This window comes from Flavobacterium sp. GNP011, assembly GCF_056428925.1.
This window is the reverse complement of sequence record NZ_JBWJVJ010000001.1, coordinates 403,700-519,042: the sequence shown is the minus strand read 5'-3', so window position 1 is coordinate 519,042 and position 115,343 is coordinate 403,700. Positions and strand designations below refer to the sequence as shown.

Below are 115,343 nucleotides of genomic sequence, written 5' to 3'. Positions count from 1 at the left end.
ATAAAAACAGCTTTCAGACACCAATTGGTTTTGCATAGTCATCATCAATTAGCGCCAGAATTAGGAATTGATCGCATTCATTTTACAGAAAAAAACAGAATCGCAACATCCGAAAAGCATTTAAAAAAGTGGAAAGAAAAAAAATTCAGCCTCTCCACCTCTATTCATCAAATGTCGGATTTTGAAGAGCTATCAAGTGTTTTTGATTACGCATTTTTCGGCCCTGTTTTCGAAAGTATTTCAAAACCTAATTATGTTTCAAATCTGGATTTCAAAAAAGAATTAAAACAAAGAAAAAATAACACAACTGCATTGATTGCTCTTGGAGGAATCACATACGAAAATATCAAAACTGCATTAGCATTTGGTTTTGATGATGTAGCACTTTTAGGTAGTATTTGGAACAACAACCATTCAATAGAAAATTTTAAACTATGTCACGACCTTTTGTAGTAAGCATTGCAGGCTTGGATCCTTCAGCAGGTGCAGGTCTTTTGGCAGATGTAAAGACGTTCGAGCAACATCAGGTGTATGGCTTTGCAATTAGTACAGCAAATACCATTCAAACCGAAAATGAATTTGTAGCCATACAATGGACAGATTTCGATTTTGTTTTGCAATCTGTTCAAACAATATTTAATACTTACAATATAAAAGCCGTAAAAATTGGAATTGTACCCTCTCTGGCATTTTTAAAAGGAGTTGTTTTTCTGATAAAAAAGATTTCGCCAGAAACAAAAATAGTTTGGGACACCGTTTTAAAATCGACAACAGAATTCGATTTTTTAACTATTGAAAACCAAACTACTTTGACTGAAATACTGAAAGAAATTGATTTGATCACTCCTAATTACAATGAAATTTTACAATTATCTTCTAAAGAAATTAATGCCGAAACAACAGCTATTTTACTTTCAAAACATTGCTCCGTTTTGTTAAAAGGCGGTCACAATCCAAAAGAAATTGGCTTTGATTATTTGTATTTAGAAAATGAACATTTGAAACTAGCACCCAATACTACTAAAATTTTCGATAAACACGGTACAGGTTGCGTGCTATCTTCCGCCATTACAGCTCATTTGGCTTTAGGACAAGAATTAAAAACGGCTTGTATCAACTCCAAAAAATATATAGAAGCCTACTTACAATCTAACCCCACAAAACTAGGATATCATTATGTACCATAAATTACAATATATTTCTCAAGGAAACACCGTTGAAGAACAATTGTCCAATATTCGCAAAGCATTAGATAATGGTTGCCAATGGATTCAATTGCGTTTCAAAACCCAAAATAGTATCGACTTATTCCATTTAGCAGAATCGGCAAAAATTTTGTGCGATGTCTATACAGCAACTTATATTATCAACGACAATGTTCATTTAGCAAACCAATTAAATGCTGACGGAGTTCATTTAGGCTTGAGCGATATGAAAGTTGCAGCAGCAAGAACCATTTTAGGCAAAACAAAAATAATAGGAGGAACTGCCAATACGTTTGAACACGTATTGCAAAGAACTGCTGAAAATTGCGATTATATTGGTTTAGGGCCGTTCCAATTTACAGCAACAAAAGAAAAATTAAGTCCCATTTTAGGGTTAGACGGTTACCGCAGCATTATCGAAAAGATGAAAGCAAAAAAAATACAAATTCCCATTTATGCCATTGGAGGAATTCAGCTTAAAAACGTTGAAAGCATAATGGAAACTGGCGTTCACGGAATTGCTGTTTCGGGTATAATTACCCAAAGTGAAAATCCATCCGAATTAATCACGCAACTAAACGACAAACTATATGTTACCATTTAAAATAGGAGATAAAACCTTTGAATCGCGCTTGTTTTTAGGAACAGGAAAATTCGGCTCCAACCAACAAATGGAAGAAGCTATTTTGGCATCCGGAAGTGAATTGGTTACCGTAGCCCTAAAACGTATCGATTTAGAAACCGAAACCGATGCGATTTTAGCCCACCTCAAACATCCACGTATTAATTTATTACCCAATACTTCGGGAGCAAGAAATGCGAAAGAAGCCATTTTTGCAGCGCAACTAGCAAGAGAAGCTTTGGAAACCAATTGGCTCAAACTAGAAATCCATCCCGATCCAAGGTACTTGTTACCCGACCCGATTGAAACCCTAAAAGCAACAGAAGAATTAGCCAAATTAGGTTTTATCGTTTTGCCTTACATTCATGCCGATCCTGTTTTATGCAAACGTTTGGAGGATGCCGGAACATCAGCGGTAATGCCTTTGGGTTCGCCAATTGGAAGTAACAAAGGCCTGAAAACCATCGATTTTTTAGAAATTATCATCGAACAATCTAAAGTCCCTGTCATCATTGACGCAGGAATTGGAGCGCCTTCTGATGCCGCAAAAGCAATGGAATTAGGCGCTGATGCTGTTTTGGTAAACACCGCTATTGCTGTTGCTGGAAATCCAAAACTGATGGCTGAAGCTTTTAAGGAAGCGGTAATTGCAGGACGAAAAGCATACGAAGCACTATTGGCACAAAAGGTAAATCGTGCGGTGGCTTCGAGTCCTTTGACGGCATTTTTATACGAGTAATTTTTAAATTGGCACGTAGATTTTACAGATTTACGCAGATAAAAAGTGAAACCAGATTTAAAAAAATCTGCAAAATCTGCGTGTAAAAAATACAATCATTTTTAAAGAAATTTACTATATTCAATTATCATTAATTCAAAAATTCTATAAAATGACAGAAAATGAAATTTCATATCAAATAAGAGGAGCAATTTTCAAAGTTTATAACACACTAGGTCCAGGTTTGTTTGAATCTGTATATGAAAGTGCGTTATACTATGAATTAACTAAATTGGATTTAAAAGTGGAGAGACAACTTGAAATTACCATTCCTTATGACGAAATCATATTAGATGTTGCTTTCAAAATTGATTTACTAGTTGAAAATAAAGTAATTATTGAATTGAAATCTGTGGAAGATTTAGCACCTATTCATTATAAACAAATTACAAATTATTTAAAATTGACTGATAAAAAACTGGGATTGTTAGTTAATTTCAATACTGTCTCGATTTTAGAGGACATCAAGCGGATTGCTAATAAAATATAATTACAATAAAATGGCACGCAAATTTTGCAGATTTACGCCGAGAAATTAAGGACTGGACATAAAAAAATCCGCGAAAATCTTTAAAAATCTGCGTGCCAAAAAAAGCAGCTTAAACAAATGAACACATTTATATCGGTTTTTGAACAATACGACTGGGATACAATTCAAACCAAAATCTATCAGACAACTACCAAAGAAGTCGAGCAAGCTTTAGCCAAAACCAAACGCAATCTAGATGATTTCCTGGCTTTGATTTCACCAGCTGCCCAACCTTATTTGGAACAAATGGCGCAAATAAGTCACGAATTAACCAAAAAACGTTTTGGCAAAACCATCCAAATGTATGCTCCTTTGTATTTGAGCAACGAATGCCAAAATATTTGTACCTATTGCGGCTTTAGCCTGGACAACAAAATCAAACGAAAAACTCTGACTGAAAGCGAAATCACACTGGAAGTTGAAGCCTTGAAAAAAGCAGGATTCGACCACGTTTTATTAGTAACTGGCGAAGCCAATTATACCGTAAACATCAATTATTTTCTAAAGTCTGTAGCTCAAATAAAAAATGATTTTTCGACAATTTCGGTAGAAGTGCAACCTTTATCCACAGAAGAATACGAACAATTGCACCAAGCTGGAGTGTACTCCGTTTTGGTATATCAGGAAACCTATCATCGGGATGTTTACAAGCAATACCACACCAAAGGGAAAAAATCTAATTTCGATTTTCGTTTAGAAACTCCAGATCGAGTTGGAACCGCTGGAATTCATAAAATAGGTTTGGGCGTTTTGTTAGGATTAGAAGATTGGCGCACTGATATTTTTTTCAATGCTTTACACTTGGATTATCTCCAAAAAACGTATTGGAAAACCAAATACACGGTTTCTTTTCCACGATTGCGTCCAGCGGAAGGAGTGATTCAACCCAACTTTATTATGGATGACAAAGATTTGACGCAGTTGATTTGTGCTTATCGGTTATGGAATGAAGATTTAGAGATTTCTATATCGACTCGCGAGAATGAAAAATTCAGAAATAATATTATTCCGCTTGGTACAACAAGTATGAGTGCTGGATCCAAAACCAATCCTGGTGGTTATGTGGTGGATCCTCAATCTTTGGAACAATTTGAGATTAGTGATGAGCGTTCTGCTTCGGAAATTGCGGCTCTAATTTCTAGCCATGGATACGAACCCGTTTGGAAAGACTGGGATAGAACATTTAGTCAAATGTCATAACGTCGAAAGAAATCGACGATACTTTATAGTTTAACTTTTCACTTTCCACTTTAAGACTTTCAAACTTTAAGACTTAATAAAATGAGCATCATACAAGAATTTTTACGATACAACCGACAAACAATGTTGCCCGAAATAGGTGACTCAGGCCAAGAAAAACTCAAGCAAGCAAGAGTTTTGGTCATTGGTGCTGGCGGTTTGGGCTGTCCTATTTTACAATACATTTCGACCGCAGGAGTTGGAACAATTGGCATTGTTGATTTCGATAAAATAGAAATTCACAACTTGCACAGACAAATCTTGTACACCGAAGATCAAGTGGGCTTATCAAAAGCGTTGATTGCCAAAGAAAAATTAGAAGCATTGAATCCTTTGATTAAAGTATTAGCTTTTGAAGCGAAACTAACTGTTGAAAACGCTGTTCAAATCATCCAAGATTTTGATGTGATTGTGGATGGATCAGATAATTTTGCCACTCGTTATTTAGTGAATGATACTTGTGTAGCTTTGGACAAACCCTTGGTTTATGGCAGTATTTTAGGTTTTGAAGGACAGTTAGCTGTTTTTAATCATAACGGAAGTAAAAACCTTCGAGATTTATTTCCAGAGCCTCCCAACCCAAAAGATGTACCAAATTGCAGTTTGAATGGCGTGCTGGGCACTTTACCCGGCATGATAGGAACGATGATGGCACACGAAACCTTAAAATTAATTATAGGTTTACCAACTTTAAAAAATGAATTGGTATTATATCAAACTTTAGATTGGAGTTTTACCAAGTTGCAGTTTTAATCCTCTTCCCAACCCTCTCCAAAGGAGAGGGAGACTATGGATAAAAAAATCCCGTGAAGAAAGAAAATTCAAAATGGGAAAACTACTGTGCACCATTCAAAATATCCATAAACTCCTCGCGAGGGATTTCTCTGCAACCTAAACTTTCGAGATGCGGGTTGTATACTTGGCAATCGAGCAGTTTGTAATTTTCTTTTTTCAAGTTGTTTACCAAGGCAATAAACGCCACTTTGGAAGCATTAGAAACTAACGAAAACATGCTTTCGCCGCAGAAAACATGACCCAAATCAACACCATACAAACCGCCAACTAAGATATCATCTTGCCAAACTTCTACAGATTTTGCAATGCCTAATCCGTGAAGTTTGCAATAAGCATCAATCATATCATTAGTAATCCAAGTTCCGTTTTGACCGTCGCGTTTCACTTTTTGACAATGCGAAATAACATCTCTAAAATTTTGATTGAAGGTAACCGAAAATTCACCTTTATTGAGAATATTGCGCATGCTTTTGGAGATTTTCAGCTCCTCAAGAAACAAAACCATTCTAGGATTTGGCGACCACCAAAGGATTGGATCGCCGGTTTCAAACCACGGAAAAATACCACTTTTGTAGGCTAACTGCAGGCGTTCTGGAGATAAATCACCACCAATAGCAAGAATTCCATCGCGATTGGCTTGGTTCACTTCGGGAAATTGCAAAATATCAGAAAGATAATGCATGATGAATAAATTATAAAGAAAACGGTAGGAATGCTCAAAAAAAATCCAAATTCCAATATGAAGAAAGCTTCAACTTAGAATTTGGATTAATATACTTTGGAATTTTATTTTAGAACGGCAAATCGTCTGCTTCCTCTTCGTTAAAACTAGTTGCTGGTGCAAATGTTTCTGCAGATGGCATAGGTGGCATTTGCTGAGCAGAAGGACTTTCCGCTTGTAATTTTCCTATTCTCCATCCTTGAATAGTGTTAAAATAAACCGTTTCACCTTGTGCATTTGTCCACTCTCTTCCTCTCAAGTTAATGTCAATTTTTACAGCTTCACCTACTTGAAAATTATTCAACAAATCACATTTATCTTGAACAAACTGAACCGAAATATGTTGCGGATATTGCTCATCAGTTGTTACTACAACATCTCTTTTTTTGAAACCTCCAGATCCAACTTCTTTAGTTTGATCGATCATTTTAATTTTTCCTGTTACTTCCATCTTCTCTATATTTATTGTTATGCTCTATTTTAAAGTATCGGCTAAAAGGACCTTCCATGCCGAGACTACATCATTATCGTTAAGGTATTTTTTTGCCGTAAGATGCATTTTTTCAGTATCATCTGAGCTCAAAACAGCTTTAACTGCAAAATTTTGCTGTACAAATATACTAACTTCTTCGGTTGTAGGCAAGGCTTCAACATTTCCTAAAATCCCCAAATCATTTCCGTTAAAAACCTTACTTTCTTTTATAAAATTTGGAATAGCATCTACACCAATTCCTAAGGTAGCTAGTGGTTTTGGCACTTCAAAAAGTCCTTGATTGGATCTAGAATACCAATTGCCGCCTAAGCGCGAAACCAAATCAATTTTATGTTGATCAATAGCTCCATTTTCATCTAAAACTGCATTGTCAATATGAATTTTCACAACCTCACATAATACTAGATTTCCAGCACCACCTTCAGTACCCAGCGCAATAATTTGAGTAACCTTACATTCAAACTGTACCGGAGATTCTTTTACTCTATACGGCTTAACAATATGAGAGGGAACTGGTGTAAGTCCTGATTTTACAAACTCATCTACCCCATCAGCATACTCTGTGCTGGCTAACGAAATTTGTTGAACCATATCATAGTTCACTACATTGATCACTACTTCTCTGGTAGCTTCGGCATTGATCAAAGTGTGTTTTATTGAGTTGTCTCGCACGCGGCGTGCGGGTGAGAAAATAAGAATCGGTGGATTGGCACTAAAAACATTAAAAAAACTAAACGGAGAAACATTGGCATTGCCATTTTTATCCATCGTACTGGCAAATGCAATAGGTCTTGGACCTACTGAGCTTTGCAAGTAGCCTTGTAATTTTGCTGTATCGATAGTTTTTGGGTCAATTGTGATCATAATTCAAGTTACATTTGAGATACAAAAATAAGCAAATCGATTGAGTTATGAACTTTACACTCTAAAATAGCAGAACAAAAAGTAGGATGAATGTCTCGAAAAAAAATCTGAAAAAAAACTAAAATACAAGCGCATTTATTTCGTTATATTTAGCATTCAAATCCATTAGTATGCAGTTTTCCGAAAGAAGAATTAACACCCGCTGGGTAATTATTTTCGCATCGTTTTTTATCATCACCTTAATTCTCTGGAATACGTATACTTTTTTTCAAATTTTCAAGAATGAAGAGCGCTTGAAAATGAATCTTTGGGCGCAGGCCCAAAAAACATTAATTAACGCCGATGAAAATACTGAGGTTGAATTGCCATTACAGATTTTTAGCAATAACACTTCTATCCCAATTATGCTAACCGAAAATGACAGCATCATCAATACGGTTAATATTGAGGATGACAATTTGTTAAAAAGCAAAAAAGCTATCTCAACACTAAACACCTTAAAATCAGAAAATGATCCCATTGTTATAGAATATGTTCCTGGGAAATTTCAAAAACTATATTACGGCAACTCTTCCCTATTAAACAAACTAAAGTATTATCCCCTTGCGCTGGTATTAATAATTGTTCTTTTTGGGGGATTAGTGTACAATTACTACCGCAGCACAAAAATGGCAACTCAAAATAAATTGTGGGCAGGAATGGCAAAGGAAACAGCACATCAAATAGGCACGCCATTATCTTCTCTTATTGGCTGGGTTGAAATTTTAAAATCTGAAAATATTGCTGAAAGCACTACCCAAGAAATCGAAAAAGATATTGAACGTCTGCAAACCATTACAGATCGATTTTCAAAAATTGGTTCTGAACCCAAACTGGAGCTTACAGATATTGTGCATGAAACTCAAAAATCATATGATTATTTACAATCTCGATTTTCAAAACAAATTCAGTTTTCATTTAGCGCTCCTCATGCAACTATTAAGGTTATGCTTAATCCAATTTTATACAGCTGGACCATAGAGAATCTAGTTAAAAATGCCATTGACGCCATGAAAGGTAAAGGAAATTTACAACTAGTAATTGTTGCTGATGCCGAAACTGTTAAAATCAATATTACCGATACCGGAAGCGGCATCCCTAAAAAACAGTATCAAACTATTTTTGAACCCGGATTTACCACTAAAAAAAGAGGGTGGGGACTTGGACTCTCATTAACAAAAAGAATTGTAGAAGAGTACCATAAAGGAACCATTAGAGTATTACAGTCGGAAATTGGTAAAGGCACTACGATGCAAGTGAGTTTTAAAAAAAATAATTTAGTTTAACGGAACGCCAAACCAGGTAACTTTAGAAAACATTGTTTTTCTGACTATTTTAGACTTGCTCAAATAATTTTTTACAAACAACGAGTGTTCCTCGGCTTGCGCCAAAGCTACACCAATTGATTTTTTAATTGCTTCCACATTAGAAGTGTTTTGATTACCAACAGATCCCACGCTGTAAATATTGTTCTGGCAATTGACTAGTTTCTCTTTTGGTGTTTCAATCATGTTGCTAATTTCAGCATCGGACAAAGCTGGCTTAAACTTATTGTTTCTGTAATAAATAAAATCATTCAATAGAACAATTGCCAGATTCATTTCATTCACAATCGTGTTCAATTTTTCAATATTTGTATTTTGTCGTAAATAAGTCAACTGTTGTTTTTTTGCTTCATAACGCTGCAAAATCATGGCGTTTTTCAATCCATTTTTCTCTATTCTTTCTGCCGAAGCAAATAATTTATCCGCTTCAGATAATGCATTATATTTGGTAATTTCATTCTCAAAATCAAAGTATTTCTTGGTTTTATTGATTTGAATTTTCCCTTCATAAAACTCATTATTGGTAATTGGATAATTCGAAAATTGCCACAAATAATCAAATGGAATGTGGGAAGCAATTATTGTAGAAGGACCTGCCTTAAAATAATAATTGTTTAGTTTTTTTGAAAACTTACCATTATTTACAAAGCCAGAACCCCAAGTTGGATCAAATATATACCACTTTTTATCAACTTTTGCAGCGATCCAAGCGTGGGCTAAATCACTTATTTTTCCGTTTTGCTTTGTATAACCTTCAATGATATAGGATTGAATTCCTGTTTTTTGCGAAAGCTCATTGAAAACCACTGCATAATGAATACAAACTCCTTTTTTAGTTCTTAACGTCTTTGCGATTTGTTCTTGTTCGGTTTCATTAAAATTTACGGTAAACATATTGGCAACATCATAGCTGATATTGGATGTAGTCCAATAAAAAACAGCTCTAATTTTATCCGTTTCTGTTTTGAAATTAACGTTGATATAGTTTGCAATTGCTTGCGTAGAAGTTGTTGCATTAGCAGGAATTGCCACCATTTTAGCATCAATCACAGTATAGCCAGGATTTACTTGTCCAAAATTCAACAAAGAGAAAAAGAAAAAAAATAACAAAAAAATGTTTTTCATAGTATACAGTGTAGGCTTCATAAAACAAAAAAGAGAACAGGTTTGAACCTATTCTCTATTAAACGAAAAGCGTACCAAATTATTCTATTGATACAACTTTTATAAATAGGTTTTTATGCTTGCCGCCAAAGCTTCAAATTCTTCTTTGGTTAACGTTACTTTATTTTGAAAACGCATTTCATCCATTTCATTCAATGGAATCAAATGAACGTGCGCATGAGGGACTTCGAGGCCAATGACTGCCATACCTACCCGTTTACAAGGCACTGCTTGCTCTAAAGCGACCGCAATTTTTTTTGAAAACTGCATTAAGCCAATATACAAATCGTCATCTATTTCAAAAATTTTGTCGATTTCTTGTTTTGGAATACAAAGCGTATGCCCTTTAGCATTAGGGTTTACGTCTAAAAATGCCAAAAAACGATCGTCTTCAGCGATTTTATAACATGGAATTTCTCCTTGAATAATTTTGGTAAAAATACTTGGCATGGTGCTGAACTATTAGTGAATAGATGTATTAATCGCGTGATATTTCAAGAATTTCAAACTTCAAGACACCGTTTGGCACCGTAATTTCTGCAACTTCCCCTACTGATTTTCCTAGTAAACCTTTACCAATAGGTGACGTAACGGATATTTTTCCAGTTTTCAAATCTGCTTCACTTTCAGCCACTAATGTGTATTTCATTTCCATTCCGTTGGTTTGGTTTTTGATTTTCACATTCGATAATACCAAAACTTTAGAAAGATCTAAATGGGATTCGTCAATTAATCTAGCGTTTGAGTGTACCTCTTCTAATTTTGCAATACGCATCTCAAGCATACCTTGTGCTTCTTTGGCAGCATCATACTCAGCATTCTCAGATAAATCTCCTTTGTCTCTAGCCTCTGCAATATCTGCTGATGCTTTAGGACGCATCACGCTTTTTAGATAATCTAATTCTTCTCTTAATTTCTTTAATCCTTCTGCGGTGTAATACGATACTGTACTCATAATTTCATTAATTATATAAATAGAAAAAATCCCATCGGGACGGGATTTCTTTCCACAAAGATACTACTATTTTTTTTCGTCTATAAATATATGTTAATCATATATAATTCAAAGTTAAATAAATTAAATTTGTTTCACTAATACTTTGACACTAATTTAAAATGAAAAAAATTCATCTCTTATTTGCATTGATTCCCTTGATCTTTTCTTGCAGTGATTCTGGCGTTAACAATAACAATCCCTTTATCCCTAATTATACTTTCAGCATGGACCTAAACTTAAATTTACCCACCTACTCTAACCTAAAATTCGTTAGTAATGCAGTTTATATTTCTGGATTAGGAGCAAAGGGAATTTATGTGTTTTGTACGGCACCGGGTAACTATAATGCTTTTGACGCAGCCTGTCCCAACCAAGCTTTGAACTCTTGTTCTAATATGACTCTAAAAGGAATCAATGTAGTTTGCGCTTGCGATAGTAAAGAATATAGTTTGTTTACTGGTCAAGCTCAAGGCGGTGCTCAATATCCTTTGAAACAATATCGAGTTCAAGTTAATGGAGATGTATTACGTGTATACAACTAATTATAATTTATAACTTACGGATAGCATAAAAATCCTTCGCAATACAAAAGTGGTGCGCTGACTGATTAGATAATCTGAAAAGGAAAAATCGTTTTTTGCCTTGTTATCCAATAGATTATTAACTATCACTTCGAAACTAAAAGGACTGTTCTTTTTTTGATAACGCAACGAAGTATTGGCAATGTCGTAAAAATTACTCTGCTTGTTGCTATTGGTGTTTTTAAGATTTTCGTAACTGCATTTGAACGTCCAAAATTTTGCGATGGTAATGTCAAAATCAAATGTAATCGCATTGGTCTGAAACTATTTAAACCAATCCATTTTTATATGCAAGCGCAGGTCAAAACGGTACTTTTTTTTGCTGAAAGAATCGAATAGATTATAGTTCGTCTCGGGATTATCGCTCAAAACATAAGCATTAATAACTAAAAATCCTGACAGCGAACCATCAGGATTTCATCCAATAACAAACAATTCAATTCATTAAAATTTCAAAGTCATTCCTACTAAGAAATTAATTCCTGCTTGAGGATAATAACCCGCTCCTTCAATTGTTGTTACTGATGGAGGATTTGAATAATCATCATCAAACGTATAAAAATACCCGTTTGATATGTATTTGTAATCGAAAATATTATTTACCAAACCATTTATCATAACCGATTTAAAAACCGATTTAGGTTTCCATTCATACGACAAGTTCAAGTCATTTACGAAATACGATCTCAATTTAGACCTTTCTGAATCTATGTTACCCATGTACTGCTCGCCAACAAATTTTGACAAAAACGAAACTTGTAAATTACTCACAGGCAGAAACGTGATGATATTTCCAGCAATAAAATCAGGCGAGTAAGCAATATTTGTATTTCCTAAAGATGTCAAAAATCCATCTCTACTAAAAAAGAAATCTTTATTCTTATTCGTACTAATGGTCATATTAGGCCTAATAATTAAGTTCTCTAAAACTGCTATTATAGCATCGAGTTCCAGACCTAAACGATAACTATCACCACTATTTTTACGAATAGGTGCACCTACATCGTCCAAGGCTCCTGTTAATATTAATTGATCTTTGTATGCCATATAATACACATTGGCATTCAGTTTTACCTTTGCCGAATTGTGACGCAATCCCAACTCAAAATCATTTAATTTCTCTGGTTTTGGGCTTCCGTTTTCATAATCGGTTCTATTCGGCTCACGATTGGCTCTCGCATAAGAAGCATACAATTGATTATTACCGTTGATTTCATAATTCAAACCCGCTTTTGGGTTAAAAAAAGTAAAATTATCATTCACTAAACCAGTTTCTGCGGCATTAGCTTTGTAGTGTACATTACGCAATTGCAAGTCTCCAAATAAACTAAGTTTATCTGCAATTTGATAATTTGCTTTAGCAAAAATATTTCCATCTGTTTTTGTTGCAAAATCATCATAATAACGGTCCCCTAATTCAGATGTTGATGCATAACGCGCCCAAACTACGTTACCAAAGTGACTGCCTTCGTATTTATTATAGCCTCCACCTAGAATCACGTCCCATTTGTCCTGCTTATAAGTAGCCGAAAAGGTGGTCCCGTAAAAATCGTTATCCAACCATTTTTGACGAATCAAATCAGTTTTATTGATCGTGGTTCCTCCTATTACGATCGGTGTCAATCCGTACTCAGCAAACTTGGCGTTTTCTTTATAGTTCTCATAATAGCCTTTTCCTTTAGAATAAAAAACAGCTAAATTAGTATTCCAAGATGCAGATACTTTTTCGTTCCAATGCAACTGAAAATGATCTTGCTGGTAATTATCGGTTTCATTATTGTAAAACCTAGTATTCCCAAATTCATCAGTATACATCCCAGCCGTATTAAAAGTTCTATCGTTTTTCAACACATTTAGATCCTCTAATCCGTTCCATGATTGATAGGTTTTTTCTTTTCCTCCAAAAGCCAAAGCTTTAATCAAAGTAGTTTTACCCACATAAGTTCCTTGCAGGAAAAAAGATTTTAAATCAGAAGAAGCTCTATCAACATAGCCGTCAGACTTCAGTGCCGAAACTCTACCTGCTAATTCAAAATGATCGTTTAATAAACCCGTACTGAATTTTACAGTATGCTTTCGAGTATTAAAACTCCCAAAAGAATTCGAGATCTCACCATTGCTTGCGTTAGCATAACTATCCGTAAGCATATTTAGGCTTGCGCCAAAGGCACCTGAACCATTTGTAGAAGTTCCTACACCGCGCTGCAGTTGCAAACTTTCAACTGATGAAGCAAAATCTGGCATATTGACCCAATACGTTCCATGACTTTCGGAATCGTTATAGGGAATCCCGTTAATCGTAACATTCACACGAGTGGCATCACTACCACGCACTCGTATACCGGTGTAACCAACTCCATTTCCAGCATCAGAAGTTGTGACTACAGATGGCAAATAGTTCATCAAAATAGGAATGTCTTGACCTAAATTTCTAAACTTAATTTCCTTTTTGTTGAGATTGCTAAAACTTACCGGTGTTTTTGTAGTAACTCGTACTGCCGAAACCAAAACGGCATCAAGTTGATTGACTTTAGTGGTGTCTTTTACTTGTGCAAAAGTGAAAAAAGAAAAGAGAGAAAAGAAGATAGAAAATAGACGAGTCAAAGATAAGTTTGACGCCTTCGACTGTGCGCTTTTGCGGCTTGTAAAATAAAATAAAGTTTTCATCCGTAAAAAGATTACGAATAAAAGGGGGAATTATTCTTTTTTGTTTTAATTAATAAAATGATTTGTTTCTATGACAAGACAGTAGCGTGCACTCTAAATATTTTGTCAATTTTCCGTAAACAGCATTACCTGTTCCCGTTCTTTGGGTATGATCTCAGCTCGTTATTTAGAGCACCCCTTTGAGACAGTGCAAAACTAATTATAAAATGCGAATTACAAATTATGAATTGGAATAAATTTTAAAAATCGGGATTTTCTATGATTTTTTTGGTTTGCATTGTGATTAAAACCATGACTATAGCTCTGGTTTCTTTCGGTTTTTTTTAATTTCAGAAGTGCTCTTTTTATCCTTAATTCTCTTTCTAATGACTGATTTTGGGATTCTTGTGGCTTTCCGTTCCTTGGGTACAAACAACGCATCAGCAATTAGATTTAAGAATCGCTTGGTTACAATATCTTTGTTTCGAATTTGGCTCCGATCCTCATCACAGTTCAATATCAAAATTCCCTCAACCGTCAATCGTGATTTTAAATTTTCAGCTACAAGTACTTTCTCTTCTATAGTTAATCCTGTAGATTGCATCAAATTAAATGAAAGCACCACTTTTGAGGATACTTTATTCACATTTTGTCCACCCGCACCACTACTTCGTACTGCTTTGTAATTTAATTCCGCTACTATTTGTTGTTTATCCATTACTTGAAAGCTTAAGGTTGATGTAAGGGTTTTAATAAATCATTTACTGTTTTCACTGGATTAAAAGTGATCAAAGGCACTTGAACAAAAACAGTTAGCCAGTTGGCCATAGCTCCGTTCCATAAACCTGGCAACTCATACCCTTTGATAGCGATACCAGCAGCGTTTTTTTCGACAACAAAACCGCTATTTGGATCGATAAATTGAGTTAAATCAAATTTTTCATTCTTGTAATTCTTTATTCCGCACACTAAATCAACTGGATTAAAATGAGTAGCTGCTTGTGCAATGTTTCTTTGCTCTTCATTATTCAAATCAACTTGAGAACTCTCCACAATTTGCAGAGAAATCCCTCCATCATTATCCCGAACCCAAAAAGGTCCTCCGCCTGGCTCTCCTTCGTTTTTGACCATACCACAAACCCGAATTGGCTTGTTCAAAATGACTTTTAAAATCTCTATTTTTCGTTCAAGAGGTTCAGTAAAAAAGTCTGTAGTTATGGTAACATTCAACTTTTTAGTGATAAAAAGGACCATGTTTTGCAAAACTTCTTTGTCAATAACACCTTCCTCTAAAACTCTCAAATACTTAAAAACATCTTGCTGTAAGAGTAATAAAATGCCCGCTAAGCCTTTTTTATAAAGGGTAATTTTATCAATATTATTTTGAATAACGTTATCTATATTTTTAATAAAAACAATGTCAGCCTCTAAATTATTTAGATTTTCAATTAAAGCGCCATGTCCTCCTGGCCTAAACACCAATTGGCCTGATGCATCCCTGAATGGCTTGTTATCAAGAGTTACCGCAATGGTATCCGTACTTTGATTTTGATAAGAATAACTCACATCGACGGGCATACCAGAAAGCTTTTCGACTCTAACTTTACTAGAAGCTGTAGTTATTTCAAAGTAATGTTGATGCAATTCTGAAACTGTAAAATGCAAACTAGAACCTTTATTTGAGCTCGAATAGTGCGTACACTCCAATAAATGCTCCTCAATAGGAGTTGCGATATGCGTTTTGTAATCGTGAAAAGGAAGAACGCCTTTTGGCTTGTTTGCAAAATCAAAATCATCTGAGGACAAGAGAACTTTAACAAAATAGTAGTTTTTTAAACTGCGATCCAAAGAATCAAAATTTTCAAATTCCTCTTTTAATTTGGCATCAACTGCTTCGAAAAAAGGAAATTTCTCCATTCCCACTATAAAAATAGAAAGTTCACTAGCTTTTTTACGATTGATGTAGGCGTTAATAGATTCATTTTTATAATCAAAGTCGTTTAAAAATTCATTCAAAAATTTAAACATTCTACTGGCTGCACCTGATGCAGGAACAAACTTATTTAGACTTAAATTTGTTTTATGCGCATCAAAAAAAGCAGCTTTTTCTTGAAACTCTATATCTGATAATTTCAAAATACCGCGAGATAATTCTGCTGGGCTCACTAAATCTATCGGCGCAATGCCGTTACGGAAAAAATTTAATTGAGCTTGAATATTTTGAATGGCTATTCCATGCTGGTATATTTGTACAAAATCAGCTGTTGAAAAACCTATTGATTTAGCTAATCTCAAATCATCAATAATACGGATTGCCTTATTTAGCCTTAATTCTTGATCTCCTGATAGCGTTATAAAAGGTTTTTTGTGCTCAAGCAAGGCTTGTTTAAAGACCGCAAAGACCGATTCTCTGCCCTGAGGTTTATCCCTTAAATCATCTTTTTCCCAAGGCACATCAATGTCTGTGAGAAAAATAAGTTCGTATTCATGTTGGCATGCCGCTTGGTGCAATCCAGGATCACAATAATTATAGTACACCTCCGAAAAAACCTTAGTAACCATCAAATTAGTATCACAAAAAAGATATGTATTTGCTTTTAGCGCAAGTTCATTTTCTAATTGAACTTGGCCAACTGCAATAGGAATCATGTCTTCAAGGTCACAAATTTGTTGTTTTTCGTCCCATTTTTGCTGCAAATAATCTCGGGCAAACTCAGGTACCCATTCTGTTTTATAATATGCCGCAAGTTGCCTCGCCAATGTAGTTTTGCCAGTACTTTCAGGACCAAATAAAGCTACCTTGCTTATTTCTGTAGCTCCGTTTGAGCGTTGTTTGAGATTTTCTTCCATTCTAAATAGCCAAAAATGGCAACTACTGTAAATACTAAATATTGAAAACTAGTAAAAGTATAACCTTTTGCAAAATACAACGGAATCGAAATTAGATCCCCAATAATCCAAAAAATCCAATTCTCTACTTTTCTTTTGGCCATAAGCCACATTCCTACAAAGAAAATTCCAGTGATAAACGTGTCTACATAAGCGTACCATGTAGTAAATTTATCAAAAAAATAGTACACTAATGTTACAAAAGCCACTGTAAATATAAAAAGAATAATGGCAATTCGTTTTTCAGAGCGTGAAATTTTTGAAATTGGGAAAGCAACAGTTTCCCCTTCTTTTCTCGTCCAATGATACCACCCGTAAATACTCATTATAAAATAGTAGCCATTGATCATCATATCGCCCCAAAGAACCCATTTCCATAATAAATACACAAATATTGAGGTACTTATTAAACCCGTTGGGAAAACCCAAATATTGTCTTTCTTAGCACACCAAACACTCAATAAACCAAAAATAACAGCAACAATTTCTAGAAATATATCTAATGTTGGGTACTCACTGTACTGTGAAAAAAAATAATCTACCATTAATTAAGGATTAAAAAAATTCAAATCATTTTCAAAAGCGGTTCCAATGACCACCAAATCTGCACCAGCGTTGTAAGCACGTTGAATTCCATACAAATCTATAATTCCTCCTCCAACTAGCAATGGAATCTCAATTTTTTGTGCTACTTTTTTTATCATTTCCATCGGCACGGGAAGTTGTGCCCCGCTTCCCGCTTCCAAATAAATGAGTTTACTACCAAGCATTTCACCTGCTAGAGCGGTATTCACAGCTAGATCTAAATCATCACGACTCAATGGCTTGGTTTTGCTAACGCGTTCTACGGCTGTTTCATTTCCACTTTCAATTAAAATATAACCCGTAGATATGATTTCTAGTTGGGTTTGTTTCAAAATAGGTGCTGCAGTTACTTGATGTCCTATCAAATAATCCGGATTGCGACCCGATAGCAAGGATAAAAACAAAATAGCATCTGCTTTATCTGAAATCTGCGTGGGATTTCCAGGGAAAAGAACAATTGGAAGGGTACAATCTTGTTTAATCCTAACTATCAATTCATCAATGATATTATTATGTACAAGGCTTCCGCCAATGAAGATATGAGTTGCTGGTGATTGATTGATTTTTGATATTAAAATCGCTACTGTGTTCCAATCAATTTTATCAGGATCTAGAAGGATCGCTAATAATTTTTGATTTTTAGTTTTGGCTTTTATTATTTGGGCGTATAAGTTCTCCATAAGTTTTACCGCTAATTCGCAAATTTACGGCTTGTTTTAATTTTCAAATGCGTAAACTAGAGTAAAGTCTTCCATCTCTTCAAAACAGATTTTGAAATCTTGAATCACGTTATCAAAATGCAATTGCGCATTAGCCTGCTTATTTTCTAACTCAAAAGGATTTACCTGAATATGATCCTTAAAACTGATGCCTTTTTCGTTTCTGATTTTAAAAATGGCTTCTTTTGCACCCCAAATAATGGTTAATTTCGGAATGTAATCTTGGCTTTGTTCAACTAGAAAACTTAGTTCAGCATCACAAAATTTAGAAGCAATACTTTTTATTTTTTCGCGCTGCAGTTCGATATCAATACCTACTTTTTGATTGCTAATAATAATCGCTGCAAATTCATGCGAATGTGTAATAGAAATATGCTGACCATCCTTCAAGTGCGGTTTTCCAAAAGCGTCGTAATACAAATCAAAATCCGTGTAACCAGCCTCGTGCAAGAGCATACGAACACTTAAAAAAGCACGCTGGTGCAACTCCGACTTCATAGACTCTAACCGAGCTTGGCTTTCGGGTCTTAATTGAATTTGGCTTTGCAAGTATGCGAGCGACTCTGTGACTTTCCAAATAAGCATTCGAGTACCCAGTTGTGGGCGTGTATCTTGATATAAAGGCATGTTAGTAACTTGATTTATAGCCCCGATTGCAACGGAAATCCTTTTTTATCCGCTTCTTTAGCGGGAAAAAAGATTGCAGTGAAAAGCGGGAAATAGCTCCTAAAAACGAAAATGAACGCCAAGAAACTTTTTATTTTATTGATTTTTAAAAGTTTACACCGCTAAACATTTCATAAATAGAAGTGAATGTTTTTATAATCCTAAGATATTATGTAAATTTGCAAAAAATTTTCACCCGATGCTCTACAGCAATCGGACGAAGTAATTACAAATATACTATAAATGAGTACAGCAACTATGCCTTTCGTGGCTTTCAAGGTTAAAGACATTTCCCTAGCGGCTTGGGGAAGAAAAGAAATTGAATTAGCAGAAGCTGAAATGCCAGGTTTAATGGCGCTTCGTGCAGAATATAAAGACGAACAACCTTTAAAAGGTGCTCGTATTGCAGGATGTTTACACATGACGATTCAAACTGCAGTTTTAATTGAAACTTTAATTGCTCTTGGAGCTGAGGTAACTTGGTCTTCTTGCAACATTTTCTCTACTCAAGATCAAGCTGCTGCTGCAATTGCTGCTGCTGGAATTCAAGTTTACGCTTGGAAAGGATTGAACGAAGAGGATTTTGACTGGTGTATTGAGCAAACTCTTTTCTTTGGTGAAGACAGACAGCCATTAAACATGATTCTTGATGATGGTGGAGATTTAACAAACATGGTTATTGACCGTTACCCACATTTAGTTGCTGGCATCAAAGGATTATCTGAAGAAACTACAACAGGAGTTCACAGATTGTACGAAAGAGTAAAAGCGGGAACATTACCAATGCCTGCTATAAACGTTAATGACTCGGTTACTAAATCGAAATTTGACAATAAATACGGTTGTAAAGAATCTGCAGTTGATGCAGTACGTCGTGCAACTGATGTTATGCTTGCTGCAAAAAGAGTTGTAGTATGCGGATACGGTGACGTAGGAAAAGGAACTGCTGCTTCTTTTAGAGGTGCTGGATCTATTGTTACGGTTACTGAGATTGACCCAATTTGTGCTTTACAAGCTGCAATGGACGGTTTTGAAGTTAAAAAATTAGATACTGTTATCGCTACCGCTGATATCATTATTACCACAACAGGTAACAAAGACATCGTTTTAGGTTCTCACTTTGAGAAAATGAAAGATAAAACTATCGTTTGTAACATCGGACACTTTGATAACGAGATCGACATGGCTTGGTTGAACACCAACCACGGAGCTTCAAAAGTTGAAATCAAACCACAAGTTGACAAATATACCATTGCTGGAAACGACATTATCGTTCTTGCCGAAGGTCGTTTGGTAAACCTCGGTTGTGCTACAGGTCACCCAAGTTTTGTAATGAGTAACTCATTTACAAACCAAACTTTGGCTCAAATCGAATTGTGGAAAAACAGTGCTGCTTACAACAACGAAGTATACATGTTACCAAAACATTTAGATGAAAAAGTAGCTATGTTGCACCTTGCTAAACTAGGCGTTGAATTAGAAACTTTACGTGACGATCAAGCAGCTTATATTGGTGTTGAAGTAGCTGGTCCATTCAAACCAGAGTATTACAGATACTAGAAATGTTTTTGATTTAAGTATCGAGGCCTCTGTTTAGGTCTTAAATTTTTAATTCATATTTCAAACCCGATAGATTTTAAAAATCTATCGGGTTTTCTTTTTTATTTCTTACACTTTCAATAAAAACAATAAAAACAAATTTTTGATAAAATTTTTCTTAATTTCGAAAATTAATTTTCAAAATAGATGCAAATAAACTAACCACATGAGAAAATATTTAATTTTAATACTGTTTACAGTCATACCATTTTTATCAAATGCACAAATGCCAAACTCGCCAAGAATACAAATGGCTCAAAGAAATCAGCAATGGACAAATCAGCAAAACTTAAAATGGAACAATCGAATGATGGGGAAGTCAAATTCTCAAACCGAAATAGCAGAAAAAAAAATTGCCAAAGAAGAACAGAATAGACAGAAATTAGAAGAAAAAATAACACAATTAAGTTCCGATCTAGAAAAACAAAGAAATCAGTTAGCGGCGCTTGAAAATCCTACTAACAACAAAAATGATTCTTCCGAAAAAGAAAGCGAAAAAACAAAAGAACAAATAACTAAGACCGAAGAAAAACTTAGTAAAACAAAAACCGAACTCGAAGCAAGTTCTAAAAAAATTGAACTTTTAAAATTAGTCGGAAAGTTTTCTGTAACAAATAAAGAACAACTTAATAAATAAGTACAATAATAATTTAAAATTTTGAGGACCAACCATCCCTTTAAAAAAGACTTTCAGTAAAGATACTATTTCAGATTGACAAGAAATACAGGAAATTTATATTAGGACTATTTAATGGGATTACAAACTAGAACACTACAGATACTAGTCCTATTTTGTCATTCTGACGATAGGAAGAATCCAAACCCTTGCAGCAATGCGAGGTTTTTTTGTTTTTGGGCATGACCCGTAGTCTCGTCCAAAAAGACGAGACTACGGGTCGGGCTATACGCTGTATCTTTTTTGCGCTGCGCTCCATAAAAGGATGCCGCTGCTATCCCTCATGCTGTTAAGAAGACTTTTTTTAATAGAAAGCTTTTTTAAAAACTATACTAAAGCAATTTAATATTGTAGTTTTACATAAAGAACAATACCAAAAAACCATTATGACTCCCATTAAGCCCTACTTAGTTATACTTTTAATAATTGTTTTTCAAAGCTTAGCTGCACAAGATAATGATCGAAGCGCCTACCAAACTCAGCTGTATAAATTAGCAATAAAAACGAGTGAGAGCGGTGATTATTTAGAAGCAATAAAAACTTTTGCAATTAGCAACAATATAAATCCTAAAGCCGAAATCGCGGCTTTTGCAATTAAAAAAGGTGATTCCTTAAAAGGAATACTACGACAAAACAAAATCAATGAACTAATTGGCAAATGGAAATGGATCCCAAAAGAAGGCAATTGGGCAATACGAGAAGATAATTTAGTTGGCAAAATGATTCATATTACTACAGAAGCAATTCAGTTTTTTGAATTGTATAAAAATGCAAAAGAATGGAAACTAGTACAAACCGACAAGATCCGATTTTCAGAAAATCCAGAATCGTATTCCTTTACAGAATTTTTGAATTCTAATAATGAAATTTGGGATTATAATATTAATTCAACTACCGGCGAATTAAAAGCATATTATATAGGCGAAAAAATAGACAATAATTATACTGAATTAGTATGCGGAAATCCAGAATTATTTTATTTTAAATTACAATAGTTAAAAACCTTATGACTAAAAGAAAAGACAATCAAATACAACATCTTTTTCTATTGTAGATTTCAGTTCTTGGCTTCTTGCCTTCAAAAGGTCAAAAACGTTATATTAATTAAATTTTAAACCAAGTTATACACCCGATTTACATTTATATAGCATTTAATACAATCAAGCTAAAAACAAAAAAACCATTTCTTTCGAAATGGTTTTTTTAAATAATTGAGAAAATCAATTATGCTTCAACTTCAAATGGAAGGATAGAAACATAAGATTTGTTATCTCTTTTCTTTTGGAAGAAAACAACTCCATCTACTCTTGCGTGCAGTGTGTGATCTTTACTGATGTAAACATTAGCACCTGGATTATGTTTTGAACCTCTTTGTCTTACGATGATGTTCCCAGCAATAGCAGCTTGACCACCAAAAATCTTTACGCCTAAACGTTTTGATTCTGATTCTCTACCATTCTTAGAACTACCGACACCTTTCTTGTGAGCCATGACGTATTAGTTTTATATTGTTATTATTCTTGAGTATCTTCTTTTTTAGCTTTGGTTGCTTTTTTCTTAGGAGCCTCTACTTCTTCAGTAGTCGCTTCTGCTACTGCTTTTTTAGGAGCTGCTTTTTTTGCACCTACACCAGTAATACCTTCAATTACAATTTGAGTAAGATATTGTCTGTGACCATTTCTCTTTTTGTATCCTTTTCTTCTTTTCTTTTTGAAAATGATAACTTTATCTCCTTTTAAGTGTTGTAACACTTTAGCTTCTACTGAAGCACCTTCTATAGCTGGGGCGCCTAAAGTGATTGCTCCGTTATCATCTAATAAAAGAACTTTATCAAAAGAAACTTTTGAACCTTCTTCATTAGTCAAACGGTTTACATAAACCTTTAAGTCTTTGCTTACTTTGAATTGTTGCCCTGCTATCTCTACGATTGCATACATACTGAATTGTTTTAATAATTTTTAAGGTTGCAAATATACACTTTATTTTTTATCCTGCAATTCGTACTCTAAAAAATATTTCAAACCTCTAAACACCTGATTTACTTTTCTTTTCAAGGCCATAATCTCTATTATAAATCAAACAGATGTTAAAGTTTATTTGGGTCGCATTTTTACTGTAACAAAATAAATATCTGCACTACTAATTATCATATTAATAAAATTATTAACCTTATGAAAAATTCATTAATGGCTTTAGGTGCTTTGTTTATGCTAGGAGGAGTCGCTTCTGCGCAGAAAGTAGCTTTTGAGGAATACAAATTAGACAATGGCTTACATGTAATTTTACACAATGACCCATCTGCACCTACAGTTATCACATCTGTGATGTACCATGTGGGAGCCAAAGACGAAAATCCAGAACGCACTGGATTTGCTCACTTTTTTGAACACTTATTATTTGAAGGAACCGAAAATATTAAACGTGGTGAGTGGTTTAAAATCGTAACTGGAAATGGAGGAGTTAATAACGCCAATACTACAGATGACAGAACGTATTACTATGAAGTTTTCCCATCAAACAACTTAGAGTTAGGTTTATGGATGGAAGCCGAAAGAATGTTACATCCTGTTATTAATCAGATAGGTGTTGATACTCAAAACGAAGTAGTAAAAGAAGAGAAAAGACTACGTGTTGACAATCAACCTTACGGCAACTTTTTAGCCGAAGTAAAAAAGAATATTTTCACAAAGCACCCATACCGTTGGGCAACTATTGGTTCTATGAGTCATTTAGATGCTGCAACACTAGAGGAATTTCAAGCCTTTAATAAGAAATTCTACGTTCCTAATAATGCGGTTTTAATTGTAGCAGGAGATTTCAAAAAAGAACAAGCAAAAGAATGGATTCAAAAATATTTTGGACCAATACAAAAAGGAACTCCAATACAAAGAGAAACATTTGTTGAAGAACCAATTACGCAAACTATAAAAGCAAAATACGAGGATGCAAACATCCAAATCCCTGCTATAGTTGCTGCCTACAGAACGCCATCTATGAAAACTAGAGACGCAAGAGTATTAGATATGATTTCATCAATACTAAGCGATGGAAAAAGCTCTAGATTATACAAGAAAATTGTAGACGATAAGAAAATGGCTTTGCAAATAGGTGCTTTTAGTAATAATCAAGAAGACTACGGAAGCTACATTATTTATGGCTTACCACAAGCACCAAATACTGTTGAAAATATTCTTGCTGAAATTGATGCCGAGATTGTAAAACTTCAAACTGAATTGATCTCTGAAAAGGATTTACAAAAACTACAAAACAAGTTCGAAAATCAATACGTAAACAGCAATTCAACAATTGATGGTATTGCAGATAATCTTGCAACCTATTATTTATTGTACGGCGATGTAAACTTGATCAACACCGAAATAGAAATATACCAATCTATTACTCGTGAGGAAATAAGAGATGTTGCAAAAAAATATTTGAATCCAAACCAAAGATTAGTTTTGGATTATGTTCCATCTAAAGACAAAGCTCAAAACTAAGATATCTCATTATGAAAAAATCAATATTAATTATATCAAGCTTGTTCTTAACCATAATTATGCAAGGACAAATCATCCCACAGCCAAAACCTGGAGTGGCTCCAACAATAAAAATTGGAAAACCACAAACATTTGAATTAAAAAATGGTTTAAAAGTTATGGTAGTTGAAAACCATAAACTACCACGTGTATCCTTTAGTCTTACCTTAGATAACGACCCTTACACTGAAGGTGATAAAAAAGGTGTGTCTGAAATGACAAGTGCTTTGATAGGCAGCGGAACTTCAAAAATTTCTAAAACAGCTTTTAACGAAGAAGTTGATTTTCTTGGAGCAAACATCAATTTTAGTTCTAATGGTGCATCAGCAAGTTCTCTTTCAAAATACGCAGGACGCGTATTAGAATTAATGGCTGACGGCGCTTTGAACCCTGTTTTTACTCAAGAGGAATTTGATAAAGAAAAGGCAAAATTTATTGAAGGATTAAAGGCGAATGAAAAAAGCGTTTCAGCAGTAGCTGGAAGAGTTGTAAATGTTCTAACCTACGGAAAAAATCATCCAGCTGGTGAGTTTGTAAGCGAAACTACGGTAAAAAATGTAACCCTAGAGGATGTAAAAACAAATTACAACACCTATTTTGTTCCTAGTAACGCTTACCTTATTATTGTTGGAGACGTAAAGTTTAGCGAAACTAAAAAAATGGTTGAGAAATTCTTTAGCAACTGGAAAAAAGCAGTTGCGCCATCAATATCATATACTGATCCAAAGGATGTTCCTCAAACGCAAATTAACTTTATTGACATGCCAAACGCAGTACAATCAGAAGTTGCTGTGGTGAATATTTCTAAACTTAAAATGACAGATCCTGATTATTTTGCTGTTTTAATTGCAAACCAAATTTTAGGTGGTGATTTTAATAGTTACATCAACATGAACTTGAGAGAAGCTCATGGATGGACTTATGGCGCTAGAAGTAGCATTTATGGAGACAAAAGAGTTGGAACTTTCAACGCTTCCACTCAGGTGCGTAACGCTGTTACAGACAGTACAGTAGTTGAAATTTTCAAAGAATTAAAAAAGATTAGAACTGAAAAAGTTTCTGAAGAAATGCTAGCAAGCGTAAAAGCGGGTTATATAGGTAGATTTGTAATGCAAATTGAAAAACCTCAAACTGTTGCTGGTTATGCTTTAAGAATTCAATCACAAGGTTTACCTGCTGATTTCTACGAAAACTATATTAAAAACATCAGTGCCGTAACTGCCGATGATATTTTAAGAGTAGCTAACAAATATTTCTTAGCAGATAATAGCCGTATCGTCATAGTTGGTAAAGCTGCTGATGTTGCTGCTGGATTAGAAAAACTAAAATATCCAGTACAATATTTTGATAAATATGGTAATCCAACTGCAAAACCAGAGTTAAAGAAAGCTATTCCTGCAGGAGTTACAGTAAAAAGTGTTCTTGACAATTACATCAAAGCTATTGGCGGACTTCAAGCCGCACAAGCAGTAAAAACTATCGTGATGAACGGTAGTACTACAATTCCACAGGCTCCAGCTCCATTGAGTTTTGTTTCAAAAACTGATTCAAAAGGAATGTTAATGGTAGAGTTAGCTATGGGAACGATGAGTTTAATGAAGCAAGTGGTAAATGAAAAAGGAGGTTACGTGATGCAACAAGGACAAAAACAAATTCTTGAAGGCGAAATGTTAAACGATATGAAAGCAGAAGCTACTCCATTCAAAGAATTAACACTAGCATCAAAAGAAGGTCTTACATTGGTAAACATTGAACCAATTAATGGTAAAGATGCATACGCAATTAAAAATGGTAAAACTACATTGTTCTATGATGTGGCTTCAGGTTTAAAAGTAGCTGAATCAGTTGTGATGGAGCAAGGTGGTAAAAGCATGACTAAAACTACCTCATATAGTGATTATAAAGAAGTAAAAGGCGTAAAAGTTCCTTTTAATATGATTCAAAATGTAGGTTTTGATATTGACATTAAAATAAGTGATGTTAAAATTAACGAAGGAGTACTTGCTACTGATTTTCAATAAATAAACAGCGCATAAATAATAAAGGTTGTCTAGCAATAGACAACCTTTTTTTGATTCAAAATTTCTTGGGCGTGACCCCATAAAAAAAGGGACCTACTCAGCAATACCGGCTAGTTGGTCCCTTTTTTTATGCTGTCGGGCAATACGCGCTACTTCGGTAGCTTGCTACTTTCCCTCACGCAAAACCGTCATAAGAACAATTATTTTTTAGCAGACAAATACACTCCTATTAAAACAATAAAAGCACCAAAAAGCTGCACAGGTGTCAACATTTCATTATCTAACAATCCCCAACAAAAAGCAACAACAGGAATTAAATACGTTACTGATGTCGCAAAAACAGGCGACGACATTTGAATCAATTTAAAGAAAAGAATATTTGCAAGTCCTGTCCCTACAACCCCCAAAATCATAATAAACAAAATAGATTCCTGTACCTTAAGTTCGCCCACCTGCGAAAAGAAATTGGTAAACAATAAAACGGTAAAAGCTGGCACCAAAAGCACAATAAAATTTCCCGTTGTAATACTCAACGGACTCAAATCATGCAAGTATTTCTTAATTAGATTTACATTTACAGCATAACAAATAGAAGCTATCAAAACTAGAATTGCGTAGTAATAATTTTGCTCAGGATGATGAAAAGCACCGTTCAAAATCAACAAAGCGCTACCTATAAGTCCTATTAATATCCCAAAGGTTTGATTTCTTTTAAACTGTAAACCAAAAACGAGTGCGCCAATGACAAGCGTATTCAAAGGCGTTAAAGAATTCAATATAGAACTCACAGAACTATCAATTTCTGTTTGTGCAATTGCAAATAAATAGGCTGGAATAAAAGTACCAAACAAAGAGGTTAACGCAATATACTTCCATTTGAATGAAGGTATTTTAGCAGCGCTTTTAAAACCAATAAAAATTAAAAAAATGGAGGCAAATATAATTCGAAGTGAACCTAATTGCATGGCTGTTAACCCTACCAATCCTTTCTTGATCAAAATAAAAGAACTCCCCCAAACAAGCGCTAGAACAACAAGATACACCCACTTTAACTGCTTTGATTCCATATAGATAATTTTACTCCAAAATTGTACTTTTTTTATGAATTACGCCTTCATTTTTTAATTAATTTTGTAAACACATTTAGAAAATAAACTTTTAATAATAACGTCATGAATTTCAATAAATCAATACTTGCATTATTGTTTGCTTGCACCCTTTTTGTGGGATGTAAAGAATCAGAAAACAAACAACCAGGAACTGAAATTGCTGCTGATGCTGAAGGCAAAAAAGATCCAAACGTAAAACCAAAGAAAATTGCCGCAGCAAATTTACAAACCGCAAGCTTTGCAGTGGAAGGAATGACCTGCGCTGTAGGTTGTGCTAAAACCATTCAAGAAGACTTGACACAACTTGATGGCGTTCAGGAAGCCACAGTAAATTTTGAAACAAAACAAGCCAAAGTAACCTTTGACAAAACCATTCAGTCACCTGAAAAACTGACTAAAGTTGTAGAGGCAGCCGCTGATGGTAAAACGTACAAGGTAAAAGATATGAAATCTTAAACGCTTCATATTAAAACGAAAAAATCCTCATAAAGAGGATTTTTTTTGTTGATAGAGGTTACGCTTTTTTTGATATTATCAGTATAACCTAACTGTTATTTCCATTTTAAAGTTTCCATGAGGCGCTGCATATCATTTTTTATATAACTGGCTGCAGGCATAATTGAATCAAAATTGGGCTTGGCATAAAAGTATACGGATCCCGTTACAAAATGTCTCGTACTGTCTGTTACATAAAATTGTGAGTTTGTAGCAGCATTCCCATCCACTTGATAAAACATACCGAACACTTTCTTATCTGGATTCAAGTACGGTTGCTCCAAAATATCATCTGCTTTTATAACGTGTTTAAAAGTTAGTGTTTGCGCATCTCGCAACAACACGTTGATGTTATTACGAACAGGATTATAGGTCAAAAAAATGGTCGCTTTCATTTTAGGATACGTAATGGTAAAACCACAATTTTTTTCTTTTTTAATGATTGCCTCCGAGTTCATCTCAAATCCAAAAGGACATTCATTGGCAAAATTCACATAAGTAGCCTCTGGGTAATCCAATCGTAAAAAGCCTGCCGGTTTCGGTAACAACTCCTCTTTGCAACTGAATAAAACTGTAACCAATAGTATTAACGTGATGCTAATTTTTATTTTTTTTAAAATCATTATCGAATTTTATTTAAAAGAAACTATCCTATTTTATTTTCTCAAAACGGCAAGTCATTAATAGGTAGCGTCTTATTTTCGGGTTCAAAATTAGTGTTTTTTGAATCATCACCTGCAGCTGTAGATTTATTGTTTTCACTTTCTTTTTTTGTAGTAAGAAAAGTGAATTCAGTCACTTGAATTTCCATGGTTTGCTTTGTACTCCCGTCTTCTGCTTGCCATTGTCGTGATTTAATCCTGCCTTCAACATAAATTTTATCTCCCTTAGAAAGGTATTTTTCACAAAGTTCAGCGGCTTTGTTACGCACTGCAAGATTGTGCCATTCTGTAGAAGTTATTTTTTCATTGGTAGCTTTATTGATGTACACTTCATTAGTAGCCAGCTGAAACCTGCCTATGCAATTGCCCCCCTCAAAGTAGTGCATCTTGATGGCATCACCAAGATAGCCTATAAGCATGACCTTATTTAATGTTCCGTTCATTGTGATTTGTGGTATGTATCAAAGGTACATTTTTTTTGGAAACGGTTTAAAACAATTCTTTTTCAATAAAATTATGAATAACAATTGGGAACGGAAAACTTCGCAAGGTTTCAATATCTATTGCGTTTTCTAAAGTTTCTTCTACTTGAACCTTCCAAAACCTAATATATAAATGCTGGTGGGATAATTTGTGTAACACACTCTTTGTGTTGTACTCATATATAATAGGTTTTGATTCCTCTTTGCCATACAGTTGTTGAACATATTCATTCACACAATCAAAACCTTCCTCTTTATCCGTTTCTAAAACTGGAAACTCATATAGGTTGTGCCAAATTCCTTTATCAGTACGTTTTTGAACTAAAGCATTACTGTTAGCATCTTCAAAAACTAAATAATTAAAGTAGCGATTTCGTACTTTGAGCTTTTTTGACTTTACAGGCAATTGGTCAACTTTCTTTTTTTGTAAAGCGGCGCAGCTATCGTTAAAAATACAAACACCACAATCAGGACTTTTAGGTACGCATTGCAAGGCACCAAACTCCATTATGGCTTGATTAAAAATTGCAGGATTGTCCTTTGGCATCAATTCAAAAGCCAAAGCAGAAAATTTATTTTTGGCTGCAGCCTGAGCAATATCCGTATCCAGATCAAAATAACGAGCCAATACTCTAAAAACATTACCATCCACTACAGGAACCGCTTCGTTATAAGCAAATGATGCAATTGCAGCAGCCGTATACGTGCCTACTCCTTTTAGTTTTAAAAGCTCATTGTAATTTTCTGGAAACACTCCTGAAAGCTCTGTGGATATGTATTGAGCTGTTTTGTGTAAATTACGTGCTCTAGAATAATATCCTAATCCTTGCCATAATTTTAAGACTTGTTCCTCACTTGCAGCGGCCAAATCAAAAACAGTGGGAAATGCTGTAGTAAAAGCAAAAAAATAGGGCATTCCTTGAGCTACACGTGTTTGTTGCAACATGATTTCTGAGAGCCAAATCTCGTATGGATTTGTAGTATGACGCCATGGCAAATCACGTTTGTTTTGTAAATACCAATCTATCAGTGTTTTATAAAAAATCATGTTTTAATTATTTGTTAGCAAAAGTAAAAGTTTATGTAATTAAAATTTAATGAATTAGCTTGAATTATTGTTTTTTAAATTCCTATATTTGCAAACTCAAAAAAATAGTACAACATTATAAATAGGAAAGAAAATGACGAAAGCAGATATCGTAGCAAAAATTTCAGAAAAATTAGGTCTTGAAAAAGGAGATGTACAAGCAACTGTAGAGACCTTTATGAATGAAGTTAAAAATTCATTAGAAACTGGCGACAATGTATATTTAAGAGGTTTTGGAAGTTTTATAGTGAAGACTAGAGCTGAGAAAACAGGTAGAAATATCTCAAAAAATACAACAATTAAGATTCCTGCACATAACATTCCTGCATTCAAACCTGCAAAAGTATTTGTAGAAGGAGTGAAAACAAATAACGAAGCAAAATAATAATATTAATCATAAAATCGACAAGACATGCCAAGTGGTAAAAAAAGAAAGAGACATAAGGTAGCAACTCACAAACGTAAAAAAAGAGCGAGAGCTAACCGTCACAAGAAGAAAAAGTAGTTTTAAACTACTTTTTTCTTTTTAAAAGTTCATTGAAATTGAAAATCCAGTCAACAGCATACAGTCTCCGTAAGCAGTTCATATGCAAACTGAAACTGTATCCTGTAAACTGAAATTTTCTCCGGGTACAATACCTGTTAAAATATTGTTTAATCCATCCTTACTTTAGCCGTCAGCAGTTAGCCGTGAGCATTTAGCCAACTTATTAAGCTAAAAGCCAAAAGCTAAAAGCTAAAAGCTTTTTGTTGGGATAAAAATTTACAAATGAATAAAGAATTAATCATTAGATCTAGTTCTGAAGCCGTAGATTTTGCCTTATTAAAAGATGGAAAACTAATTGAATTACACAAAGAAGAAGAAAAAAGTAACTTCCAAGTAGGCGATATTTTTATTGCTAAAATCAGGAAACCAGTTGCTGGACTCAATGCAGCTTTTGTAAACGTAGGCTTTGAAAAAGATGCCTTTTTACATTATCACGACTTAGGTCCTAACCTCTCTTCTCAACTGAAATTCATAAAACTTGTAAGCGCAGGTAAAATAAAAGATTTCTCCCTAAAAAACTTTCAGTTTGAAAAAGAAATAGACAAAGATGGCACCATTACTGATGTTTTGAATGCCAATCAATCTGTTTTAGTACAAGTCGTCAAAGAACCTATATCAACCAAAGGACCAAGAATTAGCGCTGAGCTCTCTCTTGCAGGAAGATTTATAGTTTTGGTTCCGTTTTCTGACCGCGTTTCTATTTCACAAAAAATAGAAGACAAAAAAGAAAAGGAACGCTTGAAACGATTAGTGCAATCTGTCAAACCAAAAGGATTTGGTGTTATTGTTCGCACAGTAGCCGAAGGCAAAAGCACAGTAGAATTAGAAAAAGATTTGCAGAACCTGCTAAGCAGATGGACTGCAATGTGTAAAAAATTACCAACTGCTCATCATCCGTCAAAAGTACTTGGAGAACTCAACAGAGCTTCATCAATACTTCGAGACGTGTTTAATGATACCTTTAGCGGTATTCAAATAGATGATGAAGAGTTGTACAACCAAACAAAGGATTACTTGCAAGAAATTGCACCATCCAAACAATCAATTGTAAAGTTCTATCAATCAAAAGACACACCTATTTTTGAGAAATACAACATAGAGCGACAAATCAAGACTTCATTTGGAAAAACAGTTTCCATGAGTAAAGGAGCTTACCTAATTATAGAACACACCGAAGCGTTGCACGTTATAGACGTAAACAGCGGAAACCGTTCTAACAAAGCCACCAACCAAGAAGATACTGCCATGGAAGTCAACATGATAGCCGCTGCCGAAATCGCTAGACAATTGCGTCTGCGAGATATGGGTGGCATCATAGTAGTTGATTTTATCGATATGTCTAATCCTGAAAATCGCAAAGTGTTGTTCGATTTCTTAAAAGAAGAAATGAGCGATGATAAAGCCAAACACAAAATCTTACCTCCTAGCAAATTTGGATTAGTTCAAATTACACGTCAAAGAGTAAGACCAGAAGTTAATATTAAAACCAGAGAAGAAGATCCAAACAATGTAGAAGGCGAAATTGAAGCGCCAATTCAAATCATTGATAAAATTTCTTTTGATCTAGAAAGAGTATTAAAAAACCACAATCAAGTTGTTCTTAACGTTCATCCGTTTGTGGCCGCATACCTTACCAAAGGTTTTCCATCATTGCGTTCAAGATGGTTTCTTGAGCACAAAAAATGGGTGAAAATTATACCTCGTGATGCTTACACGTACCTAGAATATCATTTTTATGACAAAAAAGAAAATGCTGTCATAGAATAAAACAAACTCCTCAAGAAATTGGGGAGTTTTTTTTTGCTCTTTTTTTAGGAGCTTTTTCCAGCTATACGCTATATTCCCGATCAAAAAAACTACGGCCAAAAAAGCCTTTTTTTTTAAAATCGGGAGATGCCGCTGCTATCTGGGCTAAAATACCCGAGAACTTAGACCTCCTTCTTCATAACATTATGTTTACTATTTCATCGACTTTTAATAATCTGATTTTCAATAAGTAAAAACAGTAAGGGTTTATTTTTACTACTACTAATTACTTAACGATGAAAACACTTTTAAAAATAATAAACAAAAACAGACTTTTCTATAGCAGCTGTTTAGCATTGACCACAGCTTGTATATTTTTTTTAATTTGTTATTCAAAGGCCGATACTTTCATAATTATGAATGGATTCCATACATCTTTACTAACTATAATTTTTCAAAATATTACGTTTTGCGGAGATGGTCTTTTTATAATAATAGTGTTTACTATTATAATGATTTCTTTCAAAAAACACAGAGATTTAGGTGTTGTTTTATTAATTAGCTATTTAAGTTCTGGACTTTTGTCACAAGTAATAAAGCAATTTGTAACGTCTCCAAGGCCTAGTGTTTATTTTGAATCCCTTCATTATGCTTATTACCTAGACACTTTTTCAAATTGCAGAATAGGCTTTCGAAGTTTCCCTTCGGGGCATACTGCCTCAGCCTTTGCGATGGTTACTGTTCTTACTAGTTATTTCAAAAAAAGACATGTTTGGGCTCTTTGCTTACTGTTTGCAGTAGCTATAGCCTATTCTAGAATTTATTTGGCTCATCATTTTCTAATTGACGTTTTGGCTGGAGCACTAATAGGAGTCTTATCAGGAACTTTAAGTGTTTTATGGTTCAAGAAAAAAAGATTCAAAATCAAAAAAATTGTAAAACAATTTCAAATAGCGATTCATAATTCTAAAACACAACATAAACCAAACATTAATGGATCTTATTAAATTTTTCAAATTTGGGTTGGTTGGGTTTTCTGGTTTAGTAATTGACTTTGCAATAACGTGGATTTGTAAAGAAAAATTATTGTTAAATAAATATCTTTCCAATTCATTTGGATTCTTATTTGGTGTTGTAAACAACTACTTTTTGAATAAATATTTTACTTTTCAGAACAATGATAATCACGTAGCAACTCAATTTCTAAGCTTTTTGATTATTTCAATTATAGGTTTTTTATTAAACACTTCATTCCTTTATTTACTTCAAAAGAACACCAAAATCAATTTTTATGTTTGCAAAGCGATTGTAACTATAATTGTTTTCTTTTGGAATTTTACAGCTAACTCATTGTATACCTTTACATTATAATGACAGAAAAACAACAATTAGTTTCAATCATAATTATTGCTACGCTTGTTAGGTGTATTATTGCAATGTCAATTGGATTAGGCAATGATGAAGTGTACTACCTCACATATGCACAACACCTGCAATGGAACTATTTTGATCATCCACCAATGGTTGCATTATTGATCCGTCTAACTACTTTTGATCTCTATTTCACAAACGAACTATTTGTTCGACTAGGAGCAATCGCTCTCGGAGCTATTAACACTTACATAATTTATGATATCTGCAAAGGAATCAAAAATAAAAAGGCCGGTATAATAGCTTCTTTATTGTATACTAGTTCTTTATATTCTAGTATAATTGCTGGTGTCTTTATTCTTCCAGATTCACCTCAATTATTTTTTTGGCTGATTAGTGTTTACTTTCTAATTCAAAATGTTTCAGGGCAAGCCAATCAAAAAAAACTAAATTATTCTCTTATTTTATTCGGTTTATTTAGTGGATTATGCATTATGAGTAAAATTCACGGTGTTTTTTTATGGGGAGGTTTTGGATTGTATATTTTAATTTATAAAAAAGATTTACTTAAGAATGGTTATCTTTATTTAGCATTTCTAATCACTTTACTCCTGATTTCACCAATATTAATTTGGAATGTAGAGAACCATTTTATTACGTATACCTATCACAGTCAAAGAGTCACCATTAGCAGAGGAATTAACCCTTTGAGCTTTTTCAGAGAGTTTTTGGGAGGCGTTTTATACAACAGTCCAATCAATTACTTTTTAATACTTATTTCATTAATTGCCGTTTGGAAAAACAAAATTGATATTGAAAAACCCATAAAGAGGTTACTTCTTTTCTTGAGTTTACCTTTAATTATACTATTACTTATCCTCTCCTTCTTCAGAGAAACCCTACCACATTGGTCTGGCCCCGCTTTTGTAACGCTATTAATACTTGCTTCGTGTTATATTTCAGATGAAATAGAAAAAAGTAAAATTACATTTCCATTTTGGAGAAAATCAGTTTATTCCTCTTGTATATTGATTTCTGTAATTACGGTAGCAGGAATTCTAACGATAGATTTCTACCCAGGAACGATTGGCAGCAAAGATGAAATATCCTTGGGAAAAAAAGACTTTACACTGGATATGTATGATTGGAACTTCTTCAAAACTGAATTTAAAAAAGTTCGAAATAAAGACCTACAATCAGGTTTGTCAGAAACTACATTCATTCTAAACAACAAATGGTTTCCGGGAGCACACATTGACAATTATATTGCACAACCTCTGGGTTTAGATTTTATTGCTCTAGGAAAACTGGAAGACATTCACACTTACGATTGGTTAAATACCTATAGAAAACAGCTTAAAACTGGAGATGATGCTTATTTCATAACCGTTTCAAATAGTTTTAGCGATCCAAAAGAGCTTTATCAAAAGAGTTTTAAAAAAATCAATGCTCCTGTAGTCATCAAACAATTTAGAAATAAAAAACCAACACGAAATATGCTGGTTTATTTACTTCAGGATTATACCGGAGAATAATTTTTAATTATAAATTTACTCTTTTACAATTTCTATTTTTCTTCGAATTTCGTTTCCAAATTCATCCACCACAGTGATGTAATGAAATCCTGTCGTTGCCGAAATAGGCATTTCATGGAAGGTTTTGGTACTGCCTTTGAACACATTATCAACATACCAAAAAAGTTTACTATCCCTTTGAGAATGGGCTACTTTTAAAATCACGGGCTGAACTTCGCTATTAAAATTCTTAGTAAGATAAATTTTGCTATTGGTTTTTGGATAAATAAAATCCATTGTAGCCGTTTGTGTTCCCATACAATCATTTCGAAACGGTGGCAAAGGCAAATACTCAATATGCTGACTTTTGTAATACCATGCCATCACAGGGGGCAAAGCGAACCAGTTTTTGGTCACTATGTTTTCTATGTTTTCGCAACTGCTGTTCACTTGAAATTGCAATGATTTATCCAAATGTACCGTTTTATGATACGGACAAATGGACGTATTTTTTCCTTTCTTCGATACTAATTGTTTTATTTTCGGACAACCGTCTTTGGCCAAATGACCACTCAAACTACACACCTCAACTTCTTCTAAATCCTTAATTGGCGTATCAAACCATCGTTGTCTAGGCAATAAATTAAAAACATCAAATAAAATCGGTGCTGCGCTAGTAACTCCCGTCAAGGTAGGTCTGCCCTCGCCTGTTGCATTACCCACCCAAACGCCTACAACGTATCTTGAATTAGTACCTATCGCCCAAGCATCCCGATTCCCAAAACTTGTTCCCGTTTTCCATGCTATTTTTAGTGAACTGTCATAGAATTTCCAAGCCTCATCTCCTTCGGGACGATTGACTTGTTCCATTGCGTTATAAGTGAGCCAAATCGATCCTGCGCCCAAGATGTTCTTTTGCTTGGTTTCATCACCAAAATCAACTTGAAAATCATCATCGTAATTCAGTTCAGCAAATTCATTAGCTCTATAATTCCCTTGATTTTTATTGAAATAATTTAAGGTCGAAGATAAACCGGCGTACGTTCTACACAAATCCCATAAATTACTTTCGGCACCACCCAAAATAAGTGACAAGCCATAATGATCAGGCGGTTTTGAAATATCCCGCAATTTGAATCGCTGCAATTCTTCATAAAATTTATTCACTCCAAAATCCTGTAGCATCAATACAGAAGGGATGTTCAACGATCGCGCTAATGCCCGATGCGCTGGAACCGCTCCATCAAATGTCAGGTTGAAATTTTGAGGTGTATAGCCCGCAATCTGCGTCGGGATATCTGCAACTAAGGTATTCGGCAACAGCTCTCCATCATCTAGCATACCAGCGTATAAGAGCGGTTTTAGAATACTTCCTGTACTTCTTGGTGCATCAATAATATCGACATCTTTTTGATGATTACCGTCCGTAGGCGAGTTGCCCAAATAGCTCATCACTTTTCTATTGGAAACATCGATAACCAAAATAGCCAAATTATGTACTTCATTTTGCTTGTATTGATTGTAATAATATTTTGCAATTTGATTGACTCTATTTTGCAACCCAATTTCTATTGTCGTTTTCACCCGAGTCCCTTCTTGATTCTTGGCAACACGTTGCAATAAATGAGGGGCAATTTGAGGTAAATCATACGGTTTTTGAGGCAACGGTTCGTCTATCGAAAGCTCGTAAGTTTGCTTGTCAATGACTCCCTCTTGGTTTAATTTCAACAAAAGTCGGTTGCGCTTGCTCAATAATTTGATTTGGTTTTTTCCGGGATAAATCAAACTAGGCGCATTTGGCAAAACGGCCAAAGTAGCACTCTCAGCCCAAGACAGTTGATGGGATTGCACGCCAAAATACCGCCAGGAAGCCATTTCGAGACCTACCACATTTCCGCCAAAAGGAGCGTGAGCGGCATACAATTCCAAAATTTCGTTTTTAGAATAACCCATTTCTAATCTCGTAGCAAGAATGAGTTCGATTATTTTCTCAAAATAGGTTCGCCCTTTTCCGTTTCTTGACAAGCGAATGACTTGTTGCGTCAGCGTACTTCCTCCACGAACGACTTTGCCTGCTTTTCTGTTTTGCTGAACCGCATTGACCATGGCCACTGGATTGAATCCAGGGTGTTTATAGAAATATTCGTCTTCAAAATAAACGATACACTTCTTGAATTTATCGGGAACGCTGTCTTGTGCAGGAAACCGCCATTGCCCATCGAGAGCAATTTTAGCGCCAAGCAATTCTCCTTCTTTACTTTCAATCACTGTTGAATAAGGTTCTTGAAACAAAGTTCGTGGCAACGAAAAATAATAAACCACCAACAGCAAAAAGGCTATTGATGATTTAATTTTATTTGTTTTTATCCAATTAATGATGCGTTGTAGGAACGCTATTAGTTTGTTTTTCAAAGTGATTTTTATTTAACCGTAAGAATGGCAAAGTATTTTACTGATTTTAAAAACATCATATAGTTACTGTTTTATCTGCGTGACATATTTTCACGCAGATTTCGCAGATTTACGCAGATTTTGATACAAGCCAAATACCTTATTCAAATCCCTGTAAAATCCGTTACATCAGCGTTATTTGCATGACAGATTTTATCGCAGATTTTGCAGATTTACGCAGATTTTTTTGAGCCAAACACCTTATTCCAATCTGTTTAAAATCCGTTGCATCCGTGTTATCTGCGTTCCATTTAGTATTACTTCACCACTTGTACCCAAAACCCTTTCGTTCTGGCCAAAAACGTATTGTCATACATCGCTTCGCACTGCAAGCCTGGTAAATAGTACGTTCCCAAATATGAAGCATTCAGCAATATTCTGAACGTTTTTACTTCTCCAGCTTTCAATCCAAAATAGAAATTAGTTCTATCATCGCGAATATCAATATAATCCGCTACGTTATTGGTGGCGTCTCCATAATCCGTGAAACGAGTATTTACAATTTCGAAACCAGAAGGCAAAATTTGTGACAAAGCCACATTTTCTACACGTTCATTTTTTAGGTTTTTCACTGTTACCTCAGCAACAAATTCAGTTCCTTGATTGATTTTAGACACATCGATAACGCCTCCTTTTCTATTTTTGAAAACAATCGAAGCCGAAACATTACTCTGAATCGCCTTTTCTTGTCCAATTGGAAGAATTCCAGTATTCAGCACACGAACATACAATCTATTCTTTCTGTTGTTTTTTAGAGTCACACTATTTAAACCCGTTTTGACAACTAAACTTCTGTCTGCAATGGTTTTTGTTGTTTTTACTGATTGTGCTTTTCCGTCTTTACTGAACTGGACATCGATTCCTTTTGGACCATTGCTTACAGAAAATTTAGCCATAGCATACAATCCATACGCCGTAGTTTGCGTACTCATCCATTGGTCACTTGACATATCTTTGGCCAATTTTGTTGCCATTGCAAATGCTTTTTGCTTTTGCCCAAGCAATAACAATGTTTCTAGAGCCATGGCACGATTCCTATCAGCAGATCCGTAATAGTAATAATTATAATTCGAATTATCATCTATAGAAGTATTCAGCAACAACGATAAACCTGCCGATTTTTGTCCTGCCAATACGTAAGCCGAGGCCAAACGCAATTTACTTTCGTTCGAAATTCCTTTGGTTTCGCGCAATCTGTTCATCGAAGACAAATCGGGAGCTCCTGCCAACGCTAATGTGTATAAGCGATACGATTGCGCCAAATCATTTCCATAACTCGGCATAAATCGCCATTGTTTGGCTTCTTTTTGCTGATACGAAATCCATTTTGATTTGAAATTGATCGGCAAGAAATACCCTTTTTTCTCAGCTTCAATCATAAAATGTCCTGCATACGAAGAACCCCAATCATCGGCAACGGTTCCTCCTTGCCAGTATGCCATTCCACCATTCGATAATTGAAAACCTCCCAAACGAGTAATTCCTGCGGTCACATTTTTTTGAATTAATTGCTGACGCGTAGCATCCAAATCGACAATATCATTTAAGTACAATTGTGGAAAAACCGACGAAGTCGTTTGCTCCACACAACCGTGAGGATATTGAATCAGATATTGTAATCGTCCGTTTAAATTGATCGTTGGCATCGAGGAAACCTCCAGTTTTGCCTTATTACTTCCCGAAACACCAAACGTTTTCCACGAAATAGTTTTAGTACTATTCGGTTCCAGAATCACATCAGTAAACGTATTGGTCACTGGATTCGGATTGGTCATGTCAATTTCTACATCATACACGGATTTCTCCTTGCCCGAAGTCGCAACGATCTGCACTTTTCCAATTCCGGTTACAGAACCTACGGCCAAATTGAAATAGGCCATTTTTTCGTCAGGCTGAGCAAATGACAATTTTTGAGTGGCAATGCCTATAACTTTTAATCCGTTGTTCGTTTTAATCTGAACCGTTACATTCTTGATGTTTTTTTCCATGGCAAAAATGGTAACTGGAATCGTCACTTTCTCGGATGGAGAAATTTTTCTTGGCAACGAAGCCAAAACCATCAAAGGACTGCGAACCGGAGTTGCTTTTTCGGCACTTCCATATGCACTTGAAGTTGCATCGCCAGCCACGACCATTGTTTTCACTGAACCAATGTACTTCGGTAATTTTACTTGATGGGTTTTCGTTTGTCCTTTTTCTAATTTAAAAGGTCCCATATAAATCACAACCGGTTTGAAACGATTGGCTTTTTTGGCTTTTCCACCACCCAAATCTTGGTCACCACCAATACTGAAAATCTGATTTACTTTTCCGCCATACGCTCCAATCACATCGTCGTAAATGTCCCATGTTTTTACGCCCAAAGCTTCACGAACATAGAAACTATCCCAGGCATTTGGCGCTTTGAAACGGGTTAAATCCAATAATCCTTCATCAACAATGGCAATGGTGTAGGTCATTGCTTTTCCAGATTGTTCACTCACTTTTATAGCGAATGATTGCTCTGGACACAACACATCAGGCATTACTAATTTGGGAGCTAAAATGGTGTTTTTATCAACCACTTCAATGGGCACAATTCCATACATGCGGATTGGCAAATCATTTTTGGTGGAAGCGTGTGGTTGTAAAAGCGTAATATTAAAATACACATTTGGAGCCATAGCAGCCGTAATCGGAATGGTAACTTTAGTTTCTCCTTTTTGGGTCTTTGCCCAAAGTGTTTGTACTACTTTCGAACCATTTTCAATAGAAATAAAAGCTCGTCCTCCTGCACTAGATGGGAACGAAATTTGAGCATTTTCACCCACAGCATACTTCTCCTTATCGGTTGAAAACACTAACATATTGGCCGTAGCAGCATCCGTATTTCTAGTTTTTCCAGACCACATTGGCCAATCGATATTTACCGTTAAAGCCGTTGCGTGTCCGCCAACAGCATCAGAAACCCGAATCATATAACGTCCCCATTCTTCATCCGTCAAGGCAAAACGGACATTTCCTTTTCCGCTAGCATCGGTATTAATTGTAAAAGTTTTGTACGAAGTCGTAGCATTATCCGAGTTATAATTCGATAAATTATCACTAGATGCATCCCACCACCAGCGCCATTCTACTTTATACACTTTTACTTCCAGGTTTTTAACCGACTTTGGTCTTCCGTTTTCATCGACCGTAACCACATCAAATTGGTTCGTAGTACGGGTTTCTAGCATTCCGTATTTGTTAAGCTCAGGTGACTTAATCCCCACATAAGTAGGGTACGGCGAGTAGGTCGTCGCTATAACATCAGTACTAAAATCGCCACCTTCTTCATACACTTTGGTAATAAACGACGCTTTCAACATTCCAGGTGCTTCTCCTTGTATTTTCGGGTCTATCGTAGCATTTGCTTTTCCAGTGGCATCTAATTTACCTGAGAAAACGGTAACTTCTTCGGTGCTGAATTTTCGAACCAAATCATCAAAAATATACTTGTCATAATTTTTGAAAGTCGTTATTTGTTGCGAAAATTTGGCTTGCATTTCTACATTCAAATTTTTGGCCACAGCGCCATGAAGCCAAGCTACTTCAAGGTTGCTCGTATTGGGATAAGCCGAAGAAAGTATAGCTCGTTTGAACGTGTTTTTGATTTTCAAACGATTGGGTTTAATCGTTTCAATTTTGATACTTTTATAAAACTTCGCACCACCCAAACTAACCATTGCTTCCCAATTTCCAGTAGGAGCATCATTTGCTGTTGGAACTGTAAACGCATAATGATTCCATTCATTCGATTTTTGAACCGTTTGATAGGTTACTTTTCCATTTGGATCAGCTAGTCTAAATTTGATAGGATGTCCTAGTGGAATTTTATTCGAAGCATCATTCAAAATGAAAGACAAATACAAATTATCCCCAGGACGCCAAACGCCTCGTTCTCCATAAATGAATCCTTTGAGTCCTTTTTGTAAAGTCTCGCCAGACACATTAAAATTACTCACTGACAGTGAATTCCCGTCGTCTAATTTAACATAAGTAGACTCCGTACCTTGCGTTACAATAGCAAAATAGGCAAATTTATCCAACTGAAAAGTCGCAATTCCATCGCTATTGGTAGTTCCTGTCGTTATTTTTTGCTGCTGAAAAGTATACAAATCTACTCTTGCATTTGAAACTGGCTCTGTGGTGACAATATTATTTACGGCAAACAAATACGATTTGTTTTCGCCTCTTTTAGCAATTACACCCAAATCAGTAGCTAGAATATTAGTTGCTATTTTGGCATTATAAAAATACGAACTTGAGCAAGGATCCTGACTTTCTCTCCATTCGTAATCATCGTAGTAATAATCATCGTAAGAGTTTCCGCTGTAATTAACATCACTCTCATCAACCTCTTCTTCCTCTTCGGTTGTATCCTCATCAGCGGTTTCGCATTTGTACAAAGAATATTTTTTCTTGTAAACAAACTCTACTCTATAAATCGCACCTGGTTCAGGAGTAATAACTTTAGATAAATCCAAAGCAAAAGTGTTCCACTTACTTAGATTTAGTAATGTATTTTCTTTTAAATTCAGAGTTGATTTGGCAATAGGTTGCGCCACTCTTTTTAGGTTTTGACTGCCATTGAGTTCGTTGTATTGCAAAAATTGCATGATGTTGTTTTTGTAAATTTTATACACTTTTACATCAACAGCACTCAGGTTTACAGCCTCAAAATTGAGTTTTAAGTTATTAGAACTTGGCAGAATTGTTCCGTTTTTTATAAAACGAATGCTTGGCTTTATTTCATCAAAGGATATTTTCTCGGTATAATTCTCATTTAACTTTCCACCGTATTCACTTTCTATTCCCTGAAAAACTTCTAACAACAGTTCTCCGGTAAGCTTTTGCAAATCCACAACTGGCTCAGGCTCAACAATAGCAACTTCTTCGGGTTCCTCAACCACAGCGCTATCAACGGCCACGGCCGAAGTATCAACAGTTACAACTGCTTCCACTGGTTCAACTGGTTCTGGAGCCACTTCAACAGGTTTTTGAACGGGTACTTCATTACTAAAATAAACTTTCAACACATTTCCTTGTGCAGAAAACTTTAAATTATTGGTGTTCTGAATGGCGACTAATCCTTTAAAATCTTGTCCTTTTTCTAAGGGTTCCGAAAAATTAATAGACAAGGTTTGACTATCCCCTTCTTGAATTTCGGTCTTAACCACTTTAAACTCTTTCAATGACGTGATTGGGAAATCGATAGTCCCTTTTTGATCGATATCAAAATCACTTCCGTCGTATTTTATCTCCAAATTGCTTTTAGATTCCAATCGTTGAATGCTGTCAATTCTGAACTTGAATTCTTTTCCAACTGCATTCGTTTTTTCGAAAACAATTTTCAAATCGCTTCCATTATGTTCAGCTTCAATCAGTTTTTTAGCGGTTTCCAAATCAATATTGTCTGCTGTTTTAAGTACTGCATTCAAGTATTGGTATTCTGGGCTGTAGGATTGCACATCGAGCGTGTTGACCACAAAATCTTGCTTAATCGTTTTTACCGTAAAGTTAAAATTGGAAAGTGTTTTATCTTTTTCGGTAACCTTTGGATTCAGTTGATCCAAATGCAAAGTCACTTGATATTCCGTACCTGATTCCAGCTTTTTTTCAGGAACAAAAGCAATCGTATTGCTCGAAAGCGCAATTACTTTTCCGTCTACACTTGGAGAAATCGTAAACAAATCGTTATCTAAAACCTCATTGACTTTCCATTCTTTTTTATCAAAAGCCAAAACTACCCTAATATCCGATTCTGAAGAGACAATTCCTCCCGTAAAACTGACGATAAACTCTTTGAATAGTGAAAAATCTGAATTAAAATCGGCGGCAGATTTTCTACCACACGCTTGAAACAAAAAAAACACACAAAACACGTAAATTAATCCTTTTGTTTTCACTTTTAGCTAGAGTTAATGGGTTATAAATTAAATTATTGCAACATCTCACAAGTAACACAATAACTAGATAGTTACCGTAATATTGTAGTAAATGTAGAATAATTAATTTGTTATTTTAAGAAGAAAATTCTTTGAGAGGAAATTATTTTTTAAAGGTATTTTTCAGGAGCTTTTTCCAGCTATTCGTTACAATCTTATGTGCCGTCCCGAAGTTTCGGGATTGGCACATAAGGATTTCCACTTCTATCTGGGCTACAAAATATCTTGAATACTCTACTTTCTTCTCACAGCAAAAAATCGTTTCATTAAATCAGCGGCTTCATTAGCCATGATTCCTTGTACAACAGTAGTTTTAGGATGTAGTTTTGTTCCTAGAGTAATAAAACCGCGTTGTTCATCACGAGCGCCAAAAACAATTTTAGAAATTTGGCTCCAATACAAAGCGCCGGCACACATCTGGCAAGGCTCGAGTGTTACATAAAGTGTACAACCTGTTAAATATTTTCCGCCTAGATAATTTGCAGCAGCAGTGATAGATTGCATTTCGGCATGTGCTGTCACATCATGAAGTAATTCGGTTAAATTATGACTTCGAGCAATGACTTTGTTATCAATAACAATTAGGGCTCCAACAGGAATTTCGCCTTTTTCAAAAGCCATTTCAGCTTCTTGCAAAGCTTTTTTCATGAAATATTCGTCGGTGAATGGGTTTATCATATGCTCCCTAACCCCAAAAGGGGAATAATTAAGTTAAATACAAAAATAGAAAACAAAATCGTAAATTTGCTTTTTATAAAACAATGAAAAACAGTTTACTTTCAAACATCAATAACCCAACCGATTTACGCTTGCTTGTCGAAGCGCAACTTCCTCAAGTAGCCCAAGAATTACGCAATTTTATTATCGATATTGTAGCCGTAAAAGAAGGTCATCTTGGCGCAAGCCTAGGTGTTATTGAATTGACAATTGCCTTGCATTATGTTTTTGACACCCCAAATGATTTATTGATTTGGGATGTGGGCCATCAAGCCTATGGACATAAAATCCTGACCGGCCGAAGAGAAAATTTTCATACCAATCGTCAACTCGGCGGTATTTCTGGATTTCCAAAAAGAAGTGAAAGCAATTATGACACCTTTGGAGTAGGTCATTCCTCAACTTCTATTTCGGCGGCACTTGGAATGGCAATTGCTTCAAATTTGAAAGGCGATTTCAACAAACATCACATTGCTATTATTGGTGACGCTTCTATTGCCTCAGGAATGGCTTTTGAAGGGTTGAATCACGCGGGAGTTACTGATGCCAATTTACTTGTAATTCTCAATGATAACGCTATTGGGATTGATCCTAGCGTGGGCGCCTTGAAACAATACCTCACTGCTGTAAAAGAGGGAAAAAACCCAAGGCAAAACAACATGATTAAGTCTTTGAACTTTGATTATTCGGGTCCTATTGACGGTCATGATATTTTTGCTGTAATCAAAGAATTGAAGCGTTTGCAAAAGATCAAAGGTCCTAAATTTTTACATTTAATTACCACAAAAGGAAAAGGACTGCAACAAGCCGAAGAGGATCAAGTAAAATACCACGCTCCTGGAAAATTTGATGCCTCAACTGGAGAAATCATTTCAAAACAAGAAGAAAATTTACCTCCAAAATACCAAGATGTTTTTGGCTTGACCGTTTTAGACTTGGCTCGAAAAAACGAAAAGATAATAGGAATCACGCCTGCAATGCCCTCTGGTAGTTCCCTGAAATTTATGATGGATGCGTTTCCAGAACGTGCTTTTGATGTAGGTATTGCAGAACAGCATGCAGTGACTTTGGCCGCCGGAATGGCAACACAAGGCATGATTGTTTATTGCAACATTTACTCGACATTTTTACAAAGAGCTTATGACCAAATTATTCATGATGTAGCATTGCAAAATCTTCCAGTAATTTTTTGTTTGGACCGAGCCGGTTTAGTGGGCGAAGATGGCGCCACGCATCACGGAGTTTTTGATCTAGCGTACCTGCGTTGCATTCCTAACCTAGTTATTTATGCTCCAAGGAATGAAATTGAACTTCAAAATATTTTATATACTGCCCAACTAGGTCTTGACCATCCTATAGCCATTCGGTATCCGAGAGGTCGGGGTATAATAAATAACTGGAAAGAAAAATATCTGGGTCATTATGATGTTATACCCATTGGCGTAAGCAGCTGTCTTGTATCAGGAACTCGAGTAGCGGTTTTATCTAATGGTACTATTGGTAATAATGTTACTTTGGCTCTAGCCAAAATAAAAAAAACAAATACCATTGCCCACTATGATTTTCCTTTTGTAAAACCATTAGACGAAAAAAGTTTACACCAAATTTTCAGTCAATTTGACTCTATCATTACCCTTGAAGACGGCACTGTAAAAGGAGGATTTGGTAGTGCTGTAATTGAATTTGCAGCCAACAATAATTACAAGTCACAAATTACTGTTCTAGGAATACCGGATGAATTTATAGAACATGGAACCGTGACGGAATTACAACAATATTGTAAAATTGACGTTTCTAGTCTTGAAAAACTTTTTTCGAATTATTAATTCCTAAAACCCCTGCTTCAAATGAATTCATTACGATACCTTATATTCTTTGTGTTTGCAATATCGCAATTAAGTTTTTCACAAGACACCATTCAAAATAATAAAATGTATTCCCTAGCTCCTGTAACTGCATTAACAAAAACAGATAAGATGGAACGCATACCGCTTAAAATAAGAACTAAAACACATTTATTGCCTTTTTCGTACTGGAGTAAAAAAAATAGTTTGGGTTTTGATATTTCTGAAGTAGCCTTTGTAAACTGGTCTGCTGGGGGAACAAGCTCAATATCTGGATTACTTAAAGGTAAATTTCATAGAAATTATTCCCGTGATAACTACAACTGGTCAAATGAACTCATTATAAAATATGGCTTAAACAAACAAGATGGTGTGGCCATTCGAAAAACAGAAGACGCTATTCAGCTGAATTCTACCTTTGGATACCGTAGAGACACACTCTCTAATTGGTTTCATTCTGCAAAATTTAATTTTAACACCCAATTTACAAATGGTTTTGCTTATCCAAATACCGAAAATGCCATATCAAAACCGTTCGCTCCAGCGTATATCTTTATGGGAATAGGAGCCGAAAATATTGATAAAGAAAAAAAGAGAACTCTTTACATCTCTCCATTTACTTTTAAAACCACCCTTGTTCTTGATCAAAGATTAGCGAACCAAGGTGCTTTTGGGGTTGCGAAAGCTACCTATGACGTAGATGGAAATTTAATTACTGAGGGAGAGAGAGCTAAGATGGAATTGGGTTTTCTGATTACCAATAAATACAAAAAAGAGGTATTTAAAAACATCAATTTAGAAAACAGACTAACCCTATACTCCGATTACATCAATCGTTTTGGCAATATCGATATAGATTGTGATCTACAAGTTGAACTCGTGGTTAATCAATATGTAAAAGCAAATATTGGTGCTCACGTAATTTATGATGACGATATCAAATCGAAACGAGAAATTGAAGGAATACAAGTCACCGAGGGTCCTAAAACACAACTACGCCAAGCAATTGGAGTAGGAATTGAATATGCATTTTAAATAAAAAATCCTGATAAGAAAAATTTATCAGGACTTTTTATTTAAGTAATTACTTTTAGTTTAATATTATTTTCTCTACATATTTTAATCCTTCTCCAGTAATATCAATCATGTATATACCAGCACTAAGTTGACTTAAATCAAATGATTTCTCATTATTGAATGTTACCTTACTAGCCGTATACACTAATCTACCATTGATATCTATCACTTTCACAGCTACTTGTCCATTATAATTGTTTATTCGCACTGTTACATTTCCATTTGATGGATTTGGATAAACACGCATAACATTCTCGTCATCAATATCTAATGTGCTTAATGTACAATTTGCTCCTGCAGCTGGAACTGTGAAATCTTCTACTTGATCATTTCCAATGTTCCTTCCTCCTGCTGATGCATTTGCTCCTAATCCTCTTGAGGCGAATACTTCCCATATCATGCAAAAATCTTTTCCGCCAGTACTAGCTTGATCAGCGGCAATAATTGCATTTCTTGCATCAACAAATGTTGGACTACAAGGCTGTAATTTTATCCCATCTAAGACGATTCGCATTACCTTGTTGTTTCCGCCATTACCTGTGTATTTGTTGTTATCATAACCATATTTGTTAATGTATGCCCAAGTTAAATCCCATAACATTGTAGCCCAAACTGAACCGACTCCATGGACAGAAGTTCCTTCAATACCGTTCGTTCCTACAGATTGAAAAAAATTAGTAGAGATATATGTCATTGGATTTGTGTCTCTATCTGTCGAATAAGGATAAGTCCTAATCCCAACACCGTCATTAGGCTGAGAAGAAACAAAAGTACCAATTCCTCTTTTAGCTTGACCAAAATCTCCAGGTTTAAGCTGCATCATTAAAGCAAACCAATCTGACCAACCTTCACCCATTTGATCTGCATTATTCAAACAACTTGAATTGTTTCGTCCACCAGCTAAACGAGTAGAAATTCCATGACCATACTCGTGAGCTATAATTCCATTATCGAAATCACCATCAGAATTTAGAAATGGCACAGATTGAAGCTGAATTTTTACATTTACAGGACCTAAACCCATTTCTGTAATCAAGTTATCACCTAAAGAACTACTTACACTTATAGCAGGTATAGTAATTGTCGCATCAGAACCCGACATTGATAATTCAGTGTCAGTATTATTTACAACAATTACAGCAATAGCACCAGCGTTTTGGGCTGCTTTGACCTTTACTGCAAAATTACAATTTCCACGTCTAACTACTACAATTTTTCCATTTAAAGCAGCTCTATTCAACGGAGCTGAACAAGCTTCAGATGTACCCCCAGAATTATCTAAATATAATACCAAATCAGATTGCAAAAACTGCGGAGAAACAGGCAAATCAACCCGACCAGGACTAAAAGAGTTTTGGCTTGCTACATAATTTCCGGCAATACTTTCCGGAGAAGTTACGATTAAGGGTTTGATTTCAGGACCTCTATTCCATAAAAACATTTGCATTCTACCTCTATTCCCATCTACAGGTGTAGAAAAATTAGCATTATTTAAACTCATTGTTGCAGCTAAGGAGCCATCTTGTGCTTCCGCATTTACGTAGTCATCTCCTGAACCACCACGGTCATAATTACTCTGTTGAAAGTTACCGCTCAGTTCATCAAATCCATATTGATACCAAACATCATGCATAACATTATTCATGTAAAATAAATTGGTATTTGCTGCGTCTATATATGTGGATGCATTAACGGTTGTACCACCATATGGAAAATCAAATACCAATGATGAACCACCATCAGGACTAAGACCTGTATCATCATTCGACCCCATGAAATCATCCTTAGCCCAAACATTGTTTCCTCTTGTTATAGTGTATTCAGCACCAGCAACACCATCAGTATCATGCCAGCCGAATGGAGATGCTGTACTGTTAGCAGGATTAGAGATAAGCTCAAACCCTCCATGACTTGGACTTGTAATATTAAATGGTATTACACGATATGTACCTACTGATGTTTCAGAACTTAACTTAGTATATAATTGTTTAGAAGGAATCCCATTGTATTTTATTATCGAGCTATTGTCAGAGGCAAATACTTGACCTTTATGAAAATTACAAGAAATTACAAGATCATTTTTTTCTAATAATACACCAGTAATCGCATCTATTCTAACGCTCCATAAATGATCATGCTGATTAGTATGAATATTGAAATCCCAAGCTAATTTTAGGTCTCCATTTATTTCTTGATGATACACTAAATTTGCTGTAACCGGTTCTGTTATTCCAATACCGTTACTAACTTTAAACTTATTTGTCCCAACGGTTTCTAGTATGTTAAATTTATCTTTAGCTATTATACCTAATTGGAAATATGCTTTTACAAGAGCATCTGTTACCGATAGTTTAGGTGTTGTCGCATTAACTTTTTTTGACACATTAGCAACTATCCTGCTATTAACATCTATTACTTGTTTATTCTTTATTGAGAAATTAGAAACTGCTCTAAAAATCTCTATTCCTTGATAACGCTGCACCACATAACAATTCTCTATTCCAGAAGTTGTAGTACCTCCTTCACTTTGAATGGCCCAGTCATTAAAATCTGAATTAGACAACGTTGTTCGGGAGGCGGGATTTTTTAAGTAATTTTGAATTATTTGGTTGTTTGATTGTGAAAAACCAACAAAAGACACCAAACAAATTAAATAAAGTAAATTTTTTTTCATAAAATCACGTAATTAGTTATAAATGCAAAACTAAATATTATAATTTAAATTTCGACAATTAAACCCTTTATTCTTTGAATTTTAACTTTTAGCAGCGGTTATTGTTTTATAGAACAACAATGCATTTCCATCAGTTAACAAGGAAATAAAATGACAAATATGTAACAAACGACCGTATAAATTGTCTTTTTCTAACTGATGCTTTTCTGGTAACATCTTTAAAATTAAGCTATCATAATTAGAGGCTACACCATTATAATTATTATCAAATGCGATAATAAATTTATCCAATAAGGTTTGTATGATTTGATAGCCTACAATTTCTTTTTCAATTACCTCACGACTTTGGTAGATTTTCTCGACACTGATCTTGATAATATCATCCATCTGAGCTTTGTACTTACTTTTATCCATTAAGGCATAAGGGAATTTTCCTTGCAAAATGAGCTCTTCATTTTCAACAAAAACCTTGACAGCATCGCTAATTAAACTTCCTATTGCTAAGGCACGCAAATAACTAATTCGGTCTTCTTTGGTCTCAAGGGTTTTGTACTTGGAAGTGTCAATACTGTCTTTAACTAATTTTATCAGGTATTCCAATGCAAAATCCTCCGAAACCAAACCAAGATTCATTCCGTCCTCAAAATCAATGATGGTGTAACAAATATCATCTGCAGCCTCAACGAGATACGCCAAGGGATGGCGTTCAAAACCAACATGTTCTCCTGATTTATTCGGAATCAAACCCATGTCATGTGCTACCTCTTGAAAGAAAGCTTTGTCTGTTTGAAAAAAACCATATTTTTTATCGGCAATATTTTTGGTTGGTTTTTTAGGCAAACTCTCTTTTGGATATTTCATAAAAGCTCCAAGAGTTGCATACGAAATACGAAGTCCTCCTTCTATTCCGGGTCTGCTTGCGGTAAGTACCGAAAAACCATTGGCATTACCTTCAAAATCAATTAAATCTTGCCACTCTTTTGCGGTAAGTTGGTCTTTGTATTTTTGTCCGTTTCCTATCGAAAAATACTCTCCTATGGCTTTTTCACCCGAATGTCCAAAAGGCGGATTCCCAATATCGTGTGCTAATGAAGCTGCAGCCACAATTGCCCCAAAATCATTCATGTGATAACCGTGTACTTCTTTTAAATGCGGGTATTTTGCGATGATTTTTTTTCCTACCAAACGACCCAAAGAACGGCCAACAACGGATACTTCCAGACTATGTGTTAATCTGGTATGCACAAAATCTGTTTTGGATAATGGAATAACTTGTGTTTTATCTTGTAAACTTCTAAACGCCGAAGAAAAAATGATTCGATCATAATCTACTTCAAATCCCAAACGGGTATCGTCTTGTTCTACACGCAATCGTTTGCCTTTGTCGCCTTGACGTTTAAGTGATAAAAGTTGTTCCCAGTTCATCATTGCTTTTTGTAATTTTCTAGTTTTAAAGGAGCGAATATAAAGAAAAAGAACCCAGCAGAAACAAAAAAAGCGGTCTAAAATGACCGCTTATATGAACCAAAACAAGATTAGCCGTTTACAATCTCGCTTTTGCTAAAAATTCATGCTTATTGACCACATAGGTTACTGATAATGTATCATGCCAACCTATTGAATTGTTGTTTAAAAAGGAAACGATTTCAATAGGAATGAATCGTACTAAAGTTCTGATGAGTGTACTTTTTAGGTTTGGTTTACTGCCATTAGGTTTTACAACTAGCGTTTTAGTGAAGTATTTCCCAAAAGTTCTAGACAAATAGAACTCCATAATGAAATAGTAAAAAAACATCACTATCATTCCAAACAAAGCGTTTTCTGTGGGTGATAAATTGATAATCCAATCTGCAACTTGATAATTCCCTGTTACAACTCCTATCCCGTTTATGAGCGCCCCAATCCCTATGGTGAACAAGTAAACAATAAACAAATCAATGAGCAAGTTTAAAAATCGCTTGGTTTTGGAAGCTAATAAATCCGCCGAAATAGTTAATGCTGTAGTTTCCATTTTTATTTTTTTTTAGGGTGTTTTGCTACTTCGTAAAGTAATGTAGCAGTCTTGTAGTTATTTGCATCTTGCATATCTACAAAGTTACACCCACCTACGACTCCTGGAGTTACACTATTTTAGGAGAGTGTTTCGAAATTCGCACTTTAAGGTTCTAAAACCAATCCTCTTGCGCAACTGCAACTAAGAATACGTATCACTGAAACTACCAAATGCCTTTTCAAAATACTCAATTCCTAGCCCTGATAGCAGTGGAAATCCTTATAAGCCGGTCCCGAAACCTCGGGATGGCGTATAAGATTGTAACGAATAGCAGGAAATAGCTCCAGAAATGAAGTCAAGATCCGCGCTTAAATTATCCGGCTTTATGTTTGATAAAATTGCTCTTTGCTTTCGAGTAACTTTTTTTCAGAAACGACAAAAGTATTTGAATAGTTATCGTGCATTCCTAAACTTCTACCTCTTAAAAATGTGAAATATTCAAATGGAACTAATCGCAATAAACTTCTACCAAAAATCGTAAGTAACTCTGGCTTTGAACCATCTTCGAGAACAACTACTGTTTTGGTGATAAACTTTGCTAAAGTTTTAGATGTAAAAAATTCAAAAGTCGAATAATAAACGAACATCAAAATAGAAAAAAAGATATAATTCTCAGCTTTACTGAACGATGAAAACCAATTGAGTAGTGAACCATCGCCAAACGGAATAAAAACCGCAACGAGATAAATCAAAAACTTAATCAACTGCAAAAAAAGTAAATCAATCACAAAATTAACGATCCTAATATTTTTAGATGCTAAAATAAATGAAGGGATTAGGTAATTATTTTCCATTTTTTTTCTAAAACTAAAAAACAGCTACCAAAAATGATAGCTGTTTTTATAAATATTAAATACTCTTTTTTTTATTTATGATCCACACATTTCACAATCTTCTGGACCAGCATTTTTGGCTAGTTCGATCATGGCTCTATATTCAGCTGCAGTCATTTCTACAGGTTCTGCTACAACCGGGATAGCAATGGGTTGTTCTTTAATAACAATAGGTTCTGCTTTTTTATCGTTGTTTAATGTAAATTTAATAGCATCAACGGCAGCTTTTGTTCTTAAATAATACATTCCAGTTTTAAGACCTGATTGCCAAGCATAAAAGTGCATGGAAGTTAATTTAGCATAATTAGCATTTTGCATGAACAAGTTCAACGATTGCGACTGATCTACAAAATACCCGCGCTGGCGAGACATATCAATAATATCTTTCATAGACATTTCCCAAACGGTTTTGTACAATTCTTTCAAATCCTGAGGAATATCAAGTGCTTGAACGGATCCGTTATTACGCATTAACTCTTGTTTCAGGGTTTCGTTCCACAAGCCACGCTCTACTAAATCGTGAAGCAAGTGTTTGTTTACTACAATAAACTCACCCGAAAGTACACGTCTGGTGTAGATATTTGAAGTATACGGTTCGAATGCTTCGTTGTTACCCAAAATTTGAGATGTAGATGCGGTTGGCATTGGCGCTACCAATAAAGAGTTACGAACACCATGCTCCATTACTTCTTTACGAAGCGAAGCCCAATCCCAACGTCCTGATAAATCAGCATCGGTTAATCCCCATAAATTGTACTGAAATTCTCCTTGCGAAATTGGCGATCCAACATAACTTGAATACGGTCCTTCTTCTTTAGCCATTTCCATTGATGCTGTTACGGCCGCAAAGTACATGGTTTCAAAAATTTCTTGATTCAGTTTTTTTGCTTCGTCACTTGTAAACGGCATACGTAACATGATAAATGCGTCTGCAAGTCCTTGCACACCTAAACCAATTGGACGGTGGCGTTTATTAGAATTCTCTCCTTCTTTAACCGGATAATAATTCCTATCAATTACTTTATTTAAGTTACGCGTTACACGCTTGGTTACGGTATAAAACAAATCGTGATTGAATGCTCCGTTTTCAACAAACATTGGCAATGACAATGAAGCCAAATTACATACAGCAATTTCATCTTTTGAAGTAAACTCCATAATCTCGGTACACAAATTCGACGAACGAATAGTACCTAGATTTTTTTGGTTTGATTTGCGGTTGGCTGCATCTTTATACAACATGTAAGGCGTTCCAGTCTCAATTTGCGACTCTAGGATTTTCTCCCACAATTCATGCGCTTTGATGGTTTTTCTACCTTTACCTGCTTTTTCATAATCAGTGTACATTTTTTCAAACTCTTCTCCATGCACATCATACAAGCCCGGACATTCGTTTGGACACATTAAGGTCCATAATCCATCTTCTTGCACACGTTTCATGAATAAATCCGAAGTCCACATCGCAAAAAACAAATCTCTTGCACGCATTTCTTCTTTTCCGGTATTCTTTTTCAAGTCTAGGAAATCAAAAATATCCGCATGCCAAGTTTCTATATAAATCGCAAAACTTCCTTTACGTTTTCCTCCACCTTGATCTACGTAACGCGCCGTATCATTGAACACGCGCAACATCGGAACAATTCCGTTTGAAGTTCCGTTAGTCCCACGAATATATGATCCTGTAGCTCTCACGTTGTGAATTGAAAGTCCAATTCCTCCTGCTGATTGCGAAATTTTAGCCGTTTGTTTCAACGTATCGTAAATACCATCAATACTGTCATCTTGCATCGCCAATAGGAAACAGCTCGACATCTGAGGTTTTGGCGTACCCGCATTAAATAAGGTAGGCGTAGCGTGAGTAAAGAATTTTTTCGACATTAAGTCGTAGGTTTCAATAACCGATTTCAAATCATCTAAGTGAATCCCAACAGATACACGCATCAACATATGCTGCGGACGCTCTACAATTTTACCATTTATTTTAAGCAAATACGATCTTTCTAGTGTTTTAAAACCAAAATAATCGTAGTTGAAATCTCTGTTGTATATAATGTGCGAGTCTAAAAACTCTGAATTTTCCATAATCACTTTATGTACTTCCTCAGACAATAATGGAGCGTATTGCCCATTTCTTGGGTTTACATAATGAAACATATCATTCATCGTCTCAGAGAATGATTTCTTAGTATTCGAATGTAAATTTGAGATCGCAATACGAGCGGCCAACTGCGCGTAATCTGGGTGCGCAATAGTCATTGAGGCAGCTGTTTCAGCAGCAAGATTATCTAATTCTGATGTTGAAACCCCATCATAAAGCCCTTCAATAACACGCATTGCTACTTTTACAGCATCTACTAAATCATTCAAACCATAGCATAGTTTTTTAATCCTATCTGTGATTTTGTCAAACATCACTGGCTCTTTGTGCCCGTCTCTTTTTACTACGTACATACTTTTTCTTTTTTTTTAAAACAGAAAATCCCTTCGCTGTTTTTAGTTATTTGTTTATTATTTCGCAGCATGAGCACCACAACTTTTGTGGCAACAACTACTATTGATGGGTACTGATTTGACATAAAGTTCAGTTTCTTTATTTTCGGGAGCTTATCCCGCTGTCATTCCAATCTTTTTAGTCCTGAGAAAAATCAGGACTAAAAAGGATTTTCCCTTCCATCGGGGCTAGGAAGGTAGTAGTTATAGTCAAAACCGATTAAAAATCGGCGTCGAAGGTAATTTTTTGTGCTTCTTCATCAGTGTTCATTACACCTGCTTTTTGGTATTCAGCTACTTTTTTCTCAAAGAAGTTGGTTTTTCCTTGCAATGAAATCATGTCCATAAAATCAAAAGGATTGGCCGTATTGTATTCTCTGTCACAACCTAATTCTACTAGCAAACGGTCCGCAACAAACTCCAAATACTGTGTCATCAAACCTGCGTTCATCCCAATTAACGATACTGGCAAGGACTCGGTGATGAACTCTCTTTCAATGTTCAAAGCATCCACAATGATTTCTCTAATTCTGTCTTTTGGTACTTTGTTAACCAAGTGGTGGTTGTGCAAGTGTACCGCAAAATCACAGTGAACTCCTTCGTCACGAGAAATCAACTCGTTCGAAAAGGTAAGTCCTGGCATTAAACCACGCTTTTTCAACCAGTAAATAGAACAAAATGCACCTGAGAAAAAGATTCCTTCAACGGCTGCAAAAGCAATCAAACGCTCCGCAAACGAATCTGATTCAATCCATTTCAAAGCCCAGTCTGCTTTTTTCTTAATTGCAGGAAACACATCCAAAGCATTGAACAATTCATCTTTCTCAGCTTCGTCTTTCACGTAAGTATCAATCAATAACGAATAGGTTTCGCTATGAATGTTTTCCATCATGATTTGAAAGCCATAAAAAAACTTTGCCTCAGCATATTGTACCTCGTTTACAAAATTTTCTGCTAAATTTTCGTTTACAATCCCATCTGAAGCAGCAAAAAATGCTAAGATATGCTTCACAAAATAACGCTCTTCATCAGAAAGTTTGTTATTCCAATCATTTAAATCCTGCGATAAATCAATTTCCTCAGCAGTCCAAAAACTCGCTTCCATTTTCTTGTACCATTCCCAAATATCATGGTGCTTGATCGGAAAAATTACAAAGCGATTTTTGTTTTCTTGTAAAATAGGTTCCACTTGTGTCATTGTATTGTTTTATTTTGTTGTGATTTTAACGAAATTCTATTCGATCTGGGGAGTACAAAGGTTGTGAAATATTGCTGGATATAAAAGCCAAACTTATTCACAATCGAGGCTAGTTTTTAACAACGAAAAGAATTCTCACTATTTGCTGTCTTATTTGTAAAAAATTGAAATTCAATAGATTATATTTCACAAAACGGCGTTAGCCACTGTAAAATATAGGGTTTAAGAAATTGAAATTGTGGGGTAGTTTTGTGCTATTTTGAATTGTTTAAGTGCTCTTGAGCAACAGTCTCTAGTTCTGCATACCAGTCTTCACCAAACTTGCGTACCAAAGCTTCTTTGACAAACTTATACACTGGTACTTCTAACTCTTGCCCAAGTGAACAGGCAGCATCACAAATGTCCCATTTATCATAATTTACAGCTGCAAACTCTGTAAAATCTTTTACCCGAACTGGATATAAATGACAAGAAACAGGTTTTTTCCAGTCGATGATGCCTTGATTGTAGGCTTGCTCAATCCCACATAATGCAGTTTTGCCGTCAAAGATGACATAAGCACAATCTTTATTGTCAATAAGAGGTGTTTCCAGTTCACCATCTGTTCCAGTTACCCAAGTTCCCTGCGCTTCAATAGCCGCAATACCTTGCTTGCGCAAAAAAGGTTTTACTTTTGGATAAATAGACTCCAGGATTTTTGTTTCTTCCTCGCTTAATGGCGCACCAGCGTCACCATCTACACAACAAGCTCCCTTGCAGGCAGTTAGATTGCAAACAAAATCTTTTTCGAGTAAGTCTTCTGAGACGATGGTTTTTCCTAGTTGAAACATGCTGCAAAGGTATTCAAAGAAATTTAAAAATGAAGCACTGAAAATCAAAAAAAAGAATTTGGCAAAAACGGAAGGCTTGACTTCTACTTTATAATTCAAAATATTTTTAACTTGACCTTAAAATAATACAAGATTGAACCCGCTAACCATCAAAAATGAATACTTTTGCATCATTAAAACCAATATTATGCAGCTAGACATAAGAGAAATAATTACCGTAAGCATGGTGCTTTTTGCCGTAATTGACATCGTGGGATCTATCCCTATCATTGTGGATCTTCGTGCCAAACACGGTCATATCGAATCTGAGAAAGCCTCCATCGTAGCAGGAGTCATTATGATTGTTTTCCTTTTTGCGGGAGAAGAACTTTTAAAGTTAATTGGAATCGATGTCAATTCATTTGCAGTTGCAGGTTCATTTGTTCTTTTTTTCCTTGCTTTAGAAATGATATTAGGTATTCGTATTTATCGTGACGAAGAAGCGAGTTCAGCATCTATTGTTCCGCTGGCCTTTCCTTTGATTGCTGGAGCAGGAACCATGACCACCTTACTTTCTTTACGTTCGCAGTTTTTTACTATTAATATTGTCATAGCCATATTCTTGAACATTATTTTAGTATACATCGTTTTAAAATCTTCTTCTAAAATTGAAAAGATGTTAGGAGAAAACGGACTTGGAGTGATCCGCAAGACTTTTGGAGTAGTATTATTAGCAATTGCTGTTAAATTATTTGCTGCTAATGTTAAAGGTTTGTTTCTTTAATATAAAATTTAATAATTTTACAGCCTAATTTTAATTGGTCACATAGAATTTACTTCTATCTTTTTCAGTACACTAAGATTTAAACAACAAACTCATTTATGAAAATTTTCACTAACATACTGGTATTTTTGGCACTTGCTTTAATCGTCTTTAATGTTACATTACTAGATTTTAAAAACCCATTTCAGGGAGAAAGCATCGTTGCGTTTATTGGTATTGCAGCCTCATTATGTGCTGTATTAATTCTTCTTATTTTTAGAGTTTCCAAAAAGATTGAAGAAAAATCAAACACAAATTCGTAATACAATAAATTTAATTTTGAAATACATTAAAGGATGCGCTTGATTTTTAGCACATCCTTTTTTTGGATAAAGAAATTTCTCATTTCCTTTTAGGTTATCCTATAAGCAAACCTAAATCTCCGATTATTTAAATTAATTTACAATCGATTTGATTATCATTCGATTACAAATTAAAGGAGTAATAAAACCAACCTTATCTTATATAGCTTGTAAGTGGGATTTCCATTTAAAACACTTCTAGTTCGAAATCATTTCAATTTTAATGCTTCTTTGAGCATAGTATCTTCTTTAAGAATAACTTCATAATATTTGTTCTCTCCAAACAATTGTCTTGCGTACTCTGCAGTAAGAAATCTTTTGACTAGGGATTTGCTTTTAGAAAATTGAATATCGAGTCCGTTATCAAGAATGAATTTTTGAAACTTATTAAAATAATAATCCGAAGTGCTAATTTTTTCTTGGAGCGCTTTATACGCAAGACCTTTGAACTCTTTTTTGTGAGAGTCTAAATCCTCAAAAACATAATTCCCCACAATACCAGACTGCAATAAATACCCTGTACTTTGACTGCTATGTTCTACCTCAATAGGCACAAAAACATCAGGAACAATTCCACCACCGCCATAAACTATCCTTCCCTTTTTAGTTTTGTATTTTAGAGTATCTGCTACTTTAATACTGTCTTTATCATACAACTCTCCATTTTCAAAACGGGTTTCTGACTCTTTAAAATATTCCTCTTTACCTTTTGCATACGGTTTTTGAATGGATCGCCCCGAAGGAGTGTAGTAGCGCGCTATAGTAAGACGAACCGATGATCCATCTGCAAAAGACATTTCCCGCTGCACTAATCCTTTACCGAAAGAACGTCGACCCACGATACTACCTCTATCGTTGTCCTGAATGGCTCCTGCAAGAATTTCACTTGCTGATGCGCTATTTTCATTGATAAGAATAGTTAATTTTCCTTTTTCGAATTGACCATTTGCTGTTGCAAAAGTTTTGGTCACTTTTCCGTTCTTGTTCTTGGTAAAAACAATAAGTTGCTCGTCAGATAGCAATTCATCCGTTATAGCAATCGCCTCCTCCATATAACCACCCCCATTATCCCGAACGTCAATAACTAAGGCCTTTGCTCCTTGTTTTTTGATTTTTCCTAAGCCTTCTATAAATTCATCATAAGTGGTCTCTGAAAATCTATTTATTTTAATGTAACCTGTAGTAGGATTAATTAGCATAGCCACATCAATACTTTTTAAAGGAATGACATCTCTTTTTATTTTAAATTTTAGTTTTTGTTTGGTGCTTTTTCTATAAACAGTGAGCTCAACAGCGGAACCAACTGTTCCTTTGAGTTGAGAAAACAAGCTATCAGAAGGGAGTTTTCTGCCATAAAGCTTTGTCTTTCCGGCGTATAAAATTCTGTCTCCTGCTTGAATTCCAGCTTTTGCCGAAGGGCCATTTTCAACAGGTTTTATGACAGCAACAGAATCTTTATACATATAAAAATTAACTCCAATCCCCACAAAATTTCCTTGCATACTCTCAGCCACTTCTTGCTGGTCACTAGGCGAAATGTATACAGAATGTGGATCAAGCTGTGCGAGAATATTATCAACGGTTAGATTCACAATAGAATCTGTATTTACCTCATCAACATATTCATCATCAATAAAATCTATGAGTTTATTTAGTTTGTTTTTAGCATTATTATCGCCCATAAAACGGGAGACATTGGGAAAATTCAATAAGCCGCCCAGCAGCACACCAAGAGCTAGTGTGGCAAATAAAATAAGAGGCAAATATTTTGTATTGAATTTCATTTATTCTTCCATTATAGGTATGTGCTCCACCTCCACACCTGCTTTTATCAAAAATTGTATTCCAGAATCATCTCTATATCCAGCGTGATACACTACTCTTTTTATACCCGACTGGTGAATTAACTTACTGCATTCTTTACATGGAGAAAGGGTAATGTACAATGTAGCACCTTCACATGATTGCGTAGAACGCGCTACTTTTAAAATAGCATTGGCTTCGGCATGCAAAACATCCCAGCGGGTAAGTCCTTCATCATCTTCGCAACAATTATCAAAACTACTTGGTGTACCATTGTATCCATCAGAAATAATCATTCGATCCCGTACAATAATAGCTCCTACTTTCTTTCTTTGGCAATAAGAAAGTAAACTCCATTCTTTTGCAATTCGCAAATAGGCTTTGTCGTATTTATTTAATTTTTTTTCACTCATTTTATCGGTTCCAAATTTCACTTTCAACAATCAACGGGATAACAACTCCTACAATAAAAGAGGACATTACCAGTGTCCAATCTCGTTTAGAGAATCTAAAAATAGTCTGCACAATATAAGAGAGAATCAATACCACAAAAACCACTATAATTTGTGCGGCCTCAATTCCCAAAGCAAACTCGGCTAAAGGCAACATTTTTGAGGCAGCATCGCCACCTAAAATAGATTTGAAATAATTAGAAAACCCCAAACCATGAATAATCCCAAAGAAAAGTGTGATAAAAAATATTAGGTTTATACTTTCTTTTTTACTGGACTTACCAGCCGTAAACAGATTGAACAATGCCGTAATCAAAATTGTAATGGGGATTAAAAGCTCAACCACATTTACTTTTATGGCTATAATCCCAAAAACAGAAAGCATCAAAGCCATGGTGTGACCAATAGTAAATAAAGTGACTAACAAGACAATTCGTTTCCAATCTTTAAACGAATATGGCACCGCCAAAGCTATTAAAAACAAAACATGATCATAAGCATGAATGTCTAAAACGTGTTTTAATCCTATTTGAAAATAAATCCAAAATTCTTGCATCACTACTAATTTAAGTTGCTAAAAGGGTTGTAAACTTACGATAAATTTTGAAAATCCTTCCTTAGAATATCTAATAAATTCAATGAAATCCAAACGTGAAATTCCTTGAAAAACGAATATAGCAAAGCAACTCAAGTCATAAATTCACCCTTAAAAGCAATACTCATAACTCCTGTACTATCAGAATAGCTTACTTACATCACAATCAACCTTGGCAACAAAAGAAAAAAAGGATAAATCCTCTAACACTAAATCACAAGTTTGAAATACTGCTATTGAAATATATAAATCTTACAAATAATGCAAACACTATTAACTTTACTTTAAATTAACAGGTTTACGATGTGTTAATCTTGGAGTAACATTTTGTTGATGAATCAACAATATTGACCTAAACTAAGATTCAGTTTCTTACGATAGTTTTGCATTCAAACAAACTAAACACAATTATCATGAATCAGCATTATTTAAAAAAAATAGCATTGTCATCCGTTTTGTTAGCTGCAGTAGTAGGCTGTCAAGACGACAAAAATGAAACTCCTACCGTAAACACGGCTATTAATTTTTCAAATGTTTCTTCGGTTCCAGCATTGGCTGTAGCCAAAGAAGGCTTCGAAAACTTACAGATAACATCTTTATTAAGTAGTTCAGATGTATTAACGCAATCACCAGCTTTTATCTATGGTGCTCAACCTGATGGTGCTGGATTTATGAAAGATCCTGCAAGCGATGGTTACATTATGATCACTAATCATGAAATTTTAAAATCTGTATCCAGAGTATATTTAGACAAAACACTTAAGCCGGTAAAAGGAGACTATATTGTTGATGCAGTGGGTGGGATGACTCGTTTGTGTTCAGCAACTTTAGCTTCACCAGCAATCCATGGATTTGGACCTTTGTTTTTAACTGCTGGAGAAAGTGGTGAGGAAAGTATGGTTCATGGTATTGACCCATTAGGGCTTACAAGTATGAAAAGCAGAACCGACCGAGTTTTACCAGCTTTAGGAAAAGCAAGTATGGAAAACGCCGTTCCACTACCTAAAGACGCTTACCCGGGGAAAACCGTTATTGTTATTGGAGAAGATCAATCTTATTCAACTTCTCACGCAAGTGCTGGCCAAGTAATTATGTATATGAGTTCAACTGTTGGCGACTTATCTAACGGTAAATTATACGCGTTAAAAAGAAACGATGGCAACCAAGTAGAAACTAGTATGAATGTAGGAACCTCTTTTGATGTATCTTTTGTAGAGATTCCAAATGCTAAAAACTTAACGGGTGCGGTAATCAACACAACGGTTAATAATTTAGGTGCAATTCGTTTTTCTAGAGTTGAAGATGTAGATTACAGAAAAGGATCTGCAAAAAACAATAGAGAATTGTACTTTACTGCAACGGGACAAGCAAGTTCAAACGCTCCAGTAGCGGGTTACACCATGTGGGGACGTGTTTATAAGTTAGTATTAAATGATACCAACCCACTTATTGGAAAATTAGAATTAGTTATTGAAGGCGATTCTACTCCAGGAACAGGAATTATCAATCCAGATAATATTACTGTGACTGAGAATTATGTGTATACACAAGAAGATGGAGATTCATTCTACACTGCCGCAAAACATGATTCTTATATCTGGCAATACAACATTGCATCTAAGGTTAACAAACCTTGGTTGACAATGAATCACAAAAGAACTGATGCAGCCTGGAATACAACTTACAACCCAGCTAATGAAATGCGTTTTGGAAGTTGGGAATATGGCGCAATGGAAGACATTTCAGATATAATTGGTGTTCCGAATACATTTATTGTAAACATACATCCACATACATGGCAAAAAGATGCTTTTTTAAATGCTGATGGTAGTGGATTAAACACAAACAAAGAAGGTGGTCAAACCATCATCATCCGAAACGTACAGCGATAATTACCTCAACTATTGATATAAAAAACAACCCAAATTTTGGGTTGTTTTTGCATTTAATACAATACACAACATGAAACCGCTATTAAAACTACTGCCCCTATTCCTACTATTTTTTTCTTGTCAAAAACAATACACTAGTTTAACCATTCAAGAAGAACTGTTATCTAATTTAGAGGAACTGAATCAAGAAATACTTGCTTTTGAAAAAGTAGCCGCCAAAAATCCAACTCAAAAACAACTACAAAAATCATTTGAAACAAGCCGCATTGCATATAAAAAAATAGAATGGGCTGTCGAATATTTTACGCCAGACCCAGCACGATTTATTAACGGACCGGCACTTGATGAATTGGAAGTAGAAGAAAACAAATTCTTATCACCAAGTGGTTTTCAAGTCATTGAAGAACTAATTTACCCACAATATTCTGCCAATAATTCCAGTACTTTAAAAAGAGAAATTGCCGTTTTAAAAGGTTTAATTGCACAAGTAAAAGAGCATTTATCCGTAATCACCATTAGCCCTGATTATGTTATTGATGCCAGCAAAATGGAAGTGTACCGAATCTTAACACTTGGCATCACCGGTTTCGATTCGCCAATTGCTAATCAATCCATCCCTGAAACTAAGGCCAGTTTATCTTCTTTAAAAGTTGTACTTGAAAAATTGAACACCAATAATTCAAAAACAAAAGTCTTACTTTTTGATTTGATAGATCAAGCCAATACCTTTTGCGATGCGAGTACCAATTTCAACACCTTTGATCGCGCTACCTTTATTAAAAAATATTTAAATCCAATATCAGAAAAACTAGTTCAATTTCAACAAGACAACCGTATTAAAAACGTTGCAAAGACAAATGCCATCAATCCAGATGCCAAATCGCTTTTTGAAAAAAACACCTTTAATGTGAATGCTTTTATTCCGTCAAAAGAATATGCGTATTCTAAAGCAAAAGCTGATCTTGGCAAAAAATTATTTTACGATTCGTCCCTTTCCAAAGATGGAAGACGCAATTGCGCCACCTGTCACATTCCAGAATTAGCATTCACAGACGGAGAAAAAACCAACCGATCCTTAACTGGAATTAGTTTGCCTAGAAATACCCCAACTCTTACCTATGCCTCTTTACAAAATGCTCAATTTTGGGATATGAGACAACCTGATTTAGAGAAACAAAGTCTAGATGTCATTCAAAACAAAGATGAAATGCATGGAAATTTAAAAGAAAATTTAACTCGAATTCAAAGCAATACAGGATATAAAAAATTGATTAAAAATGCTTTTCCTAAAACTATAAAACTAGAAGAATGGCAATTGCAAAACGCAATAGCAAGTTATGTTCGTTCTTTAAATAAATTCAACTCTAAGTTTGATAATTACTTTTCGGGCGCTTCAAATACTTTTTCGTATGAGGAAAAACTAGGATTTAATCTCTTTGCAGGAAAAGGAAAATGTGCGACTTGTCATTTCATCCCATTGTTTAATGGAACAGTCCCTCCTATTTACAAAAAAACAGAGCAAGAAGTAATAGGAACACCTCAAACTAAAAACGGAAAAATTATAGATCAAGACTTAGGACGATTTACACAATACAAAATGGCACAACTGAAACACGCCTTTAAAACACCTACGCTCCGAAACATTGCACAAACAGGTCCGTACATGCATAATGGTGTTTTTAAAACATTGGAAGAAGTTGTTGTTTTTTACAATGAAGGTGGCGGAGTAGGAAATGGCATCACTTTAGAAAATCAAACCTTACCCACAGACAAACTCAACTTGACTTTGGCAGAGCAAAAAGCATTAGTTGCCTTTATGAAAACACTTTCAGATGCTAAATGAGTTACACAAAGGCACTTTTAGGAAAATAGCAACAGCGCAATCTTACCTCAAAACAAGTGCAATCAACTCTAGTTTTTGAAAAAAATTAAACAAAAATTAAAATAGTTAATTTAAAAATAGATTTATCTTTGTAGGATATAAAATCAATAACTATGTCATTTTCAGATTTATTTGATAGCGAATTTAAGCTAAGAAACAAAGGTCACTTCGCCTCAATTGTTAGAGTTGCACTTACTGATGGGAAATTTTCACCAGAAGAAAAAGCATTTTTAGACAAACTAGCACTTCGCCTAGAAATATCAGCAATAGAGTATGAGGAAATTTTAGAAAATCCTTTGAATTACCCTATCAATCCACCGTATTTACACGAGCAAAGATTAGAGCGTTTGTATGATTTAGCACGAATCGTTCACGTAGATCATCATTTAGGAGATCAACAAGAAATGTTGTTGAGAAAAATAGGTGTAGCTTTAGGGTTCAACACTGATAATGTAAATTACATCATTGACAAAGCCTTAAAGCTTGTTGACAAAGAGGTAGACTCTGACACTTTCCTTGAGGAAATGCAAAATATGCACAAATAAATTACAGCTGTATTTAAATAAAAAAGCTTCCAGGAATACTGGAAGCTTTTTGCTTTTTAGTATTTGCTCAATTTAGCTTTATGCATGAACTCTTCGGCTTTTTCAACCATGTTATAGCTTCCACAAAAGAAAGGAACACGCTGATGCAATTCGGTTGGAGTAATTTCCATGATGCTTCCAAAACCATCTGAAGCTTTACCTCCAGCTTGCTCCACAATAAATGCCATAGGATTACATTCATATAATAAACGCAACTTACCATTAGGAGCTTTTGAACTAGTTGGGTAAATATAAATTCCGCCTTTGATAATATTTCTATGGATATCCGAAACTAAGCTACCGATATATCTAGAAGTATACGGTCTATCTTCCTCTTCTGTCTGACAGTATTTGATATAATCTTTAACCCCTTGTGGAAAATGAATGTAGTTCCCTTCATTGATAGAGTAAATATGACCGTCTTTTGCAAACTTCATATTAGGGTGTGATAAATAGAAAGTCCCAATAGCAGGATTCAATGTAAACCCATTTACACCATGCCCCGTTGTGTACACTAGCATGGTTGATGTTCCATAAATAACATACCCTGCAGCTACTTGATTGATTCCTGGTTGCAAGAAATCCTCCATTGTAACTGGAGTTCCTATTGGTGTTATTCTTCTATACACTGAGAATATAGTACCCACAGATACGTTTACATCAATATTAGAAGATCCATCAAGAGGATCCATCAATACCACATATTTATTGTTGTGGCTGTTATCACTTCCTTCAACAGTGATGAACTCATCGTTCTCTTCAGAGGCAATACCGCATACAATTTCACGGTTAATTAAGGTTTGAATAAAAACTTCATTGGCATAAACATCCAGTTTTTGTTGGTCTTCTCCTTGTATATTTTGCTCCCCTGCAGCACCCACAATATCAACTAATCCAGCTTTGTTTACCTTATAGTTTACTACTTTGGCGGCAAGCCTAATTGAGTTAATAATTCGGGATAATTCACCAGACGAATATTGAAAAGCATTTTGATTCTCTATAATAAATTCTCCTAAAGTCTTGTTGCGTTCTTCCATTTCGAAATCGTTGTAGTTATTTTGAAGTCACAAATATCGTTTTTTTTGTGAAAATGATTTCAATAATATGAACTTAGTTTACCACTATTGTATATTTGCTAAATAAACTATAAATTTTTTAGTTTTAAAGCTAATTTAATTGTGATTTCAAACAATTTAATTAAAATAACACAATAGAATCTTTGTAAGATTTTAAAAACAAGAAATAGATAAATATCCGTTAGATAATCCAATCATTAATAGATACAACTACGCCATGATAATAAGAAAAGGTACTCCGGCAGATATGCCTTCGGTTTTAGGTTTAATCAAAGAACTAGCATTGTTTGAAAAAGAACCAGATGCAGTTCTTATTACCGTTGAAGATTTAGTACGAGATGGTTTTGGAGCTGTGCCGCTGTTTCATGTTTTTGTTGCAGAGATTGATTCAGACTCGCCAGAAAGTACTTCAGAAAAGGAAATTGTAGGTATCGCCTTGTGGTACTACCGGTATTCAACTTGGAAAGGCAAAACCATTCACTTAGAGGATTTAGTGGTAAAGGAAAGCATGCGAGGAACGGGATTAGGTTATGCCTTATATTCTGAAATTTTAAAGCAAGGTAAGAAAGACCAGGTACGAAGAGTAGAATGGAATGTTCTAGACTGGAATACACCAGCAATTGATTTCTACGAAAAATCAGGAGCCAAAGTATTACGCGATTGGCATGTTGTACAAATGGATGAATTAGGAATATATCAATTTGTATCTGATAAATTGAAATAAAATATTCAAATTCAGAGTCATAAATAGGAAATTAAAAAATTAAAAATAAATAGAATTCTGATTTCAATTTAGAATTTAAAAATTGTGATTTAAGAAAATATGAGAGTATTCAAATTTGGAGGTGCATCAGTAAAAGATGCAGCAGGAATCAAAAACGTATACAGCGTTTTACAAACAGTGGGTTATGAAGATGTATTATTAGTCGTGTCTGCAATGGGCAAAACTACTAATGCATTAGAACTTGTCATAAAAAATTATTTTGATAAATCAACTGAATTAAATTCATCCGTTCAAGAAGTAAAAAAATACCACAATCAAATCTTGATCGATTTGTTTGAAGATGAAAAAAACGAAGTATTTGCTGCCGTAAATGCACAATTTAGTGATTTAGAATATTTTTTGGCACATAATAAATCTCCTAATTACAATTTTGTTTACGACCAGATTGTAAGCTTTGGCGAATTGATATCAACAACCATCCTGAGTCATTTCATGAATTTTAGGGGCATTCAAACACAATGGCTCGATGTTCGTAATTTTGTAAAAACTGATGCTACGTATCGAGATGCCGAGGTAGACTGGGACTTGACACAAGCTAATATTGCCAAAAATGTAAAACGACAAATCCTAAATATTACACAAGGTTTTTTGGGGTCTGACCCAAATAATTTTACAACTACACTGGGTCGTGAAGGATCTGATTATACTGCTGCCATTTTTGCCTATTGCCTAAATGCCGAAAGTGTTACCATCTGGAAAGACGTACCTGGAGTTATGAATGCTGACCCAAGATATTTCGAGAATGCTAGTTTATTAAACCAAATTTCATATCGAGAAGCTATTGAACTTGCGTTTTATGGCGCTACCGTGATTCACCCAAAAACGTTACAACCTTTACAAAAAAAAGAAATTCCGTTATTTGTAAAATCATTTATAAACCCATTACTAAAAGGGACTAGTGTTTCAAAAGGAGTGGATCTGGAGCCCTATTTACCTTGTTTTATTGTAAAAAGAAACCAATTATTAATTTCGCTCTCCTCTATAGATTTCTCTTTTATTATGGAAGAAAACATCAGTGAGATTTTTGCGTTGTTTCATCAATTCAAAATAAAAGTAAATTTAATCCAAAACTCGGCCATCAGTTTCTCTGTATGTGTTGAAGATAAATTTGATAATTTTAATGCGCTCAATGCCATTTTATCAAAAAAATTCAAAGTAGATTACGAGCAAAATGTAACCTTGTACACCATCAGACATTTTAATGATACTGCTGCAAAAACAGTTGAAGAAAACAAAATTGTTTTACTCAAACAAGTAAGCCGCGAGACCATGCAAGTGGTTACAAAAGAAGTTTAAGAATAGAAAAAAGGGAAATAACATGCTATTACTTCCCTTTTTATTTAGGAGTAGCAAGATAATACCACTGCATACTACCCGTTTTTTGAATACTTATTATCAAATTATAAATACTACTTTTGATTCCTGTGAGTTATAGTATTTATGCTAAAAAAAATCTTGTTTTTTTTTCTTTTGATTTTCTTTTCTGGTCTACAGGCGCAGGAAATCAACTACTTGTACAAAACAAAAAAAATAGCTAGAACTCAGGATACTCTTTATATTGAAAAAGAAAGTCTTAATCCGCACTTTTTTAAACTGCTTGACGCCAATGGTAAAAAAATAGACAGCACTTTTTTTGAAATTAATTTCACAAAAGGAATTTTACTATTAAAATCCCCTTTGCTAATAGAGCGGGATTCCTTGACCGTGCAGTATTTAAAATTTCCCGAGATACTCACTAAGGTATACCAAGTATTTGATTCGAATAAAATTGTGAGCAATACGGCGTTACAGGGAACCTTATACACCATAGATAAAAAAAACAATAACAAGACAGTTCCTTTTGATGGACTAAATACTTCTGGGAGTATTACCCGAGGAATTACCATCGGAAACAATCAAAATGCCGTTTTTGGATCAAACCTTGACTTACAAATAACAGGCAAAATATCCGACAAAGTAAGCTTGAGAGCCTCCATTCAAGATAGTAATATTCCGCTTCAAGACGGCGGGTATTCTCAAAAATTAGATCAGTTTGACAATGTTTTCATGGAACTGTATAGCAAAGATTGGAACATAAGAGCGGGTGATATTTTCTTGGAAAACAAAAACACCCAATTCCTAAACTTTAATAAAAAAGTGCAAGGTCTTTCTACAAAAATCCAGTTTGGAAATAAAAATTACAAAACCGATCTCTTTGCATCAGCAGCATTAGTGCGAGGACAATATGCAAAAAGTGATATCGTAGGACAAGAAGGCAACCAAGGTCCTTATAAATTAAAAGGACAAAACGGAGAGTTATATGTACTAGTGGTTTCTGGATCGGAGCGCGTATATGTAAATGGAACTTTATTAAAACGAGGTGAGAATAATGACTACACCATTGATTACAATGCGGGAGAGATTGTATTTACACCCCTATTCACCATAACCTCTGAAATGCGAATTGCTGTTGAATACCAATACTCTGATCAAAACTACACCCGATTTGTAACCTATGCAGGGGCAACACACGAGAATAAAAAATGGCGTTTAAAAGGCTATTTGTACTCTGAGAATGATTTAAAAAACCAACCCTTACAGCAAAACCTTACCCGAGAACAAGCACAAATTTTGACTCAGGCGGGTGACAATCCTCAATTGATGATAGCACCATCTGAGTATGCTGATACCTTTGATGAAAATAAAGTGCTCTATAAAAAAGTAATTGCAAATGGAGTAACTTTCTTTGAATATTCAAATGAGGATCAGCAAGAATTATTTAATGTCCGTTTTACACAAGTTGGCCCAAACAACGGAAATTATATAGTTGCAAATACCGCCACCATCACCCGTGTGTTTGAATATGTAGCCCCAATAAACGGAATCCCACAAGGCAATTACGAAGCTACCATTCAACTTATTGCTCCAACAAAAACGCAAGTAGCCACATTTATAAGTGAATACAACCCTAGTGATAAAACAATGATAGCAGTAGAAATGGGAGTAAGTAATACCGATAAAAATTTATTTTCAACGTTACAAGACAATGATAATAAAGGAGTTGCCGGAAAAATAAATGGACAGCAACGTCTTTTTTCAAAAAAATGGCAAATGGATGTTTTTGCAAACTATCAATTTATACAGCGCAATTTTAAATCTGTGGAACGTATTTACAACATTGAATTTGATCGTGATTGGAACATTGGTACTAATGGAACTGGAAATCAAAGTTTACTAGTTAGCGGTGTGAAACTAAATTTAAATCCTAAAAAAGAGACTTTAAAAAAAGGTTTATTTGTGTACCAATACGAGAAATTAGATTTTTCGGATACTTTTTCTGGAGGAAAACATGTTGTAAATAGTGCGTTCAAACTAAAAAAATGGAGTTTTAAAAATCAAGGAAGCTATTTAAGCAGTCAGTCAAACAAATCGCAATCTGAATTTTTTAGAAATCAATTCCAAATGCGTTATGATCACAAAAAAAACTGGATAGGCACAACCCTTCGTACAGAAGACAATAAAGAAAAAGACACTAATACGCTTCAGTTTTCGGCCTTGAGCCAAAAATTTAAAGAATACGGATTTTTTGCCGGTCGTGGAGACACTACCAAGGTATTTGTAGAGCTAGGCTATTTCAAGCGTAGCAATGACAGTTTACAAAACAACTTGATTCAAAAAGTAAATACCTCTCAAACCTTTGCGCTTAAAACAAAACTGATTCAAACTGCAAAAAGTGACTTGTCAATTGTATCTCAATATAGAGCGTTAGACTTTGAAGCAAACACACAAAAAAAAGAATCTACCCTCAACTCAAGGATTATTTACACCGATCGGTTTTTGAAACAATTATTGGTGAGCAACACTGTATTTGAGACCAACTCTGGTACGATTCCGCAACAAGAATTCACGTACTTAGAGGTTGCGGCAGGACAAGGAGTTTATACCTGGAACGATTACAATAATAATGGTATTCAAGAGCTACAGGAATTTGAAGTGGCGCCTTTTGTTGATCAAGCACAGTTTATAAGAGTGTTTTTACCTAACCGCATTTTTATAAAAACCCATCAAAATAAATTTTCTCAATCCCTTACGTGGAACCCTACGATTTGGCAAAACAATAAAGGATTTAGAAAATTCCTCTCTAATTTTCACAACCAAACTACCTTTTTATTAGATCGAAAAGTGAAAAACGATGGTGCAAATTTTGAGTTAAATCCGTTTTATAATGCTACTAAGAATGTTTTGGGTTTAAACTATAATTTTAGAAATAGTTTATTTTACAACAGAGGGAAACAAAAACATTCCGTTACCTATTCCTATCTAGAAAGTAAAACTACAAACCTATCATCCATTGGCTCCCAAGAAGTTTCAAATTATTCACATCAGTTGCAATACAATCATTTGTACCAAAAAAATTGGCTTTTTGGTGTTTTTACAAAAACAATACAATCTGCTTTAAAATCTGAGAATTTCCCAGAAAAAAACTTCAATCTTTCGGGTTACCAATGGACACCAAAAATTAGTTATCTATTTTCAAAAAATACCAGTTGGGACTTATTTTATGAATTGCAAAAAAAAGAAAATACTATCGGTGAGCAGGAAACGCTCAATCAAAGTCGTTTTGGGACATCATTTTCATTTGCTGGTACAAAAAAAATAACAATGAATGGCGAATTATCCTTGTATCAAAATAAATTTATAGGAAACGAACTTTCTGCAGTAGGATTTCAAATGCTTGAGGGACTACAAACGGGACAAAACTTAACATGGAGATTGCTTTTGCAAAAAAACATCACTCAGTTTTTAGATATAAACATCAATTATCAAGGCCGAAAAAGTGAAAAAAACAACGCCATTCACACTGGAAACGTTCAACTAAGAGCCTATTTTTAAGCAATTTTACGATATTGAATTACGAATTGATTTTAAAACATTTTTTTCGCTATTTTTATATTATTAAACAAAAAACAAAACCCCTATGAAAAAGTTATTAATGTTGTGTATGGCTTTTATTTTCTCTTTAAGTACTTACGCACAAGAAACAGCAACTGAGAAAAAAGCAACAAAAGCAGCTACAGAAAAAGCAAGTAAAGCGAAAGCTAAAGCAGAAGCGGCCAAAGAAAAAAAGGAAGCTGCTAAGGAAAAAGCAACTAAAGCGAAAGAAAAAGCCGCTGCAAGCAAAGAAAAGACAGAAGCAGTAAAAGAGAAAACTGCAAAGGCTAAAGCCAAAGCGGATGCTGCTAAAGAAAAAACAGAAGCGGTAAAAGAGAAAGCTACAAAGGCTAAAGCCAAAACTGCTGCAACCAAAGAAAAAACAGAAGTAGTAAAAGAGAAAGCAACAAAGGCTAAAGCCAAAGCTGATGCTTCTAAAGAAAAAACAGAAGCAGTAAAAGAAAAAGCAACAAAGACCAAAACCAAAGCTGATGCCACTAAAGAAAAAACAGAAGCGGTAAAAGAGAAAGTTACAAAGACTAAAGCCAAAGCTGATGCTACTAAAGAAAAAGTTGCTACTGCTAAAAAAGTAAAAGAAACCACTGAAAAAGCACCAAAAGTAGCTGACAAAGTAACTGGCGAATACAATGGTAAAAAAGTATATACTGGTCCTAGAGGTGGTAAATACTACATTAATTCTAACGGAAATAAAACCTATATTCAAGAATAAACAATTGTAATTACATAAAAAAGCTATCTCTTGGGATAGCTTTTCCTTTTTATACCCTTTTTAAAATTTGCTAATCTCCATTTTTAAAATGATTTTGATGATGCGTTTTAAAGCTAAATATAGCGTATTACCTTAATTTAATAGTTTGGTAATGTTTTACAAATACAAAAAAGAAGTGTTTCAATGTATCTTACACTTACAAAACATTTGATACAATTTTGAAATGAATAACAATAACAGCACTAAAACTATCTTAATTGCACCGCTTAATTGGGGTTTAGGACACGCCACTAGATGTATTCCGATCATAAAGGCATTACTGGAAAACAATTTTACTCCCATAATAGCATCCGATGGAGTTGCTCTAGCATTACTTAGAAAAGAATTTCCGGATTTGAAAACGTTAGAGCTGCCTTCGTACGAAATTGAATATGCAAAAAAAGGAAAAAATTTCAAGTGGAAATTAATTCAAAATAGTTTCAAAACATTAAAAGCAATCCGTACCGAAAGAAAAATTGTTCGGGGCTGGATTGAACAATATCAAATTGATGGTATACTATCCGATAATCGTCTGGGAGTTTTTGATAAAAAAGTACCATCTGTTTATATCACACATCAATTAAATGTTTTAACCGGAAATACGACTTGGATAACCAGTAAAATTCACCAATACATCTTTAATAAATATAAGCAATGCTGGGTACCTGATTATCCAGGAACCATAAACCTTACCGGTAATTTAGGTCATCTAGAAGTGCTAAACTCAAAAATAAAATACATAGGCCCTATAAGCCGTTTACAAAAAAAACTTGTCCCCAAAAAATATGATTTATTGATCATTCTCTCAGGTCCAGAACCACAACGAGGATTATTAGAAGACCATTTAAAAAAAGAAATTTTAAACTATCAAGGTAAAGTTATTTTCATTGAAGGGAATATTGCCCCACAACAAACTAAAGTTATAAAAGATAATGTTACCTACTTTAATTTCATGAATTCTGAAGAACTTGAAAATGTTTTTAACGAAAGTGAAATAGTACTTTGCAGATCTGGTTATACCACAATTATGGACTTAGTCATACTTCGCAAAAAAGCTTTTTTTATCCCTACTCCAGGCCAATATGAGCAAGAATATTTAGCCAAAAAATTAATGAAAGAAGGACTTGTCCCTTATGCAACTCAGGATAATTTTAAAATTAGTGATTTAGAAATCGTCCATAATTACAAAGGATTACCAAGGTCTGATTCCCGAATAGAATGGGCAACTTTATTTGAGGTATTTAATTCATAAGATTACAACAAGATAAAAAAAACCGACTTTGCAAGTCGGTTTTTTTTATCTTTGAATAGCATTTATTTATCTATTTTAGTTTTAGCCTTTTCAATTGTAAATGAAAATTCAGATCCTACTCCATAGGTACTATCAACATAGATTCTCTCTTCATGTGCCTCTATAATGTGTTTTACTATAGACAAACCTAGGCCAGATCCACCCTCGGTTCTTGCACCACTTTTATCAACTCTGTAAAAACGTTCAAAAAGTCTCGGGATATTTTTTTTCTCAATTCCTTCTCCGTTATCTGTAACTCTTACAATTACTTTATCATCAGTCAAATCTTCAATGCTTACCTCTGTCGAACCCTTAAGTTTTCCGTATTTAATAGAGTTTACCACGAGATTCATTACAACTTGTTGTATTTTATCTTGATCTCCATAAACCATTATGGGTTTATTGTATCGCATATCAAACATAAGTAAAATATCTTTCTTGGATGCTTTCATTTCAAGCAAATCAAAAACATTTTGAACCAGTTTTACAATGTCAAATTCTCCCATTTCAAGATTCAAATCTCCTATTTCTAGTTTTGAAATCATATCAAGATCCTGAACAATATAAATTAATCTTTCTACCCCTTTCTCAGCTCTTTCTAGATATTTCTTTCTAATAGTTTTATCGTTCATGGCACCATCTAACAAGGTAGATAAGTACCCTTGTACAGTAAATAAAGGAGTTTTTAACTCATGAGAAACGTTCCCTAAAAATTCTCTTCTGTATTCTTCTCGAACTTTCAAAGTTTCAATTTCTAGTTTCTTATCTGTTGCAAACTTTTTTACTTCACGGGTAAGTGTAGCCATATCTGTTGTAATAGGCTGGTTTCTAAAAGTGCTAGACTCTAGTAAAGATACATCATCATATATTTTTTTTACTTTTTTGTAAATAAACCTTTCTACTCTGTATTGTATCACTAAAAAAGAAAAAGTTGCAATTGAAAATGCAAAAAGAAGTGTGAATTGTAGGGAAAAACTAAAAAAAAGATAGGTCAAAAAACTAACTAACAAGGTAGAAAACAAAGTAATGTATAGCGCTGATTTTACAGCAAAACGGTATGTTTTTTTAAAATTTATTGTCATTTACACTTCAAACTTATATCCTACTCCTTTAATTGTTTTAAACAAATCCTCGCCTATTTTTTCGCGTAGTTTTCTAATGTGAACGTCTATAGTTCTTCCCCCTACAACTACTTCGTTACCCCAAACTTTATCAAGAATTTCATCTCTTTTAAAAACTTTGCCAGGCTTTGATGCCAATAAATAGAATAATTCAAATTCCTTTCTTGGCAGAGCAATTTCAATATTGTCTTTTACGATTTTATACTCTTCTCTATTGATTTCAATACCACCCACGTTGAGAGTTTCGCTATTTACTTCTTTTTCTTTTAACCTTCTTAACAATGCCTTTACCTTACTTACTAGCAACTTTGGCTTTATAGGTTTGTTAATATAGTCATCAGCACCAGCATCAAAGCCAGCAACTTGTGAATAGTCTTCGCTACGTGCAGTCAAAAAAGTTATTAAAACATTATTTAATTCTGGTATTTTTCGAATGTTTTCACAAGCTTCCATACCATCCATTTCTGGCATCATCACATCCATGATAATTAAATCCGGGATTTCTTTTTTTGCCACAGCGATTGCTTCTTTACCATTTGTAGCTGTAACAATTTGATACCCCTCTTGAGAGAGGTTGTATCCTACAATTTCGATTATATCTGGTTCATCATCAACCAGCAGAATCTTGGTGTGTTTTTTCTTCATATAGGTTCAAAAATTATTTTTGAGATGTAAATGTAATCATAAAACCAGCTTACGAAAGCTGTTAACTATAATTTAATATTGAATCCTTTTTGTAAACATAAACACAACATAAGGATAACAAGTGAGTAACTCCTGTTCTATATTATGACCGTTAATTTGCAAAAAATTATATAAAATGAAATTCAAGTTATTATTTTTCACGTTATTGCTTACAGCAATCTCTTACTCACAAAGTAAAGGTACCATTACTGGAACGTTAACAGACAAAGATGCTAATAATCAATCGTTACCATTTGCTAACGTATTTATCAAAGGTACAGCAATAGCAACCAATACGGACATTGAAGGTAAATATACCATAAAAATTCAACCCGGAAGTTATACATTACAATTAAGTTTTGTAGGGTATGAAACGGTAGAAATTCCTGTAACAGTAGTTGCAGATCAAACAGTAACAATCAACAAAGCGCTAGGTTCTGGAAGTTACAAGCTTGAAGATGTTATTGTAAAAAGTAAAGGAAGTAGAGAAAAGGCTACTGTTCTTTTACTAGAACAAAAAAATGCAGTTGTAATTAAGCAATCTATAGGTGCACAAGAACTTTCGGCAAAAGGAGTAAGCGACGTAGAAGAAGGACTTACTAAAGTAACTGGAATTACCAAAGTAGACGGCAGAGGTTTATTTGTAAGAGGACTAGAGGACAGGTATAACAATTTATTAATTAATGACTTAGCAGTTCCATCAAACAATCCATTCAAAAAAATTATACCTTTAGACTTGTTTCCAACCGATATAGTTGGGGTTATAGAAACTTACAAAACATTTAACACTAATTTATACGGAGATTTTGCAGGAGGAACTTTCAATATAGTTACTTCAAGAGGATCAAAAAACGTAACAAAAATTAATTTTGGAGCAGGATACACAACAAATAATAATTTACGCAAATTTTTAACATCTAAAGACGCAACTTCAACTGGAGACTTTTTTGGATTTTCAGGTAATGAAAGAGATTTTCCTAGCGTTTTAGGAAGCGTACCTAGCAACCGTGTTTTAACAGCTGATGAATCACTAAAACAGTTTGGCTCAGGATACGATGTAGAACAAAGTAAATCTCCATTGAACACCAGTATTGGTATTTTAAATTCAGCAAAGTTCACTGTAGGTAAAAACAATAACTCTTTGCAATACTTAATGTCATTTAATTTTGACAATAAATTTCAATATAGAGAAGGCGTTGATCGTTTTTTTAACATTGGACAAGGAATATATGACAACAATTTATATAACAAACAATATAAATACATCACCAATTCATCTGCTTTAGTTGGAGTAAACTATAAAACAGAAAGATTAGACTTAACTTCAAATACTTTTTATTTGAAATCTACAGAAAATATGATTCAAGATCAATTGGGGTACACCAATGCAGCTCCAGTTAACAACAATGCTTTTATCCGTTTGAATCAACTTACACAAACTGATTTCTTGAATTCACAACTTTTAGGAAATTACAAACTATCTAAAGACGACAGAAAAAATATTAAAGCGGGAATTTCATTTACAAAAACAAGTTTCCAACTTCCTGACAGAAAATCATACAAAGGAGTTTTACTAGATGATAATACAACAGCTATAAGTTATACTGGAAATAGTTTATACAGACAAACTTTTGATGTTGACGGAAAATTTCATGTTTCTGGTTTACTTGAATACAGTTGGAAATTTGGTCAATCTGATACAAAAGACAATCATAAATTAACTGTAGGATATAATTCATATGTAAACAGTATGGAATCTAGTTTCAGATTTTTGGTTTCCGAAAGACTAAGATCAAATGCAACCACTTTCAGCACAAATTCTCCTGATGGCACTCTAGCTACGGCTATATCAAATGGTGATTTTACTTACAGAGAAGGCACTAACTCAACATACAAAGCGAAGTTATTTGAATTTGTGAATGCAGGTTACTCCGATTTAGCTTTAAAATTGAGCGACGCTTCGGAGCTTAATGTTGGTGTAAGAGTTGAACAAAGCAGTAGAGAAACAAAATTTAGAAATCCAGGATCTTTCGATGATGCATTTCAGACAAAAACAGTAACAGGTCTTGACATTTTGCCATCGTTAAATATGAAATACAAATTTAACGACACTTCTAATTTAAGATTTGCAGCTTCAAAAACGATCACTAGACCAGTAATAATGGAGGCATATCCATTAGAATTTGTAAACTTAGATGGTACAATTGAAAACGGTAACACAAACATCATCAACAGCGATAATTATAATTTCGATTTGAAATACGAAATTTTCCCAACAGCAAAAGAATTAATGGCGGTAACTGCATTCTCAAAATTAATTCAAAATCCAATTGAAAGATTGTTTACACAATCTGCAGGTAGTGGAGGTCAGATAATTACTTATGACAACTCAGATAAAGCAGTTCTATTGGGAGCTGAAGTAGAATTTTTAGTTCAACTTGATCGTTTTTCTGATAAATTCAAAAATCTATCTTTAGGTTTTAACACTTCTTTAATGTATTCAAAAGTAACAATTAGTAAAAAAAATGCTGCTGAAACTAATCCTGACAGACAACTTCAAGGTGCATCACCATGGTTAATTAATGCAGACTTAAAATACGATTTTGAGTTTTCAAAAAATTGGACAAACACTGCATCTCTTGTGTATAATGTTTATGGAAAAAGAATATTTGCAGTAGGTACAAATGGATTAGACCATTATTACGAACAACCATTTAGTAAACTTGATTTAGTATGGAGTAACAAAATAGGTAAAAAATGGGATGCTAAATTTTCAATTGATAACATTCTGAATCCTTTATATAGAATCAAATTAGGAGAAGAAAATAAAATCACAATTATTGAAAAAGACTTAACCGTTAAAGATTTTAAAAGAGGAACTGGTTTCTCTATGAATGTATCATATACATTTTAAAATAACATTCTTAACATTAGAGTAATGTTTAAGTAGCATTTTGATTATGATTTGATAACAATTTGCATAGGCAATACACAAACATACAAAGTACTTTTACACCAAGAAATTAACATTAGAAAATTAAAAAAAAATTATTATGAAAAAGTTCGCATTAAGCTTAGCTTTTATTGCTGCAATCTTTACTTCTTGTTCAAGTGATGATACTACAGAAAATCCTGTAAAGACTCCAGTAACAGGTGAAATAACTGGTGATTTAACAGTTTCTAAAACGTATGCATTTGGTAATTATACACTTAAAGGTTTCGCAAAAGTTGCTTCGGGAGTAACTATTACATTTGAAGCTGGTTCAACTATAACAGCAGATCCAAGTAATGGAGAAGATGCTTTCGTGATATTGAATGGTGGAAAATTAATTGCAATTGGTACTGCTGCAGAACCAATTGTATTTACTGCAACAACTAAAACTCCAGGATCTTGGGGAGGTATAATAATGTATGGTGATGCTCCTATTGTAAACTCTGCTACTGCTGCTGCGCCTCAAACTGCTACTTCAGAAGATGGTTTAGTATTGCCTTATGGTGGATCTAATGCTACCCATAATGGTGGAACCTTAAAATTTGTTAGAGTTGAATACGCTGGTCAAGTTATTACTCAAAATAACAAAGAACAAAACGGATTCTCTTTCTACTCTGTAGGATCAGGAACAATTTTAGAAAACCTAGTTTCTTACAAAGGTAATGACGATGGATTTGAATTTTACGGTGGAACTGTAAGTTTGAAAAACGCAATATCTTATGGAAACTCTGATGATGCTTTTGACTGGCAAGATGGATGGAGAGGTCAAGAAAGTACTAACTGGTACGCATACCAAGAAGGTGCAGCTAATTACGGAATGGAAATTGAAGCTAAAGGTGTAAACAATGCATTTTTTCCTAAAGTAACGAACATCACTCTTAAAAGAGCGACAGGTACTGTTACAGAAGCACAAACAGAAATTCAATTAGATGCTATTCAGTTCAAAGCAGAAGGAAACGGTGATTACAGTAACATACTTATTGACGGTTACAAAAACCAAACAACACCTACAGTTAAAAATGGTGGAGTTTTACAAATTAGAGATATAACTACATACAACAATCAAGTAGTAGGTGGCAAAATAAAATTGACAAACGTAACTATCAATAACTCTGAAAATACATTTATCTCTGGAGCTGCAACATTTACAGTTAATGCAGCTAGCTTTAATCCTGCAACAAACTGGGGTGTAACAACTACTGCTACTGGAGCAAGCTTAACTGCTGGAAATTGGTCATCTGTTAATGGAGCAACATTAATCAAATAGCCTCCTGTTAAACTAATTCAAAATGCCTTTCACTATGAAAGGCATTTTTTTTGGTACACTATTTGAATTATTTTTTGTATATTTACTATTCAAATAAATCTGATGGCAAAAAACTACTTTTATACAGTTATTTTATTGGTCTTTTTATTCTCTGCCAGCACTTATGCGCAAGACAATAAACCGCAACCAAAACTTCAAGAAAATTCCTCTAGTATTGAGGGATTGAGCTTGTACCCAAATCCTGTGAGTAATGGTAAAGTTTACATTACCACTAAGAATGACCTTGATAAAGAAATCATAATTTTTGATGTACTCGGTAAAAAAGTTTTGCAAACCATGCTCAGCTCTAAAGAACTGAATGTATCTAATTTATCTTCTGGAGTATACATTATAAAAATTAATGAAAAAGAAAGTTCTGCTACTCGAAAATTAATAATTCGGTAATTCATTCGAAATATAAAATTACAGCTCCATTTTTTGGAGCTTTTTTTTTAATACCAAATAGCATCCGTTTTCTAAAGACAGATAAACAAACGACCTTTTTAAATTTTTCATACTTTTGCAAAAAAAATTCTTGATCACAACCACTGATATATTCACTATTTCTAGTCAAAAACAATTTGAAAAAATTGCTTTAAAAGTTTTTCGTTACCAATACGAAAACAACAAAGTATATCAGGAGTTTTGTAATTTCCTAAAAACAGATCCTCATAAAGTAAAATCAATACAACAAATTCCGTTTTTGCCCATACAGTTTTTTAAGAGTCATGAAGTAATTTCTAATACCGATGAAATTCAAGAAACCTTTACCAGCAGCGGAACAACCGGAATGATTACCAGCAAACACCTCGTTACTGATGTTACGTTATATGAAGAAAGCTACCAGAGAGGGTTTTCAGAATTTTATGGTAACATTGAAGATTATGTAGTTTTAGCTTTGCTTCCCTCCTATCTAGAAAGAGAAGGCTCATCCTTAATTTACATGGTCAAGGATCTAATAGAACTTTCCAATCATCCTGAAAGCGGTTTTTACCTCAACAATCACGACGAATTGATTGCTAAACTTAACGACCTTGAAGAGGCGGGTCAAAATATAATTTTAATCGGCGTCACCTTTGCTTTACTAGACTTAATTGAGAAACAACAATTTAAATTACAACACACCATCATCATGGAAACCGGTGGTATGAAAGGACGAAGAAAGGAAATGATTCGGGAAGAGCTACACGATCAATTATGTGAGGGTTTTGGCGTAGCAGCCATACATTCTGAATACGGCATGACCGAATTACTTTCGCAGGCCTACTCCTTAGGAAATGGCGTATTTGAGTGCCCTGCTTGGATGCAAATACTGGTTCGCGATACCGAAGATGCTTTGACTTATATTCCAGACGGAAAAACAGGTGGAATCAACGTGATTGATTTGGCCAACATCAATTCTTGTTCCTTTATAGCTACTCAGGATTTGGGCAAAAAAAATCCCAACAACTCTTTTGAGGTATTGGGACGTTTTGACAATTCGGATATTCGTGGGTGTAACTTGATGGTTCTTTAATCTTTATTACTTATTGTGAGCATGCGTACTTTATTTATGATACTTTTTTTATTCATTAGTTTATGTAGCAATGCACAAAACACAGATATCGAAGTTCAAATAGACTCCATAACACACCAAGATCCTTCTACTAGCGAACGAATCTTTACGATACATTACCACATCAAAAACAAAACAAAAAGTCTTATTTCATTAGTTTTAAATACTAAAGAGTTACGATCTAACATGTACAACGGTTCGTCTTGGATTCCCTCGTACAGGCTGTTTCAAGAAAAAAATATGATAGAAACGAATACTGTATTCGATTCTAAAAAAAGTGATGAAGTACTTAAAAAAATAATGCAAGACCTAGAAAATAATCGCAAAGGTTTAGCTGATTATTTACTGAAACAGCAAAAAGAATCAAAGATTAAAACCAGTAAAAAAATCATAGAAAGTATTGTTAAGTTCCAACCTAATGAAACAAAAAACTTTTCTGCAACATTGTCTTGGGATAAAAACCGGTATCACAAATTTGAAGACAATGAATATTTTTTAGACCAAAAAACAATTCATTATCTTGATTTGTTTTTGTATCTCAATAAAGAAGAATTAACCTCTACTCTGCTCCCAGAGGATTTAAAAATCATACTTAATGACCCCACAATCATTACAGGATGGATATACACTAACAAAGTAGAAATCAATTTTAAAGATTAAAAATAAAAATTCCCAACAACTCATTTAGTTATTGGGAATTTTTTATAATTAGAAAAGAGAATAATTTGTTTATATCCTTAAACAACTCTCACTACAAAATAATTTTTCTTTCCGCTTTGCAACAATACAAATTGATTGTTGATTAAGTCTTTGCTTGAAAGCACAAATTCTTCGGTAATTTTTTCACGGTTCACAGAAATAGAATTCGCTGTTAGAGCGCGTCTTGCTTCACCATTCGATTTTAGAAATCCTGTTTTTTCGTTTAAAACGTCAACAATATTGATTCCCCCTTCGATTTCGTTTCTGCTGATTTCTGCCTGAGGAACTCCGTCAAAAACATCTAAGAATGTTGCTTGATCCAATTGCTTTAGATCATCAGAAGTAGAATTTCCGAACAAAATATTAGATGCTTTAATCGCATTTTCTAAATCATCAGCTGAATGCACCATCACGGTAATTTCTTCGGCCAAACGTTTTTGTAACAAACGCATGTGTGGCGCTTCTTTATGTTTTTCAGTTAAAACTTCGATATCTCCTTTCGATAAAAAAGTAAAAATCTTAATGTATTTCTCCGCATCCACATCAGATGTATTCAACCAATATTGGTAAAATTTATATGGAGAAGTTCTAGCAGCATCTAGCCAAATATTTCCGCCTTCGGATTTTCCAAACTTGGTTCCATCCGCTTTAGTAATCAACGGACACGTTAAAGCATAGGCTTTTCCGCTAGCAATTCTACGCACTAATTCGGTTCCCGTAGTGATATTTCCCCACTGGTCACTTCCTCCCATTTGCAACGTACAGCTCTTTTCTCTGTACAAATGCAAAAAGTCATATCCCTGAACCAATTGGTACGTGAACTCAGTAAACGACATTCCTTCGGCAGCTTCTGATGACAAACGTTTTTTAACTGAATCCTTTGCCATCATATAATTGACAGTAATATGCTTACCCACATCACGAATGAAATCCAAAAAAGAGAAATTCTTCATCCAGTCGTAATTATTTACTAATTCAGCCGCATTTGGCGCAGCCGAAGTAAAATCTAGAAAACGAGCCAATTGTCCTTTTATCGCCGCTTGATTGTGACGTAATGTTGGTTCGTCCAATAAATTTCTTTCATTCGATTTTCCGGATGGATCACCAATCATTCCTGTTGCACCACCTACTAACGCTAATGGCTTGTGACCCGCTAATTGAAAATGTTTTAACAACATCACTCCTACTAGGTGACCTATATGCAATGAATCGGCAGTTGGGTCAATTCCCACATATGCCACGCGCATTTGTTCCATCAAATGTTCTTCTGTGCCCGGCATAACATCGTGGAGCATTCCTCTCCAAGTTACTTCTTCAATAAAATTCTTCATCTTTTTTAATCAATTTACTTTCTTCGGTTCAGCCAACATGGCTTGGTGATTACAAAGATAAGAATTTCAATGGCAATGGCAATTTCAACACTAATTTCTAATTTAAACACAAAAAATAGTTTCAAAAATCACATTCAGATTTCTAATTTGGCTGAAAAATGGTATTGTCCATGGCGTTGATTTTATTACTTTTACAATATGATTTTAGTCACAGGAGCAACCGGTTTAGTAGGCGCACATTTATTGATTCATTTAATTGAAAATCAAAATAGTGAAAGCAATACTATACGTGCAATTTACCGAAATATAGCATCGATAGAGAAAACAAAATCCTTATTTGCTTTTTATAAAAAAGAGTTCCTCTTGCAGCAAATTGAATGGGTTCCTGCAGATATAACCGATGTACCCTCTTTAGAAATTGCCTTTCAAAATATTAAAACCGTTTATCATTGTGCTGCTTTAATATCATTTGATCCAAAAGATGAAAATAAAATTAGAAAAATAAACATTGAAGGAACCGCAAACGTGGTGAACTTTTGCATTGCTTATGGTATAGAAAAATTGTGTTTCATAAGTTCAATAGCAACACTTGGGGATTTACTACCCCACGAAAAATACATTTCAGAAGAAACAGAGTGGAACCCAGAACAAAACCATAGCGATTATGCCATTTCTAAATATGGTGCCGAAATGGAAGTGTGGCGCGGACACCAAGAAGGCTTAGATGTTATAATTATTAATCCGGGAGTGATTCTAGGACCTGTACTAGATCACAAAGATTGGGAACAAGGAAGTGGCCAATTATTAACTCAAGTAAAAAAAGGACTAAAATATTATACAAAAGGCACCTCTGGATTTGTTGCCGTTACAGATGTTGTAAAAATAGTTGTAGCATTGATGCAAAGCACTATAAAAAACGAACGTTTTATTGTTATTGCTGAAAATATTACTTTTCAAGATGTCCTTAATACTATGGCCGATGCGCTACAAGTAAAGGGACCCAACACGCATGCAAGTCCATTTTTGATGGAAATTTTATGGCGTTTAGACTGGTTATCATCTGTTGTTTTTAGAACTAAAAGAAAGTTATCTAAAATCACTGCAAAGGCAACCTACACCCAAAACACCTATTCAAATCATAAAATCAAACAAACTTTAGATTTCAATTTTACTACTATAAAACCCTATTTACAATCAACTATTAAACCAATAAAGAAGATTTAATTTACTGTTGCCGTCTCTGTGGTCGTAGCAGTTTTAATTTTATTTTTTTTGGACTTAGCTTTCTTATCATCAATTTTAGCTTGAGTCTCTGCTTTTTTAACATCGGCTTCAAGACGTTTTACAACTTTCTCAAACATGGATTTGTACAGCTCATCATCATCAGCGTAATACTTTGTATTTTTCATATACTGTACACTATCTACCTTATACTTTTTAAAAATGAAAGCACTTGCATTAATTTTAAAAGAATCTATTGATGCCGGGTTTTGATATTTTATGGCTTCTAAAACCGATAAATCATACATAATATCTACCATAACATCTTTCTCTATAAGTTTTTCAGGTTCAGGAATGCCATTATGGTCTTTACAACTCAATAAAAGAAGAAAAAATATTACGGAGATACAGTGTTTAATCATGATATTTATCTTTCAAATTCTAAACGTTTTCCAGCACGAATGTCCTTTACCTTGAATGCATTGTAAACTAATTGCCCATTGACAAAAGTATGTGTAATTCTGGATTTAAATGTAAATCCTTCAAAAGGAGACCAACCACATTTAGCCAAAATATTTTCTTTTTTTACGCTCCATGGCAAACCCGCATTTACAATAACTAAATCAGCAAAATAACCTACTTTGATAAAACCTCTTTTGTGAATTTTGAAAATCTTAGCTGGATTGTGACACATTTTTTCAACAATTTTCTCCACGCTAATTTTACCTTGATGATGTGCTTCAAACATTGCTACTACTGCGTGTTGCACTAATGGACCTCCTGATGGTGCATCCAGATATGATTTTTGTTTTTCCTCTAGTGTATGTGGTGCATGATCTGTTGCAATAACATCAATTCTATCGTCAAGCAAAGCTTCCCACAACACTTTACGGTCTTGAGCTGTTTTTACAGCTGGGTTCCATTTAATCAAGTTTCCTTTTGTAGCATAATCATCATTAGTAAACCATAAATGATGAATACAAACTTCGGCAGTAATTTTCTTTTCTTCGAGCGGAATTTTATTGGTAAACAATTCCATTTCTTTTGCCGTAGAAAGATGAAAAATATGCAATCTCGCACCTGTTTTTTTGGCAAGAGCCACTGCTTTTGAAGAGGAAATGTAACACGCTTCTTCACTTCGGATTAAGTGATGGGCTGATACTGGTATGTCCTCTCCATACAATTCTTTATACTGAGCTAAATTATTGCGTATTGTAGTCTCGTCTTCGCAGTGTACGGCAATTAACATGGAAGTACTTGAAAATATTTTTTCGAGTGTAGCTTCATTATCTACTAACATGTTTCCAGTTGAAGACCCTAAAAAGATTTTGATTCCAGCAACATTTTTAGGATTAGTTTTTAAAACTTCTTCTAAATTATCATTTGTAGCTCCCATCATAAAAGAATAATTGGCAAATGATTTTTGGGAAGCCAAAACGTATTTTTGTTCTAATATTTCTTGCGTTACCGCATTAGGTACTGTATTAGGCTGCTCTATATAAGTGGTGATTCCGCCTGCAACGGCAGCTCTAGACTCTGATTCTATATCGCCTTTATGCGTAAGTCCTGGTTCTCTAAAATGTACTTGATCATCTATTGCCCCAGGAATTAAAAAATTTCCTTCGGCATCAATAATTTTACAATCAGAAGATTTAGCGCTAATACTTTCGGCTATTTCAACAATGATTTCATTTTCAATTAACACATCTCCTTCAAAAACTACTCCTTCATTTACAATTTTGGCGTTCTTAATTAAAATCTTATTCATATTCTGTTTTTATAGTGTGTTTATCATTTTTTTTAATCGCAAAGCAATTACACCAAATACGGCTTCAACAATGATAGAATTACTCATCTTAGATTGCCCTTTGGTTCTATCTGTAAAGATAATAGGAACCTCAACAATCTCAAATTTTTTGCAATAAGTGCGGTATTTCATTTCAATTTGAAAAGCGTAGCCCACGAATCGAATTTTATCTAAATTGATTTCCTCAAGTACTTTTCGTTTATAGCAAACAAAACCAGCTGTTGCATCGTGAATTTTCATTCCAGTAATCCATCGCACATAAACTGATGCAAAATAAGACAATAATACCCTACTCAATGGCCAGTTTACCACATTTACACCCGTTACATAGCGAGATCCAATTGCTAAATCGGCATCGCCAAAATGACAAGCGTTATAGAGTTTTTCTAAGTCTTTTGGGTCATGAGAGAAATCAGCATCCATTTCAAAAATAAATTCGTATTGATGACGCAATGCCCATTTAAAACCGTGTACATACGCAGTACCTAGGCCTGACTTTTTTTCTCTTTTTTCAAGAAATAAACGACCTTCAAATTCTTTTTGGAGAAGCACTACTTTGTCCGCAGTATGATCTGGAGAGTTGTCATCAATTATTAAAACATGAAAAAGCTTGTGTTGTGATAGCACAACTCTTATGATGCTTTCAATGTTTTCAATTTCGTTATAGGTAGGGATTATAACTATACAATCGTTCATTTTTTTCAACTAAATTCAGTGCAAAAGTAACCATTTTATGCCATTTCAACCTTAATAAAATTATAATAAAAAGAATGATATAAAAATTAGTAATTTTGCAAGGCTATGATTGAAACCGTACTTCATCCAAGAATCATTGAGAACAAAGATTGGGCTACAGCACTATTTGTTCTTTCATTTGCTATAATAGCAATCACTAAATCTGTATTTGAAAACCGATTTAGTGAATTTGCCAATCTTATTTTTTCTAACAAATACATTAAAGTTTATAGAGACAGCAGTCATTTAATGAGTAGTTTTACTGTTGCACTATTTTTTGTACAAATCATTTCGTTTGCTTTTTTTATTCAAATCGCACTGAGCCAATTTGGTTATGCTACAAAAACAGATTGGATCTTGTACATCCAAATTGTGACTTTTTTGATATTTTTTATACTATCAAAATATCTTATTGAAAAAATCATTGCTACATCTTTCAATATAGAGGAATTCATGGAGCAATTTAACCTTCAAAAAGTTACCTATAGAACGTATATAGGACTCCTAATACTACCTATTAACATTATTTTATTCTATTACGATACAATTTCAAGAAATTTTCCCCTAGCTGTAATTGCTACAATATTGATAGCCAATATACTAACTTATTTGATTTCAATAAAAAATTATCAAAATATAATATTCGGTAAGTTGTTTTATTTTATTTTATATCTTTGCGCCTTTGAAATAGCACCCTATTATTTTATGTATTATTGGTTTACAAAAGGGGTTGCTTAGAAAACGTTAAATATGAAAGTGAAAACAATTTTGGTGTCACAACCCGAGCCTAAAGTGGAAAATTCCCCTTACTTTGAACTTCAACAAAAGCACAAAGTAAAAATTGATTTCAGACCTTTTATTCACGTAGAAGGAGTAAATGCTAAAGAGATTAGATTACAAAAAATCGATCTTAATCACTACACCGCAATTATTTTAACAAGTAAAAATGCGGTAGATCATTTTTTTAGAGTTGCTGACGAAATGCGTTACAAAGTTCCCGAAGGGTTAAAGTACTTTTGTCAATCTGAAGCTATTGCTTTTTACCTTCAAAAATACGTAGTGTACCGTAAACGTAAAATTTACGTAGGACCAAAAGACTTTGCCGATTTATCCCCGCTGATAAAAAAATACAAAGACGAAAAATTCTTATTACCAGCCTCAGATCAATTAAATGCTGATGCACCAATAACACTAAACGCACTAAAGGTAGATTGGACTCCTGCCGTTTTTTACAAAACTGTAATGAGCGACTTATCTGATCTTGCTGATGTGTATTATGATGTATTGGCTTTCTTTAGTCCTACCGGGATAAAATCATTGTTTATGAATTTCCCTGATTTTGAGCAAAACAATACACGCATAGCTGTTTTTGGAAGTACAACACAAAAAGAAGCACTAGATCATGGTTTAAGAGTAGACATTCTTGCACCTACTCCAGCAACACCTTCTATGACTATGGCTTTGGAAAAATACATCACAGAGGCTAATAAAGGAAAATAATTTTTTTATGACATACATATTAAAGCCATTCAAAATCCGAATGGCTTTTTTCATATCACTACATTACCCATTACATTTCTTTACTTAATGTTACTAATACTGCTTATTATTGTAAATTTGGTTTTCGATAATAACAAAATATCATTATCCTATTTAAATTTATAAGCTATGAAAATAAATTCACTAGTAGTAGAAATCGATGGTATCGACAAAGAAATTTTACGCGACCTAATGGAGGATGCCCGAAAACCAATTCTTCAAATTGCGAATAAAATAGGAATATCAGGCGCTGCAATACACCAACGTTTGCGAAAACTAGAACAATCGGGTGTTATTTCAGGGTCCAAATTCACGGTAAACAATAAAGTACTCGGTTACAATACGATGGCTTTTGTAGGTGTATATCTAGACAAGGCCGCAAGAAACGCTGAAGCAGTGCGTGATTTAAAAAAAATTCCTGAAGTTTTAGAATGCCATTACACTACCGGAAACTGGTCTATATTAATTAAAATTATTTGCAAAGACAACGAACATTTGATGCACCTACTCAATACTAAAATTCAAGCTATTGAAGGCGTTTCTAGAACAGAAACGTTTATTTCACTAGACCAGCAAATAGATCGACAAATTCAACTTTGAGGAAAGTGAGATGTGAAAGTGAAAAGTGAGAAGTGAGATGTAAAAAAAAATCCAAACTCCATTAAAACTGGAATTTGGATTTTATAAATAGTTATGTGATAGTTGGAGAATTAATCTCTTCTTCCTCCCATATAAATTGAAATATAATAAAGCAAGGTCGCTATTGATCCTAATGCGGCTACAACATACGTTCTTGCAGCCCATTTTAGAGAATCTTTGGCACCAGCCTGTTCTTGTTGCGTCAGCATTCTTTTGTTTTCTAACCAAGCTAAAGCACGATTACTAGCATCATATTCTACTGGCAAAGTAACTATTGAAAATAAAGTTGTTGCCGCAAAAATAATAATTCCCACTAATAACAAACCCGGAAAAGTCTTGATCATTAAGATTCCAGCCAGTAAAATCCACTGCATATAACTAGAGGCTACGTTTACAACAGGAACAAGTTTAGAACGCATTGTAAGCCACTCATACCCCACAGCATGTTGCACGGCGTGACCACACTCATGCGCAGCTACGGCAGCAGCAGCGGCATTGCGCTGATTGTAAACGGCCTCGCTTAAATTAACTGTTTTATCAGCAGGATTGTAGTGATCCGTCAAACGCCCTGGAGTAGAAATCACTCTGACGTCACGAATACCGTTATCTGCTAGCATTTTCTCAGCTATTTCAGCACCTGACATTCCATTTTGCAAGTGTAATTTTGAGTAGTGTTCAAATTTGCTTTTAAGTCTTGAACTAACTAACCAACTAAAAAGCATTATTGCTCCAGCTAGAATTAAATAACCCATTCCCATATCTTTGTTTTTTATATTTTTATTAAAGTTAGTAAAGAAATAGCAAATTCTACACCATTTTTTGTTAATGTCAATTTGGCATCCGTTAAATAAAAGTCAAAAAAAATTCCAAACCCAATCGTGAAATTGGAATTTTGAATTTTAAATATTGAAATTGATAGGTTATCCCACCAAGTTAATTATTTTACCTGGAACAATTATCACCTTGTTTGGTGTTTTACCGTCTAGTTGCTTGATGGTTCTTTCGTCTTTCATAACGATTTCCTCGATTTGTGCTGCGGTTAAATCCAAAGGTAAAACTAGGGTAAAACGCATTTTTCCGTTGAAAGAAACTGGGTATTCTTTCTCACTTTCAACCAAATGTTTTGGATCAAAAACAGGGAAAGGAACTGCTGCTATCGAGCCTTCATGACCAAGTAAAGACCATAATTCTTCGGCTATGTGCGGCGCATATGGCGAAATTACAATAGCCAATGGTTCTAAGATAGCACGAGAATGACAGTTTTGAGTAGACAATTCGTTTACGCAAATCATAAACTGCGAAACCGAAGTATTAAAAGAGAATCCTTCAATATCCTCAGCTACTTTCTTGATGGTTTTGTGCAATGATTTTAAGTTGTCTTTCGTTGGTGCGTCGTTGGTAACAATCAAACCATTATCATCGAAATACAAACGCCATAATTTTTTCAAGAAACCAAAAACTCCCGAAATTCCTGCTGTATTCCAAGGTTTCGCTTGTTCCAATGGTCCTAAAAACATTTCATACAAACGCAAGGTATCGGCTCCGTATTCTTCACAAATAGTATCTGGAGTCACTACATTGTATTTGGATTTCGACATTTTTTCAACCTCACGGCCAACGATATATTTACCGTTTTCGTCTAAAAAAAATTCCGCATCAGCGTAATCTTCTCTCCAAGCCTTAAACTTTTGAATATCTAACTCATCGGATGAATTCACCATTGAAACGTCAACATGAAGAGGATTTATAGAAAACTTTACTTTCCCTTTTAAATAATTGATTATTTCTTCATTTGACATTGAATTAAGTTCTTCAATTATCAAAGGATCATCACCGAAAATTTCAACTAACTTGAGTTTATGCAAAGGAGGCAAAGATAATTTTAAATCTTTTAATAATTTTTCTTCTAATTCTTCATGAGAAAAGATATTATTGACTAATCCTTGAATATTACTTTTTGAGAAAAATTTATTTCCCCAATATTTAATACTCCTGTCAATTATAGTATTACCAATAGGTTGATATATTCTAACAGATAACCTATACACAAACGCACTCGTTCCCAAAATCATCCCTTGATTGATCAATTTTTTGAATGGTTCTTCAGTTGGCGCAAAACCTTTGTCTTTTAGGAATTTGTTCCAAAAACGAGAGTACAACAAGTGACCGGTTGCGTGTTCGCTTCCACCAATGTATAAATCTACACTTTCCCAATACGCAAGTGCTTCTTTGCTTGCAAATTCAGTTTCGTTGTGCGCATCCATATAACGCATCCAGTAGTAGCTACTTCCTGCCCAACCTGGCATGGTGTTCAATTCAAGAGGAAAAATAGTTGCATCATCAACCAAACTCGTTTCGACCACTTTATTGTTTACACTGTCCCAAGCCCAAACTGCAGCGTTTCCTAAAGGCGGCAAGCCGTCTTCGGTGGGTAAATATTTCTCAACTTCGGGTAAAATGATAGGCAAATGCTGCGCATCAATCATTTGCGGCAAACCATTTACATAATACACCGGGAAAGGCTCTCCCCAATAACGCTGGCGAGAGAAAACTGCATCACGCAAACGATAATTTATTTTCCCTTTTCCTTGGTTTATTTTTTCTAATTCCTCAATTACTTTTTGAGTTCCTTTTTTATAATCTAATCCATTTAAAAAATCCGAATCGACTAATTGAAACCCTTCTTTGGCTCCAAAAGCCGCTTCAGAAATGTCTTGATCAAAGATATTTTTGATGGCTGGCATTCCGTTTTGCCCTTTGAAGAAATTCGCAAAAGCATAATCTCTCTCATCGCCACAAGGAACCGCCATAACTGCGCCTGTACCATATCCTGCCAAAACATAATCGCCAATCCAAACTGGAATTGGTTTTTTCGTAAAAGGATGTTCTGCAAAAGCTCCAGTGAATACTCCAGAAATGGTTTTCACATCGGCCATACGTTCCCGCTCAGAACGTTTTGAAGTTTTTTCGATATAGGCTTTTACTTCTGCTTTTTGTTCGGCAGTAGTGATTTCCTGAACCAAAGGATGCTCTGGTGCCAAAGTCATAAAAGCAACCCCGAAGATTGTATCGGGTCTTGTTGTGAATACTTCAATGAAAGAGTCCTTAGTCCCTAGTTCTAAGTCTGAAATTTGCTTTTCACTTTCGACTTTCGACTTTTGACTTTCGACTTTAAATTTAACCATCGCACCAACCGATTTCCCAATCCAGTTTCTTTGACTTTCTTTAATACTTTCGCTCCAGTCGATATCATTCAAACCTTGCAACAAGCGTTCCGCATAAGCCGAAATTCGCATGCTCCACTGGGTCATTTTCTTGCGAACAACTGTAAACCCTCCACGTTCAGATACGCCATTTACAATTTCATCGTTGGCCAAAACCGTTCCTAATCCCGGACACCAGTTAACTTCCGTCTCCGCCAAATACGTCAATCGGTATTTCAAAAGGATTTTTTCCTGAGTATCTTTTGCGAAAGCGTTCCATTCTTCAGCTGAAAAAGGATCTATATTTTCATCACAAACTGCATTGACAGTTGCATTTCCTTCTTTTTCAAATAAAGCAATTAGGGTTGAAATATCCTCCGCTTTATCGCTATTTTTATTGTACCACGAGTTAAACAATTGAATGAAAATCCATTGTGTATGCTTGTAATAATCAGGATTTGAAGTACGCACTTCGCGACTCCAATCAAAAGAAAATCCTATTTTATCTAATTGCTTTCTGTAACCCGCAATTTGGTTTCCTTCTTTATCCACACCACCGTCAATGTTCACACGAGTTGTATCCTCTGGACGCTGACCCGTTTGAATGGCGTATTGCTCAGCAGGCAACCCAAAACTGTCATAACCCATAGGATGCAATACATTAAACCCTTGGTGTCTTTTGTACCTAGCAAACACATCAGAGGCAATATACCCTAGCGGATGCCCTACGTGTAAGCCCGCTCCAGATGGATAAGGAAACATATCTAGAACGTAATATTTAGGCTTATCAGCGTTGTTTTCGGCTTTGAATGTTTGGTTTTCTTGCCAGTATTTTTGCCATTTGGCATCAATTTCGTTGGGATTGTATTTCATTCCTTCTTTTATTGTTTTTTAATTGAGTCATGCTCTCGTAAACTCAAGTCATTTTTATAAGGTTCTGAGCAACTGAGTAACAAAGGTTCTAAGTTTTATTGCAATGACTATTTTTAGGTGCCAAATTTACGTTTATTGTACGAAAGTTAAAACTTTGAGCGTTATTAACTTTAAATAAAGAATTTCTTTATTATTTTTACCCAATAATTTCAATAAACTATGAGTTCTTCATTTGATAATTTTCAAAAACGCCGTTTAATTTCCTCTTATTTTTCAGTAGTATTAAGTGTATTTTTAGTCTTGTTTCTACTGGGAATCTTAGGATTATTTATCATTAATTCAAAAAAATTAGCCAACGATTTTAAAGAAAACATTGCTATGACTGTCTTCTTTAAGAATGAAGCTAATGATACTATTGTGAAACAATTTGATGCACAGTTAAAAAGTAGTCCTTTTGTAAAAACGTACAAATATGTAACTAAGGAAGCCGCTGCAAAAGAACATACTGATATTATAGGTGAAGATTTTATGACTTTCCTAGGTGAAAACCCTTTACAAAACTCTTATGATATTCATTTAAAAGGAGATTATGTAGTAAAAGACAGCATTGCAAAAATAGAATCTGGTCTTAGGAAAAATGTTATGATATCTGATATTGTTTATGACAAGCAACTTGTTAATTTAGTGAATGACAATATCAAAAAAGTAAGTATGTGGATCTTGATAGTAAGTAGTTTTCTTGCTATTATTGCCGTTTTATTAATTAACAGCTCTTTGCGTTTATCCATACACTCTAACCGATTCATCATTAAAACGATGCAAATGGTGGGTGCAACAAAATCTTTCATCCGTAAACCATTTGTAATGCGCAGTGTTAAACTGGGTATCATAGGTGCCGCACTTGCAGTATTGGCTTTGATAGGTGTTTTGATTTATGTAGAAACCAGTTTTCCTAACCTAGGAATCCTAGAAGATAAAGGACTTATTGCACTGGTACTAGTAGCGGTATTAGGCTTTGGGATTTTGATTACTTGGTTGAGTACTTATTTTGCTACACAACGATTTTTAAATTTAAGAACTGACGACCTTTATTAGCATTCAGAATTCAGGCGCAGTTCTCAGGTACAGAGTTAAGTAAAAAAAACAACAGCATTTACAAATGGAAGATAAAGATAAAAAAAATGAATTTTTGTTTGAGAAAGTAAACTACAAAATTCTATTAATTGGACTTGGAGTTATTGCTTTAGGTTTTATTCTAATGTCAGGCGGAGGAAGTGAAGACCCAACAGTTTTTAATGAAGACATCTTCAATTTTAGAAGAATTAGATTAGCGCCAACAACTGTTTTAATTGGTTTTGGGATAACCATTTATGCTATTTTAAAAAATCCAAAAAAAGCATAAATGAATACATTACAAGCTTTTTTGATAGCTATTATTGAGGGTTTAACAGAGTACCTACCAGTTTCGTCAACCGCTCACATGGTTTTTTTGAGTTCTTATTTTGGAATACAAGAAGATGATTTTGTGAAACTGTTTCAAGTTTCTATACAATTCGGTGCCATATTGGCCGTAGTAGCATTGTATTGGAAAAAATTCTTTGATTTTTCTAAATTTAATTTTTACCTCAAACTTATTTGTGCCGTAATACCTGCACTTGTCTTGGGGAAATTATTTGATGATAAAATAGAAGCCATCTTAGGAAATCCTATTCCAATTGCGATTGTTCTTATTTTAGGCGGTGTTGTTTTACTTTTTATTGACAACTATTTTCAAAATCCTACCGTTTTAAAGGAAGAAGACATTTCAATAAAAAAAGCAGTAACCATAGGTTTCTGGCAATGTCTTGCTATGATGCCAGGAACTAGCAGATCTGCCGCATCAATTATAGGCGGAATGCAGCAAGGTTTATCCCGTCATGCTGCTGCAGAATTTTCTTTTTTTCTAGCTGTTCCTACTATGATGGCAGTGACTTGCTATTCTGTTTTTTTAAAGACGTACGAGAGCTCACAAATGAAAGGTTATGAACTCATTTTAAAATCAGATCAAAACATTCAGCTCTTCCTTATAGGCAATGTGGTAGCCTTTATTGTTGCTGTGATTGCCATAAAGTTTTTTATTGAAATCATAAAAAAATATGGATTTAAGCCATGGGGATGGTACCGCATTATAGTGGGAGTGTTTTTATTAATTTACTTTTCGTATATAAAATAATTCCTATTGAAAACAGCTGATGAATACCTAGAAGGTCAAATTTTATTGATTGACAAACCTTTGCATTTTACTTCTTTTCAAGCGGTAAATAAGCTTAAATATGCTTTGATTAATAAAGTAGGTTTGCCAAAAAAATTCAAAATTGGCCATGCCGGAACCTTAGATCCATTAGCAAGTGGTTTATTGTTAGTTTGCACCGGAAAATTTACCAAACGAATTACAGAACTTCAAGGTCAAGCCAAAGAATATACGGGAACTTTTTTCATAGGGGCCACAACGCCATCATATGATCTAGAAACAGAAATTGATCAAACCTTCCCTATTTCTCATATTAACGAAGAATTAATTCACGAAACTGTAAAGCAATTTCTTGGCGAAATTGATCAAGTACCTCCAATTTTTTCGGCAATAAAAAAAGATGGCGTACGCTTGTATGAGCATGCCCGTGCGGGAGAAAGTATTGAAATTGCAAGTCGTAAAACTACCATACACGAGTTTGAAATTACCCGAATTGCTCTTCCCGAAATAGATTTTAGAGTAGTTTGTAGCAAGGGAACTTACATTCGTTCTCTAGCGTTTGATTTTGGAAAAGCCATGCAATCTGGCTCTCACTTAACGGTTTTAAGACGAACAAAAATAGGCGATTATGATGTAAAAAACGGCATTAAAGTTCTTGATTTTGAAGAAAGTCTTACCTCAAATACCCTTTAAATGAGGTTATTCATTATTTTATTATTGCTCCCTTTTTTTACTTTTTCCCAAAACAAAATACGTTCCTTCATTCAATTTGATGTTTCCATACCTATTAAAGGCAATCAAAACAATGGATTGCAAAACAACAATGAACAATCTAATAATAGCTGGTTTCTGCCAGATGGTATCAACAGTAAAATAGGCATTGGTTTAGAACCTAAGAAATGGATAGCACTAGGAATACACTCTGGAATAGACTGGAAATGGTCTGAAAAAATTGTTCTAGTACCCGTTTTTGCTAATCTTAGATTGAGCCCAAAAATCAGTGATGAAACTCGTATTGCATTACAACTTGGGCTAGGAAAAGGAACTGCTCTAGGCCGAGGACAATTAAATGGCACCTACAAAAAATTAAGCTTAGGCATTCAAACTGCTGATGATTTAGTTCTTTTTATAGAAATGAACCATTATGACATTGCTTTTAAAAATCAAAAAGAAACTGGGAGCATTAGTTTAGGATTGGCGTTGCTTACATTTTAAAATCTGTAACTGCTCAAAAAAGCAAAAACACATGACAAAAACTTTTTTGTTTTATCATGTGTTTTAATTTTTTAAGACCGAGAGTTTTAAACTATGTTGTACTAAAGGTCACCGTCATTAGTTAATAATTAGTCACACCTTTTCCACCAAAAAGTAAAAAAGATAGGTAATCATAAACCCTTTCTAATAATTTTTTCATAATAATGTTTTTTATTGTTAGACAACATACAAACACCTATAAAAAAAGCAAACTAAAAAGTAGACTTGGTTAGCAATGAGCAAGTTACAAATATTTTTTTGATTTAAAACTTAAAAAAATCAAAAAAATTTCAAATCTGGTTCATGCATTTAGTCACACGTTGATTTTACTGCACTAGAGTCTTTGATTATCCAAGTCACGCATTAAGTGTACCAACTCGTTTTGGGTAGAATTACCTTTATCATGATGGTACCAGAGTTGTAAATTTGTTTTGAGAGTTTCATCAATAACACCAAACTCTTTTTTGTACTCTAAAACTAAATCAGTTGCCGCTTGAGGTCTTGGTCCCCAATGTCCTAATACACCACCCGTACCTTTTTTAATAATTACCAAAATAGGAATGGAACGCGCTTTATTTGTTAAAAAACAATCCATAAAATCTAGGTTTTCATCTCTAAGAACAATTTTTAAATCAATCTTGTCCGTTGCTTCGGCCATTTTATGATATATGGGTAAAAGTTGAGCAGCATCGCCACACCAGCCCTCAGAAATCACTAACCAAATGTACTCCTCTTGTAACGCTTGTAGCTCTTGAATGGTCCTTTCAGTAAGTGCAATGGTTTTATCAAGGCGTTTCATTCGAGTCTCATTAAGTTCGCTATAATGCGTTAAATCTATAGACTGTGTAGGTCCAGTAGACTTTTTTTCTAATAATAAATCGGTAATCTTTTTTCTATATTCAGTATATGAAAAGCTATTGAACAAGGCTTTGGCTACAGGAATTTTCATGATATTTAATTTGTTTTTACAAAGCTACCACAAAAATTGATTTTTAAAGTTGATATATATCATTCTACATTCTCTAAAAAAGAGTAATTTTAGCACAAATAGTGAATATGGATCTCAAAACAAAATCAATAGGACTTGTTCTTTCGGGAGGAGGTTCAAAAGGTTTAGCACACGCAGGTGTTATAAAATTTCTAGAAGAGCAAAAAATAAAACCCAGCCAAGTAGCCGGTACCAGTGCTGGATCTATTGTAGGAGCACTCTATGCTTGGGGTAAAACACCCGAAGAAATTTTAGAGTTTTTTAAATCTATTTATCTTTTTCATTGGAAACACTTAACTTTTAAAAAAGCGGGATTGATAGACTCAGAGTCGTTTAGAGTTTATTTTGAATCCATTTTTAAAGATGCTACATTAGGTGAGATGAAAATTCCAGTACAAATTACAGCCACAGATATGGTAAGAGGCAAGCTCAAAATTTTTGGACCAAGTACAAAGATCGTAGATGCCATATTGGCCTCATCAGCATTTCCTGGAATTCTATCTCCATATGAAATTGATGGTAATATTTACAGTGATGGCGGCATACTCAACCATTTCCCTACAGATATTTTACAAGGACAATGTGAAACCATAATTGGTATTTATGTAAGTCCTATTCAAAAAATTGAAGCTAAAGATTTACGCTCTATCAAAGCTGTTACTACGCGAGCCTTTGACATTCTCTCGGCTAACTCTAATATTCACAAATTTAACATGTGTGATTGGGTAATTGAACCAAAGGATTTATGTCTTTACAGCACCTTTGAAACTAGTAAAATTAAGATGGACCAAGTATTTAATATTGGCTACCAAGCTGCAAAAAAATCCTTTGAAAAACTTAGTTTATAAATTACAATCAAGATTATATTAAAAAAAAAGAAAATTCTATATTTGCACCAATCAACGCAACACACACATGAAATACAAAAGAATTCTACTGAAATTAAGTGGGGAAGCTTTAATGGGCGACTTACAATACGGAATTGACCCAAAAAGACTTGCTGAATATGCTGACGAAATCAAGCAAATTCATAACAAAGGAGTAGAAATTGCCATTGTAATAGGTGGTGGAAACATTTTTAGAGGGGTAGCCGGTGCCAGTGCAGGAATGGACAGAGTACAAGGAGATTACATGGGGATGCTAGCAACGGTAATAAACGGAATGGCATTACAAGGCGCTCTTGAAGAAAAAGGAATGAAAACCCGTTTGCAAACAGCCTTAAAAATGGAATCCATTGCAGAGCCTTACATTAAGAGAAGAGCTGACAGACACCTTGAAAAAGGTAGAATTGTAATTTTTGGAGCTGGAACAGGAAACCCGTATTTCACAACAGATACCGCTGCTGTTTTAAGAGGAATTGAAATCAATGCTGATGTCATACTTAAAGGAACTCGTGTTGATGGTGTGTATGACTCTGATCCAGAGAAAAATGCATCAGCAGTAAAATTTGATTTTATTTCTTTTGAAGATGTATTGAAAAAAGGATTGAATGTAATGGACACAACGGCTTTTACACTAAGCCAAGAAAATAAATTGCCTATTGTAGTTTTTGACATGAACAAAGTAGGGAACTTGCTCAAAATTTGCGAAGGAGACAATATAGGAACCGTAGTTAATATATAATAGACAGTCACAAGGAAAACTGCTACAATGGCAAAACCGTACTGAGACTGAAAACTGAAAACTGAAAACTGAAATTATGACTGAAGAAATTGATTTTATATTAGATAGCACACAAGAATCCATGATAGGATCTATTGCTCATTTAGAAAAAGAATTCTTAAACATTCGTGCCGGAAAGGCGTCACCTGCTATGTTAGGAAGTGTTTTTGTGGATTATTACGGATCAGCAACACCATTATCTCAAGTATCAAAAATCAGTGTTCCTGATGCTAGAACCATCACGTTACAACCCTTTGAAAAAAACATGTTACACCCTATTGAAAAAGCAATTATGATTGCTAATCTTGGGTTTAACCCAATGAACAACGGTGATGTTATCATTATAAGTGTTCCACCCTTGACAGAAGATCGTCGTAGAGATTTAGCCAAACAAGCAAAATCAGAGGCCGAAGATGCTAAAATAGGGATTCGTAATGCGCGTAAAGATGCCAATACCGACATCAAAAAATTAGAAAAAGACGGTACCTCAGAAGACATTTGTAAAAGTGCCGAGGAAGAAGTTCAAAACTTAACCAATACGTACATCAAGAAAATAGATGAACTATTAGTCGTTAAAGAAGCCGAAATCATGAAGGTGTAAACCTTTCTTACTAATAATTTAAAACCGCCTTGTTTATTGATAAGGCGGTTTTTTTTATGGTTAAATATCACCAAAAGTGGGTATTGTAGCTTGTGTAATATTTCTTATTTTTATACAATGAAAACTAACTAAAAAATATGAAAACAAACAAACAAACAAAGCGAATCGAGAGATACAAAAATTTGATCAGAAACTATACCTTTTTGAGGGTACTGTTGATAAGCCTGATTATCTGTAGTAGTTGCAGCAAGGATAATTATGATAATTATGACACAATAAAAGGAGCTAATAACGTTATTTATGAAATTCCAATTGCAGAATTAAAAACTGATAACGTTTTCAAAGCTATTTTTTCAAAAAAATTCAATAACAGGTCATTCGAAAATTTCCTTGTTAATGAAAATACTTCCAAACTTAAATCCACTAATGAGTTTTTCTTTCCAGAAAAAAATGCTGTTGTTTCCAAAACAGATTCTTTGATATCATATACCATGTTGATTAAAAGAAATGGTGAAAAAGTTAATTATTTTGAAAATTTAGTGATTCAAATAAATTCAAAAAATCAATATTCTGCAAATATAATAAGGTATTATCCTAAAAGTTTTGAAATAAATCAAGAGCACAACTCCTTTTCATTAATCGCTGACAAACAACTAGTACCCCTTAATCAAGAGGCTGGAAAAAAAATAAAAAATTCGATGCGCTTAGAAAATCAAACCTGTATATCCGTTAGTTATCCTATTTGTAATCAAGGTGGCAAAGACCACATTGCAGGAGAAAACTGCACAAAAATTTACAGGGATGTAAGTAATACTGTTTGCTTTGAAACTGAAATAGGAGGAGGAGGAGATTATGATGGTACATGGGGGTGGAATTTTTCTAACAGCATAACATTTCCTGGTTCCGGAGATGCTCTTGAACAAGGTGATAATCCGTTTACCATTACAACTGCTCCTATTGATCCAAGATTAGATATTGGTATAGAAGGTTCTATAATATATGACGAAAGTTATGATACTTTCCTTTCTCAAATTTTTTATAATAATTTAGGAGAGTTAAAAATATGGGCTGATCAAAATCGAGATCTTTACAATTTAATTCTTTACAGTGTTATAAATGATCAGTGGTCCTCTAAAAGTTTAAAATTCGCTAATTTAGCAATGAAATTTTTAAATGACAACTCTGAGGTAACTTTAGATCAATTCAAAAACTGGTTTATGGGAACACCAGAAGGACAAGATGGCGAGTATGACGCAGCTTTTTGGGAGAATCCTAACTTGACATTTCAGCAACAGAGTTTACCAAGTTACAATAATTATGTAAATAATATGGCTCGTTTTGCTGATGGTACTCTTATGAAAGGAGCTGATAATATTTATACACTAGTTGGGGGTAAAGTCCTTGAAGCAAGATTAAAAGACAAAGATGGAACAGAAAACACTTGTGCTTTAAAAGTTTCTATAGCTCTTGTCAGGTCCGATATTGTTATTCCAAATTTGCCAGGTATTACACTTGAAGGCAGTGACGAGTTTTCTGGTAAATTCTTTTTCCTAAATGCCAAAGAACTTAATGCTTGGATGCGTAAAACCTTTGGCACAAATACTGGAATAGGAAACACACCTATAAATGATAAACACCTTTCTTATAACGCAGCTGATGGAGGACAAAACGGTGAAGATTTTCCAAATAAATTAAAAAACATACGCGGTATATATTCCATGATAACTACTGAAGATTACGATAAAAAAGGGGCTTCTGGCCATGCCGATCTTTTATTTACCAATATTGCAGGTTTCGGCACATGTGCATTTGATTGCTTTTTTAATTTACCAATACAAAGAATAGACTTATGGATATTAAATTAACTACAAATTTTTTTAGCAGATGCAATAACGATATTTGTATTCTCAAGAACAAACTGAAAGGCCTAGTGCATATTCTTATATTTATGTTTTCTTTTTCTATCTATTCCCAAGATTATATAAAAAGAGATTCCATAAAATTTAATAGTCAGAACTATAATTACACACATGTTAGCTTCGGATCAACTAGTCACACAAAGTACTTTAAACTTATGACTTGTTCCGATAGTAATCTTAAACAAATTCAACAAACTATTATTGATTGCACAAAAAAAAATAAATTAGAATATACTGAATTTTATATTTTGGACCTTCCTTATGATACTGTAAAAAACATACCAGACAAAGACATTTTATTTGCTTTGCTTTTTAAAATCGATCAGCATAGGATGTCATTAAATTTATCAACTGTAACAGTCAAGCAAAAATATAACATAATCGATGACAAATTCAGCTATTTTCCAGACGAATCACGTGAGAAATTTATTGATTACAAACTAAACATTTCAGAAAATGAAGTCTGTATATTTTTAAAAAAATAAGTTTTTCAAATGCCACAACCCTCGCGCGAGCGTCCCGCTCGTGATGCCATTTATGGATTGATCTAATTTTGGTTTTAAATAGTGTTTAAAAATTAAAGTATGTTATAATATGGATTATATTCACGAGAGTGACGCACACGAGCTGGGTGTATATAAATGTTGGTATTAAATTAGGTGATATAGAGTTTGGGATAAAACAAAGAAAATTAATTGAGATATTGGTGAACAAACAGTCAGGAAAAATAGAATTTACTTCAGTACAAAATATTAAAAACAAATAAATATGGAAAATTTTTTAGATGTAGTAATAAGTTTTATACCAACTTTAATTACAATAATTCTGACTTTTATTTTCGTAGTACTATTTATTAAAATAAAAAAGTATATTAATATAAAAACAGAATATTATCAATTGAAATTAAACGAGCTTAAAAATAGAACTTAACTAAGAAAGGTAAACTACTTGAAAGGAATATAAGTTAAACCAGCCTAGCAAAATCACATAACTTTGCGAATTTAAAAGCCTTTAAAAAACGTAAATATGATAAAGTTTTCTAGACTTTTCCAGTGGCACATTTACTATTATTTACTTTATTACAGTAGTAAAACACTATAAAATAGCGTTTTGGTTATTTTGTAGCGTTTTTGTTTTAGTTAACAGTGAACTTATGAACTGAAAAGTAAATCTCTAGATTTTAGAATACTTTTTTAGAAAAAGTCAGGAGACTTTTAGTAAGTTTACGTATCATGAATCCTTTAAATATTTACGAAGTCATGAGACTTGGTAGAGCTAGAACTTCTAGTTGTAAAAGAAGCCGAAATTATGCAGGTTTAAACCTGATTTGTAAATACTACAAAACCGCCTTGTGCAAAACGAGGCGGTTTTGTAGTATTTATAAACTAGTAGTTAGATTAATTTAATGCTAAACTAGTTTAGAAAAAAAGAATTCACGGCTACCTATCTTTTCACAACACTCACTGCTGTTCCCGTTATCATTACAGTGATTAATCCTTCGCCGCTTTTGAGCTCTACATCTACTTGAATTCCAACAACTGCATTAGCGTTCATTTTTTCGGCATTTACTTTTAGGTTGGCAAATGCCTTCTCTCTTACTTCTGCTATACTTTCACTGATTCCGTCATAATATTTTTGCATGCTAAAAGTTAGACCCATTTTTTGCATGTTTATGGCTGTTCCAGACACTATGCCGTTATACTCTAATATTTTGTAATCTTCTACAGAATTAGTTGTCGTTAAAATCATAATTATAAAGTTTAAGTTGGTTTCTTTATTAGACTACAATTTCATACTCTTGTTACGCAATACCATCTGATAAAGCTCTAATTTATATTGGCAAACTAAAATACCACAGTTGACTTAGATTTTATGGCGTTACAATTGTAAAAGGAGTGCTTCTTTGAAATAGAACTACTTCAGTTTTGTGTCTAAAAGTAGGATTGAAATTCATTAGAAAACATCAATTCATTCCCTCTCCAAAAAGATAATATTCTAACTTTATTTTAAACAAAGTTCCTTCTATTAAATCTTTAACAGCATTTAATTCCTCCATAGAAACGGCCAAATCAATTTGAGAACAAGGTGTTTTCAACAAAAACTTATGGCACTTGTTTTTTAGTTCACAAGAGGCGCAGCAGTTGTTTTGGAGGTAACTCTCGTCAATACAGCACTTAAACAATTGCAATTCTTGTGGGGTAAAATAAAATCCCGTTTCTCTAAAAATCAGTTGAACTTTGTCCCATAGAACTGCATTGTCTTTTTTCCAGTAAAAAGCGCTGCCTAAATTATTACGATAGATCTGTTTTATTTCTTGCATCTGTATTCTGTTTGACACAAAAATACGCATTATTTATATTTATTCTAAATAATAAAAGCTAAAAAAAAATAAAATAGTTTGAGAATGATAATGGGAATCGTCTTTTAAATAATGACTAGGAGTTACTCATTTCAAAAAATTATTCTTCGCTCTTTTCATGATCTTCAACATCTTGTTGCAGGTCTAATTTTCTAAAAGTTGGCGATACAATACCTGTCAAGAGAACAGTAATTAAAGTCATGCTTCCGCCAAAGACCACTGCGCTCACAGTTCCCATCAGTTTCGCAGTTAAGCCGCTTTCAAAAGCACCTAATTCGTTTGATGAACCTACAAAAATTGAATTTACAGCCGCTACACGACCGCGCATGTGATCAGGAGTTTTCAATTGGAGAATGGTTTGACGTATCACCACCGAAAATCCATCGAAAACACCACTTAAAAATAAAGCCGCAACAGACAACCAAAAAATAGAGGATAGTCCAAAAACAATGATGCAAATTCCAAACGCAAAAATGGCTACCAATAATTTCATTCCCGCATTTTTTGTAAAAGGAATGTATGCTGAGATAATCAGCATTAAAAAAGCGCCAACAGCGGGAGCAGCTCTCAAAACACCAAATCCCTGCGGTCCTACTTTTAAAATATCCTGCGCAAATATTGGTAATAGTGCTACAGCACCACCAAAAAGGACTGCAATCATATCCAGCGACAAAGCTCCTAAAATGGTCTTGTTGTTGAAAACAAATTTCACACCTTCTTTTAAACTTTCCATGACAGGCTCACCAATTTTTGGATTCAAAATAGGTTTGGTTCCAATTTGAGACAAAGCCAGTAACGCAAAAAGCGAGCAGCCTAAAACAATACACATAGACCAATGAACGCCAATCCAATTTATTGAGAAACCCGCTACTGCAGGCCCTAAAACCGAACTAATTTGCCAAACAGAACTGCTCCATGTAGCCGCATTTGGGTACACTTTTTTAGGAACAATCAAGGCCAAAAGAGAGAATATGGTTGGTCCCAGAAAAGCACGAACTAATCCACCTAAAAACACACAAAAGTAAATGGAATTTAGAATGGTTTGGGTTGCAAAATCTTTTATAAAAGGAGGCCACGTCAATAAAAACAACCCCAAACTGATGATTGCAAAACCCAATATACATTTAAAAAGCAATCCTTTTTTCTCCTTTTGATCTACAATATGACCCGCAAATAAGGCCATTCCTACTGCTGGAATAACCTCCATTAAACCTATTATACCCAATGATAAGGGACTTTTAGTCAAACTATAAACTTCCCATTCTATGACGATAAACTGCATCGACCAGCCAAAAACCATCGCAAAACGGAGTAATAAAAAAATATTAAATTCTCTATAGCGTAATGCGGAGTACGGATCATTTTGTTTCATCGATTCTAATTTTGTGCTTTAATATCTCTTAGACGTAATTGCAAACTTACTTTGCCATTCCATTCATTTTCATCGATACAATACACGGCTTGAAAAGGTTTTTGATGTGCAGTTAATTCGATTTTGTTTCCTAAATTAAACCCAATGGCTGCCAAACCTTCGGTCCCGAGGCTTAGAGATTGTTTTACAAAAAGTTTTAAATGATCGTCTTCTTGTCCCATTGTTTTTCCATAGCCTGTGTCTTTGATGTTTTGAGTTAGGAAAATGGGAGTCATATTTTGTGGACCAAAGGGTTCAAATTGTTTGAGTATTCGAATAAGTTTTGGCGTAATATCCGTAAAATTAATTTCGGCATCAACAGCAATTTCTGGAGTTAACAAATCAGGATGAATCGTATTTTTAACTTCTTTTTCAAAAGCATCTTTAAATTCCTGATATTTTTCTGGAAGCAATGTCATGCCTGCTGCATACATGTGACCTCCAAATTGTTCCAAATGTTCGGCACAAGATTCAAGTGCATTGTATACATCAAATCCTTTTACAGACCGAGCCGAAGCAGCATACTTATCTCCACTTTTAGTAAAAACAAGTGTAGGACGGTAGTAAGTTTCTATCAATCGAGAAGCAACGATTCCAATCACACCTTTGTGCCAATCTTCTTGAAAAACAACCGACGTAAAACGTTCTTGTTCCCCTTTATTCTCAATTTGTTGCAGTGCTTCTTTGGTAATTAATTTGTCTAAATCCTTACGTTCCACATTGTAGGATTCGATTTCGGAGGCAAATTGTTGTGCTTGTTCAAAATCAAATTCGGTTAACAATTCCACAGCGTGGTTGCCATGTTTAATGCGACCTGCGGCATTAATTCTGGGTGCAATAATAAAAACTACATCGGTAATGTCCAATGTTTGTTTTTTTATTTGGTGAATGATTGCTTTAATTCCTGGTCTAGGATCACTGTTTATAACCTGTAAGCCAAAGTATGCCAAGACTCTATTTTCACCAGTCATAGGAACAATATCGGCAGCAATAGCTGCTGCTACAAGATCCAAGTACGGAATCAAATCAGTAATACTTTGCTCTCGGTTACTGCCTAACGCTTGAATAAGTTTAAAACCTATTCCGCAACCACACAACTCGTCATAGGGATAGGTACAATCGTCACGTTTTGGATCCAAAATTGCAACTGCATCAGGCAAAGAATCGCCTGGTCTGTGGTGATCACAAATGATAAAATCAATATTTTTTGCCTTAGCATAATTGACATGATCTATGGATTTAATACCACAATCTAATGCAATAATTAAGGTAAATTCATTATCATCAGCAAAATCAATACCTTTAAATGACACCCCGTAACCCTCATCATAGCGATCAGGAATATAGGTAGCCACATTGGGATAAAAGGATTTTAAATATGAGGATACTAGCGAAACAGCAGTAGTGCCATCTACGTCATAATCACCAAAAACCAGAATGTTTTCACCATTTTCAATCGCTGTTTCAATTCGAGACACTGCTTTATCCATGTCTTTCATCAAAAATGGATCGTGTAAATTGTCTAAACTTGGACGAAAAAAAGCTCTAGCTTCCTCAAAAGTGGTGATGCCACGTTGCACTAATAAAGTCGCCACAAAGTCTTCTACATTTAAGGCTTTCGCCAAATATTTCACAGTCTCCTCAGGTGGATTTGGTTTAAGAGTCCAACGCATATTGATGTTTAATTATAAATTTGAAATTTCGATATGAAGTAGTATCGAAAAGGTAGTTTAGCTGTTTTATTTCAATGTTAAAGCACTGCCGTAAAAAGCGATACCGTCCCAGCCCGTTTTCATAAAATTGCGAATGTTTTGATGATCAGTCGCGTCAGGATTTCCTAAAACATCTTCAAAATAGTAAGCGCCAAAGCAAGCCAAAGTTGCTTCTGGAGTTAGTTCCTGCATTTCTGCAAAAGCAAATATTTTACAAGAACCTGAGTTTTCACCAGCAGCATTGTGTTGAGTACCATTCTCAAACGCAGTGGGTTCAAAATCATAATGTTGCTCAATAACTGCAATGGTATCTGCAAATGAGATTGATTCTGGCGTTGTATTTAATTTTTCTAAAAAAGTGTTGATTGTCATAATCAAAAATATTAAAATTGAGATGAAATAGTTTTTGCGGCAGCTACCGCACCATCCATATAACCTGGGTTTTGCAAAGCGGTTTCTGAACCGGATAGATACAGTTTTCCGTTCAAAAGCGGTTTTTGAAAAGCCATGTGACCATTGTTTTGATGTGCTAAAACAAGTTGGTCGTAAAGATGAAATGTTAGAGATTCTTCTCTCCATACCTTTTCATGATAGGAAACATAGTTTGCTGCTTCAGGACCAAAAAAAGTTGTCAATTGGGTGATTACTTTTTGTTGGCGCTCTTCTCTAGAGAGTACAGATGTTCCCGCATTTAAAAAGCCTTTTAAAGCAAAGCCGGAATGATCAAAAGAAGTGTGGTCATACATTTCCTGAATAATACTTGCTTGGCTGAATAGCGTGCCTGAGTAATTTTGCACCCTCCAAAAAGGAGTTGTATAGGCTACTGCAAATTTAATACTTTCGCCCATCCACGTATGCGTTTTCTGGGCTACTTGAACTAAATTATCGGGTAAATGGGGTTCAAAAGTTATGGTATTAATCCCCAAATTAGGAGGAACAGTACTGATAACTTTGTCAGCTGAGTAGTTGTTCCCATTGGTATCTGTTACAACCAATTGATTGCCTTGCTCTTTTATTGAGGTAACTTTCGTTTTTGTATTTATATGTTCGATGCCAACTTTACTGATGAGTTGCTCAATCAATACCTTGGTTCCACCTTCTATTCGGAACGAAGGTTCTTCAGCCTCTGAGATTTCGAATTTTTGCGGTGGTACAAAGGACATCGTTTCAAATAAGGAAATACCTTGATTATGCTGTCTGAAATAGGGAATATTGAATTCGTGAACTAATGCTAAGAGATTGCGGTGTTGGTTCCCAAACCAAGTTGCACCCATTTCGATGGTGACTCCAGTTGTGGCAGTAACGGTTTTTATGCGGCCACCTATTCGATCATTCGCTTCCAAAACTAGAACCTCAATTCCTTTTTGCTGCAGTAAAAAAGCAGTATACAAGCCACACAAACCTGCACCAATAATGATTACTTTATCCTTACTCATGTAACTCCTCTCCTGAAAATTTACTCTTTTTAGGTTCTTTTGTCACAGGCTTACCTGCAACAACAACCACGATTTCCCCTCTTGGTGCTGTTTTATCAAAATGTGCTGCAACTTCTTTAACCGTACCACGCACATTTTCTTCATGTAATTTTGATAATTCTCTGGAAACACAAATTTGACGGTCTTCACCAAAATAGGTACTAAACTCTACTAAAGTTTTTACCAATTTATGTGGTGAGACATATAAAATCATCGTTCGCGTTTCCTCAGCTAATGCCAAAAAACGGGTTTGACGCCCTTTTTTATCAGGCATAAAACCTTCAAAAATAAATTTATCATTAGGTAAACCACTGTTTACTAAAGCGGGTACAAACGCCGTAGCTCCAGGTAAACACTCTACTTCAACACCGTTTTCTATGCAAGCACGCGTTAAAAGAAAACCAGGATCAGAGATGGCTGGCGTTCCCGCATCAGAAATTAAAGCGATGTTTTCACCCGCTTTTAATCTTGAAATAAGGTTCTCAACAGTTTTATGTTCGTTGTGCATGTGATGGCTGTACATGTGCGTGCCAATTTCAAAATGCTTCAACAATTTGCCGCTCGTACGCGTATCTTCAGCAAGAATCAAGTCGACTTCTTTCAGTATTCGAATGGCTCGAAAAGTCATGTCTTCGAGATTGCCAATGGGTGTAGGAACGATATATAATTTTGACATGGTCATTAAGGTTGCATACAAGCTATTGCTTGTAATTGTTCAAATTGATTGCTCATGAAGGAGCTGGATTTACAAGAATTTCTTTTCGATGATATCCATAAAACGGTCTTCGTAATCTTGTTTCCCAACCCAATTGTTATAATCCGGTTTCACCATTTCTTGAACGAAATCGCGAGTTTCATAAAAAGAATTAAAGGAATTTAACTGACTTAAAACTCTGTTGTAATCTTCGCTACTGTTCCCAAAAAGATGCTTGATAAATGCCAAACGGTCATTCAAATCGATATTTATTCCTTTAGCTAGTTTATCGTTTAATGAAACTGCTTTTACAGCTGGTATTTCATTTGTACTTTCTGCAACTGTCTCTGGCGTTGTAACTGGTTTAGCAGCAACTTCCTCTTCTATTTCAAGATGCTCTATTGCTGGAGTATTTTCAACTGCTTGTTTTTTTACAAAAAGCGTATCATGGTAATCGCCTCCTAATAAATCCTGAAAAGAAATCTGAATAGGCTCTTGATTTACTTTTTTAGGAGTTTCTGCAACCGGTTCTATCTCATGTGAAAGTTCAAATGCTGGCTTAAACTCTGCTTCAATTACTGGCTGCTCTACTTCTATTTCTAAATCGGTTGAGGACTCTGGTTCTGGAATTTCTTCGATAATTTCTTCCTCGGCATCTGTATTGGTTTCTTCGGGAGCTACTTCTACAACTTGTTCCTCAACTGCTAGCTCTTGTTCTGGTTCTTCTAGTACTGGTGTTGCTTCTTCTAACAGTGTCACTTCTTCTGGAACCTCTTGATTTACTTCTGGCTCAGGAACTAGATCTTCTGTAGGTTCAACAGTACTTGTATTTTCGTTATCAATTGCAACGATTTCATTTTCAATAGGTGTATCAAGTTTTTCAAAAACTTCAACTACTTGGTCTGTCATTGCAGCAAGTCCAATAGTTGGTTTTACATCCCCAAAATGCTCTTCAACAAAGCGTAAAACAGTAAGTTTTTCATACAGTTTTTGGGTCTCAAAATACAATTGATTGATATCGGATTTGTTTTTTAGCTGTAATATTCGGTGTGCAATACTGATCAAATCGGCTTCCAATTTCTTTTTCATAACTGTTGACATTATAGCGTTTTAGGTAATTTTTATTGTTTTGTAATTTGTTTTGGGTGCTTTGTTGCGTTGTTTCAAAACCCGTTTCTAGAAATCTGACACTTTTATTTTTTTGAAATAAGTGTTCCCGAATCTCGGATTTGATATAAATTGTATACTTTTGAAACGACGTAAAAGTATAAAATTTTTAAGTCTAAAATTCTATTACAAAGTAATAAAAACTATTCATTTTTTAAGTCAGAAAAAAACAAAATGTTTCTCGAAAATACAGTAAATCACAAAGAACAATTTGGTTGGATCGAAGTCATTTGTGGCTCCATGTTTTCGGGTAAAACCGAAGAGTTAATCCGTCGTTTGAAAAGAGCGCAGTTTGCCAAGCAAAAAGTAGAAATTTTCAAACCATCAATAGACACGCGCTATGACGAGGAAATGGTGGTTTCGCATGATTCCAATGAAATTCGCTCTACACCGGTTCCTGCTGCTGCAAATATCGCAATACTGGCACAAGGTTGTGATGTGGTGGGCATTGACGAAGCACAGTTTTTTGATGATGAAATTGTAAAGATTTGTAATGATCTTGCAAATCAAGGAATCCGAGTGATTGTTGCAGGATTGGACATGGATTTTAAAGGAAATCCCTTTGGTCCCATGCCTGCTTTAATGGCAACTGCAGAGTATGTAACAAAAGTGCATGCGGTGTGCACTAGAACTGGAAATCTAGCAAATTATAGTTTTCGTAAAACCGATAATGACAAACTGGTGATGTTAGGTGAAACCGAAGAATACGAACCTTTAAGCCGTGCCGCTTATTATCATGCGATGCGGAAAGATCAGGAGAAAAAATAAGGGGAATTATTCTTTTATAAAAAAAAGGGGAAGTTTGTTTAAAACAAATTTCCCCTTTTTAGTATTTCTAAGTCAGCAATTCTACATTTTCTTCCTCATTCTTGCCACAGGAATATCCAGTTGTTCTCTATATTTTGCAATGGTTCTTCTCGCAATTGGATACCCTTTTTCTTTTAGGATTTCTGCTAATTGATCGTCTGGTAATGGTTTTTTCTTGTCTTCTTCTTCAATGGTGTTTTGTAGAATTTTTTTGATTTCTAATGTCGAAACGTCTTCACCTTGATCATTTTTCATGGCTTCTGAGAAGAATTCTTTGATCAATTTAGTGCCATAGGGCGTTTCTACGTATTTACTATTGGCCACACGTGAAATGGTAGAAATATCAAGACCTACCATATCAGCAATATCTTTTAAGATCATCGGTTTCAACTTGGTCTCATCGCCATCAAGGAAAAATTCTTCTTGATAATGCATAATCGCATTCATGGTAACAAATAAAGTTTCCTGACGCTGACGGATGGCATCAATAAACCATTTAGCCGAATCCAGTTTCTGCTTAATAAACTGCACTGCATCTTTTTGCTGCGCTGATTTATCGCGGGAATCCTTATAGGTTTGCATCATTTCCTGATAATCTTTGGAAACATGCAGCGATGGTGCGTTACGTCCATTAAGAGTCAGTTCCAGTTCGCCATCTACAATTCGAATAGCAAAATCAGGAACCACATTTTCGGTCACTTTATTGTTTCCGGTAAATGAACCGCCTGGTTTTGGATTCAGTTTCTCAATTTCATGAATGGCTTTTTTAAGCTGTTCATTTGACACACCGTATTTTTGAAGTAATTTGTCGTAATGTTTTTTAGTAAACGCATCAAACTGATTTTCGATGATATCGATAGCTAAATCAACGGATTCAGTGGGTGTTTTGTGTTTGAGTTGCAACAAGAGACATTCTTGTAAATCTTGCGCACCTACGCCTGATGGTTCTAGTTCGTGGATAACGTGGAGCATTTTCTGCACCATTTTTTCATCGGTATAAATACCCTGGGTAAATGCCATATCATCAACCATATCCGCTATACTACGGCGGATATAACCCATATCATCAATACTTCCAACCAAAAATTCAGCAATTTCGCGCTCTTCATCATTTAAGATAAAAGTATTCAACTGATTGATTAAATCTTGGTGAAAACTAATTGGCGCAGCAAATGGTGTTTCGCGATCATCATCATCGTCACTGTAATTGCTGGTTTGTGTTTTATAATCCGGTGTTTCATCGTTGCTTAAATACTCATCTATATTGATATCTTCGGCATCAATTCGTTCTGATTCGGCATCGTCATAATCATCGTAATCTTCGTTTTCGAACTCATCTTTTTCGTATTCATCTTCTTCCTTCCCTGATTCCAGTGCAGGATTCTCGTTCATTTCTTCTAACAAACGTTGTTCAAAAGCTTGCGTAGGCAATTGTATTAACTTCATCAGCTGGATTTGCTGTGGAGATAATTTTTGTGATAATTTTAAATTTAAGAATTGCTTTAGCATAAAAAAAGGTACTGAGTTACTGAGTAACAAAGTTACTAAGTAATGTATTTTGACGAATTATAATTATTTTTTGTTTTTCTATTTTAAACTTTGAACCTTTGTGGCTTAGAACCTTAGAACCTTTTAATTAAAATTCCGCATTCATTGGTGTTCTTGGGAAAGGAATTACGTCACGAATGTTGGTCATTCCTGTTACAAACAGTACCAATCTTTCAAACCCAAGTCCAAAACCAGAGTGAACCGCTGATCCAAATCTTCGAGTGTCTAAGTACCACCACAATTCTTCTTCATCAATTCCTAAGGCTTTCATTTTTTCGACTAAAACATCAAAACGCTCCTCACGCTGAGATCCTCCTACTATTTCTCCAATTCCAGGGAAAAGGATATCCATAGCGCGAACGGTTTCTTTTCCTGGTTCTGTATTGTCATTCAAACGCATGTAAAACGCTTTGATATTGGCTGGATAATCAAACAAAATTACCGGACATTTAAAGTGTTTCTCCACCAAGTAACGCTCGTGCTCACTTTGTAAATCAGCTCCCCATTCGTTGATGATATAATTGAATTTTTTCTTTTTGTTTGGTGTAGAATCTCTTAAAATATCAATAGCTTCCGTATACGAAACGCGCTTGAAATTATTTTCTAAAACAAAATTCAATTTTTCTAGCAAAGCCATTTCGCTGCGCTCAGCTTGTGGTTTTGATTTTTCTTCTTCTAAAAGTCTTCCTTCTAAAAATTTCAAATCCTCTGAACAATTGTCTAAAGTATATTTTATCACGTACTGAATAAAATCTTCAGCCAAATCCATGTTGTCATTCAAATCATTGAACGCCACTTCTGGCTCAATCATCCAAAACTCGGCAAGGTGTCGC

103 protein-coding genes (2 of these 103 running past the window's edge) are annotated in these 115,343 nt (G+C 34.6%); 52 read left to right on the top strand and 51 right to left on the bottom strand.

The annotated features are described in order from the left end of the window. The 7 genes from AC061E_RS02255 to AC061E_RS02225 all read left to right on the top strand — a co-directional run. Positions 1 to 453, top strand: the 3' portion of a protein-coding gene (locus AC061E_RS02255; RefSeq protein ID WP_478284808.1) for a thiamine phosphate synthase. Its footprint begins 138 nt before the window's first position; the window shows 453 of its 591 coding nt (coding positions 139-591); its start codon lies beyond the left edge, outside the window; its stop codon occupies positions 451 to 453. Further along, positions 435 to 1,187, top strand: coding sequence for a hydroxymethylpyrimidine/phosphomethylpyrimidine kinase (locus AC061E_RS02250; protein WP_478284807.1), 753 nt, complete (start codon positions 435 to 437; stop codon positions 1,185 to 1,187). Before AC061E_RS02255 ends, AC061E_RS02250 begins: the two co-directional genes overlap by 19 nt. Continuing rightward, complete coding sequence (locus tag AC061E_RS02245) at positions 1,177 to 1,809, top strand: thiamine phosphate synthase (protein ID WP_478284806.1); 633 nt, start codon at positions 1,177 to 1,179, stop codon at positions 1,807 to 1,809. Before AC061E_RS02250 ends, AC061E_RS02245 begins: the two co-directional genes overlap by 11 nt. Then, complete coding sequence (locus AC061E_RS02240; protein ID WP_478284805.1) at positions 1,796 to 2,566, top strand: thiazole synthase; 771 nt, start codon at positions 1,796 to 1,798, stop codon at positions 2,564 to 2,566. Before AC061E_RS02245 ends, AC061E_RS02240 begins: the two co-directional genes overlap by 14 nt. Before the next feature lie 151 nt (positions 2,567 to 2,717). Beyond that, positions 2,718 to 3,095 carry a GxxExxY protein gene (locus tag AC061E_RS02235; RefSeq protein WP_478284804.1) on the top strand — a complete coding sequence of 126 codons (378 nt, stop codon included), beginning with the start codon at positions 2,718 to 2,720 and terminating at the stop codon, positions 3,093 to 3,095. A 117-nt stretch (positions 3,096 to 3,212) separates the two neighbouring features. Then, positions 3,213 to 4,334 carry a 2-iminoacetate synthase ThiH gene (thiH, locus tag AC061E_RS02230; protein ID WP_478284803.1) on the top strand — a complete coding sequence of 374 codons (1,122 nt, stop codon included), beginning with the start codon at positions 3,213 to 3,215 and terminating at the stop codon, positions 4,332 to 4,334. Between the two features lie 81 nt (positions 4,335 to 4,415). After that, on the top strand, positions 4,416 to 5,126 hold the full coding sequence (locus tag AC061E_RS02225) for a HesA/MoeB/ThiF family protein (protein ID WP_478284802.1): 711 nt from the start codon (positions 4,416 to 4,418) through the stop codon (positions 5,124 to 5,126). Between the two features lie 82 nt (positions 5,127 to 5,208). On the opposite strand, the gene aat is transcribed toward AC061E_RS02225, so the two are convergent. The 3 genes from aat to AC061E_RS02210 form a co-directional block, all read right to left on the bottom strand. After that, a complete protein-coding gene (gene aat, locus AC061E_RS02220; protein ID WP_478284801.1) occupies positions 5,209 to 5,850 on the bottom strand; it encodes a leucyl/phenylalanyl-tRNA--protein transferase in 642 nt (213 codons plus the stop codon). Between the two features lie 109 nt (positions 5,851 to 5,959). Further along, positions 5,960 to 6,340: a DUF3127 domain-containing protein gene (locus AC061E_RS02215; protein WP_086453648.1), complete on the bottom strand. Its 381-nt coding sequence runs from the start codon at positions 6,338 to 6,340 to the stop codon at positions 5,960 to 5,962. A 24-nt stretch (positions 6,341 to 6,364) separates the two neighbouring features. Further along, positions 6,365 to 7,246 carry a flavin reductase family protein gene (locus AC061E_RS02210; RefSeq protein WP_478284800.1) on the bottom strand — a complete coding sequence of 294 codons (882 nt, stop codon included), beginning with the start codon at positions 7,244 to 7,246 and terminating at the stop codon, positions 6,365 to 6,367. Positions 7,247 to 7,416: 170 nt separating this feature from the next. On the opposite strand from AC061E_RS02210, the gene AC061E_RS02205 reads away from it, so the two are divergent. Continuing rightward, positions 7,417 to 8,571 carry a sensor histidine kinase gene (locus tag AC061E_RS02205; RefSeq protein WP_478284799.1) on the top strand — a complete coding sequence of 385 codons (1,155 nt, stop codon included), beginning with the start codon at positions 7,417 to 7,419 and terminating at the stop codon, positions 8,569 to 8,571. Here the strand turns inward: AC061E_RS02205 and AC061E_RS02200 are convergent. From AC061E_RS02200 to greA, 3 genes are all read right to left on the bottom strand, one after another. Continuing rightward, positions 8,563 to 9,735, bottom strand: coding sequence for a transglutaminase domain-containing protein (locus AC061E_RS02200; protein WP_478284798.1), 1,173 nt, complete (start codon positions 9,733 to 9,735; stop codon positions 8,563 to 8,565). The two genes, AC061E_RS02205 and AC061E_RS02200, sit on opposite strands and share 9 nt — an antisense overlap. A 99-nt stretch (positions 9,736 to 9,834) precedes the next feature. Then, complete coding sequence (locus AC061E_RS02195; protein WP_478284797.1) at positions 9,835 to 10,224, bottom strand: HIT family protein; 390 nt, start codon at positions 10,222 to 10,224, stop codon at positions 9,835 to 9,837. 28 nt (positions 10,225 to 10,252) lie between these two features. Then, on the bottom strand, positions 10,253 to 10,729 hold the full coding sequence (gene greA / locus AC061E_RS02190) for a transcription elongation factor GreA (protein WP_144889642.1): 477 nt from the start codon (positions 10,727 to 10,729) through the stop codon (positions 10,253 to 10,255). Between the two features lie 161 nt (positions 10,730 to 10,890). Here greA and AC061E_RS02185 point away from each other — a divergent pair, with 161 nt between their 5' ends. After that, positions 10,891 to 11,313, top strand: coding sequence for a Rieske (2Fe-2S) protein (locus AC061E_RS02185; protein WP_478284796.1), 423 nt, complete (start codon positions 10,891 to 10,893; stop codon positions 11,311 to 11,313). A 483-nt stretch (positions 11,314 to 11,796) separates the two neighbouring features. Here the strand turns inward: AC061E_RS02185 and AC061E_RS02180 are convergent, their stop codons facing one another. The 6 genes from AC061E_RS02180 to AC061E_RS02155 form a co-directional block, all read right to left on the bottom strand. Continuing rightward, positions 11,797 to 14,019: a TonB-dependent receptor gene (locus AC061E_RS02180; protein ID WP_478284795.1), complete on the bottom strand. Its 2,223-nt coding sequence runs from the start codon at positions 14,017 to 14,019 to the stop codon at positions 11,797 to 11,799. 295 nt (positions 14,020 to 14,314) lie between these two features. Further along, entirely contained in the window at positions 14,315 to 14,716 is a 402-nt protein-coding gene (gene arfB, locus AC061E_RS02175; protein ID WP_478284794.1) for an alternative ribosome rescue aminoacyl-tRNA hydrolase ArfB, read from the bottom strand. A gap of 11 nt (positions 14,717 to 14,727) precedes the next feature. After that, on the bottom strand, positions 14,728 to 16,848 hold the full coding sequence (locus AC061E_RS02170) for a DUF4301 family protein (RefSeq protein ID WP_478284793.1): 2,121 nt from the start codon (positions 16,846 to 16,848) through the stop codon (positions 14,728 to 14,730). Further along, a complete protein-coding gene (gene pnuC, locus AC061E_RS02165) occupies positions 16,803 to 17,432 on the bottom strand; it encodes a nicotinamide riboside transporter PnuC (protein WP_478284792.1) in 630 nt (209 codons plus the stop codon). The genes AC061E_RS02170 and pnuC overlap by 46 nt, the downstream gene beginning before the upstream one ends. Before the next feature lie 3 nt (positions 17,433 to 17,435). Further along, positions 17,436 to 18,152 (bottom strand): phosphoglycerol geranylgeranyltransferase, encoded by a 717-nt coding sequence (locus AC061E_RS02160; protein WP_478284791.1) that lies wholly within the window; start codon positions 18,150 to 18,152, stop codon positions 17,436 to 17,438. A gap of 36 nt (positions 18,153 to 18,188) precedes the next feature. After that, positions 18,189 to 18,818, bottom strand: a complete 630-nt coding sequence (locus tag AC061E_RS02155; RefSeq protein ID WP_478284790.1) for a 4'-phosphopantetheinyl transferase family protein — start codon at positions 18,816 to 18,818, stop codon at positions 18,189 to 18,191. Between the two features lie 282 nt (positions 18,819 to 19,100). Here AC061E_RS02155 and ahcY point away from each other — a divergent pair, with 282 nt between their 5' ends. From ahcY to AC061E_RS02140, 3 genes are all read left to right on the top strand, one after another. Further along, positions 19,101 to 20,417 carry an adenosylhomocysteinase gene (gene ahcY / locus AC061E_RS02150; RefSeq protein WP_182648357.1) on the top strand — a complete coding sequence of 439 codons (1,317 nt, stop codon included), beginning with the start codon at positions 19,101 to 19,103 and terminating at the stop codon, positions 20,415 to 20,417. A 205-nt stretch (positions 20,418 to 20,622) separates the two neighbouring features. Then, positions 20,623 to 21,093 (top strand): hypothetical protein, encoded by a 471-nt coding sequence (locus tag AC061E_RS02145; RefSeq protein WP_478284789.1) that lies wholly within the window; start codon positions 20,623 to 20,625, stop codon positions 21,091 to 21,093. A 425-nt stretch (positions 21,094 to 21,518) separates the two neighbouring features. Further along, positions 21,519 to 22,127 carry a hypothetical protein gene (locus tag AC061E_RS02140; RefSeq protein WP_478284788.1) on the top strand — a complete coding sequence of 203 codons (609 nt, stop codon included), beginning with the start codon at positions 21,519 to 21,521 and terminating at the stop codon, positions 22,125 to 22,127. A 229-nt stretch (positions 22,128 to 22,356) separates the two neighbouring features. Here AC061E_RS02140 and rpmA read toward each other — a convergent pair whose 3' ends face one another. Continuing rightward, positions 22,357 to 22,623, bottom strand: coding sequence for a 50S ribosomal protein L27 (rpmA, locus tag AC061E_RS02135; protein ID WP_086453627.1), 267 nt, complete (start codon positions 22,621 to 22,623; stop codon positions 22,357 to 22,359). Between the two features lie 23 nt (positions 22,624 to 22,646). Beyond that, entirely contained in the window at positions 22,647 to 23,069 is a 423-nt protein-coding gene (rplU, locus tag AC061E_RS02130; protein ID WP_478284787.1) for a 50S ribosomal protein L21, read from the bottom strand. Between the two features lie 234 nt (positions 23,070 to 23,303). Between rplU and AC061E_RS02125 the strand changes: the two genes are divergently transcribed. Together AC061E_RS02125 and AC061E_RS02120 are read left to right on the top strand one after the other, a co-directional pair. Then, on the top strand, positions 23,304 to 24,629 hold the full coding sequence (locus AC061E_RS02125) for a M16 family metallopeptidase (RefSeq protein ID WP_478284786.1): 1,326 nt from the start codon (positions 23,304 to 23,306) through the stop codon (positions 24,627 to 24,629). 11 nt (positions 24,630 to 24,640) lie between these two features. Then, positions 24,641 to 26,689, top strand: a complete 2,049-nt coding sequence (locus tag AC061E_RS02120) for a M16 family metallopeptidase (protein ID WP_478284785.1) — start codon at positions 24,641 to 24,643, stop codon at positions 26,687 to 26,689. A 200-nt stretch (positions 26,690 to 26,889) separates the two neighbouring features. Here the strand turns inward: AC061E_RS02120 and AC061E_RS02115 are convergent, their stop codons facing one another. Next, positions 26,890 to 27,756: a DMT family transporter gene (locus AC061E_RS02115; protein WP_478284784.1), complete on the bottom strand. Its 867-nt coding sequence runs from the start codon at positions 27,754 to 27,756 to the stop codon at positions 26,890 to 26,892. A gap of 105 nt (positions 27,757 to 27,861) precedes the next feature. Between AC061E_RS02115 and AC061E_RS02110 the strand changes: the two genes are divergently transcribed. Then, the gene (locus tag AC061E_RS02110) at positions 27,862 to 28,254 is read left to right on the top strand and encodes a heavy-metal-associated domain-containing protein (RefSeq protein WP_478284783.1); all 393 of its coding nucleotides are present in this window, start codon (positions 27,862 to 27,864) and stop codon (positions 28,252 to 28,254) included. A gap of 95 nt (positions 28,255 to 28,349) precedes the next feature. Here AC061E_RS02110 and gldD read toward each other — a convergent pair whose 3' ends face one another. The 3 genes from gldD to mutY are packed head-to-tail and all read right to left on the bottom strand — an operon-like array spanning position 28,350 to position 30,485. Beyond that, positions 28,350 to 28,913 carry a gliding motility lipoprotein GldD gene (gldD, locus tag AC061E_RS02105; protein WP_478284864.1) on the bottom strand — a complete coding sequence of 188 codons (564 nt, stop codon included), beginning with the start codon at positions 28,911 to 28,913 and terminating at the stop codon, positions 28,350 to 28,352. 44 nt (positions 28,914 to 28,957) lie between these two features. Further along, entirely contained in the window at positions 28,958 to 29,398 is a 441-nt protein-coding gene (locus tag AC061E_RS02100; protein ID WP_478284782.1) for a single-stranded DNA-binding protein, read from the bottom strand. Between the two features lie 46 nt (positions 29,399 to 29,444). Further along, the gene (mutY, locus tag AC061E_RS02095) at positions 29,445 to 30,485 is read right to left on the bottom strand and encodes an A/G-specific adenine glycosylase (RefSeq protein WP_478284781.1); all 1,041 of its coding nucleotides are present in this window, start codon (positions 30,483 to 30,485) and stop codon (positions 29,445 to 29,447) included. A 133-nt stretch (positions 30,486 to 30,618) separates the two neighbouring features. Here mutY and AC061E_RS02090 point away from each other — a divergent pair, with 133 nt between their 5' ends. The 5 genes from AC061E_RS02090 to AC061E_RS02070 all read left to right on the top strand — a co-directional run bounded on the left by AC061E_RS02090 (position 30,619) and on the right by AC061E_RS02070 (position 35,723). Beyond that, on the top strand, positions 30,619 to 30,909 hold the full coding sequence (locus AC061E_RS02090) for an HU family DNA-binding protein (protein ID WP_066080765.1): 291 nt from the start codon (positions 30,619 to 30,621) through the stop codon (positions 30,907 to 30,909). 384 nt (positions 30,910 to 31,293) lie between these two features. Continuing rightward, on the top strand, positions 31,294 to 32,838 hold the full coding sequence (locus AC061E_RS02085) for an Rne/Rng family ribonuclease (RefSeq protein WP_478284780.1): 1,545 nt from the start codon (positions 31,294 to 31,296) through the stop codon (positions 32,836 to 32,838). A gap of 395 nt (positions 32,839 to 33,233) precedes the next feature. Continuing rightward, a complete protein-coding gene (locus AC061E_RS02080) occupies positions 33,234 to 33,824 on the top strand; it encodes a phosphatase PAP2 family protein (RefSeq protein WP_478284779.1) in 591 nt (196 codons plus the stop codon). Beyond that, positions 33,811 to 34,188 (top strand): GtrA family protein, encoded by a 378-nt coding sequence (locus tag AC061E_RS02075; RefSeq protein ID WP_478284778.1) that lies wholly within the window; start codon positions 33,811 to 33,813, stop codon positions 34,186 to 34,188. Before AC061E_RS02080 ends, AC061E_RS02075 begins: the two co-directional genes overlap by 14 nt. Continuing rightward, entirely contained in the window at positions 34,188 to 35,723 is a 1,536-nt protein-coding gene (locus AC061E_RS02070; protein WP_478284777.1) for an ArnT family glycosyltransferase, read from the top strand. Before AC061E_RS02075 ends, AC061E_RS02070 begins: the two co-directional genes overlap by 1 nt. 15 nt (positions 35,724 to 35,738) lie before the next feature. Here AC061E_RS02070 and pbpC read toward each other — a convergent pair whose 3' ends face one another. The 3 genes from pbpC to AC061E_RS02055 form a co-directional block, all read right to left on the bottom strand. Continuing rightward, positions 35,739 to 38,114 (bottom strand): penicillin-binding protein 1C, encoded by a 2,376-nt coding sequence (gene pbpC / locus AC061E_RS02065; RefSeq protein ID WP_478284776.1) that lies wholly within the window; start codon positions 38,112 to 38,114, stop codon positions 35,739 to 35,741. A gap of 296 nt (positions 38,115 to 38,410) precedes the next feature. After that, positions 38,411 to 44,080: an alpha-2-macroglobulin family protein gene (locus tag AC061E_RS02060; RefSeq protein WP_478284775.1), complete on the bottom strand. Its 5,670-nt coding sequence runs from the start codon at positions 44,078 to 44,080 to the stop codon at positions 38,411 to 38,413. Positions 44,081 to 44,353: 273 nt separating this feature from the next. Further along, a complete protein-coding gene (locus AC061E_RS02055; RefSeq protein WP_221917914.1) occupies positions 44,354 to 44,797 on the bottom strand; it encodes a nucleoside deaminase in 444 nt (147 codons plus the stop codon). An 83-nt stretch (positions 44,798 to 44,880) separates the two neighbouring features. Between AC061E_RS02055 and AC061E_RS02050 the strand changes: the two genes are divergently transcribed. Both AC061E_RS02050 and AC061E_RS02045 read left to right on the top strand, forming a co-directional pair. Continuing rightward, positions 44,881 to 46,662: a 1-deoxy-D-xylulose-5-phosphate synthase gene (locus tag AC061E_RS02050; protein ID WP_478284774.1), complete on the top strand. Its 1,782-nt coding sequence runs from the start codon at positions 44,881 to 44,883 to the stop codon at positions 46,660 to 46,662. Between the two features lie 21 nt (positions 46,663 to 46,683). Continuing rightward, complete coding sequence (locus AC061E_RS02045) at positions 46,684 to 47,715, top strand: DUF3078 domain-containing protein (protein WP_478284773.1); 1,032 nt, start codon at positions 46,684 to 46,686, stop codon at positions 47,713 to 47,715. Positions 47,716 to 47,770: 55 nt separating this feature from the next. Here AC061E_RS02045 and AC061E_RS02040 read toward each other — a convergent pair whose 3' ends face one another. The 7 genes from AC061E_RS02040 to AC061E_RS02010 form a co-directional block, all read right to left on the bottom strand. Further along, positions 47,771 to 50,431, bottom strand: a complete 2,661-nt coding sequence (locus AC061E_RS02040) for a T9SS-dependent M36 family metallopeptidase (protein ID WP_478284772.1) — start codon at positions 50,429 to 50,431, stop codon at positions 47,771 to 47,773. A gap of 81 nt (positions 50,432 to 50,512) precedes the next feature. Continuing rightward, complete coding sequence (dgt, locus tag AC061E_RS02035) at positions 50,513 to 51,856, bottom strand: dGTP triphosphohydrolase (RefSeq protein ID WP_478284863.1); 1,344 nt, start codon at positions 51,854 to 51,856, stop codon at positions 50,513 to 50,515. 118 nt (positions 51,857 to 51,974) lie between these two features. Continuing rightward, positions 51,975 to 52,442: an RDD family protein gene (locus AC061E_RS02030; protein ID WP_478284771.1), complete on the bottom strand. Its 468-nt coding sequence runs from the start codon at positions 52,440 to 52,442 to the stop codon at positions 51,975 to 51,977. 365 nt (positions 52,443 to 52,807) lie between these two features. Further along, entirely contained in the window at positions 52,808 to 53,278 is a 471-nt protein-coding gene (locus AC061E_RS02025; RefSeq protein ID WP_478284770.1) for an RDD family protein, read from the bottom strand. Between the two features lie 75 nt (positions 53,279 to 53,353). Then, positions 53,354 to 55,768, bottom strand: coding sequence for a ribonucleoside-diphosphate reductase subunit alpha (locus AC061E_RS02020; protein WP_478284769.1), 2,415 nt, complete (start codon positions 55,766 to 55,768; stop codon positions 53,354 to 53,356). A 259-nt stretch (positions 55,769 to 56,027) separates the two neighbouring features. Beyond that, entirely contained in the window at positions 56,028 to 57,005 is a 978-nt protein-coding gene (locus tag AC061E_RS02015; protein WP_478284768.1) for a ribonucleotide-diphosphate reductase subunit beta, read from the bottom strand. Positions 57,006 to 57,259: 254 nt separating this feature from the next. Then, a complete protein-coding gene (locus tag AC061E_RS02010; protein WP_182649574.1) occupies positions 57,260 to 57,835 on the bottom strand; it encodes a DUF3109 family protein in 576 nt (191 codons plus the stop codon). A 187-nt stretch (positions 57,836 to 58,022) separates the two neighbouring features. Here AC061E_RS02010 and AC061E_RS02005 point away from each other — a divergent pair, with 187 nt between their 5' ends. After that, a complete protein-coding gene (locus tag AC061E_RS02005; RefSeq protein ID WP_220485203.1) occupies positions 58,023 to 58,598 on the top strand; it encodes a MarC family protein in 576 nt (191 codons plus the stop codon). Positions 58,599 to 58,696: 98 nt separating this feature from the next. Then, the gene (locus AC061E_RS02000) at positions 58,697 to 58,900 is read left to right on the top strand and encodes a hypothetical protein (protein ID WP_144889714.1); all 204 of its coding nucleotides are present in this window, start codon (positions 58,697 to 58,699) and stop codon (positions 58,898 to 58,900) included. Between the two features lie 248 nt (positions 58,901 to 59,148). Here AC061E_RS02000 and AC061E_RS01995 read toward each other — a convergent pair whose 3' ends face one another. Genes AC061E_RS01995 through AC061E_RS01985 form a run of 3 tightly spaced genes read right to left on the bottom strand, consistent with a single transcriptional unit; the run spans position 59,149 to position 61,750 of the window. Next, on the bottom strand, positions 59,149 to 60,723 hold the full coding sequence (locus AC061E_RS01995) for a S41 family peptidase (protein WP_478284767.1): 1,575 nt from the start codon (positions 60,721 to 60,723) through the stop codon (positions 59,149 to 59,151). Continuing rightward, on the bottom strand, positions 60,724 to 61,155 hold the full coding sequence (locus AC061E_RS01990; RefSeq protein ID WP_478284766.1) for a deoxycytidylate deaminase: 432 nt from the start codon (positions 61,153 to 61,155) through the stop codon (positions 60,724 to 60,726). It lies immediately after the preceding gene. Position 61,156: 1 nt separating this feature from the next. Continuing rightward, the gene (locus AC061E_RS01985; protein ID WP_478284765.1) at positions 61,157 to 61,750 is read right to left on the bottom strand and encodes a HupE/UreJ family protein; all 594 of its coding nucleotides are present in this window, start codon (positions 61,748 to 61,750) and stop codon (positions 61,157 to 61,159) included. A gap of 452 nt (positions 61,751 to 62,202) precedes the next feature. Between AC061E_RS01985 and AC061E_RS01980 the strand changes: the two genes are divergently transcribed. The 3 genes from AC061E_RS01980 to AC061E_RS01970 all read left to right on the top strand — a co-directional run bounded on the left by AC061E_RS01980 (position 62,203) and on the right by AC061E_RS01970 (position 66,108). Next, complete coding sequence (locus tag AC061E_RS01980) at positions 62,203 to 63,681, top strand: PhoX family protein (RefSeq protein WP_478284764.1); 1,479 nt, start codon at positions 62,203 to 62,205, stop codon at positions 63,679 to 63,681. 70 nt (positions 63,682 to 63,751) lie between these two features. Then, positions 63,752 to 65,524: a cytochrome-c peroxidase gene (locus AC061E_RS01975; RefSeq protein ID WP_478284763.1), complete on the top strand. Its 1,773-nt coding sequence runs from the start codon at positions 63,752 to 63,754 to the stop codon at positions 65,522 to 65,524. A gap of 152 nt (positions 65,525 to 65,676) precedes the next feature. Then, a complete protein-coding gene (locus tag AC061E_RS01970; protein ID WP_158728771.1) occupies positions 65,677 to 66,108 on the top strand; it encodes a tellurite resistance TerB family protein in 432 nt (143 codons plus the stop codon). A 56-nt stretch (positions 66,109 to 66,164) separates the two neighbouring features. Here AC061E_RS01970 and fbp read toward each other — a convergent pair whose 3' ends face one another. Continuing rightward, positions 66,165 to 67,184 (bottom strand): class 1 fructose-bisphosphatase, encoded by a 1,020-nt coding sequence (gene fbp, locus AC061E_RS01965; RefSeq protein WP_086452866.1) that lies wholly within the window; start codon positions 67,182 to 67,184, stop codon positions 66,165 to 66,167. A gap of 256 nt (positions 67,185 to 67,440) precedes the next feature. Between fbp and AC061E_RS01960 the strand changes: the two genes are divergently transcribed. The 5 genes from AC061E_RS01960 (at position 67,441) to AC061E_RS01940 (ending at position 74,939) form a co-directional block, all read left to right on the top strand. Further along, entirely contained in the window at positions 67,441 to 67,947 is a 507-nt protein-coding gene (locus AC061E_RS01960; RefSeq protein ID WP_478284762.1) for a GNAT family N-acetyltransferase, read from the top strand. A gap of 99 nt (positions 67,948 to 68,046) precedes the next feature. Beyond that, complete coding sequence (locus AC061E_RS01955) at positions 68,047 to 69,303, top strand: aspartate kinase (RefSeq protein ID WP_478284761.1); 1,257 nt, start codon at positions 68,047 to 68,049, stop codon at positions 69,301 to 69,303. A 144-nt stretch (positions 69,304 to 69,447) separates the two neighbouring features. Continuing rightward, positions 69,448 to 72,879 (top strand): DUF8818 domain-containing protein, encoded by a 3,432-nt coding sequence (locus AC061E_RS01950; protein WP_478284760.1) that lies wholly within the window; start codon positions 69,448 to 69,450, stop codon positions 72,877 to 72,879. An 85-nt stretch (positions 72,880 to 72,964) separates the two neighbouring features. Further along, positions 72,965 to 73,648: a hypothetical protein gene (locus AC061E_RS01945; protein WP_478284759.1), complete on the top strand. Its 684-nt coding sequence runs from the start codon at positions 72,965 to 72,967 to the stop codon at positions 73,646 to 73,648. A gap of 223 nt (positions 73,649 to 73,871) precedes the next feature. After that, positions 73,872 to 74,939 carry a glycosyltransferase gene (locus AC061E_RS01940; protein WP_478284758.1) on the top strand — a complete coding sequence of 356 codons (1,068 nt, stop codon included), beginning with the start codon at positions 73,872 to 73,874 and terminating at the stop codon, positions 74,937 to 74,939. A gap of 62 nt (positions 74,940 to 75,001) precedes the next feature. Here AC061E_RS01940 and AC061E_RS01935 read toward each other — a convergent pair whose 3' ends face one another. After that, on the bottom strand, positions 75,002 to 76,060 hold the full coding sequence (locus AC061E_RS01935) for a sensor histidine kinase (protein ID WP_478284757.1): 1,059 nt from the start codon (positions 76,058 to 76,060) through the stop codon (positions 75,002 to 75,004). Beyond that, complete coding sequence (locus AC061E_RS01930) at positions 76,061 to 76,744, bottom strand: response regulator transcription factor (protein WP_478284756.1); 684 nt, start codon at positions 76,742 to 76,744, stop codon at positions 76,061 to 76,063. Between the two features lie 175 nt (positions 76,745 to 76,919). On the opposite strand from AC061E_RS01930, the gene AC061E_RS01925 reads away from it, so the two are divergent. The 5 genes from AC061E_RS01925 to AC061E_RS01905 all read left to right on the top strand — a co-directional run bounded on the left by AC061E_RS01925 (position 76,920) and on the right by AC061E_RS01905 (position 83,296). Further along, positions 76,920 to 79,697 carry a TonB-dependent receptor gene (locus AC061E_RS01925; RefSeq protein ID WP_478284755.1) on the top strand — a complete coding sequence of 926 codons (2,778 nt, stop codon included), beginning with the start codon at positions 76,920 to 76,922 and terminating at the stop codon, positions 79,695 to 79,697. Between the two features lie 139 nt (positions 79,698 to 79,836). After that, the gene (locus tag AC061E_RS01920) at positions 79,837 to 81,042 is read left to right on the top strand and encodes a beta-helix domain-containing protein (RefSeq protein ID WP_478284754.1); all 1,206 of its coding nucleotides are present in this window, start codon (positions 79,837 to 79,839) and stop codon (positions 81,040 to 81,042) included. Between the two features lie 102 nt (positions 81,043 to 81,144). Continuing rightward, positions 81,145 to 81,486, top strand: coding sequence for a T9SS type A sorting domain-containing protein (locus AC061E_RS01915; protein WP_478284753.1), 342 nt, complete (start codon positions 81,145 to 81,147; stop codon positions 81,484 to 81,486). A 130-nt stretch (positions 81,487 to 81,616) separates the two neighbouring features. Next, positions 81,617 to 82,597 carry a LuxE/PaaK family acyltransferase gene (locus AC061E_RS01910; RefSeq protein WP_478284752.1) on the top strand — a complete coding sequence of 327 codons (981 nt, stop codon included), beginning with the start codon at positions 81,617 to 81,619 and terminating at the stop codon, positions 82,595 to 82,597. Positions 82,598 to 82,633: 36 nt separating this feature from the next. Next, the gene (locus AC061E_RS01905; RefSeq protein WP_478284751.1) at positions 82,634 to 83,296 is read left to right on the top strand and encodes a hypothetical protein; all 663 of its coding nucleotides are present in this window, start codon (positions 82,634 to 82,636) and stop codon (positions 83,294 to 83,296) included. Positions 83,297 to 83,373: 77 nt separating this feature from the next. On the opposite strand, the gene tyrS is transcribed toward AC061E_RS01905, so the two are convergent. Further along, the gene (tyrS, locus tag AC061E_RS01900; RefSeq protein WP_478284750.1) at positions 83,374 to 84,666 is read right to left on the bottom strand and encodes a tyrosine--tRNA ligase; all 1,293 of its coding nucleotides are present in this window, start codon (positions 84,664 to 84,666) and stop codon (positions 83,374 to 83,376) included. A 198-nt stretch (positions 84,667 to 84,864) separates the two neighbouring features. Here tyrS and AC061E_RS01895 point away from each other — a divergent pair, with 198 nt between their 5' ends. After that, positions 84,865 to 85,890 carry an NAD-dependent epimerase/dehydratase family protein gene (locus AC061E_RS01895; protein WP_478284749.1) on the top strand — a complete coding sequence of 342 codons (1,026 nt, stop codon included), beginning with the start codon at positions 84,865 to 84,867 and terminating at the stop codon, positions 85,888 to 85,890. On the opposite strand, the gene AC061E_RS01890 is transcribed toward AC061E_RS01895, so the two are convergent. Genes AC061E_RS01890 through AC061E_RS01880 form a run of 3 tightly spaced genes read right to left on the bottom strand, consistent with a single transcriptional unit; the run spans position 85,887 to position 88,390 of the window. Further along, positions 85,887 to 86,309, bottom strand: a complete 423-nt coding sequence (locus tag AC061E_RS01890; RefSeq protein WP_478284748.1) for a DUF4296 domain-containing protein — start codon at positions 86,307 to 86,309, stop codon at positions 85,887 to 85,889. The two genes, AC061E_RS01895 and AC061E_RS01890, sit on opposite strands and share 4 nt — an antisense overlap. Positions 86,310 to 86,314: 5 nt before the next feature. Further along, complete coding sequence (locus AC061E_RS01885) at positions 86,315 to 87,655, bottom strand: dihydroorotase (RefSeq protein ID WP_478284747.1); 1,341 nt, start codon at positions 87,653 to 87,655, stop codon at positions 86,315 to 86,317. Positions 87,656 to 87,664: 9 nt separating this feature from the next. Continuing rightward, positions 87,665 to 88,390 (bottom strand): polyprenol monophosphomannose synthase, encoded by a 726-nt coding sequence (locus AC061E_RS01880; protein WP_478284746.1) that lies wholly within the window; start codon positions 88,388 to 88,390, stop codon positions 87,665 to 87,667. A 105-nt stretch (positions 88,391 to 88,495) separates the two neighbouring features. Between AC061E_RS01880 and AC061E_RS01875 the strand changes: the two genes are divergently transcribed. The 3 genes from AC061E_RS01875 to AC061E_RS01865 all read left to right on the top strand — a co-directional run bounded on the left by AC061E_RS01875 (position 88,496) and on the right by AC061E_RS01865 (position 90,568). Beyond that, on the top strand, positions 88,496 to 89,167 hold the full coding sequence (locus tag AC061E_RS01875; protein ID WP_478284745.1) for a DUF4271 domain-containing protein: 672 nt from the start codon (positions 88,496 to 88,498) through the stop codon (positions 89,165 to 89,167). Between the two features lie 12 nt (positions 89,168 to 89,179). Beyond that, positions 89,180 to 89,929 carry a uroporphyrinogen-III synthase gene (locus tag AC061E_RS01870; protein ID WP_086453847.1) on the top strand — a complete coding sequence of 250 codons (750 nt, stop codon included), beginning with the start codon at positions 89,180 to 89,182 and terminating at the stop codon, positions 89,927 to 89,929. 168 nt (positions 89,930 to 90,097) lie between these two features. After that, entirely contained in the window at positions 90,098 to 90,568 is a 471-nt protein-coding gene (locus AC061E_RS01865; protein ID WP_144889762.1) for an Lrp/AsnC family transcriptional regulator, read from the top strand. Between the two features lie 110 nt (positions 90,569 to 90,678). Here AC061E_RS01865 and AC061E_RS01860 read toward each other — a convergent pair whose 3' ends face one another. Together AC061E_RS01860 and AC061E_RS01855 are read right to left on the bottom strand one after the other, a co-directional pair. Further along, positions 90,679 to 91,365 carry a zinc metallopeptidase gene (locus AC061E_RS01860; RefSeq protein ID WP_478284744.1) on the bottom strand — a complete coding sequence of 229 codons (687 nt, stop codon included), beginning with the start codon at positions 91,363 to 91,365 and terminating at the stop codon, positions 90,679 to 90,681. 162 nt (positions 91,366 to 91,527) lie between these two features. Then, positions 91,528 to 94,683: a leucine--tRNA ligase gene (locus tag AC061E_RS01855; protein WP_478284743.1), complete on the bottom strand. Its 3,156-nt coding sequence runs from the start codon at positions 94,681 to 94,683 to the stop codon at positions 91,528 to 91,530. A 219-nt stretch (positions 94,684 to 94,902) separates the two neighbouring features. Between AC061E_RS01855 and AC061E_RS01850 the strand changes: the two genes are divergently transcribed. The 5 genes from AC061E_RS01850 (at position 94,903) to AC061E_RS01830 (ending at position 98,128) form a co-directional block, all read left to right on the top strand. After that, positions 94,903 to 95,778 carry a cell division protein FtsX gene (locus tag AC061E_RS01850; RefSeq protein ID WP_478284742.1) on the top strand — a complete coding sequence of 292 codons (876 nt, stop codon included), beginning with the start codon at positions 94,903 to 94,905 and terminating at the stop codon, positions 95,776 to 95,778. 64 nt (positions 95,779 to 95,842) lie between these two features. After that, positions 95,843 to 96,085 carry a DUF3098 domain-containing protein gene (locus AC061E_RS01845; RefSeq protein ID WP_182649628.1) on the top strand — a complete coding sequence of 81 codons (243 nt, stop codon included), beginning with the start codon at positions 95,843 to 95,845 and terminating at the stop codon, positions 96,083 to 96,085. Beyond that, positions 96,086 to 96,895, top strand: coding sequence for an undecaprenyl-diphosphate phosphatase (locus AC061E_RS01840; RefSeq protein WP_478284741.1), 810 nt, complete (start codon positions 96,086 to 96,088; stop codon positions 96,893 to 96,895). A gap of 6 nt (positions 96,896 to 96,901) precedes the next feature. After that, complete coding sequence (gene truB / locus AC061E_RS01835) at positions 96,902 to 97,606, top strand: tRNA pseudouridine(55) synthase TruB (protein WP_478284740.1); 705 nt, start codon at positions 96,902 to 96,904, stop codon at positions 97,604 to 97,606. Continuing rightward, positions 97,607 to 98,128: a hypothetical protein gene (locus tag AC061E_RS01830; protein ID WP_478284739.1), complete on the top strand. Its 522-nt coding sequence runs from the start codon at positions 97,607 to 97,609 to the stop codon at positions 98,126 to 98,128. Positions 98,129 to 98,501: 373 nt separating this feature from the next. On the opposite strand, the gene AC061E_RS01825 is transcribed toward AC061E_RS01830, so the two are convergent. Beyond that, entirely contained in the window at positions 98,502 to 99,116 is a 615-nt protein-coding gene (locus AC061E_RS01825) for a thioredoxin family protein (RefSeq protein ID WP_478284738.1), read from the bottom strand. Between the two features lie 107 nt (positions 99,117 to 99,223). Here AC061E_RS01825 and AC061E_RS01820 point away from each other — a divergent pair, with 107 nt between their 5' ends. The 5 genes from AC061E_RS01820 to AC061E_RS01800 all read left to right on the top strand — a co-directional run bounded on the left by AC061E_RS01820 (position 99,224) and on the right by AC061E_RS01800 (position 103,822). Further along, positions 99,224 to 100,003 (top strand): patatin-like phospholipase family protein, encoded by a 780-nt coding sequence (locus tag AC061E_RS01820; protein WP_478284737.1) that lies wholly within the window; start codon positions 99,224 to 99,226, stop codon positions 100,001 to 100,003. Between the two features lie 67 nt (positions 100,004 to 100,070). Then, positions 100,071 to 100,778: a UMP kinase gene (pyrH, locus tag AC061E_RS01815; protein WP_086453837.1), complete on the top strand. Its 708-nt coding sequence runs from the start codon at positions 100,071 to 100,073 to the stop codon at positions 100,776 to 100,778. Between the two features lie 76 nt (positions 100,779 to 100,854). Then, the gene (gene frr, locus AC061E_RS01810) at positions 100,855 to 101,418 is read left to right on the top strand and encodes a ribosome recycling factor (protein ID WP_144894208.1); all 564 of its coding nucleotides are present in this window, start codon (positions 100,855 to 100,857) and stop codon (positions 101,416 to 101,418) included. 137 nt (positions 101,419 to 101,555) lie between these two features. After that, entirely contained in the window at positions 101,556 to 103,283 is a 1,728-nt protein-coding gene (locus AC061E_RS01805) for a T6SS effector amidase Tae4 family protein (RefSeq protein WP_478284736.1), read from the top strand. A 209-nt stretch (positions 103,284 to 103,492) separates the two neighbouring features. After that, on the top strand, positions 103,493 to 103,822 hold the full coding sequence (locus AC061E_RS01800; protein ID WP_478284735.1) for a hypothetical protein: 330 nt from the start codon (positions 103,493 to 103,495) through the stop codon (positions 103,820 to 103,822). 958 nt (positions 103,823 to 104,780) lie between these two features. Here AC061E_RS01800 and AC061E_RS01795 read toward each other — a convergent pair. From AC061E_RS01795 to AC061E_RS01760, 8 genes are all read right to left on the bottom strand, one after another. Further along, on the bottom strand, positions 104,781 to 105,086 hold the full coding sequence (locus AC061E_RS01795) for a YbjQ family protein (protein ID WP_478284734.1): 306 nt from the start codon (positions 105,084 to 105,086) through the stop codon (positions 104,781 to 104,783). 214 nt (positions 105,087 to 105,300) lie between these two features. After that, positions 105,301 to 105,657 (bottom strand): hypothetical protein, encoded by a 357-nt coding sequence (locus AC061E_RS01790; RefSeq protein WP_478284733.1) that lies wholly within the window; start codon positions 105,655 to 105,657, stop codon positions 105,301 to 105,303. A 139-nt stretch (positions 105,658 to 105,796) separates the two neighbouring features. Then, positions 105,797 to 107,068 (bottom strand): MFS transporter, encoded by a 1,272-nt coding sequence (locus AC061E_RS01785; protein ID WP_478284732.1) that lies wholly within the window; start codon positions 107,066 to 107,068, stop codon positions 105,797 to 105,799. Between the two features lie 5 nt (positions 107,069 to 107,073). After that, complete coding sequence (gene recJ, locus AC061E_RS01780; RefSeq protein ID WP_478284731.1) at positions 107,074 to 108,780, bottom strand: single-stranded-DNA-specific exonuclease RecJ; 1,707 nt, start codon at positions 108,778 to 108,780, stop codon at positions 107,074 to 107,076. Positions 108,781 to 108,846: 66 nt separating this feature from the next. After that, on the bottom strand, positions 108,847 to 109,191 hold the full coding sequence (locus AC061E_RS01775) for a HopJ type III effector protein (protein WP_478284730.1): 345 nt from the start codon (positions 109,189 to 109,191) through the stop codon (positions 108,847 to 108,849). An 11-nt stretch (positions 109,192 to 109,202) separates the two neighbouring features. Beyond that, positions 109,203 to 110,255 carry a flavin monoamine oxidase family protein gene (locus AC061E_RS01770; RefSeq protein ID WP_478284729.1) on the bottom strand — a complete coding sequence of 351 codons (1,053 nt, stop codon included), beginning with the start codon at positions 110,253 to 110,255 and terminating at the stop codon, positions 109,203 to 109,205. Continuing rightward, the gene (gene rsmI / locus AC061E_RS01765; RefSeq protein ID WP_478284728.1) at positions 110,248 to 110,970 is read right to left on the bottom strand and encodes a 16S rRNA (cytidine(1402)-2'-O)-methyltransferase; all 723 of its coding nucleotides are present in this window, start codon (positions 110,968 to 110,970) and stop codon (positions 110,248 to 110,250) included. The genes AC061E_RS01770 and rsmI overlap by 8 nt, the downstream gene beginning before the upstream one ends. A 69-nt stretch (positions 110,971 to 111,039) precedes the next feature. Then, complete coding sequence (locus tag AC061E_RS01760) at positions 111,040 to 112,077, bottom strand: DUF8457 domain-containing protein (RefSeq protein ID WP_478284727.1); 1,038 nt, start codon at positions 112,075 to 112,077, stop codon at positions 111,040 to 111,042. A gap of 252 nt (positions 112,078 to 112,329) precedes the next feature. Here AC061E_RS01760 and AC061E_RS01755 point away from each other — a divergent pair, with 252 nt between their 5' ends. Then, complete coding sequence (locus AC061E_RS01755; protein ID WP_221917959.1) at positions 112,330 to 112,923, top strand: thymidine kinase; 594 nt, start codon at positions 112,330 to 112,332, stop codon at positions 112,921 to 112,923. A gap of 81 nt (positions 112,924 to 113,004) precedes the next feature. Here AC061E_RS01755 and rpoN read toward each other — a convergent pair whose 3' ends face one another. Beyond that, entirely contained in the window at positions 113,005 to 114,471 is a 1,467-nt protein-coding gene (gene rpoN / locus AC061E_RS01750; protein WP_158730219.1) for an RNA polymerase factor sigma-54, read from the bottom strand. Positions 114,472 to 114,598: 127 nt separating this feature from the next. Next, positions 114,599 to 115,343, bottom strand: the 3' portion of a protein-coding gene (asnS, locus tag AC061E_RS01745; protein ID WP_478284726.1) for an asparagine--tRNA ligase. 701 nt of this gene lie beyond the right edge of the window; the window shows 745 of its 1,446 coding nt (coding positions 702-1,446); its start codon lies beyond the right edge, outside the window; its stop codon occupies positions 114,599 to 114,601.

Bases quoted from the DNA above. Each gene is read 5' to 3' on its own strand.
- AC061E_RS02250 (WP_478284807.1), top strand. From the start codon at position 435: ATGTCACGACCTTTTGTAGTAAGCATTGCAGGCTTGGATCCTTCAGCA.
- AC061E_RS02245 (WP_478284806.1), top strand. From the start codon at position 1,177: ATGTACCATAAATTACAATATATTTCTCAAGGAAACACCGTTGAAGAA.
- AC061E_RS02240 (WP_478284805.1), top strand. From the start codon at position 1,796: ATGTTACCATTTAAAATAGGAGATAAAACCTTTGAATCGCGCTTGTTT.
- AC061E_RS02235 (WP_478284804.1), top strand. From the start codon at position 2,718: ATGACAGAAAATGAAATTTCATATCAAATAAGAGGAGCAATTTTCAAA.
- thiH (WP_478284803.1), top strand. From the start codon at position 3,213: ATGAACACATTTATATCGGTTTTTGAACAATACGACTGGGATACAATT.
- AC061E_RS02225 (WP_478284802.1), top strand. From the start codon at position 4,416: ATGAGCATCATACAAGAATTTTTACGATACAACCGACAAACAATGTTG.
- aat (WP_478284801.1), bottom strand. From the start codon at position 5,850: ATGCATTATCTTTCTGATATTTTGCAATTTCCCGAAGTGAACCAAGCC.
- AC061E_RS02215 (WP_086453648.1), bottom strand. From the start codon at position 6,340: ATGGAAGTAACAGGAAAAATTAAAATGATCGATCAAACTAAAGAAGTT.
- AC061E_RS02210 (WP_478284800.1), bottom strand. From the start codon at position 7,246: ATGATCACAATTGACCCAAAAACTATCGATACAGCAAAATTACAAGGC.
- AC061E_RS02205 (WP_478284799.1), top strand. From the start codon at position 7,417: ATGCAGTTTTCCGAAAGAAGAATTAACACCCGCTGGGTAATTATTTTC.
- AC061E_RS02200 (WP_478284798.1), bottom strand. From the start codon at position 9,735: ATGAAAAACATTTTTTTGTTATTTTTTTTCTTTTTCTCTTTGTTGAAT.
- AC061E_RS02195 (WP_478284797.1), bottom strand. From the start codon at position 10,224: ATGCCAAGTATTTTTACCAAAATTATTCAAGGAGAAATTCCATGTTAT.
- greA (WP_144889642.1), bottom strand. From the start codon at position 10,729: ATGAGTACAGTATCGTATTACACCGCAGAAGGATTAAAGAAATTAAGA.
- AC061E_RS02185 (WP_478284796.1), top strand. From the start codon at position 10,891: ATGAAAAAAATTCATCTCTTATTTGCATTGATTCCCTTGATCTTTTCT.
- AC061E_RS02180 (WP_478284795.1), bottom strand. From the start codon at position 14,019: ATGAAAACTTTATTTTATTTTACAAGCCGCAAAAGCGCACAGTCGAAG.
- arfB (WP_478284794.1), bottom strand. From the start codon at position 14,716: ATGGATAAACAACAAATAGTAGCGGAATTAAATTACAAAGCAGTACGA.
- AC061E_RS02170 (WP_478284793.1), bottom strand. From the start codon at position 16,848: ATGGAAGAAAATCTCAAACAACGCTCAAACGGAGCTACAGAAATAAGC.
- pnuC (WP_478284792.1), bottom strand. From the start codon at position 17,432: ATGGTAGATTATTTTTTTTCACAGTACAGTGAGTACCCAACATTAGAT.
- AC061E_RS02160 (WP_478284791.1), bottom strand. From the start codon at position 18,152: ATGGAGAACTTATACGCCCAAATAATAAAAGCCAAAACTAAAAATCAA.
- AC061E_RS02155 (WP_478284790.1), bottom strand. From the start codon at position 18,818: ATGCCTTTATATCAAGATACACGCCCACAACTGGGTACTCGAATGCTT.
- ahcY (WP_182648357.1), top strand. From the start codon at position 19,101: ATGAGTACAGCAACTATGCCTTTCGTGGCTTTCAAGGTTAAAGACATT.
- AC061E_RS02145 (WP_478284789.1), top strand. From the start codon at position 20,623: ATGAGAAAATATTTAATTTTAATACTGTTTACAGTCATACCATTTTTA.
- AC061E_RS02140 (WP_478284788.1), top strand. From the start codon at position 21,519: ATGACTCCCATTAAGCCCTACTTAGTTATACTTTTAATAATTGTTTTT.
- rpmA (WP_086453627.1), bottom strand. From the start codon at position 22,623: ATGGCTCACAAGAAAGGTGTCGGTAGTTCTAAGAATGGTAGAGAATCA.
- rplU (WP_478284787.1), bottom strand. From the start codon at position 23,069: ATGTATGCAATCGTAGAGATAGCAGGGCAACAATTCAAAGTAAGCAAA.
- AC061E_RS02125 (WP_478284786.1), top strand. From the start codon at position 23,304: ATGAAAAATTCATTAATGGCTTTAGGTGCTTTGTTTATGCTAGGAGGA.
- AC061E_RS02120 (WP_478284785.1), top strand. From the start codon at position 24,641: ATGAAAAAATCAATATTAATTATATCAAGCTTGTTCTTAACCATAATT.
- AC061E_RS02115 (WP_478284784.1), bottom strand. From the start codon at position 27,756: ATGGAATCAAAGCAGTTAAAGTGGGTGTATCTTGTTGTTCTAGCGCTT.
- AC061E_RS02110 (WP_478284783.1), top strand. From the start codon at position 27,862: ATGAATTTCAATAAATCAATACTTGCATTATTGTTTGCTTGCACCCTT.
- AC061E_RS02100 (WP_478284782.1), bottom strand. From the start codon at position 29,398: ATGAACGGAACATTAAATAAGGTCATGCTTATAGGCTATCTTGGTGAT.
- mutY (WP_478284781.1), bottom strand. From the start codon at position 30,485: ATGATTTTTTATAAAACACTGATAGATTGGTATTTACAAAACAAACGT.
- AC061E_RS02090 (WP_066080765.1), top strand. From the start codon at position 30,619: ATGACGAAAGCAGATATCGTAGCAAAAATTTCAGAAAAATTAGGTCTT.
- AC061E_RS02085 (WP_478284780.1), top strand. From the start codon at position 31,294: ATGAATAAAGAATTAATCATTAGATCTAGTTCTGAAGCCGTAGATTTT.
- AC061E_RS02080 (WP_478284779.1), top strand. From the start codon at position 33,234: ATGAATGGATTCCATACATCTTTACTAACTATAATTTTTCAAAATATT.
- AC061E_RS02075 (WP_478284778.1), top strand. From the start codon at position 33,811: ATGGATCTTATTAAATTTTTCAAATTTGGGTTGGTTGGGTTTTCTGGT.
- AC061E_RS02070 (WP_478284777.1), top strand. From the start codon at position 34,188: ATGACAGAAAAACAACAATTAGTTTCAATCATAATTATTGCTACGCTT.
- AC061E_RS02055 (WP_221917914.1), bottom strand. From the start codon at position 44,797: ATGATAAACCCATTCACCGACGAATATTTCATGAAAAAAGCTTTGCAA.
- AC061E_RS02050 (WP_478284774.1), top strand. From the start codon at position 44,881: ATGAAAAACAGTTTACTTTCAAACATCAATAACCCAACCGATTTACGC.
- AC061E_RS02045 (WP_478284773.1), top strand. From the start codon at position 46,684: ATGAATTCATTACGATACCTTATATTCTTTGTGTTTGCAATATCGCAA.
- AC061E_RS02040 (WP_478284772.1), bottom strand. From the start codon at position 50,431: ATGAAAAAAAATTTACTTTATTTAATTTGTTTGGTGTCTTTTGTTGGT.
- dgt (WP_478284863.1), bottom strand. From the start codon at position 51,856: ATGAACTGGGAACAACTTTTATCACTTAAACGTCAAGGCGACAAAGGC.
- AC061E_RS02030 (WP_478284771.1), bottom strand. From the start codon at position 52,442: ATGGAAACTACAGCATTAACTATTTCGGCGGATTTATTAGCTTCCAAA.
- AC061E_RS02025 (WP_478284770.1), bottom strand. From the start codon at position 53,278: ATGGAAAATAATTACCTAATCCCTTCATTTATTTTAGCATCTAAAAAT.
- AC061E_RS02020 (WP_478284769.1), bottom strand. From the start codon at position 55,768: ATGTACGTAGTAAAAAGAGACGGGCACAAAGAGCCAGTGATGTTTGAC.
- AC061E_RS02015 (WP_478284768.1), bottom strand. From the start codon at position 57,005: ATGACACAAGTGGAACCTATTTTACAAGAAAACAAAAATCGCTTTGTA.
- AC061E_RS02010 (WP_182649574.1), bottom strand. From the start codon at position 57,835: ATGTTTCAACTAGGAAAAACCATCGTCTCAGAAGACTTACTCGAAAAA.
- AC061E_RS02005 (WP_220485203.1), top strand. From the start codon at position 58,023: ATGCAGCTAGACATAAGAGAAATAATTACCGTAAGCATGGTGCTTTTT.
- AC061E_RS02000 (WP_144889714.1), top strand. From the start codon at position 58,697: ATGAAAATTTTCACTAACATACTGGTATTTTTGGCACTTGCTTTAATC.
- AC061E_RS01995 (WP_478284767.1), bottom strand. From the start codon at position 60,723: ATGAAATTCAATACAAAATATTTGCCTCTTATTTTATTTGCCACACTA.
- AC061E_RS01990 (WP_478284766.1), bottom strand. From the start codon at position 61,155: ATGAGTGAAAAAAAATTAAATAAATACGACAAAGCCTATTTGCGAATT.
- AC061E_RS01985 (WP_478284765.1), bottom strand. From the start codon at position 61,750: ATGCAAGAATTTTGGATTTATTTTCAAATAGGATTAAAACACGTTTTA.
- AC061E_RS01980 (WP_478284764.1), top strand. From the start codon at position 62,203: ATGAATCAGCATTATTTAAAAAAAATAGCATTGTCATCCGTTTTGTTA.
- AC061E_RS01975 (WP_478284763.1), top strand. From the start codon at position 63,752: ATGAAACCGCTATTAAAACTACTGCCCCTATTCCTACTATTTTTTTCT.
- AC061E_RS01970 (WP_158728771.1), top strand. From the start codon at position 65,677: ATGTCATTTTCAGATTTATTTGATAGCGAATTTAAGCTAAGAAACAAA.
- fbp (WP_086452866.1), bottom strand. From the start codon at position 67,184: ATGGAAGAACGCAACAAGACTTTAGGAGAATTTATTATAGAGAATCAA.
- AC061E_RS01960 (WP_478284762.1), top strand. From the start codon at position 67,441: ATGATAATAAGAAAAGGTACTCCGGCAGATATGCCTTCGGTTTTAGGT.
- AC061E_RS01955 (WP_478284761.1), top strand. From the start codon at position 68,047: ATGAGAGTATTCAAATTTGGAGGTGCATCAGTAAAAGATGCAGCAGGA.
- AC061E_RS01950 (WP_478284760.1), top strand. From the start codon at position 69,448: ATGCTAAAAAAAATCTTGTTTTTTTTTCTTTTGATTTTCTTTTCTGGT.
- AC061E_RS01945 (WP_478284759.1), top strand. From the start codon at position 72,965: ATGAAAAAGTTATTAATGTTGTGTATGGCTTTTATTTTCTCTTTAAGT.
- AC061E_RS01940 (WP_478284758.1), top strand. From the start codon at position 73,872: ATGAATAACAATAACAGCACTAAAACTATCTTAATTGCACCGCTTAAT.
- AC061E_RS01935 (WP_478284757.1), bottom strand. From the start codon at position 76,060: ATGACAATAAATTTTAAAAAAACATACCGTTTTGCTGTAAAATCAGCG.
- AC061E_RS01930 (WP_478284756.1), bottom strand. From the start codon at position 76,744: ATGAAGAAAAAACACACCAAGATTCTGCTGGTTGATGATGAACCAGAT.
- AC061E_RS01925 (WP_478284755.1), top strand. From the start codon at position 76,920: ATGAAATTCAAGTTATTATTTTTCACGTTATTGCTTACAGCAATCTCT.
- AC061E_RS01920 (WP_478284754.1), top strand. From the start codon at position 79,837: ATGAAAAAGTTCGCATTAAGCTTAGCTTTTATTGCTGCAATCTTTACT.
- AC061E_RS01915 (WP_478284753.1), top strand. From the start codon at position 81,145: ATGGCAAAAAACTACTTTTATACAGTTATTTTATTGGTCTTTTTATTC.
- AC061E_RS01905 (WP_478284751.1), top strand. From the start codon at position 82,634: ATGATACTTTTTTTATTCATTAGTTTATGTAGCAATGCACAAAACACA.
- tyrS (WP_478284750.1), bottom strand. From the start codon at position 84,666: ATGAAGAATTTTATTGAAGAAGTAACTTGGAGAGGAATGCTCCACGAT.
- AC061E_RS01895 (WP_478284749.1), top strand. From the start codon at position 84,865: ATGATTTTAGTCACAGGAGCAACCGGTTTAGTAGGCGCACATTTATTG.
- AC061E_RS01890 (WP_478284748.1), bottom strand. From the start codon at position 86,309: ATGATTAAACACTGTATCTCCGTAATATTTTTTCTTCTTTTATTGAGT.
- AC061E_RS01885 (WP_478284747.1), bottom strand. From the start codon at position 87,655: ATGAATAAGATTTTAATTAAGAACGCCAAAATTGTAAATGAAGGAGTA.
- AC061E_RS01880 (WP_478284746.1), bottom strand. From the start codon at position 88,390: ATGAACGATTGTATAGTTATAATCCCTACCTATAACGAAATTGAAAAC.
- AC061E_RS01875 (WP_478284745.1), top strand. From the start codon at position 88,496: ATGATTGAAACCGTACTTCATCCAAGAATCATTGAGAACAAAGATTGG.
- AC061E_RS01870 (WP_086453847.1), top strand. From the start codon at position 89,180: ATGAAAGTGAAAACAATTTTGGTGTCACAACCCGAGCCTAAAGTGGAA.
- AC061E_RS01865 (WP_144889762.1), top strand. From the start codon at position 90,098: ATGAAAATAAATTCACTAGTAGTAGAAATCGATGGTATCGACAAAGAA.
- AC061E_RS01860 (WP_478284744.1), bottom strand. From the start codon at position 91,365: ATGGGAATGGGTTATTTAATTCTAGCTGGAGCAATAATGCTTTTTAGT.
- AC061E_RS01855 (WP_478284743.1), bottom strand. From the start codon at position 94,683: ATGAAATACAATCCCAACGAAATTGATGCCAAATGGCAAAAATACTGG.
- AC061E_RS01850 (WP_478284742.1), top strand. From the start codon at position 94,903: ATGAGTTCTTCATTTGATAATTTTCAAAAACGCCGTTTAATTTCCTCT.
- AC061E_RS01845 (WP_182649628.1), top strand. From the start codon at position 95,843: ATGGAAGATAAAGATAAAAAAAATGAATTTTTGTTTGAGAAAGTAAAC.
- AC061E_RS01840 (WP_478284741.1), top strand. From the start codon at position 96,086: ATGAATACATTACAAGCTTTTTTGATAGCTATTATTGAGGGTTTAACA.
- AC061E_RS01830 (WP_478284739.1), top strand. From the start codon at position 97,607: ATGAGGTTATTCATTATTTTATTATTGCTCCCTTTTTTTACTTTTTCC.
- AC061E_RS01825 (WP_478284738.1), bottom strand. From the start codon at position 99,116: ATGAAAATTCCTGTAGCCAAAGCCTTGTTCAATAGCTTTTCATATACT.
- AC061E_RS01820 (WP_478284737.1), top strand. From the start codon at position 99,224: ATGGATCTCAAAACAAAATCAATAGGACTTGTTCTTTCGGGAGGAGGT.
- pyrH (WP_086453837.1), top strand. From the start codon at position 100,071: ATGAAATACAAAAGAATTCTACTGAAATTAAGTGGGGAAGCTTTAATG.
- frr (WP_144894208.1), top strand. From the start codon at position 100,855: ATGACTGAAGAAATTGATTTTATATTAGATAGCACACAAGAATCCATG.
- AC061E_RS01805 (WP_478284736.1), top strand. From the start codon at position 101,556: ATGAAAACAAACAAACAAACAAAGCGAATCGAGAGATACAAAAATTTG.
- AC061E_RS01800 (WP_478284735.1), top strand. From the start codon at position 103,493: ATGACTTGTTCCGATAGTAATCTTAAACAAATTCAACAAACTATTATT.
- AC061E_RS01795 (WP_478284734.1), bottom strand. From the start codon at position 105,086: ATGATTTTAACGACAACTAATTCTGTAGAAGATTACAAAATATTAGAG.
- AC061E_RS01790 (WP_478284733.1), bottom strand. From the start codon at position 105,657: ATGCAAGAAATAAAACAGATCTATCGTAATAATTTAGGCAGCGCTTTT.
- AC061E_RS01785 (WP_478284732.1), bottom strand. From the start codon at position 107,068: ATGAAACAAAATGATCCGTACTCCGCATTACGCTATAGAGAATTTAAT.
- recJ (WP_478284731.1), bottom strand. From the start codon at position 108,780: ATGCGTTGGACTCTTAAACCAAATCCACCTGAGGAGACTGTGAAATAT.
- AC061E_RS01775 (WP_478284730.1), bottom strand. From the start codon at position 109,191: ATGACAATCAACACTTTTTTAGAAAAATTAAATACAACGCCAGAATCA.
- AC061E_RS01770 (WP_478284729.1), bottom strand. From the start codon at position 110,255: ATGAGTAAGGATAAAGTAATCATTATTGGTGCAGGTTTGTGTGGCTTG.
- rsmI (WP_478284728.1), bottom strand. From the start codon at position 110,970: ATGTCAAAATTATATATCGTTCCTACACCCATTGGCAATCTCGAAGAC.
- AC061E_RS01760 (WP_478284727.1), bottom strand. From the start codon at position 112,077: ATGAAAAAGAAATTGGAAGCCGATTTGATCAGTATTGCACACCGAATA.
- AC061E_RS01755 (WP_221917959.1), top strand. From the start codon at position 112,330: ATGTTTCTCGAAAATACAGTAAATCACAAAGAACAATTTGGTTGGATC.
- rpoN (WP_158730219.1), bottom strand. From the start codon at position 114,471: ATGCTAAAGCAATTCTTAAATTTAAAATTATCACAAAAATTATCTCCA.